The organism is Acinetobacter sp. SwsAc6, assembly GCF_013391565.1.
GTDB lineage: Bacteria > Pseudomonadota > Gammaproteobacteria > Pseudomonadales > Moraxellaceae > Acinetobacter > Acinetobacter cumulans.
On record NZ_JACAXE010000001.1, the window covers coordinates 173,015 to 287,723 of the forward strand.

Below are 114,709 nucleotides of genomic sequence, written 5' to 3' on the forward strand. Positions count from 1 at the left end.
CTCTGCGGTCGTTATGAAGGGGTCGATGAGCGTTTGATCCAAAAATATGTTGATCAGGAATGGTCCATAGGGGATTACGTTTTATCTGGCGGTGAACTCCCTGCGATGGTTTTATTGGACAGTATTATTCGGAGACTTCCGGGTGCAATGTCTGATGAGCAATCACACGTACAAGACTCTTTTGTGGATGGTCTTTTAGATTGCCCACAATATACCAAGCCAGATCATTTTGAAGGTTTGGATGTGCCTGAAGTTTTAAAATCTGGGCATCATGCAAATATTGAAAAATGGCGCTTTTTGCAGCGTTATCAACGGACACTTGAACGTCGACCAGAATTGGTTGAAAAAGTAGAGTTGAGTAAGCAGCAAAAAAAATGGCTGAAAGATTCCAAGATTTAAAATTTTTTAAATCTTATTATTAGGCTCTTTATATTTTGAAGCGGTCAAGTATAAAGGGAAAGTCAATCGGGTCTATGCGCTTTAGCCTCTAGCCCCAGTGGATCTCAGACCTCTTCTGGCCCACACAAATTGGAGATACCCCATGAGCGGTAAGCATCCTTTAATTCAAGCAATTGAAAACGCACAACTTAAACAAGATATTCCAGCTTTTGCTCCAGGTGACACTGTAGTTGTTCAAGTAAAAGTAAAAGAAGGTGAGCGTGAACGTCTTCAGGCATTTGAAGGTGTTGTAATTGCTAAGAAAAACCGTGGTTTGAACTCTGCGTTCACAGTACGTAAAATTTCTAGCGGTGTTGGTGTTGAGCGTGTTTTCCAAACTCACTCTCCAATCGTTGCTGGTATCGAAGTGAAACGTCGTGGTGATGTTCGTCGTGCTAAACTTTACTACCTACGTGAATTGTCTGGTAAAGCTGCGCGTATTCGCGAAAAATTACCAGCTCGTAAAGTTAAAGCTTAATTTTAAGTTTTATACGAGTGAAAAAAATGCGCCATCTGGCGCATTTTTTATTTCAATATTTTATAAGCCTTGTAATTTTAAGCGATTCGCGTGTTGTCTAAATACCGCAACGGGGTCTGGTGCAAATAACCCTTTTAAGCCGAGCACTTGATTGACTTCATCGAAATGGTTCCATTTATAGTCATCACGAACGGTCAGGCCTAATTTACTACTACAACGACTGACTAAGCCATCATTGGGTTGGCCACTAAAGGCAATTGGACCCAAGGCTGTAAAAATTGTGTCTGGGTCAAGTAAATTGGTGGTATTCGAAACGCCCGTCCAAGAATAAAAGCGAATACCGTTGGCGAGGCTAGCTCCATCACTGCAGGCCGTCGTTGGCATGCCCAGTGGGAACTTGGCATTAAATTCAGCGACACCTTGTTTAGCCATACTATAAATTGAAGCTTTAAAATTAGAAGGTAAGTTTGACTGCTGTGCCCAATTAATGACAGGTGTCATGAGTGCATCCATTACAATGCCTAAAGTCCCATTTAGAATAGGGACACTTTGCACTAAATCTGCTACAGGAGAGCCATTATTAGTTCCTGCAATGGAGGTCACGGAAGCCACTAAATCAGGTCGTACACCTGCAATATAACGTGCAGTTGGGCCACCATGACTATGACCGATTAAGTTCACTTTAGGTTTTCCTGTAATGGCAATAACCTCTTCCACTTGGTCTAAGAGTTGTTCACCACGAACTTCGATCGACTCGAGTGGTGATATTTGAGAGGCATAAATTGTGGCATTGTGACGTGCGAGGTCTGGTAAGACTTGATACCAATAATCGAGCCCAAAAGTTGCACCGCCTAAGCGGTTAAAGCCGAACATACCATGTACCAGCAAAATCGGATATTTGGTTTCTGCATAATGATCAATTTTTGTTGTGGGCGGAGCTTGTTGTATGCCTGCAGCTGCATGTGCAGCATTTAAACTTAAGCAACTCAAGACAAGGGTACAGACTATTTTTCCATTCATAGACGGATTCCTTTTTAAACTGTTTTTGTTTTCAATGATGCGTTCAGTTGGGTAGTAGGCAGGGCTGAATTTTTGCTGCATGGATAGGGGTGCAAAAATTATATGTGTGGCTGAGCTATTTGTTTAAATATGTTAGCCACGACATTGCCCCCATTCTTGTTATAAACCTTGCAGTTTTAAGCGATTGGCATGTTGACGGTAAATATCGACTGCGCTCGGTGCGAAAATACTCTTTAAGCCCAACACGTGGTTGATTTCGTCAAAATGATTCCATTTATAGGTATCTCGGATCACTTTACCAAAGCGTGCATCACAGCGTGCTACGACACCATCATTGTCGCCACCGTTATTAATTAACAGTGAAGCTGCCGCGGCAATATAATCGGATGGGTCTAATACGGTATTGAGTGCGTTATTTCCCATAAAGGAGTAATTATAAATGCCAGCTGTGCTGTATGCGCCTTCAGCACAATATGCTGTAGGAACACCAGCAGGGAAGCGTTGATTAAAGGCGGCTGAGCCAGCAATACTTAAGCTTTTGAGGGCGGCTTTTGAGTCATGGGGGAATTCAGTTGGGTTAAGACCTTGTGCAAATGTAATCACAGGCGAGACTAAACTATCGAACACGGCACGGACTGGATATTCTAATGGCGTGTTTTCAATATTTAACACCAGATCTGCAATTTTGGCGCCTTGATTGGGGGAGGCAATGGTAGTCAGTGAGGCAACTTTATTGGGTGCAACGCCTGCAACATAGCGTATGGATTGCCCTCCATGTGAGTGACCAATTAAGTTCACTTTGGGCTGGCCTGTTAGAGCAATAATTTCATCAACCTGCTGGAGTAATTGTTCCCCACGGATCTCGCTTGAATTCATGGGTGAAACAGATGCAGACCAGACATTGCCACCATTACGCGCAAGGTCGGGTAAAATTTGATAGAAATAGTCGACGCCAATAACACTACCGAAACCAAATAAACCATGTGCAAAGACCATTGGATATTTGGTTTGAGCATAGTTACTGATCTGGGTTTTAGCGCTGGTTTGTTGCGTAGCTGAAGCTGCATAGGTTGGGCTATATGCAATACTAGTGCATAAAGTAAGGCATAGCAGACTTCCTTTGATTTTCTGGTTCATGTCACATCCTTTATTTTTGTTTTGATCTGACAGAGGATGTTGTTACACACTCAGTAAGCATGGTGCTTATGGCGTGTTGACAATACATCATGTCAAAAACAGTATAGGCTGAAAAACAATTAATAATGTGATCTAGTCGACAGAATGCAAAAGTGAAATGTAAATAAAATAAAGAAGCCCAACATGGGGGTTGGGCTTGCGGATTGCTTAAAATATAAGTCTTTATAAACCTTGAAGTTTTAAGCGGTTGGCATGTTGGCGATAAACATCAACAGGATCTGGTGCGAATAAAGCTTTTAAGCCGAGTACTTGGTTAACTTCATCTAGATGGTTCCAATTGTAATTATCACGAATGGTTTTACCAAACTTCGCACTGCATTTTGATACTAAGCCATCATTGTCTTTTCCGCCATCAATGAGCAATGCAGTAACTTTGAGTGCTGAGTCTAAATCTAAAACATTGGTGACTTGACCTACACCTGTAAATGAATAGTTGTAGATGCCTTTTTCTACACTATTACCATCACCACATGCAGTTTTAGGTAGGCCAAGCGGGAATTGGGCATTAAATTTGGCTGAGCCTGCTAAGGTTAAACTACTTCCTCCAGCTAAAGCATCATGTGGATAGCTATTTGGGTCTAAACCTTGTGCCCAAGTAATGGCTTTGGAAACAAAATTCACTGCGCCAACCAATGGCCCTTCAATTGGAGTACCTTCTGCTTTTAAAATAAGGTCCGCCACTGGAGAGCCCTGATGTGGGCCAGCAATACTGGTCAGTGATGCCACGACGTCAGGACGTACCCCAGCGACATAGCGAATTGTTGGGCCACCGTGTGAATGGCCGAGCAAATTGACTTTTGATGCACCAGTTAAAGCACGAATTTCAAGGACTTGCTGTAAGAGCTGTTCACCGCGAACTTCCGTCGAGTTAAAAGGGGATACACGTGTTGCCCAGACATTGGCACCATTACGCGCTAAATCAGGCAAAATTTGATAGAAATAATCCATTCCTAAAGTGTCAGTACCAATGCTAATAAAACCGCCCATCCCGTGGTTAAAAACAATAGGATATTTTGTTTTGGCATAGCTAGAGCTGACTTTACTTTCAGTCACTTGAGTGGCCTGAGTCGCCATTGCACTGTTGATGCAAAGTAAAGAAATGAGACTCGCGGATAAAATTTTAAATTTCATATTGTGATCATCCTGCATGGTTTTTTAGTTTTATAAATCTGACAATTCAATTTGTCATGAATATAAAAGCAGTCGTAACAATGATTTGCAAACAATGCTGGATGGTCGTTTGAGAGAGTTGTAACAAATTTTAACAGTTAAAAAAAAGGCAAAAAAAAGCCCCTGAATTATTTCAGGGGCCTGATAGTCATGCTTATAAACCTTGAAGTTTTAAGCGGTTTGCATGTTGACGATACAATGCAACGGGGTCTTGAGCAAAGACACCAGTTAAACCAAATAGCATATTTGCTAAGTCGGTGTGGTTCAGTTTGTAGCTGTCGTTAATGACTTTACCCATGTACGCGCTACAACGTGACACCATACCGTCGTTGTCTTTATTGCCATAAGACAATGGCCCTAATTGCATTAAAATGGTGTCTAAATCAAGTAGGTTGGTGGTTTGTGCAACGCCTGTCCATGAGTAGTAGTAAATGCCTTTACGGTCTACATTACTCAAAGATTTATTACAGTTTTCGGTTGCAGACAATACACCATCATTTACCGCTGATTTTGCAACTGTCGCATTGAAATTTGCAGATTCAGTTTGAGTTAATGATTTCATTGATGCATCAAAATCAATGCCCAACTCAGGCTTCAATTGTGCCAGTGCAATCAATGGGCCGACAATATAGTCACCTAAAATATTGAATGCAGTACGGCTCAGCTTATTATTTTGAATGTCATCCGCCACTTTAGAACCGTGGTAAGTACCTGCAACACCTGTAATTGAGGCAATATACTGTGGGCGCGTAGAAGAGACATAAAGTACTGTTGGACCACCGTGCGAGTGACCAATCAAGTTCACTTTATTTTTACCCGTAATTGCCATTACATCTTCAACTTGAGTAATTAGTTGTTCACCACGGTATGCCGTTGTGTTGGCTGGTGATAATTGTGCTGCAAATACAGTTGAACCATTACGTGCCATATCTGGAAGGATTTGGTACCAATAGTCTATGTTAAAGCTTTCATTGCCAATACGTGACCAACCTAACCAACCATGTACCATAAGAATAGGGTATTTGGTTTTAGCATAGTCAGACTTTGCCGTTTCTTTAACTTGTAAAACACTTGGCGCTGCTTGTGTAGTTGCAGTTATACCCATTGTGAAAGTTGCTAATGTTGCTAGAGAGGCCATCTTGGCCATTGTTTTGAAAGATCGCATACACGTTCCTTTGTCTGTGTTGTTGTTATCGCTATTTTTATAAATCACAGCACGCCTGTTTTCATCAAATTTGAATCATTCAAATATGCTTAAGGAAAAACCAAACGGGTGCTGATTGAACACATGTTAATGCCCATTTATTTTACCATGCTGACTTGTTTAAACCATGTCATTTTGGGACATGATATGTCTGTGAATGACATTTATAGTCATAATTTTTGCTTAAAAAACATACTGAAAATGAACATTACAGTGAATGTTATTTCATCAATGTATTTGGGGTTTATTGCTAAAGCAGAATAAGTAAATTTTATTGTCGTTAAAATGGTTTTTAAAACTAAAAAAAGCCCTGTGTTGAAGACCACAGGGCTTTAATGGGTGATACAAGCAAAAGCTTAATCACTAAATGGGAGTTTTTCACCTTGGTCATGTAGGGTTTCGAAGGTGTTTAAACGAAGTTGGTCTTCTTTGCTTTGGAAGTGTTGACTACGTAATTGTTGAACGACTTGTTGCTTGGCACTGTCGCTCATGCCACTTTTCATAATGCTGTCACGAGCTGTTAGATACTCATTGACGTTATTTTTCCAATCCGAGCGCTGTGTATCGAGTGTTTCTAAACGTTGAGTCGCTTCTGGGCCGACCAAGCTGAGACGCATATTGCGAATCTCTTCGGCTGAACCACCACGTGCTTTAATGTCCGCAGTGAGTTTTCTTAAGTCTTCTAGCTTATTAATTTGCTCGAGGTTCTCTTTCCAGTCTTCAGGAAGTTCATCAAACAAATCTTTCAGTTTTTTGGCTTTTTCAGTTTCACTCAGTTTTTTATCATGAATGACATCTAAGCGGTTTAGGGTGTACAGATGATAAGTATTTTCAGTACCAAATAAACCCTCAATTTCATAATCTGAAAAGTGCTGCTTGCGTAGGTTTTGGGTACTGCTAAAAATAGCACGGTAGTATTTCGGATCATTTGGATCAATATTAGGTGCTTGTAACTGACCAAGCGCTTCGCGGTAGTCCATATAGCGTTTCCACAAATCTAAAATTTGTGAAAGGGCCGGTTCTTTATGGGTATTTTGCATATAAGTTTGGAAATCTTTTTTGATTTGATCCAAACTTTTTTCGCCGTATTGGGTAATAAAATATTCAAAACAGTTACGTGTTTGTTCATTCACAATTAATCGGTTAGAACTGTCCATGGTCATCTGGCAGTTAATTTGCGTATCTTGTTGGCTTTTACTCATAAAGCCTGGGCCTGCACTGGCATCGCTTGCCGATACCGTGTTGGCTTCACTATTTGGGTTTAGTGCGACATCTTGATTTTGTTGACTTGCATCTGATGTAGAAGTGTTCGGCGAAAGCCAGAAAATTAAAGCAACGATGGCAATAATGACAGCAACGACAATCAACCATAACTTATTTTTTTGCATATCCTAATGCACCTTATTCCTATTGTATTTGTTTTAGAATCATTTTGGTTGCTCAGAATATGCCATAAAAGTCGTACAAAATCACAGAAATGTTGTAAATATTGGGTTAACATTGCGCAGGATTTCCCTCGCTTAGTGTGATTATGAAAGCATCTTCTCCTAAAATTCAGCGCCGTGCGATTAGTGGCGTATTCCTTCTAAATAAGCCACTTGGTATTAGTTCGAATGGCGCTTTGCAACGTGTTCGCTGGTTGTTCCGTGCGCATAAAGGCGGTCATACAGGTGCGCTTGATCCTTTAGCTTCAGGTCTATTGCCGATTTGTTTAGGAGAGGCCACCAAGTTTTCACATTATTTATTAGACTCAGTAAAACGCTATCAAACCACTGTATTTTTAGGTCATAGCACCACCACAGGTGATGTTGAGGGCGAGGTGTTGTTAGAACAAGCTGTACCTGAGCTGTCGGAAGAAAAAATCTTAGCTACTTTGGCCTTGTTTACTGGTGATATTAAACAAGTCCCACCGATGTATTCGGCTTTAAAAAAGGAAGGCCGTCCTTTGTATGAATTGGCACGTCAAGGAATTGAGATTGAGCGTGAAGCACGTCCAATACATATTGAAGCGATCGAATTACTGTCATATACAGAGAATAGTATTACTTTAGATGTGACATGCTCAAAAGGAACCTATATTCGTGTCTTGGGTGAAGATATTGCAAAAGCCTTAGGCACATACGGGCATTTAACCTATTTACATCGGATTAAAACTGGTCCGTTCGAGCTGATTCCAAGCTATACCATTGAGTATTTGGAAAGTTTGACTGAGGAAGAGCGTGAGGCCTTGTTATTGCCTGCACATGCACCTGTATCACACTTAGTTCAAGTCCAAGTACCAGAAGGCCGTGCAGAATATTTCAGTCGCGGTATGGAAAGTAATATTGAGCATGAGGCTGTGGCAGAAGCTTTGGTCTTTGATGGTGAAAAATGTTTAGGCTTGGCTGAAATCACCGCGCAAAAACGTTTGGTTCCCAAACGCGTTTTAAATTTGTAGTTCTCCCATTTGTTTTAATAAAAGGTCAATCTTGTGGACATTGAAATCATCCTAACATTGCTGTTTTTTGCGTTCTTTGCAGGCGCAATCGATGCGGCAGTCGGTGGGGGTGGCTTAATTCAAATTCCAGCCATTATGAATGCGATGCCACAACTGTCCCCCGCGACAGTTTTTGGTACCAATAAGCTTTCATCTATTTTTGGTACAGCTTCGGCATCAGTGACGTTTTTACGCCAAGTGAAGCTACGTTGGAAATTACTTGCGGTGATCGCCAGTTGTGCTTTTGTCGCATCGTTTGCAGGTGCGGCCTGTGTATCGATGGTGCCTAAAGAAGTCTTGCGTCCGTTTGTACTTTTCATGCTGATCATTATTGCGATTTATACATTTTGTAAAAAGCAATTTGGCCAAGTACATGTTCGCCAAGAATTGACACCCAAAATATTACTTTTGGCTGCGGTCGGTAGCTTAGCCATTGGCTTTTATGACGGGATTTTTGGGCCGGGTACGGGCAGCTTCTTTATTTTCTTTTTTATTCGTTATTTAAAAGCTGACTTTTTGCATGCATCGGCGCTGTCTAAAATTGCCAATTTAACCACCAATTTAGCCGCGCTCAGCTTTTTTGCACCCACTGGGCATGTGTTATTTGCTATTGGTGGCATGATGGCGGTGGCCAATATTTTGGGTTCGATTGTTGGGGTAAAAGCTGCGCTGAAATATGGCAGTGGGTTTATTCGAATATTGTTCTTGGTATTGGTGAGTATTTTAATTGTACGTTTGGGCTATCAAATGATCATGGGTGAAGCCTAAACAAAATGCTTACAAAAGCGCACTGATTTAGCGTATGAAAAAAGGCTAGCCTGAAATTGATTGGGCTGGCTTTTTTTTATGCCCACTACAATTGCATTTATATATTTGGATTGAACATATAGCCCAGCATCAGAGGTCATTAGCAAAATGAATATATTTGAAGCTTTACGCCAAAGTCATGAAAAACAACGCGAACTTGCAGAGCAGTTACTCCATACGTCAGGCGATACACCCGAACGCCGTGAACTGTTTGATCGTTTAAAAAATGAATTATTTGCCCATGCAGTAGGGGAAGATCGCTATTTATATATTCCACTGATGATGACGGATTCAGGGCTAAACATTAGCCGCCATGCGCTGGCTGAACATCATAAAATGGATGAACTCCTCGAACAGTTGACCGATACTGAATTTAGCAATCCGGGCTGGTTGACGATTGCCAAAAAGCTGGCAGAAACCGTTCATCATCATTTGCAAGAAGAGGAGCATGGCTTCTTTCAACAGGCGGGTAAAATATTAGATGCCAAGCAAAAAGAGACTTTGGCAACGCAGTATTTAGCTGAGTATCAAAAATATAAAAAAGCAGATAAAGACAGCCTGACAGGATAAAGATTGAAAAGACTACACATTAAAAGAGCGCATGCGCTCTTTTTTTGAATCAGTGAAAACTGTTGCGATGGAGAATGCTTAACTCGACGGGTTCACTTTTTGCTGTGAGCGCAAGGTTACACCGACTGAAGCAATCATCACGCAAAATAGTGCGATCCACTGCAATGTTCCAATTTTTTCTCCAAGTAACAACAGGCCAGTTAAGGCAGCTAAGGCTGGAGATAAGCTAGACAGTGTACCGTAACTCAACTTGCTGAGGACTTTCAGTGCTTTTAAATCCAGCGCATAAGGAATGGCTGTCGCAAGAACTGCAATGGCCAGCGCTTTACCCCAGTATTGCGTTTCGAGCAATGCAGGCGCATCACGGTACAAGCCAATAGGCAGTAGGCTAAGTGCAGATAAGGTGATGGCGATGGTCAGTGCATGCATGCCGATATTTTGATGCACAACTTTTTGCCCAAAATAAATATAAAAGGCCCAACATAAGCCAGCACCCAAAGCGCAAGCAGCACCAATGATTGAAAAGTCACTGCCTGAGGTTTGGCCCCAAGGCACCATCAATGCAATGCCTGTCATGGCCAAGAGCACCCAAATATAATCGCTACGTCGCTGAATAGAGAGCAGTGCCAGACCGAGTGGGCCAATGAATTCGAGTCCAACAGCAATCCCTTGTGGGAGCTTGCCCAAAGACATATAAAACAAGACATTCATGAGGCAAAGGGCCGCGCTGTAGCACAGTAGATCACGCCACTTTAAAAAAGATAAGCGCTTTAAAATTTGCCATGAGCGAAACATGAAACAAACAATTAAAGAAGCAAAGCACAAGCGTAGAATAGTGACGGACAGGGGATCGAGCACCAGAAACAATTGCTTCGCAAAAGATGCGCTAATTTGATAAGAGATCATGGACAGAACCATGAACAAGACTGCAATAAGTTGTGCGTTTGGCATAGCCACTCTGCATCTGAACTGGACTGAACACGTGTGGGCAGTATAGCAAAAATATATTTGGCAAGGGGGCTCAATGGGCTTTGAACTTGCTTGTTATATCATGTGAATAATATTGTTTAATTGAACATAATGTAAATAATATCAATAATATGCCGCTTTTTGAAATTATATAAAAACCGAGAAATATAAATGAAATTAAAACAACACGCACATGCGGTGATGGTCGCATGTATTTTAGCTGTGCCTTTGGTGGGCTGTGGCTCGGGCTCAGGTGATGGCTCAGGCAATGAAGTAATTGTGGAAAAATCAGTAAGTGCATTAGTACAAACTGCGACAGGTTCAGCATTGATTGGTGCTGAAATTGGTATCAATGGTCAAAGTTTTACGACCGATGCCTCTGGAAATGCCCAATTTAAAGTGAAATTACCACAGAGCACGAAAATGGTTGTGGTCAGCTTTAAAAAAGCAGGATTTATTAGCCAGTCTGTAGAAGTAAAAGTAGATGAACTTGCACAGATTTCGGCGAATCTGTTACCGATTAAGCAGACTATGACTGTTGCGAATATTGAAGAAGCACAAGTAATTCAATCTGCTTTTATGAATGCGCAAATTTCTATTCCTGCCAATGCTTTTGTATTGCCAAATGGACAGCCTGCAACGGGCGCCGTAACGGTTGAATTGACGCCTTGGGATATTCAAAGTAGTGATTTAAATGCAATGCCAGCCAATGGTGTGGCAGTTGATGCCAAAGGCAATCCTGCAACATTAATTAGTGCGGGTATGCTAACGGCAACATTTACCGACAGCACAGGGCAAAAATTACAGCTTAAAACGAATGTAAGTGCCGATATACAAATGGATTTACCATTGAATAGTGTGAATAACCAAGCCATGACGGTGGGTACCAGTATTCCAATGTGGTACTTCGATATTACTAAAGGTAAATGGGTTGAAGAAGGTACACCGGGTACTGTCGTGGCATCGCCACTTTCTGCGACAGGCTTAGCAGTAAAAGCAACTGTAAGTCATTTCTCTACATGGAACTGGGACTTTAAATTTGAAAACCCAGCTTCAGTCAATGTGAAATGTAAGTCAGCAAGCACCTATGTGCCATGTCATATTACTGCGCTTGTGGAACTTAAAGATGGTTCTGGTTTGACCAAAACGACGTCTATTTCAGAAAATGGCGTTGATATTATTAATATGCCAACAGAAGGCCAAATTCACTGGTCAGCTAAAGATACGACAGGCACTTTAATTGGTTCAGTGACTTCACAATTACCAAATGATAAAACCGTGGTGATTGATTTGGGCATTCCTGCAACCAGTAATAAAGTACAATGTGTGCTTGAAGATGGTACAGCCGTAGAGTGTAGTGGTGAGTTCACTACAAAAGTGGGAACAAGCTATCAAGCAATCGAGTTTAATGCACCTAAAGAAGGAGTACGCGTGATGAGTGGCTTGAAATCAAGCAATGATTCATTAGTATGGTCAGCGAAAACAGCCATTACTTTACAAGCTGGGCAGTGGGTACGTTATGTGGGCGCAGCGGTTTCAAATAGCAAAGCCGATGTAAAAATTACCTTAAAAGACAAAGAAATTGTGGCTGCTGCTCAAGGCCTTGGTTTTTATGTGCAATGTACGTCTGGTTATGATTACAACACAGGTAAATTGAATGTAAGCAATCCACTCTTGGTGGGTAAGCCATGTGAAATTGAAATGAATGTGTATATGGATCAATTTAATGCAGCTACGCATAAATTGTATTTTAGTGTGCCGTATGGTGAGAAAAAGCTGATTCATTTACCAAACCAATATGCAGGTTTTGCAGGCTTAGATGAAGGCATGATTAGTAGCTTGAGTTTGAAAGGTCGTATGCTACAAGGTACCTATTGTGGATCTAACTGGGCAGAAGGGTTTAAGCGTGATGCATTGCCAACTTTAATGGTGGCTTTGTATGGTGGTAATGATCCAGTTGAAACTGATACCGCATTCTGTGTAGAACCAAGTTAAGGTTGCTATAACTGAGTTGTTTAGAACCGCGTTTTGCTTTTCAGTCAAACGCGGTTTTTTATTGGTAAAATTAGAATTCAGCAATTTTGGATTAGTTTTGCGCTGTTTTATGTTTTTGCATTGTGATGGTACAGCCAATGGAAGCGCTAATAATGACAGCAAGCGCCAGCCATTGTGTCCACAATAAATGCTCACCCAAAAATACAAAACCAGACAAAGCCGCAACAGCAGGTTCTAGACTCATCAGCGTGCCAAAACTTAAGGCGCTTAAATTACGTAGCGCAATCATTTCTAATGTAAAGGGCAAAGCACTGGCCAATACAGCCAAGCCTATAAAATACAATAAGCTGACGGGTTCAAAGGTATGTGCGGGCATTCCTGCAAATAAGGCCATAGGCATTAGCATACACATGCCGACAAACATGCCAAGGCAAACTGTATGATTACCTGAAACGCCAGAAGGTTTTTGGCCTGCAATAATATATAAAGCCCAACATGCACCTGCGCCTAAGGCAAGTGCGATGCCAATTGGATCGAGGGTTTGTGCGGCTTGGTCAAAAGGGAATAATAAAATGAGGCCTAAAATGGCAAGGCCAACCCAGATCAGGTCAAACTTACGACGTATTGCAAACAGTGCAACACTTAATGGACCAATAAATTCAAAAGAGACAGCAATGCCAAGCGGGAGACGATCAAGCGACAAGTAAAATAGAATATTCATGCCTGCCAAAGCTAAACCGTAGCTGAGGATGGATGACCATTTTAGCTGTCGAAAATTGATCTGCCAGATTTTAAAAATAAGCGCCAAAATTAAAGTACCCAGCAACAAACGCATTGCGGATACGGTCAAAATGGGAAATTGCCCAAAAAGATATTTGGCAAATGAGCCACTACTTTGCATGCTGATCATCGCGATGAGTAAGATCAGAGGGGCTTGCACAGTAGGGCTGATTTTAAAATTTGGCATAAACTAAATTTGATTCGATCACTCGAATAGCGGGAGAGAGACAATAGCCTAATTTTTAAATGTTACAAAAATAAAAAACCACAGCTCGAAAGCTGTGGTTTTAAAACCGCAGTAGAATTAGAACAATACGCGTACGCGGATTGTGCCTTCAACTTCATGCAGTGTATCAAGTGCTTCTTGAGAAGCAGTTGCGTCAACATCCATTACGAGGTAACCAACATCGCCTTTAGTCATTAAAGACTGACCAGAAATGTTAATGCCGTGTTCTGCAAACAAGTTGTTGATTTTAGACAACACGCCAGGCACGTTTTTGTGAATGTGAAGCAAACGGTGTTTGCCTTCAGTCAACGGAAGTGCGATTTCTGGGAAGTTCACAGCAGATAAAGTCATACCTTTATCTGAGTAAGCAACGAATTTTTCACCCACTTCTAAACCAATGTTTGCTTGCGCTTCGATGGTTGAACCACCTACGTGCGGTGTCAAAATTACGTTTGGAATGTTGCGTAGTGGAGAAACAAATTCTTCACCGTTTGCTTTAGGCTCTTTCGGGAATACGTCAACTGCAGCACCAGCGATGTGGCCTGATTTAAGCGCATCAGCAAGGTCTTCAATCACAACACATGTACCACGTGCAGCATTGATGAAGATTGAACCTTCTTTCATTTGTGCAAATTGTTCTTTGGTCATGAAGTTACGTGTAGACGGAACATCAGGAACGTGTAGAGATACAACGTCTGCATTTGCAAGAAGTTCGCCTAGAGTACCTACTTGACGTGCATTACCTAGCGGTAATTTAGTTACTGTGTCGAAGTAAATTACTTTCATACCCATGCTTTCTGCAAGCACAGAAAGTTGAGAACCGATTGAACCGTAACCAACGATACCTAGAGTCTTACCACGAGTTTCAAACGAACCTACAGCAGATTTGTTCCAACCGCCTGCATGTGTATCTGTAGATTTTTCAGGTACACGGCGAAGAAGAAGAATCGCTTCAGCAAGTACAAGTTCAGCCACTGAACGAGTATTTGAGTATGGTGCGTTAAATACTGGAATACCGCGAACCATCGCAGCGTTCAAGTTCACTTGGTTTGTACCAATACAGAAACAACCCACAGCAATTAGTTTGTTCGCAGCTTCAAATACTTCTTCAGTAAGTTGTGTACGCGAACGAATACCAATGAAGTGCGCATCTTTGATCGCTTCTTTCAGCGCATCACCCTCAAGCGCTGTTTTACGGTAATCAATATTTGTGTATCCGGCAGCATTTAATGTGTCGATCGCGTTTTGGTGAACGCCTTCTAACAACAAGAAACGAATTTTATCTTTAGGCAAAGAAAGATGTTGGCTCATTACGGCTCCGCTACAAAGGCCAAATTTAGTGCGCATATCATAGCATAGCAATTAGGGCTATATACATTTCCTTTATGACGCTACAATCGTCTATTTGGGCAAATTTGCTGTCATTAATTGTCGTTGCAGGTCTAATTAACTGTGTAATTTACAAAGTGACATTTACAAAATGCTGATTTCTGCGGGTTTCCGTTTAAAAATGCCTTATAATACGACTTCGTGAAAAACGCCAATGCCATATCGTTGGTTTAATCTTCACAATGTGTCTAGGTTTTATTCAGCTAAAAATTGCTAGACAGCGAATAAACCGAGGCACCGAACACCACTTGTTTAATCCTTGCAAGGTCTGAAAACGATGAATGCTCCAGTCGCTTTAACCCCAGAGTTATTGACCCAATTGACCGCTATTGTTGGCGAAAATCGCATTAAAACAGATGCAGATAGTCTCGAAAATTGGGGACGTGACCATACTAAGCACTTCGATCCAAATCCATCGGTAATCGTTTTTCCATCAACGACTGAGCAAGTACAAGCAATTGTAAAACTTGCGAACCAATTTAATGTTGCGATCACGCCAAGTGGCGGTCGTACAGGTTTATCAGCAGGTGCTGTGGCTGCCAACGGTGAAATCGTGGTCAGCATGGACAAGATGAACCAAATTTTAGAATTCTTCCCAGCTGACCGCATGGTTCGCGTTCAAGCAGGTGTAGTGACTGAACAACTTCAGAACTATGCCGAAGAACAGGGCATGTACTACCCAGTAGACTTTGCTTCTGCGGGTTCAAGCCAAATTGGCGGTAACATTGGTACCAATGCCGGCGGTATTAAAGTGATTAAATACGGCATGACACGTAATTGGGTGTTGGGTCTGACTGTAGTGACAGGTAAAGGTGACATCCTTCGCTTGAACAAAGGCATGATCAAAAACGCAACGGGCTATGCGCTGCAGCATTTATTTATTGGTGGTGAAGGTACGCTGGGTTTAGTGACTGAAGCTGAAATTAAGCTTGAGCGTCAACCGCAAGACTTGCAAGTGATGGTATTGGGTGTGCCTGACTTTGAAGCAGTTATGCCTGTATTGCATGCTTTCCAAGCAAAAATTGACTTAACCGCATTTGAGTTCTTTGGTGAAGTGGCAATGCAGAAAGTGCTTGCCAATGGCCATGTACAGCGTCCATTTGAAACTGAATGCCCGTTCTATGTTTTACTTGAATTTGAAGCGCCATTTGAGCCGATTATGGACAAGGCGATGGAAATTTTTGAGCACTGCATGGAACAAGGTTGGGTACATGATGGCGTGATGAGCCAAAGCTTAGACCAAGTGCATAGCTTATGGCGTTTACGTGAAGACATTTCTGAGTCAATTGCGCCATTTACCCCGTACAAAAACGACATTTCAGTACTTATTACACACGTACCTGCGTTTATTAAAGAAATTGATGCAATCGTGGCAGATAACTACCCAGACTTTGAAATCTGCTGGTTCGGTCACATCGGTGACGGTAACTTGCACTTGAACATTTTAAAACCTGAGAATCTAAGCAAAGATGAATTCTTTGGTAAATGCCAAGTGGTGAACAAGTATGTATTTGAAACTGTGAAAAAATACGACGGTTCAATTTCTGCAGAACACGGTGTAGGTATGACGAAGAAGCCATACCTAGATTACACACGTTCAGCGGAAGAAATTGAATACATGAAAGCGCTTAAGCAAGTATTTGACCCGCAAGGCATTATGAACCCAGGTAAATTGTTTGATCTTTAATTTAAAAGATTAAGAATTTTAAAACGCATCTTCGGATGCGTTTTTTTATGGAACGCGTGGCATGCTTGCCACACTCGCGTATCTTGCAGTTATATGGTCTAAAACTGAACTTGGCGCAGCAGTGAGGCTTACATTTACCAAATAGAGTAAGCGGGCAGAATAAGGCATCATGCGCTGTATGGATGTTTGTTGATTGAGATATAAAGATGAAAACAAGTCTAATGACAGCTGCAGCAGTATGTGCGCTGATGTTTACGGGTTGTGCGACCACACAAAAAATTGCCAATAAAGTGAATATCGGCGGTTCGGATACGCCTTTGGCGCAGGTGTTAAAAGAGCGTGATGATTTGCGTAAGGAATTAAGTACGGTTGAAATCCGTCAGTACTTTAACCGTGTGGAGTCGCCAACAGCTGCTGAAGTGAAAGTGACTGAAACAGGTTTGATGGATGATTCCGTAAAGTCGGTTCGTACCGTTTACCGTTTTAAAAATGTAGACGGGCAGTGGAATAGAGTGGGTACGTCTAAAGAGTACCAATGCTACCGCGGTAAAAATACCAAGGCTTTTCAAACAGCGAAATGCCCTTAATAAATCTTTGATTTATGGTTGAAAATTAGGCGAATATGCCTCATAAAAAGCGTATCAGTTGATGCGCTTTTTTATTGGGGTTTTATAAGAACAATGAATATTTTGATTGTGGGTAATGGTTTTGATTTGTCGCATTATTTGCCGACGAAGTATGACCATTTTATGGATGTAATGAGGGCAATTGAGGAAAAAGATCTAGGAAAGCCAATCAGTGATGTATTTACTATGTCTGTAGATGATTTGCCTCAACTGATTTTGAAAGTGTTTCAAATTAAGGTGGCAACGAGTGAGCTGACTTATCAAATGAATTTTAAAGATCTTTTCTCTAAATGTAGGGATAAAAAATTTATTGAAAAAATACAAGAAATCTACGATACGGAAAAGATAGTTATTCCCTTGGAAAAAATTTTAGAGATTCAATATAAATTAAAAAATAATAGTTGGTATCAATATTTTTCTGATCATGTTCGAGAAGTAAAAACTTGGATTGATTTTGAAACTAAAATTAATGAAGCTTTAAAAGTTGTAGCAAAATTTATTGTAAGTTTAAATCGAAAGTTAGACGAATCTGGAAGTTTTTCTCATGAGATCTGTTTCTATAGAAATGGAGAAGAAAGAAAAATCTTTCTCACCAGAGAGCAATGTAATTTATTGGAGAAATTTAATATTTTATATTCAGGTTATTTTATAGATCAAGATGACTATGATGAGCATGGACATATTGTTAATGTGCCAATCGATATTGGGGATCCTGATCATGGTAGCTTAAGATTTTATATTAATGATCAATATATCCAGAATTATTCAGGATATTGGAAATTAAATGATGATCATTTACTAAGCTTGTTGCAAAAAAAATTAGATGAATTTATTGAAATATTTAATTTATATCTCGACCTGATTGTTAGTCAATTATTGCCAAAAAATATATATTCTATAGAGGGTGAAGATTGGATTAGCCCTAATAAAATATATTCCTTCAACTATACGAATACCTTTCAACGTATTTATGATTCGGTAGATGTAGAATATTTACATGGCAGTCATGGAGTGGATCAAAATATTGTTTTAGGCGTTTCTGACTTAGAAGATGCCACTTTAAAGAAGATAAAAGCTTATGGTTTCACTAAATACCATCAGAAATTATTTAAAGATACGGATTACATTTTCCTAGATGGATTTAAAAATAAGATTTTAAAAAATGAAGAAGTAATAATAAATTTAAATACTAAGTTAGATAAAATCAATAATTTATGGGAGGTATCAGCTTTAAAAAAACAGATTGATGAAAAGATATCACAAAGAAAAATAAATCTTAATTTTTTTATTTGGGGACATTCATTAGATGCTTCTGATCAAGATTACATTAAAGACCTGTTTTCTTTAAATGATGATATGGATCGTAATGTACGTGTGACGGTTTACTATTTTGATAAGCCTGCAAAATTTTCATTGCTCAATAATTTATTAGCAATTCTAGGTAAAGACAAAGTCGAGCAATGGATGAAAAATAAATGGTTGGTCTTTAAGCCTAACCCCGAAGTTCAATTTTTAGCTGAAGAAAACTCAGATACAGATCGAGCATCCTAAAACTGCGACACTTAAAATCGCTTAGCCTATCGAATCCCTGTACTTGATAGGCTAAGATCAAAGCATCAAAAAGAATGCATACAACAACATGAAAACCCTCGCCTTTATTCATAACACCACAACCCAATCTGCTGTAGGTGACTTCTCCCCAGTCACCTCAGTCTTTTCCCATTACGAACTGGGCAATACCGTTTCACCTTTTTTACTGCTCGACCACCTAGGCCCCGGCACACTCAAATCCACCCAACTGCGTAAAGGTGTAGACGAACACCCACACCGCGGTTTTGAAACCGTCACCATCATGTTTAAAGGTGAACTCGAACACCGCGATACCACAGGCGGAGGTGGGGTTATTTATGCAGGCGATGTACAGTGGATGACGGCAGCCTCAGGCATACAGCATAAAGAAGTGTTTAGCGAAGCATTTTCCAAAACAGGCGGCCCATTTGAAATGCTCCAGCTGTGGGTCAACTTGCCAGCCAAAGACAAAATGAACCCGCCACGCTACCAAAGCTTAAGGAATAACAGCATTCCTAAAGCGGCATTTGCCGATGATGCAGGCTATGTGCGTGTGATTGCAGGGGAATATGCAGGCCATGTCGGGCCAGCAGAAACCCATACGCCTATGCAAGTCTATGATGTATTTATCAAACAAGGCCAAACCGTACAGCTACCTGCACAGGCGGGAGATACCACACTCATCTATATGCGCTCAGGCCGTGCAGTATTTGCAGCAAGCGCTGATGAACTGGAAGACAATCACATGGCGGTGATGTCCAGCTTAGGTGAGCATGTTGAAATAACCGCACAGCGTGACTGCGCAATTTTGTATTTAAGTGCTGCGCCTTTAAATGAGCCGATTTATGGTCGTGGTTACTTTGTGATGAACAGCTATGAACAAATACTACAATGCTATGAAGATTTAAAAAATGGCACATTTATACACAGCCCAGCAGAGGGCAGTTAATGTCATCAAGCTGAAAAAATCACGGCATACAATTTAAATAAACACTGCTAAACTGACAGAACTTAAAGCATGCTCCATGCAACTTTAAGTTCTATTATTGAATACACCACTTTCTCTTTTTATAAGCACCTTGTGAATACGGTGCAACACAGCATATTTCGCACAGCTTTTTATTTTAATGAATTACAGTGCCTGCCATTGGGCTGGAGTGTCTCTCCCCAAGATTAAGACACGCCCCATGCAGTGTGCACCTTTATATGTAGATAACAATGCAAAATGTACCCGTAACAAAACTGAGCCGAGCAACATTAATGTTTCCGCTGGCTTTGGTTTTATTTGAATTTTCAGTTTATATCGGCAATGACCTTGTACAGCCCGCGATGCTTGCCATTACCAAAGAGTTTGGTGTAAGCAGTGCTTGGGCACCCTCATCTATGTCTTTTTATTTGTTGGGTGGTGCATGTGTTGCGGCAATTTTAGGGCCATTGTCTGACCGCTTAGGGCGTAAAAAAGTCCTGTTGGGTGGTGTGGCATTTTTTACCATCTGTTGCCTGCTCATTTTGCTTACTCAGAATATTGAAAGCTTTTTAACTCTACGCTTTTTACAAGGCTTTGGTTTATCGGTCATTTCAGCTGTGGGCTATGCTGCCATACAAGAAACGTTTGAAGAGCGTGATGCCATTAAAGTGATGGCATTGATGGCCAATATTTCCTTGCTTGCACCTTTAATTGGGCCTGTAATTGGGGCATTTTTAATTGATCATGTGTCATGGCATTGGGGCTTTATTGGCATTGCATTTTTAGCCTTTTTAAGTTGGTTTGGCCTCAAAGCCAAAATGCCTGCACCGAAGCAAAGTATACCCAAACAGCCTTTAAGCTATATTGCGGATGATTTTAAACAGGTCTTTAAAAATAAACGCTTTTTAAGCCTGACCTTGGGCTTGCCCATGGTCGCAATGCCTTTAATGCTATGGATTGCACTGTCTCCAGTCATGTTGGTTGAAGAGCTCGGCCTGAGCAGTATGCAATATGGTTTGGCACAGTTTCCTGTGCTCGGTGGGCTTATTTTAGGCAATATTGTGCTGTTAAATATTATTGACCGCTTGGCGCTTGGGCGCACAGTATTGTTTGGTTTACCATTAATGTTGTTGGGGACTGCCATTGTGGTACTGGGCGTGATGTTGCCTCAGTATTTTATTTACTGCGTGATTATTGGCATGACCTTGGTGAGCTTTGGTGAAGGCATGAGCTTTTCGGTGTTGTACCGTTTTGCTTTGATGTCGTCGGAGGTATCCAAAGGAACTGTCGCAGCGGCTGTGTCTGTACTGATGATGTTTGGCTTTTTTATTGTGATTGAGCTGGCGCGCATGCTGTATGAGCAATTTCATATTAGCGCCTATGGTTTTTCTTGTTTGGCACTCATTGCACTGTGGTTTAGTTTCCCGCGCCGTGCATTTATGCGTATTTTGCAGGAACGCCGTGAGGCGGGTGAGTTTTAAACGGCATAACAAAAACCACTACAGGCAGGGCAGATCAATGGTCTTGATCGCATCGCCTTGCCTGAATGTACGGCCGTTGAACTGAGTAGTTCTATTAAACCGACGTTTTTTCTTGTGCTAATTTCTTTAATTTGGCATCAAATACAAAAGGGCCAAATGGCAAGATTGATGCGACTAAACCCATTAAAAATACACTGAGCGACCATTTTTGTTTTTCGCAAACAATAAACAGCACCGCTAAAAAGACAACAAATAAAACCCCGTGTCCCATGCCAACGTATTTGACTAAAATTGGATTACCCATCATGTACTTTAGGGGCATGGCAATAAACAGTAAAAGTAAAAAGGATAGGCCTTCTAAAGTACCCACAATGCGTAAAGTTTGAATATTCATGGTCATGGCTAGAATGAGAATGAACCTTGAGTGTACTGAAAAGCGATGGGGAAAACAAAAGATTATTTTATTAAAATTAATATAAATCAAATACTAATAACCAAGCTATGCGCTTGGTTATTGGTGTGCCAATGCTTTTATATAAGATGCGCTTTGACTATTTAATATCGCGTTGGAGGAGTTCTGTTTTCAGTGCCAGTAGCTCTGGCAAGGTTTCGAGCAATAGGCTGATTTGCTTGAGCACCAGCTGCAAATGGCTGGATAAATTATCCTGTGCATTCAGTTGTTTTATTTTCAAAAGCTTCTGCTGAATTTCATCCAACGCTAAATTGGGTTGTAACAGGGAATCCGCGAGTGCAGTTTTACACCACTGTAGTAGGTCGAGTACTTGTGCATCTTGAACTTGTTCGCGGTGGCTACCCAAAGCAGACACATAACTCAGTTGGCTATGGCTATACACCAGATAGCGAAAGGCATAGTGAATCAGTTCAGGGTCAGGGTTTGGCTCTGTACTTAAACTGGAAATCATGCTGGCTAGCTCAGTTTGCGCATTATGTGCATCGCGCCGCGCATGGCGATAAGTCATGCTGTTGCTACGGCCACCGATATATTCATCCAGCACAGCATTAAAATACTGTAGCGTGGCTTGTGTGCTTTTTTTGATGGTGTTGGAAATATTGCGAAAGTCCCAGTCTGGCCAAATAAAGCTGACGGCAAACCAAGCAATCAGACAACCTAAAATCGTATCCATAATCCTTGGCAAAATAATGGCATAACCTGCGCCTTTTAAATTAAAAATCAGCAGTACCATGAGGGTCGCCATCAGCGTCGCCATGGCATATTTTTTGGCACTTAAATAGAAAAAGCACACCCCAAAAATAATTACCAACAATAATTGGCCTTCGGTACTCGGCACAAAATACAACACTGGAATGCCCAGTAATACACCCAGTACAGTGCCGAGCGTGCGCATTTTTAAGCGACTTTTGGTGGCAAAGTAACGCATTTGGCAAACGAATAAACTGGTCAGTAAAATCCAATAGCCATTTCGTGCAAAGGGTAAGAGTGAGATACCGTAGCCAACTGCAAAAACAAAGGCAATCCGCACTGCATGGCGAAACAGCGCCGACTGTGGCGTGAGATGCTGCTTCAGCTTAAGCCATAAATCACGGGTGCCATGAATGTCATCATCATATAAATTGAGTTGATCTAGCTGCTGCGGCAGATGTTCCTGCGGGCTGTTTAAATCATTTAAATGCGCAAAACGCTCCTGCATGCTGTCCAAATTATTCAGCACCAATTGTAGATTTTTTACTTCAATGTTGTGTGGATTATTCTGAATCCAGTCATGCATGGAGCTATGCAAATTCTGTAGTGCGATTGAGGCATTGGCGTTGGGCTGATAGACCTGACTATTTAAAATACACTGTGCCAGTTCCTCACACGCGATTGCCTGTAGGCGGATATTTTTTTGAATGCGGAAAATCAGATCTGTGCGGCTAAAATTAAGGTGAATCTGCTCATAATGCAGATAATTTGCGCTGACCTGTTCGTGCAGATCTTGCGCCAAAAAGTACAGTTTGAGCCAGTAAATGGTTTTTTGATTGGCACGAGAGGCTTTTAGCCGTGTGAGCAATGAGGCCTTTGTGCGATTTAAGCTATCCACCACCGCGCTATTTTGTAGTGGTAAGGCATATAAGAGTTCTTCAACATTGGCGCGATTATCTGGATCAAATAACAGTGACTTCGCATGTAGCACAGAGGCAATTTGTTTAAAGCAGCGTGCCAACTGATCTTGTACAGGCAGTGTCGGCTTAATCAGATAGAACACAATTGCGGTGGCGCCATACCACAGCGCACCTAAAACAAAAGCGCTGGGCTGAAAATACCACGGTGTGTATTCACCAAGGCCAAACATGGTGTAAATGGATAGCAAAATTGTGCCAAAAGAAATCGCAGCATAGCGCTGGCCGAGCGCTCCCATCAAAATGAGGCAGGCACTGGAGAATGACAAATATATGGCAAACAGCACGGGATAGGGATGCAAGGCATCTAAAATACTGCTTACGCTAAAAAATAAGATACACACATAGGCCAAATTACGGAGCCTGATGCTGAGTCGGTCATCAAAGTCTGTCAGTGCGGTGGCAATTGCACCCAGAGTCACAGGCACAATCAGGGTTTCTAACCCAAGAAAATGCAGTCCGAGCGTAGAACCACTCAGCACAATGCAAATTTGCACGCAATAAATTGCCAGTGCATTGGATTTAAAACCTTGTAGTAATGATGGTGGCAGATTCACGTTCAATTTTTACCTATATGGCTCTCAGCAGCATATTGCTTGCTAGCACGCAGGAAAATGTTGAGAACATAATCCCAACAGAAAACATTCATTCATCTCTGCATTTTAGAGTGAATTAGATGCAGAATTTTGTAAAGACTCAAAAATAATAGACACAAATCATGCCAAAAATAATCAAAAGTGATATTTGTCAGCCGAGGCAACGCAGTGATGCGCTGACAGAAAAGCGTAATTTAAAAATGGCACGTTCGATTCATGCCTATGTGCGAGGCAATACTGCCAAATACTATGACTGGCTTAAAGCTGCTGAAATCAGCTCGATACCGCAGGGGCCTGCAGTTTGGATTTGTGGTGACTGCCATACAGGAAATCTTGGGCCAGTGGCCAATGTAGAAGGTCAGATTGAAATTGAAATTCGAGATCTAGATCAAACGGTCATTGGCAATCCAGTGAATGATTTGATCCGTTTGGGATTATCGCTAGCAACAGCGCTTCGCAGTTCTGATTTGCCGGGCGTGGTTACCGCGCAAATGATTGAAGCGCTCTATGCAGGTTATGTACATGCACTGGAAAATGAAGGCCAGCCTACTGATTTAGTCAATCGGCCACGTGCTGTACATGGTGTTATGCAACAGGCTTATAAACGTACATGGAAAAGTTTGGCCAAAGAACGCTTGCAGGGCTTAGAACCCAAAATTGAGCTGGGGTCTAAGTTCTGGCCTTTACTCAAAAAAGAACATAAAGCAATCGAACAGCTGTTTCGTCAGGAGCATGTCAGTGACTTAGTTATGATGATTGGGCAACGCAGTGAGGCAGATCGTATTCACATGCTTGATGCGGCGTATTGGGTCAAAGGCTGTAGTTCTTTGGGACTGCTACGCTATATCGTGCTGATGGATACCAATCATCATCACATCAGTGAAGGCAGTGACCTTTGCCTCATGGATTTAAAAGAAGCCGCTCGCGCACTGGCGCCACGCTATACCGAAGCCTCTATGCCCAGAGACAATGCTGAGCGGATCGTCGAAGGCGCACGGCATTTATCGCCTTATTTAGGTAGCCGCATGCGCGCATCTCAGTTTTTAGATACTTCGGTCTTTATTCGAGAGCTCATGCCTCAGGATTTGAAGCTAGAAATTGAAGGTACCAATGAATTTGAAGCGCGAAATTTAGCCTTTTATTTGGCTTTTGTGGTTGGGCGGGCGCATGTGAGGCAAATGACACAAGTCGAACGTAAATCATGGATTAAAGAGCTGAAGCGCGCTCAATCTAAAACCATTGATGCGCCGTTTTGGTTGTGGCGTAGCATCGTGGAACTCATTAGCGAGCATGAGGCGGGTTACTTAGAGCATTGCAGACGCTATGCCCTAAGAAATCAGTTGAAATCAGGTGGATAAGGCCGTGAATCGTGGGCGCTATTTAGGTCATTGAGGACTGTGGATAAAATCAATTTTACCCACAGTTACTGCCATATCGCTTGATCTGTTTATCCGTGTGTTTATTGAATTACACCACATGCAATTCGATCACCACCACCGCCAAGCGCTTTTGGTGAGTCTGAATAGTTGTCACCGCCTGCATGAATCATAATGGCACGGCCTTGTACATCGGCCAGTTTTAAACGTGGCGCAACCAGCGTCACTTGTGCTGTACCGTCAGCCTGTACATTTAGTAATGGTAAGTCACCCAAGTGGCCTGTTAATGGCGTACCATGATTTGGGGCTTTATTCGGATTAAAATGGCTACCTGCAGCTAAAGCAGCGCCCATTTTTCCATCTTTGCTGGCAGGTGCACATGATCCGACTTCATGAATATGAAAACCATGTGGGCCCGCAGGCAATTGGCTCAGTTGTGTATGAAGCACTAAGCCAGACTGACTATCCTCCAAGTGAATCGTGCCAATAGCCACGCCAATACCAGCAGGTGTTACGGCATTAACGCTAACTTGTTGGCTGGGTGTGCCATCTTTTAAAGGTAGTGTACTGGCACAGCCCAGCATAAATAATGAACCGAATGAAAGGCCAACTAAGGTTTTCGTGGTTTTTTTAAAATTCAAATGTGGCATGTATACGTCCTTGGTGTATAGGGTCATAGCTCATTGAAACAGAGCTTTGCCTGAACTGCCATGTAAATTCGGTTTAGCTCTGTAACAAAAAAGGCAAGGGGATGAACCTTGCCTTAATATTATTGCGATGATGATATCGCCTAATTTTGATGCGCCTGATGATTTAGTTTTTTAGATCTGAATCATCATCTAAATCATGTGCTAGGGTAGCTTTTGGTACTTGTACAGGTTCAATATTGGCTTCATGTAGCCATTCACGCCAAATGGCCAACAACACCGCCAAAATCACTGGACCAATAAATAAACCGACCATGCCAAAGCTTGCCAGACCACCCAATACACCAAACATAATTAATAAGAATGGAATTTGTGTTGCACCCGAAATGACCAAAGGTCGAATCACGTTGTCTGCTGTACTGACAATACACACGCCCCATGCCATGACCCCAATCGCTTCAATGGTTTGACCTTGTGAAAATAGCCATAAGGATACTGAGGTATAAGCCACAGGTGGGCCAAATGGAATGAGTGCCAGTATAAAAGTAACTAAAGTGAGCAACATGGGGTTGGGCACACCTGCAACAAAGTAGCTAATGCCTGCTAAAGTGGCTTGTGCGACCGCTGTCAGACCTACACCATAAACAACTGCCCGTGTGGTGTCTGAAATGGTTGCCAAATAATGATGAATACGTGGACCAATCACTTTTTCTAAGGCTTTGCTGGCTTGGTCTAAAATGAGTTGACCATCACGGTAAAAGAAAAATAAAGACATGACGGCAAAACACAATTTAAAAATGTTTTTACTGACTTCATTAATTAAGGCTTTACCATAATTTAAATGACCCTGAACCCAAATTTGCACGGATTGAATAATACTGTTTGGGTCTGTATTTAAATCGTGTAGCGTACGGTTAATTTCTTTACCAATAATTGGCAAGTCACGTACAAATTGCGGTACGTTCAAATGCCCTGAAAATACTTGTTTTTGTAATTCATAATATAAATTACGGCCTTCGTGTTGGAGCAAGAAGATTGCAAAAATTACAGGTAAGCCAACGACCAATACCACCAGTAAGATCATCAGTGTAGCGCTGAGCGTGGCACGCCCTTTACAAGCATTTAAAATGCGCTGATACAGTGGCCATGTCATATAGGCAATAATTGCAGCCCAAACCACAGGCACAATAAAATATTTTAAGACATTAAAGCTTAAAAAGATCAGGACAAAAAACAATCCGAACAATAAGAATTTTTGTAAGGTAGGCGCGTATTGTTGCACTGAGTTCTCAGATGATTAAAGAGGACATGGTCCATATTAACTGAAAAAAACTACTCGAAAATGAGTATTTACCAATGAAAACCTTTTATTTTCACTTCACTTGATGACGAAAGTACAGTAAAAAGCGAGGGCTTAAAACCAGTCGCTTTCATCATCAATAATAGCATTCAATATAGGTTGCCATTGGTTTTGAATGCTAATGTAATTTTTTTGGGTTTTATCAAATACACTCAAGCCTTGCATGGCCAATTGACCATAAGCACTACGTTCAGAAATCCAAGCAACAGGTTGTTGTTCAATTTTGGCAAAAAAATCTTGAATATCTTTTGCACTGGTTGCATTGGGTTTGACACGGTTGGCGAGCAGTAAAATTTGAACTTTACCCTTACGAATCCGTTTAATGTCTTGAAGATGCTTTAGAAAACGGCGAGTTGAATCGATGTCAAAAAATGAGGGTTGTAGCGGGGTAATGATCGTGTGGGCTTCACTAATCAGTTGTTCGGCGTGTTCACCAGAAAGCGCGCCAGGGGCATCAATAATCAAATATTCAGTATTTTTGGGTGCATCGCCAATGGATTTTTCATGACGCCAATCGAGGCTTTGAATAGAAGCGACTTGTTCGGGGCGTTGCTTTAACCATTGCAAAGCTGATTTTTGATTGTCAGCATCGGCCAAAGCGACTTTATAGCCTTTTTGTGCCAGTGCAGAAGCTAAACTGATGGCTGTTATGGTTTTCCCGCATCCGCCTTTTTGATTGGCAACTAAAATTGTTTTCATGACCCAATAATGATTTTATTCTGCTCGGCCCTAGCATATCATTCTTTTGTGCAATGCATAGGACAGAAAACGAAAGTTGTAGTTGCAGTTTAAGCCATTGAATTAGGAAGAACAGATGTCGGTTTGGATGGCCATGTTGATTGGGGCATGCATTGGGGCGGTGTTGACTACGCTCATTTTAAGTAACTCGCGCAATGGACGTATTCGAGCAGAGTATGAAAAGTATATTGCCGAGTTGGAGTTAGAGCATCAGCAAGCATTAACCCATGCCCAAAAGCGTAGTGTAAATACCAGTCGCGCAGTATTAAAGGGCAAAATGGCAGAGCAACTGGCACCTATTATGCCTGAATTTCAGTACCTGCCGAGTGATGCCAAGTTTCTGGGCGATCCTGTCGATTATGTGGTCTTTGATGGTTATACCGATTATCGTGATGGGGATGGTCATGCAGATGATATTGAAGTGGTATTGATTGATATTAAAAGTGGTGGCGCACGGTTAACCAAAGGTCAGCAAGCAATCGCACAAGCAATCGCTGAGGGACGTGTACGTTTTGAAACCATAAGAATTAACTTTAATGACTAATTTGAGGGTACTTTTTTGAAGGTACTTTATTGTGCGCTGAACCATATCGTCATGCTGACGGGGGAGATAAATGCATGAAACAGTTGCTGATCGCCTTCACTTGTTTAGCATTGCTGATTTGGACCTGGCATGCGTATTTTAGAGAAATTCCACATTTGGAACAGCCGGGTGTTCTTAAAAATTTTCAGCTAGAAACACGCGGTGAATTTTCTGGAGATTTTACCGTTGCGGGTCAGCGTTTTTATTCGGCACAAAGAAGTGCGCTATTCCGTGCATCGGCATGGGTGGGGGAATATAACGATTTGGCTTATCTGAGCAATGTGGATGTATTGCTGGTACAGGGGATGTTGGCTAAAGCGAATACTTTGAAACAGGTCGATTTTAATCAGCACAGTCGGTGCTATGATTTTCAGCTCAAGCCGAACTCAAGCTTAACAGCAGATCAGGTCCGTGCAGACAGCCTCAATGTGAGTGCAATTGCTGCTAATGAGCGGATTACCAAGCAACTACGACGTTTAAAACCGGGTCAGCATGTGAAGTTACAAGGGCAATATGTCAATGTACAGCAACTGAAAACAGGCAAGCGCTTTGTGACAGGCATGAATATACCGCGACCTAGACCACAATGCAGTATCGTCAAAATTACCTATATTCAGCTGTTGTCTTAACGCTGCATTCAGTTGCAGGTTATTCATCAGCTTTTTACCGCCCGTGCCAACAACATGCGACGTCCAATGGATGGAATGCCCTCAGCATCAAAATATTGCAGTTCAGTAATTTCGAGGTCTGCATTTTTTAAAGCTTGTTCTATATTACGGTTTAAATGACAGCCATCGGCCACGCGTTTTTGTAGCGGGGTGAACAGATTTTGTAGGCGCTGGATGTTGTGATTTTCATTGTGTAAAACATGCTCAACCACATGGAAGGTGCCTCCTACTTTGAGTACGCGATACACTTCATCGAGTGCAAGTTCCACATCGGCAATACTACATAAGGTCCAAGTACAAACAATATGGTCTAAGCTACGATCTGCAAAAGGGAGTTTTTCAGCACTGGCCTGTATATGTTGAACCTCAAAAGGCGTTTCATGTATGCGCTGTGCTGCCAGTTGATAAATTTCAATATTGGGCTCTAGGGCATACACGGTATCTACTGCTTGATAAAATGCAAGATTCAATCCTGTACCAAAACCAATCTCTAAAACTTCACCTTGAATGGGCAACAGTAATTCACGGCGCTTATCCATTAAGCTGGGCACTTGCATGACTTGATTGAGTAAGTGTGGAAAGATATGTTGTTGATAAAATTTATAAATCATTGTTGCGCTATTATTATAAATGAATGGGAATGTTGCCAAGCTTAGTCGAATATGGCTCAAAAGATAAGACATATACCCGTCAATAGGGCTGAATTGTTACCAAGTTACTAATGTTTCTGCCGAATTTTTCCTTAATATAAGATTAGAAATAAATGATTAAGCAAGCGTTCAGTTTCAGGTGAGATGCTGATCATCGGTCTATTTGGGATTGAACATCCGCTGGATTGTATTAGTCGAAGGCATCGACTGCAAAGGCCTGAACGAAGCAATGAAAAGAGGTAACCCGATGATGAAAAAGATTTTACTCAGTACGGTATTGGCTTCAATACTGCTACAAACAGGTGCGCAGGCATCATCGGAATATAATATTGCCAAAGGTTTAGCACCGGTTGCTCAAGGGCAGTCTATTTCCACCTTACAGCCATTTTATGGTGACTTTCGAATTTTAGGTTCAAAAACCTATAGCAGTGATGAACAAGCTAAATTTTCACCTATCGATTATGCCGTGAGTTGGGGGCTATTTGCCGAGCCAGAAATTGCTCGCCGTATTAGCGTCAATCAATATGACCGCTATTTAAACTGGCGTATGGATAAAGTTCCCGTACCTGAAAAGCAGGCGATGATGATGGTGTCAAATATGCACATTATTCCTTCTAGCCCTGCGATTGCCAAAGAAATTAAAAAAGTTAAACGCGGTGATTTAGTCCGCTTAAAAGGTGATTTGGTCGAAATTAAAGACAAAGATTTGGTTTGGACCTCATCCTTAACCCCAACCGATACAGGGGATGGGGCTTGTGAAGTTTTTCGAGTAGATTCAATTCAATGGATTGAACGCGTTAAAAGTTAGATTTGAGTTGGCATCATCATGAAGTTACAAGCAATGGGTATGGCTTTGGTTTTGGCCTTAGGTTTGGGTGGGTGTAGTAGTTTGAGCTCAACGGTCGATGGTAAAAATCATATTTTTACGGGTAAGCAAAGCTGTCCAGCACTCTTAGAGATGGATCGTGGTCAAACACTTGAAGTCATATTAGATGAAAACCCAACCACAGGTTATGTCTGGCGCTTAACGAAAAGCCCTAAGCTATTTAAAGCTGAAGAATTGTTTAAATCGGATCAACCAAAGCAAAGTGATCCGCCTATTGTGGGCGTAGGTGGTCAAAAAACTTATCGTTTTACTGCACAACAAGCGGGTGAAGAGGTACTGCATATACAGCATGCACGACCGTGGGAAAAAACCTCGATTGACGAATGGCAGTGCCGAGTTAGAATTTCTTAAGCGATTAGAGTGTAGTCACGGTTTTTACGTACATTTCTACTGATCAAGCCAGCACGAATGCTGGCTTGATTGCTTTAAAGTCGAGTGAATATGATTGCTCAGCGCATAGGCTTATTTTGCAGTTAAGGCTTGGCCATCAAATTGAATGCCGTCCCAGCCATTGAGCATAAATTGGCGAATATTTTGGTGATCTGTCGCTTCTGGTGTTGCCAGTACAGATGCATAATGTTCAGCAAATAAACTTAAAGTTTGCGCTTGATCTAAGCCATTCAGCTGTGCAAAAGAAAATACTTTGGCACTGCCTTGGTTTTCATTGGCACCGTTGCTTTGCTGGCCATTTTGAAATGCTGTTGGCGTATGAACATAACGTGCTTCAATAAATGCAATCACGTCAGCAAATTTTGCTGTGCCAGCTTGAAGTTCTGCCAATAATTGTTGCGCCATAAATGAATCATCCGTAAAAAATGTAAATTAAGCTTTGCGAATATAGCAAGATTTTGCATTTAAATTGAGTGAATTTTGGTGCCGAATAGAAGTCAAAGTTCAGCTATAGTGACAGGCAGAACTTAGAAAAGTAGGCGAGATTGCCTCAAAAATAGATAGGAACATCCATGAATTGGTTATTGGTCGCCCTTGGGGGGGCAATAGGTGCAAGTCTGCGTTATGGCACAGGGCTTTGGTTGTATAAGCCGAGTGGTCTGTTTCCTTGGAGCACGTGGGTGATTAATTTACTTGGGTGTTTTATCGCAGGTATTTTTTTTGCACTTACGCAGAAATATCCCGTATTGCAACAAGAAACTCGTTTGTTTGTGATGGTCGGTATTTTAGGCGGGTTTACCACCTTTTCGAGTTTTGGCTTAGAAACCTTTCAATTGCTGAAACAGGCACAAACCAGTATTGCTTTGCTTTATGTAGGGTCGAGTGTGGTGTTGGGTGTAGTACTGTTGGCTTTGGGTTTTTATCTGTTTCAGTATTTGCTAAAAGTATAAATTGGCTGTGCACAGACAAAAAAAAGAAGTCTAAGCTGGAGGAGGGGGTCTTAGACTTCTTTAATAGTTTTACTTTAAAAGCAAAAGCTTAAAACAATATGAATTTAGTGTGAGCGTTTGAAACGCGCAAAACGTTTGTTAAAGCTTGCCACACGGCCTTCATTGCTGGTTTGACGTTGTTCACCCGTATAAAACGGATGTGATGCACTTGAAATATCTAAAGTGACATAAGGATATGTCTTACCTTCATATTCACGTGTTTGTGTCGTTTGTAATGTACTGCCAATCACAAAATACACATCAGCATTGGTGTCATGAAAAAGTACATCTTGGTATTGAGGATGAATATTCGGACGCATTGTTCTTCTCCTATCGCAGATTTCAAATTTAATGTTATGTTATATTGTAACATTAATATCTGCAAGCAGATTTACATTTCTTCACCAATGGAACTTTGGACAGGCGAATGTCAGCGCGATTTGTCATTTCATTACAAGCCATAAAAAAAAGCCCGATCGAGATCGAGCTTTTAAGGCAAATTCAAACTTAGGCCAGAGGGGGAATTAACTCTTCAAAAATATCATTTAAATTGTCATTCACTTTTAAATGAATAAGATTCCAGTAATGCCCAGACACGGTACGGTTGACCATAAGCGTATCAGGCGAAGGCTTAAACACATCCCAATATTTTAATGAAGGTTTAATCAGCTCAACACCATCATGATGTGCAGAGTTTTCGGCAAAGTCATATTGCGTTGTGAGTGGACGCATGAGCACTTCTAACCATTCTTTGTATAGGGCTTCTGGGAATTTTCCTTTTTCTGCCATTGAGTGCAGTGCATCTAGCTGGTTTTCAATTTCTGGAATATTTTCTGCACGTGCTGCACGTATTAATGCTTTAAATTGTTGTACTGTGTCATTGGATAAAATTTTAACGCCACCAAAGTCATAAATAATAACCGTACCATCTTCACGAAAGGCGAAGTTGCCCGGATGTGGGTCACAGTGAAAACGTTTTAAGAAGAAAATTTCTTGTCCCATAGCACGGAGTAAACGGCGACCCAATTCATTGCGGGTGTCTTGTGACCAAGTACTTGCTGTTTCTATGCTTTCGCCTTCTTCTAAGCTTAAAGTTAAAATATGGCGTGAAGAATAATCTTCATAGACTTGGGGAATGACAATCTTGCTATCGAGTGCTTCATGGAAGGTACGTGCAACGGCAAGGTTTTGTGCTTCAATTTGATAATTGAGTTCGTTATCTAAGCTTTCTTGTATCTCATGAAATAATTGATCTTGGAGTTTACGATCAATTTTTAATACGCCCATTAAGCGGAGTGCAAGGCGAACCTGTTTTAAGTCGCTTTCACAGGCTTCATCTACACCTGGGTATTGCACCTTGACCACAACTTGCTGGCCATTGGGCAAAGTCGCTTTGTGAACTTGGCCAATGGAGGCAGCGGCAAAGGGCACTTCATCAAAACTTTTGAATATCTCAAGAATGGGCTTGCCTAGTTCCTTTTCCACTTGCGCTTTAATATCGCTAAACGGCATAGGCGGTGCTTGACGTTGTAGTTTGCCTATAGCCTTTGCAACTTCGGGTGGGAAAATGTCTTTATATTGTGAGGCGATCTGTCCGACTTTCATGACAGCACCTTTCATGTCACCGAGGGTGTCGGCAATTTGTACCCCAATATCTTGAAATAATTTGCTGCGCGAAGCATTCTTTTGCTCTTCGTCGGCAGTGAGGTTTTTAATCGAATTTGAAACTGTCTTGCTGGCAATACTTGCAGTCATTCCCGCAAGTTTCATAAAGCGGCGACCGGGGGTGCTAGCCGATTTGGCCATGTGATGCTCCTCAAGATCATCATAAAATATGGTTTTGATCATAGGCGTTAATCAAGGTGTTGCCTACTTTAAAATGTTAAAGCTTTGTGTCTATGACGACATCAGGGTGTTAAATCAATCTTACTTACAGGCTATCAGGCAGTTTAAAGCTGATCGTTGTTTTGGCATCATTTTGCATTGTTGGCTCATGTGTATCGCTTAGCCATTCATGCAAAGTTTCTAAACTCAGCCTTACATCTTGTAGGATTAAGCTTAAAATAAGCTGAGTAACTCAGACGAAATTAGGCCATGAAAGTATATAAATATTTAACCGGTAAAGATGATGTGACCTTTTGTGCACGTGTGACCAAGGCCTTAAATGAAGGCTATGAGCTTTATGGTTCGCCAACCATGACCTTTAACGGTACAGATGTGATTGTGGGTCAAGCCATTATGAAAGAGGCAGAGGAAGCAGATGTGCCTGAGGGCTTAAAAAAAGCGTTGGCTGACTTGGGTTAGTTAAAGTACTGAGAAGAAAAGTCCATACGAGCCGTAACCGTATGGACAATCAAATTTAAAGCTGTGCGATACGTTTATTTATAATCATCAAACGGCTAATGAGTAAGATGCAGGCCACAGTTAAACCAACAATCAGTCCAATCCAAACACCCGCTGCGCCCATGTCGGTAAAGCGTGACAAATAAATACCCACAGGGAAGGCAATAATCCAATAGGCCAGCATGGTAATCCACATTGGGCCTTTAGTGTCTTGCATGCCACGTAGGCAACCTGCAGCACTCACTTGCCATGCATCCATCAATTGATAAGCAATTGCAAAGAGCACCAAGTACACCGCCAATACCGCAACATCATAGTCAAAGGTATAGAGCGACACAATTTCAGCGCGTAGTAGCCACAGCAGTAGCATGGTAATGAGTGCAAAAACGGTCCCTGTTGCCAGACCAACTATTTGTACACGGCGCATAGCAGCCCAGTTTTGACTGCCATAATACGTGCCCACCCGAATGGTGAGCGCAATGGCTAAAGACATAGGAATCATAAACAGCTGTGATGTGATGGAGATGGCAATTTGATGTGCAGCTACAGTCACTTCACCGAGTGGGCTGAGCACAATGGCGGCAGTACTAAAAATACTCACCTCAAAGAAAATCGCTAAGCCGATAGGAAAGCCCAGTGTAAAGATGCGTTTCATCCACACGGGGTCTAATTTTTCCCAGACCGCGAAAGGCTGGGTTTTTTTATAGGCACTGCCTTTAAATATATACAGTGCTAAAGCCAAGAACATCAGCCACTGCAAAATAGCAGTCGCAAAACCACAGCCTGCAGAGCCAAGCTCAGGCACTGGGCCGAGTCCATACATAAAGATAAAGTTCAGCGGCACCAGTACAGCAAGTGCAATTAAGCTAATGGCTGTGACAGGTTTAGGGTAGCCCAATGCTTCGGAATAACCGCGTAGGGCTGCATACATGGTCACCGCAGGCATACCAAAACCAATCGCATGTAAAAATAAGCTGGCTTTGGGGAGCAATGCTTCAGGTACACCTAAAATAGGGAGTAGAAAAGGTGCAACTTGTAAAATCAGGCAGGCAATGATTCCAAGAATAAAGGCAATCCATAAAGACTGGCGAGCAATGGTGGCAATTTTTTCAGGTGTACGCGCACCATTGGCTTCTGCGACTAAAGGCGTTGTGGCAATCATGATGCCACTAAACAGTAGCATAATCGGAATCCATAGCCCGACACCAACTGCAATAGCAGCCAAATCATTCGCAGACAAATGGCCAGCCATAATGGTATCAATCAAACCAAAACCTGCTTGCGCAAATTGGGTGATTAAGATGGGAATCATCAAGCGGAACAGTTGCTTTAATTCAAAGCGGGTTGTTGTGACAGTAGACACAGAACATACTCTTTCTTTGAGGTGCTTAGGTATGAGGTCTTAGCGTTGTAAAGTGAGAAGCACACCAATAAAAATCACCACGCCACCTAAAAGGCGCTGCCAATGAATAGGAGTTTTTTCATTACCCAATAAGCCGTATTGGTCAATAAACATTGATATGGCAATTTGGCCAAAAATAATCAGGCCAGATAGGCTTAAAAAACCTAATTTGGGTGCCGTATAAATACTGATGCTAATGGCATATACACCTAAGCATCCACCCAGCCATAAAAACCAAGGAATCTGTAGGAGGGTTTCAAGGTTGGGCTTTTCGACAGGTTGAAAAAACACAAGGACAGCAAGCACTATTGTACCTATCAAAAACGATAATAGGGCGGCTTGTAATGGAGAATATAAATATTCACGCAATTGGCTGTTAATTGCAGTTTGAATGGTCATGGCGATGCCAATACCCATCGCAAGTGGGAGTAAATACAGTAGGTGGCTACTTATTTTCATTTTCTTATCTGTAAATTTTTTTAATTTGATTGAGTGTACTGCATAAAACTTCAGAACAGAAATATAGAATGCCTTAGTGTGTTTATGGACTCATGCTAAAATATTCATCTTCTCTTTTTTCATTTGAGCATTCTCCTTGGCTGAACTCATTCCTGCAAATATTCCGATGTCTTTATACATTCACATGCCGTGGTGCGTGCGAAAATGTCCATACTGTGACTTTAACTCGCATGCAGTACCCAATGGTGAACTGTCTTTAGATCTAGAAAAAGAATATTTACAGGCGCTGGTTGAGGACTTTAAAACGCAAGTCGATTTTGCCCAAGGCCGTGCGGTACACAGCGTATTTATTGGGGGTGGCACGCCATCTTTGATTTCCGCAAAAGGTTATCAATGGTTATTTGAACAGCTCAAAAGCATTATTCCATTTGAAGATGGCTGTGAAATTACTTTAGAAGCCAATCCGGGCACAGTGGAACATGATCCTTTTGCGGGCTATTTAGAGGCAGGGATTAACCGCTTGTCGATCGGCGTACAAAGTTTTAATACCGATCAGCTGAAAAAATTAGGCCGTATTCATTCTAACGATGACGCAATTTCTGCGATTCAGCATGCTAAAGAAGCAGGTTTTGAGCGTGTGAATGTTGACCTCATGCATGGTTTGCCAGAGCAAACGATTGAGCAAGCCTTATTGGACTTAAAACTGGCAGTAGAAAATGGCGCGACGCATGTGTCATGGTATCAGTTAACGATTGAACCGAATACGGTTTTTTTCCGCACACAGCCGATCTTGCCAGTTGATGATGTATTGGAAGAGATTCAAGCACAGGGTGAGGCCTATTTAAAAGCACAGGGCTTTATCAATTATGAAGTTTCGGCTTGGCGTAAAGAAAAGCCTTCGGCGCATAACCTGAATTACTGGCAGTTTGGCGATTACCTTGCGATTGGTGCAGGCGCACATGGCAAAGTGACACAGCCAGATGGGGTGTATCGCTATCAGAAAACCCGCTTGCCGAAAGACTATTTAGCCAAAGTGCCAGCAGAGCATTTGCAATTTAAAAAAATTGAACAAGAGGATATGCCATTTGAATTTATGATGAATGCCTTGCGTTTGAATCATGGGGTGGATGCTGCACTTTATGCGGAACGTGCAGGATTAAGTTTAGATGGTTTAAAGGAGCTTTTAAATTCCTTACGTGAGCGCAAGTTAATGGTGGCTGATGAAAATGTGCTGTCATGTACAGAGCAGGGGCATATCTTTTTAAATTCAGTACTGGAAGAGTTTCTTTAATACATCATTGAATGCTGTTAAGGATATTGAGTCGCAATGTGAATCAACTATAAAAAAGCCCAATGTAATGAATTGGGCTTTTTTATAGACTTTAAATTCTTGGCTAAAGTTGCCGAGATGATTTACAGCGCTGTAGTGATAATAAGAGTATTACCATTGATGGCTGTAGGATACTTTTAGGGTTGCGCCATTAGCTACCAGATGGCTGGTATTGTCGCCAGATCTGAGTAATTGGCTGTAGAGTGGATAGTATTTACGGTTGAACATATTTTCTAAGCCAATGGTGACAGTGTCCTGTTTATTCAGGCTAAAGCGACTGATTAAATCCGCAGTAGTGTAGGATTTTACATCGTAGCGACCAAAGCCATTTTGACCATTTAAGCGGTAATCTTTGGCACCAAAATAAGTTGCTTGTATGCGGTTCGTCCATGTTTCTGTTGGACTATAAGATACATACGCTGTCAGTTTCAGTGGTGGAATTCTAAAACCTGTCATATCCTGCGCAGTGCTCGTATTCTGGGGTGTTTCACGTCCTTGCATCCAAGTGAGTGTAGCGCCCGTACCCCAAATGCTGGCGTCATCCAAATAATCAATGGTTGCTTCAACACCAGTAATTTTTTCTTTGGTACGCGCCAGAACTAGGCCATTATTAAAGGATTGCACTCCACCTAAATCTGATGTCGATTGGAATACTGCTAAGCTAGATGAGAGGTTGTCAAAATGACCTTTCCAACCTAGTTCGTAGTTGTCAACTTTGACGGGTTGAAGAAATGAGGACGACAGGTTGAAGCCGACACCTGCATTTCGAATCACCAAGCCTGCGTCTGGTAGTTGGAAGCCCTGATTAAATGATGCATAAATTGAATGCTGATCGGTCGGGGAGAAGGTGATATTTGCATTATATAGCCAAGCATCTGCGGTAGCTTTGCCACTTGGTACGGTATACGGATTAGCACTGCCTAATTGTGATAAAGGCACAAAACTATCAATTTCAGCATAACTGTCTTCATACCTTGTGCCAACTTCTGCTGACCATTGTTCATTAAAGCGGTGCTTTAATTGAGCAAAGCCTCCCATACTTTGTGTTGTCAGTTCAGGTAAATACATAAGACTGCCTGTTTTAACAAATTCTAAGCCACCAGACTGATCATAAATTTGCGCATCAAAGATGTCTAAAGGCATTTTGCTTTTTTCACGGCTAAAGTCACCACCCCAAACCAATGAAGTATCACCTATAAAATCTAAGGGAGTGGTCACTGTTAAGCGACTTCCCAAGACATTATTTTCTTGGTAAATCTGGTCGACTTGTTTGCCACGATTGGCATTATTACGTGCATCAAATGGCGAGAAACGAGTAAAGAAATCTCGATAATAAAGTTGAGCATCGACCTGATTGCCAAACAGGTCTTTGTGGGTATAAGTTAAGTTATAAATTTGGTTTTCATTTTTATTTTGATCTTTGAGTCTGAGACCTTTAATGGCTTTTGCGGGTACACTGCCTAAAGGTGAATTTTTCACGCTCGGATCAGCAGCATAGTCTGAGTCCTGCTCGGCATTATAATAATTGGCAGCCAACTGTAAGTATTGATTGTTATCTAGGTGATAGCCAATTTTAGCCCCAATACTGTAAGCATCCGCATCAAATAAATCGCCTTGACTTGGTTCAGGTGCAACGCGATCACCGCTGGCATCATAGGGACTACCAATACGTTGATAGCCAAAATCTAAGGCATAGTCGAGATTATTGGTACTGCCTGAGAAGTATTGGTGAACATCGCCACTTAAGGCATCTGAGCGGAAATTACTTAAAGGGGTTTGTAAGCCAATTACAGTTTTTGCTGTGGGTTCACCCCCTGCAGATTTTGTGGTTATGGAAATGATACCGCCCGCTGCACCACTGCCGTAAATGGCATTACTACCTCGTATAACTTCAATACTTTTTATACTTTCAGGATCAATTGCAGAAAGTCCGCGTGAAGTATCCCGTGTGAGGTTCATTGGAACACCATCGACCAAGATTAAGGCGTTACGCCCGCGTAAGGTTTGGCCATAATCGGTGATGGTTCGGCTTGAATCTGATAAGCCTGGTACAGCTTTGGCTAAAACTGAAGCTAAGCTACCTGAAGATCCATTTTTGAGTAATTCAATTTCTTTTTCATTTAATTTAGTCACTTGCTTGGAGTTTTCTTGAACAGCATCAGAGCGTGAGGCGGTCACAGAAATCGTTTCAAGTTGCTGAACAGGAGCATTTTTCGTTGATGTATTCTCTAGTAACTCATTTGCATAACTGAGAGGGCTCAAAAAAATACTCGCACATGATGCGAGTGGAAGAATATGCCGTTGGTAGATGTATTTCTTTTGCATTTAATTGACACCCTTTTTTAAAATTTTAGTAAATAATAATCATTATTGAATGAAAAGCAATCATTAATCATTTTGAGTATCCATTCATTTAAGTTGGATGGAATCAAATGAAATACACAGAGTAATTGCCAGATTTAGACGCTTTATTTAATTCGGCATTTTTAGGATGTATGGCATGCGAGTACGTAATACAAGCAAAGATTACAGGATAAAAAAGAGCGCCGAAGCGCTCTTATTTTATTGAGAATATGATCACTTAGTAATCAAAGCTGAAATGCTCTGGTGCTAAAGATGTCATTGTTTTAGATGGGTTGACCATCGCTTCAGCATGACCTTGGGTACGTGGCAATAGGCGTTCGAAGTAGAAGTCAGCCAATTTGATTTTTGCTTTATAGAACTCTGGTACTTCTTGGCCTTCGCCAGAAGCCAATTTTGCAGAAGCAACGGCAGCTTGTTGCGCCCAGTAGAATGCCATCATGGCATAGCCAGAGAACATCAAGTAATCGACAGATGCAGACGATACGATGTCGCGGTCTTTACGCGCAGCCAACATAATACGAACAGTCAATGCGTTCCACTGTGCACAGATTTTAGTTAAATCCCATGCAAAACGACGCATATATTTATTACGTGCATGTACGCCACAGAATTTTAAGATTTCAGCAGTATAGTCGCGTACGACTTTTCCTTTAGACGATAACAACACTTTACGACCAATTAAATCCAGTGCTTGTACGCCCGTTGTACCTTCGTATAGGGTTGAAATACGTGAGTCACGTACGATTTGCTCCATGCCCCATTCTTTAATATAACCATGACCGCCGTAAACTTGCATACCGTGGTTTGCAGCTTCATAACCCAATTCGGTTAAGAAACCTTTCAAGATTGGGGTATAGAAACCAAGCTTGTCATCATATTCTTCAAACTTTGCTTGATTGCCTTGAGCTAAAGAATCTGCCATTTTGTCTGCCAACTGTGCAGCATGATAAATCATGGCACGGCCACCTTCAGCAATGGCTTTTTGAGTTAACAGCATACGGCGTACGTCCGCATGGTGAATAATTGCATCAGCTACTTTATCTGGATCTTTTTTACCAGATAGCGCACGCATAGACATACGGTCTTTCGCGTATGGTAATGCACCTTGGAATGCCAATTCAGCATGTGCCAAACCTTGTACCGCCGTACCAATGCGGGCTGTATTCATGAAGGTAAACATAGCATGTAAACCTTTGTGCATTTCACCAATCAAGTAGCCTTTCGCACTGTCAAAGTTCAGTACAGCTGTTGCAGAAGCGCGGATCCCCATTTTGTGTTCAATAGAACCACAAGTCACAGGGTTACGTTCACCTACACCACCATCTGCAGTTGGAATGAACTTAGGAACGATGAACAGAGAAATACCGCGTGTGCCTGCAGGTGCATCTGGAAGGCGAGCAAGCACAATATGAATAATGTTTTCTGTTAGGTCATGCTCACCTGCAGAAATAAAGATTTTTGTACCTGTAATGGCATAAGTACCGTCAGCATTTGGCTCAGCTTTGGTTTTTACTTGGCCCAAATCTGTACCACATTGAGGTTCAGTTAAGCACATTGTGCCCGACCAAGTACCTGCAGTGAGGTGAGGCATATAGGTATTTTTTTGTTCTTCTGTACCAAATTGCATGATGGTGTTCATGCAGCCCATGCTGAGGCCAGGGTACATGGTAAATGACCAGTTCGCTGTACCCATCATTTCAGATTTGATCAGGTTAAGCGACATTGGTAAGCCTTGACCACCAAATTCTTCTGGATAAGACAGACCTTGCCAACCACCTTGAACAAATTGGTCGTACGCGTCTTTAAAACCTTTTGGTGTTTTTACTTCACCATTTTCAAAGTGACAGCCTTCTTCATCACCACTTTGGTTTAGAGGAGAAAGTACATTTTCACAAAAATCGGCAGCACCTTCTAAAATCATGTCTACAGTGTCAGCGTCTGCAAGGTCACCGTTAGATAAAGTTTTAAAATGTGCAGGGAAGTCGAATACTTCGTTCATTAAGAAACGAATGTCGTGTAAAGGAGCTTTATAAGCAGGCATAATTTAATCCTAATTTAAAATAGTTTTGGATTATCTGGTTCGATGATTTGATTATTCACAATAATGATTAAATTACATTGATAGCATAGACTGATCAAACTGTCAGAAATGCGAATTGCTGAAATATTTTTGCAATACAATTGTTGGTTTAATTACAACAAAAAATCAAAAAATATTGAATTAATGATTATTTTTAATGAGATAAAACAATATAAAACAGATGTATATTTAATTATATGCTGACTGTGTATGGGTATTTAAAGTTTTGAATGAAGATCGCATGAACTCATTTTATTTTTGTCATTATGATCAAAATGACTGCATGGGAAAAATTGTGTAAATGCCCCACGGCCCAACAAATATGCGCCATTGCACCTGCATAAATCACAGGGCAATAGCACATTTTTTTGATATTAGGAAAAGCCTAAATTACAGAAAATCTTTTAAGTTTGGTTTGACGCCATGCCAAATGCGGAAGGATTCAATCGCTTGTCCGACCAACATACCAAAACCTTCAGATGTCGGCACACCACGCGCTTTGGCTTGATCCAAAAAGCTTGATGCTTTGCCGTATGCCATTTCATAAGCATATTTAAATTGTAAAGTTTCAGGCAAAACCAGCGCATCGCCAGAAAGGCTTGCAGACGTTGCATTGATGACCAGATCAAAATCGCCATCTAAGTCATGCAATTCAACCGCACTGAGTTCAGTATTTGGGACTGCATCTTTTAGATCTGCAACCAGTTGTTCGGCACGTGCCAAGGTGCGGTTTGCAATCACTATTTTTTGCGCACCCGCTTGAACAAGTGGGTAGATCACGCCACGCGTTGCGCCACCTGCACCAATAATTAAAATACGACTTTGTGCTAAGTTCCACCCTAAGGCAAGGATGGCTTCGACCAGCCCTTGGCCGTCGGTATTGTCACCATGTAATTGACCATTCTGCATCCAAAGGGTATTTACAGCTTTGGCAATTTTTGCACGCTCAGTAAGCACCGTGCAGGCATTAAAAGCTTGTTCTTTAAATGGAACAGTCACATTCATCCCAAGCCCGCCTTGTGCGAAAAAATCTTGCATGCTGGCATCAAAGCCATCGAGTGGTGCAAGGCGTTTCGCATAATTGAGGTCGATACCCATTTTTTGGGCAAAGGCATGGTGCAGTTCTGGAGAACGAGATTGTTCAATTGGATGGCCGATCACGGCAAATTGCTTGCTCATCGCACAAAATCCATGTGGAGAAATGTGCATCAATATACGGCAATTATGCGTCAGTCTAAAGCTTTAATCAAAATTTCAGCCCAAGCTTTGCTTTGTGATTCTTCATTCTGTTATTGGGTGATTTTTGCTGTATTTAAGAGTTGCAAAGCTCAAATATGGCATCAATAGCTAAAAAAGAAGCGCTCAAAAGAATCCCAATCAATGCGATCGGCATCGTGCTATAAGCAAATTGATCATTAAACTGGCTTTCAGAAAAAAGCGCGATACTGATAGCTGTGAGCATAAGGACGATAAATCCCCAAAAGCTGAATAGTGTGGAATGAGTTTTGATGATATTCATGCTATTTCCTGCGTTTGATCTGTAGGAGGAGAAGATCATAGATTGCAATCATGACAATATCATTTTGATGATGAGGCATATTTCATCAGGATAGATCTTCAACACTCTAAAGTCATGATGATGACTTGAGCATTCATAGTACAGCACTCGACGATAATAGATGTAGGTTAATCGCAAGGACTGCCAACGTTGAGTCTATATTGTGTACATCAAAGGTAAATAAGTAAGGGGGAGTCGGGAGCTCAAATTGAAGCTGATCTTTGATGTCTATGTTAAGCGCTCAGTTTGGTAATGGATTTTCAGTCCATGTAAAAAGCCTCCAAGAGTTGGAGGCTTGATTGTATTTAAAGCAGACGGGGATACAAAAACTTATTTCAGCGTGTTTAACCAGTCTTGTGGTTTTAAATAATAGTCTGTGAGTTTTTTCTCAGCAGAATCTGCATCCCATTCTGGACGGTACGACCAACCTGCCAGTGGAGGCATGCTGACCAAGATGGACTCAATGCGCCCACCCGTTTGTAAGCCAAACAAGGTGCCTCGGTCATACACTAAGTTATATTCGACATAGCGTCCACGACGGTACAGTTGGAAGTCTCGCTGTGCTTCGCTGTATGGCTTGTCACGGTTACGTTCAAAGATGGGTAAAATCGCTTCAAGGTAGCCATTACCCACAGCTTGCATGTATTTAAAGCATGTCTCAAAGTCCCATTGATTCAAATCATCAAAGAACAAGCCACCTACACCACGCTGTTCATCGCGATGCTTTAAGTAGAAGTAATCATCACACCACTGTTTATGTTCGGCATAAACGTTATCGCCAAATGGTGCACACAAGTCGTGGGCTGTTTGATGCCAGCTCAGGACATCTTGTTCATTAGGATAAAAAGGCGTTAAGTCAAAACCACCACCAAACCACCAAATTGGGTCTTGGCCTTCTTTTTCGGCGACAAATAATCGAACATTGGCATGCGAGGTGGGTACATTTGGATTTTTCGGATGAATGACCAGTGATACGCCCATCGCTTGTGCTTTCGCACCTGCAATTTGTGGGTGACGCTCTGTTGCCGATGCAGGGAGCTTAGAGATCTGGATGTGGGAGAACATCACACCGCCTTTTTCAATCACGGTTCCATTTTGCAGCACACGGGATCGACCACCACCACCTTCAGGACGTTGCCAATCATCAATAACAAACTCGGCTTGGCCACCACCAGCATGTTCTTGTTGCTCTAGTGCCGTACAAATGCGGGCTTGCAAATCGCAAAGGAAATCTCGGACACGTTGTATATCCGCTGAAGTTGGATGTGACATTGCCACTCTCATTGATTTATATAATGACTAGGAATATCAAAACATAAAATGTCTAAAAACTTAAGGTTTTTTTGCCAATCTTGAGCATCGGAAAAACTGAAAGTAGGCCTAAATTTAAGTCGTCGGAAGGGCATTTTGTATGAAGCTCTGCTGGCTTATTCCGACTAAATGGCTAGGTTGAATTCACCTGATAAGCCAAGCAAAATAGCATTAAATGCAATTTCGTTTTTTGTTAAGGCTGTGGATATGCAACAGGCAACATCACTCATCCAAAAATATAATGTGCCCGGGCCACGCTATACCAGTTATCCAACCGTACCTTATTGGGATGAAACTTCATTTTCATCAGAGGCATGGAAACACACACTAAAACAATCCTTTGATGCATCCAATGCAACTGAAGGCATCAGTTTATACATTCATCTGCCATTTTGTGAAAGCTTGTGTACCTTCTGTGGTTGCCATAAGAAAGTCACAAAAAAGCATGAAGTTGAACAGCCTTATATTCAGGCGGTGCTCAGAGAGTGGGCGCTGTACCGCCAATTATTGGTCGAACGACCTGTCATTAAAGAAATTCATTTGGGCGGTGGGACGCCTACGTTTTTTGCTCCTGAACATTTAACACAGTTAATTCAAGGGATTTTAGCCGATTCAGATGTAGCACCTGAGCATGAATTTAGTTTTGAAGGTCACCCCAACAATACTACGCGTGAGCACTTACAAGCACTATATGATGTGGGCTTTCGTCGTGTTAGCTACGGGGTACAGGACTACAATGAAAATGTACAAAAAGCGATTCACCGTATCCAACCCTTTGCCCATGTAGAGCGTGCGACCACTTGGGCAAGAGAGATTGGCTATAGCTCAATTTCCCATGACTTGGTTTTTGGCTTGCCTTTTCAACAGCTCGAAGATGTATTGAATACCATTGAGCAGACCACACGCTTAATGCCAGACCGTTTGGCATTTTATAGTTATGCGCATGTGCCATGGATTAAAGGCAATGGGCAACGCGGTTTTAAAGATGCTGATGTGCCTAAGGATGAAATGAAACGTCAGTGCTATGAAGAGGGCAAAAAAGCATTATTGGCGCATGGTTACCATGAAATTGGTATGGATCATTTTGCATTAAGCACCGATCCAATGTATCAGGCGTTTCAGGCGCAGGCTTTACACCGTAATTTTATGGGCTATACCGCATCTAAAACACAAGTCATGATTGGCTTGGGGGTATCTTCGATCAGCGACAGTTGGTATAGCTTTGCACAAAATGAAAAGAATATAGATGCATATTATGCATGTCTGGAAAATCATCAAATTCCAGTGGTGAAAGGCCATGTGTTGAGTGCGGAAGATTTAAAAATTCGTAAGCATATTTTGAATTTAATGTGTGCGTTTCAAACCTCATGGGCTGACCAGACGATGGATTTTCCTGAACGGGAAGATGTCATTCAGCAACTGGTAGAGATGGAGCAAGATGGCCTATTGCAGATAGAACAGGATCAAATTGTGATTACGGAGCAAGGTAAGCCCTTCGTAAGAAATATTTGTATGGCGTTTGATTTACATTTAAAACGAAGAAAACCTGAAACTCAGATATTCTCGATGACGATTTGATTTTCACTTTGGAGAGAAGATTGCTAAGTCTCCCGTTCTGATTGCAGAGAGGGAGATGTGTTTAGCAAAAGAAAAATATTGCCGAGTAAAAAATGGATGCTTCACATCGATTTGTCGTCATTGCATTTTAGGTTTGGTAATCAGGTCAGTAATTTCTTTGCCATATATCCATGTGTTGAGTATTCCGTCTGAACTTTCTAAGCCAATAACATCTAAAAAATTTTCAAAAATAGTCGCAACTTGCTCGCGATCATCAGTATATAAACTGTTTGGATCTATTTGGTTAATCCCATTGGATAAGATGTGTAATAACTGTTGTTTACTTGGTTGGCTATTGCTTTGATAGAGACGGATAAATGCTTGTCGTGTACTTTCAATAGATTGATTAATGTGATTTTTTAAAATGTACTCTTGTAATGTTGCATCAGAAGCGCTGCCATAAGCAAAACGATTGTTCGTCTGAAATTGTTGTAGTTTTTGAATGGTGGGTGCTTGCGTGTTTTGGGCATTTGCTGGTGCTAGATCGGCTTTACACACGTTGGCAAATAAGAAGAGACTGAACACAAATAGAATCGTGGTTAGCTTCATGTGTTCAATCTCTGATTATTCTTAATTCATGCTTTTATTTAAAAATCATCTTTATCGTACATGTGCGACATCCGATCATGTTTGGTTTTTAAATATTCTTCATTGAATTTATTTAAACCCACTGTAAGCGGAACACGGTCTACCACATTAATGCCGAGGTCTGTTAATGCTTTAAGTTTTAACGGATTATTGGTAATGAGGCGGACTTCGTTGACCTGTAAATGCGCCAGCATAATGCTACACATATCGTAAGTACGTGCATCCGCAGGTAAATTCAACATAAGGTTTGCATCTACAGTGTCATGACCTTGATCTTGTAGGGCATAAGCACGGATTTTATTGGTAAGACCAATACCGCGACCTTCCTGACGTAAATATAAAATTACGCCTTGACCTGTATCATTAATCAGTTGTTGTGTTGCTTGTAGTTGTGGACCACAGTCACACTTGAGTGATGCAAAGGCATCACCTGTTAAACATTCTGAATGAATGCGAACTAAAACAGCACCCGTTGGTGCGGTTTCTAAGCCTTTAGAGAGTGCGACATGTTCTTCGCCGGTGTGTGGGTCTTGAAATACTGAAATTTTAAATTCACCAAAAGCGGTCGGTAATCTGGAAGTCGCGACAAATTCTATAGGCACAGTCAAACCCGAATAATTGATTGTAAATTGTTTAAAGTATAGCGTAATGCTTGGACATTGGTAGAATTGCAGTTACGATTTTGTGCAGAACATTTTCTTTTTTTGCATAAAGAGAACGATAATAGTTGATAAATAGTCAGATTATTCAGGATAATCTCCTACACTTAAACATAACACCCAATTTTGAGTTGAACTTAAAATTGCATCGCTAGAAATATGGCTGATTGAAGGTGATACAATTCGATATAATCATCGAATATCCATTTGACCTAGCTTAGGATTTGCCAGGCTTTAGAAGGCTTTGCCATATTATGCTGTATACAGAAATACCGTCTCATCGCCCCATTACATCGCTGCTGGACAGCATTGAGCTACCTCAACAGCTCCGTCTGCTTGAAAGCACGCAGCTCGAACAAGTGGCGGATGAGTTACGTCAATTTATTATATATGCAGCAGGACAAAGCGGCGGACACTTTGGCGCAAATCTTGGCGTGATTGAATTGACCGTTGCGTTGCATTACTGTTTTAACACACCACGCGATCGCCTGATTTGGGATGTGGGGCATCAAGCCTATCCACATAAAGCGCTAACAGGGCGCCGTGAACAACTCGTTACTATTCGTGCTAAAGATGGCTTAGCGGCCTTTCCTGCGCGTGAAGAGTCAGAGTACGACACATTTGGCGTAGGCCATTCTTCAACGGCAATTTCTGCAGGTTTAGGCATGTCATTGGCACGCCGTTACCAAAAAGATCCTTGTGAAGTTGTTGCTATTGTAGGGGATGGCGCAATGACTGCGGGTATGGCCTTTGAAGCCATGAACGATGCAGTTGCACATGATGCAGATTTAATTGTTGTATTGAATGACAACGATATGTCGATTTCATGTAGCACAGGTGGTTTTGCCAAACACTTGGCAGCCATTTGGGGCAAAGGTGAGTCAGTTAATATCACCGAACAGGGCGAGGCTTATCTACAGCCTCATCCTGAATGGACTTATAACTCACGTTTACACAGCGCAGCCACAGATGCGGCGGACAATCTATTTAAAGCCATTGGTTTTGATTATTTTGGCCCTTTTGATGGCCATGATGTTGTGCAACTGACTCAAGTTTTTGAAGCAGTGAAAAAGCGCAAAGGTCCACGTTTGGTACATGTCTATACCAAAAAGGGCAAAGGTTTTGCACCAGCAGAAGCGGATCAAATCAAATATCATGCGATTAGTAAACTTAACGCACCCGCATCGTCTACAACTGCGCCAAAATATTCAGATGTATTTGGTCAGTGGCTATGTGATGAAGCGGCACAAGATGAGCGCTTAATCGCAATTACACCGGCCATGTGTGAAGGTTCCGGCATGGTAAAATTTGCCCAAGATTTTCCACAGCGTTATTTTGATGTCGCTATTGCAGAACAACATGCGGTCACTTTGGCTGCAGGTATGGCATGTGAAGGTTTAAAACCTGTTGTCGCGATTTATTCCACCTTCTTACAACGTGGTTATGACCAGCTTATCCATGATGTTGCATTACAAAACCTTGATGTGACTTTTGGGATTGACCGTGCAGGTTTGGTGGGCGAGGATGGCCCAACCCATGCGGGTGCCTATGACTACGCTTATATGCGTACCATTCCGAATATGGTGATCATGGCGCCAAAAGATGAAAATGAATGTCGCCAAATGCTTCATACGGCATATTTATATCCAGGCCCAACAGCAGTACGTTACCCACGTGGTAATGGTTTAGGGGTAAGTATCCAAAGCGAACTTCAGGCCATGAACATTGGCGAAGCAGAAGTTTTAGCAAGCTTTAATGAGGCGGCAGGCCCAAGCATTTCAATCTTAGCGTTTGGTAGTCGTGTACAGCCTGCTTTTGAAGCTGCACAAGCCTTAGCAACACAAGGTTTAGCGGTTCGTATCGTCAATATGCGTTATGTGAAACCATTAGATGAAGCATTGTTGGATCGTCTTGCAGATAGCACGGCTTTATTTGTGACGGTTGAAGAGCATGCTGTAATGGCGGGTGCGGGTAGTGCAGTGAATGAATATCTCGCGAAGGCAGGTATTGTGAAACCAACATTGAACTTAGGTTTGGCAGATGAATTTTTACATCAAGCCTCACATGGACAAATGTTGCAATTGGCTGGCCTTGATGCCGAAGGTATTGAAAAATCAGTACAACGTGCGTGGTCGAAACTCGCTTAAATCGCTGAATTTATTTTTTTAAATACGTTTAGAAATATTTTTTTGCCTAAAAGCCCGTATATTTGCTAAAATGTACGGGCTTTTATGCATTATTCTTTATCAGTGTCTTCAAATTTGTAGTGGGTGTTCAATGGAACCTATGGTGGTGATGGCTGCGCGTGCGGCTCAATTAGTTGGTCAAGAGCTTTTAAAAGCGCATCAAAATCGTCATAAACTCGATTTGCAAGTTGAAGAAAAAGGCATCGACGGTCCTGTAACACGTGTAGATCGCTACATTGAACAGTTGACTATCGACACGCTTCGTAAAAGCTATAAAAACCACAGCTTCCTAGGTGAAGAGTTTGGTCTTCAAGAAGGTAAAGGTCATGACGCTGATTGGTGTTGGATTATTGACCCACTTGATGGCACTTTAAACTTTATTAATGGTTTCCCACATTTCTGTGTATCTATTGCTGTTCAACATAAAGGTGTAACTCAACACGGTGTTATTTATGACCCTGTAAAAGATGAGTTATTCTCTGCAAGCCGTGGTCGTGGCGCAATGTTGAACCAACGCCGTATTCGTGTAAATGTAAAAGACAGCTTAGAAAATACCTTTATGGGTGTAGGCCATGCTTACCGTAAAGTCCGTAATGGTGAAGTAGTGTCTTATGCAAAAAATCACTTCGATTCATTATTAAATGTAACTGAAGCAGGTGCTCAATACCGCCGTGCTGGTTCTGCTGCCCTTGATTTAGCTTATGTGGCTGCTGGCCGTTTAGATGGCTACTTTGAACTTGGCTTAAAGCCTTGGGATATCGCTGCAGGTGAGCTGATTGTGAAAGAAGCGGGCGGTACTGTAGTAGATGCACGCGGCGGTTCAGATTCTATGGAAAACGGTCAAGTGATCGCATGTTCTATGAAAATGTTAAAACCATTAATGCAAGCTGTAGTTCCTGCTTGGGGCGAAGCTGCTAAATAAGTTATTCAACTTATCTGTAGTTCGAGTTTAAAAAAACCCTCATTGATGAGGGTTTTTTATTGGGCTTATATTTAGACTGATAAAAATAATAAATTTAAGAAATAAAAAATGACAGAGCTTGAGCAGGTGTTTGAATAGCCCATCTCCAACTAGAGTGCAGAATATGTTAATTCAGTTTATTGGGCCTGGCGGTGCAGGCAAAACAACGATCGCAAAGCAACTTGCTCCTAAAATAGGGGCTGTCTGTATAGATTTGGATGAATATTTCCTAAAGATGGAAGGGGATATCTCTTTATATATTCAACAGCACGGCTATTTGGCCTATGCACGCCGTAATATCACTTTGTATCAACAACTGCGAAGATCAATTCAGCCAGAACAATCTGTCATTTTAGTGTGTTCATCTGGGTTTATGACCTAAGCACTAGATCAGGATGCAGAATATAAGACCATTAAGCATCAACTGTTAGCCGAAGCACAGACCTATGTATTTTTACCATCATTAGATAAAAAACAATGTATTGATCTTATTGTGCAGAGGCAATTAAACAGAGCATATCTTCAGGCAGATCCTGAAAAAGAATGCTTAAAAATTTCACAGCGTTTTGATCAATATGCTTCTTTCGCGTGTACACGGGTCATTACCCACGATACACCAGAAAATATTGTTAATTTTTTAATGACACTTCTCGCGGCGCCTAAAGGGTTGAATAAAGGAGTACTTTAATAAAATATGGAGTATCTATCAGTCAAATTTTTGTATGCTAGACAGCAAATAAATATATGTTTTTTGAATTTGTTGTTTCAAGTTGACTAAAAAGGATGACTTTTAAAATTATTCTGATATAATCCGCCCACGCACTTATTTTCGTTCATTACCTGAACATTTCTCTTCAAATCATTGTGTATGCGCGTGCGGTCCAAAGAGAGGACGATATCTCGCGCCCCAATCGCTTTAGCGATTCCTTCAGGTTTAGCCGTAATCATGCGTGCGTTATATCACATCGTCGTTACTCGGATCGCCGCTGAATCTTAGATTGTCAGCGTTTATTGCTGTACCGCTTTTTGCCGATGTCCAATTGACTTTATTTTAATGGAGCACCCATTTTTCGGGTGAAAAACTCTATGAGCAAAACTTTTGCTGAATTTCCTCTACACGAGTCCCTGCAACAAGCTCTACAAAGCTTAGGTTTTACTGCGCCAACTCCTGTACAAGAGCAATCAATTCCTGCGGCTTTAGAAGGTAAAGACCTTTTAGTATCAAGCCAAACAGGTTCTGGTAAAACAGCTGCATTCTTACTCCCAACTTTAAATGCATTAGCTGACCAAGATACTTTCGTACCGTTTAAAGAACGTATGAAAGCGATTACTCAACCTAATATTTTGGTTTTATGTCCAACGCGTGAGTTGGCTCAACAAGTGAGTCAAGACGCAATTGCATTCGTACGTCACATGAAAGGTGTTCGTATTGCTGCAATTATGGGTGGTATGCCTTTTGGTAAACAAATCCAACAATTAAAAGGCGCACAAGTTGTTGTTGCGACTCCAGGTCGTTTACTTGACTTGGTAAACCGTCGTCAAATTAAATTAGACAAAGTTGACGCGTTAATTGTCGATGAAGCTGACCGTATGCTTGATCTTGGTTTCTCTGAAGACCTAGAAGCAATCAGTGATTTGGCTGCGAACCGTAAACAAACATTAATGTTCTCTGCAACTTTTGCACCACGTATCATTACACTTGCTGAACGCATGATGAATGAACCTGAACGTATTGCAATTGAAACAGGTCATACAACAAATACAGACATCACTCAGACTTTACACTGGACTGATGGTTTTGAGCACAAGAAAAAACTTCTTACTCATTGGTTGAGCGAAGAAGATCTTGATCAAGCAGTTGTATTCGCTTCTACTCAAGAAGACACAGATATGTTGGCTGAAGAACTTGCTGAAGCAGGTCACTCAGTTGTAGCGCTTCACGGTGCTATGCCACAAACTGTACGTAACCGTCGTTTACGTAGCATCCGTGAAGGTCGTGCAAAAATCTTAGTTGCAACTGACGTTGCAGCACGTGGTCTTGACGTACCAACAATCTCTCACGTAATTAACTTTGGTCTTCCAATGAAGAACGAAGACTATGTACACCGTATTGGTCGTACAGGTCGTGCGGGCCGTACTGGTAAAGCAATCACTTTAGCAACTTACCGTGAACGCGGTAAAATCCGTGCTTTAGAAGATTACCTAGATGCACGTTTAGAAGTTTCTGAAATTGAAGGCCTTGAGCCATCTCCACCTCCTGCACGCGGTAGCCGTGATGGCGGTCGTGGTCGTCGTGACGGTGGTCGCGGTGGTCGTGGCGGTTTTGGTGGCGGTCGTCGTTTTGAAGGCGAAAGCAACTTTAAACGTCGTGAAGGTGGCCGTGATGGCGAACGCCGTTCATTCGGTGGTGAAGACCGTCCACGTCGCGAATTCAACAACGATCGTCCACGCCGTGAAGGTGGTTTCGAAGACCGTCCACGTCGCGAATTTAACAACGATCGTCCACGCCGTGAAGGTGGTTTCGAAGACCGTCCACGTCGTGAATTCAACAACGATCGTCCACGCCGTGAAGGTGGTTTCGAAGACCGTCCACGTCGTGAATTCAACAACGATCGTCCACGCCGTGAAGGTGGTTTCGAAGACCGTCCACGTCGTGAATTCAACAATGATCGTCCACGTCGCGAAGGTGGCTTCAACGATAAACCACGTTTTGACTCGAATGATGACAACCGTGGCAATCGCGTAGATTACAAACCACGTCGTGAAGGTTCTTTCGGTGACCGTCCAAAACGTGATTTTGGTGATCGTCCAGCACGTCGTGAAGGTGGCTTCGGTGACCGCCCAAAACGTAGCTTTGGTGATGACCGTCCACGTCGCGAATTTAATTCAGATCGTCCACGTCGCGAAGATGGCGAACGCGGTCGCAAATTCAATGACTAATTGAATTTCGTCTGAAATAAAGATAAAAACCGGCCATTCGCCGGTTTTTATTTGTCCTTTTTTTGATAAAATGTATACTTGATCATGTTTCTTGTTCTATTTGATAATTATGTTGAATGTTAGCAAGCGGTTTTTACAAGCTTCTTCTTTGGAGGTGCTTATGCCTTATATCGGTTTAGCTTTATTTTTAAGCAATATTGTTTATTATGTCTATAATCATTGGGTTTAAACTCGTACGCCTTGTTTTCGCCAGTTTTGAAAAAATAAAAAATAAAAACACACTATAATTTAGTCATCTTGTGTTACATGGAAAGGTAACATTATGTTCTTGAATCCTTTATAGTATGCGTGCTGAAAAAATGCAGGAATAAGCTCAGCTATGAATAATCAAACACCTCTTCAGGCTCAATCACTCATTGAAGTGAAAAACTTGAGTTTTAAGCGAGGAGAGCGTGTCATTTATGACAATGTCAGCTTAACCATTCGTCGTGGTCAAATCACCGCTATTATGGGGCCGTCAGGTACGGGTAAAACCACCTTATTGCGTCTTATTGGTGGTCAGTTGGTGCCCGATGCAGGTGAAGTCCTCCTAGATGGTAAAAATATTGGCCAAATGTCACGCCAGGAATTATTCGCTGCACGTGCGCGTATGGGCATGCTTTTCCAAAGCGGTGCATTATTTACCGATATGTCCGTGTATGAAAACGTGGCCTTTCCAATCCGTGCACATACGAAGTTACCTGAACATTTAGTATCAGAGTTGGTTTCTCTGAAGCTTGAATCTGTAGGTTTACGTGGTACAGAACAGTTTATGCCTGCAGAGCTCTCTGGCGGGATGAATCGTCGTGTGGCATTGGCACGTGCAATTGCGCTTGATCCAGAGCTGATTATGTATGATGAGCCCTTTGCAGGCCAAGACCCAATTGTGATGGGTGTATTAACCCGTTTAATTCGCTCTTTGCGTGAAGCTTTGGATCTTACCACTATTATTGTGTCGCATGATGTGGCAGAAACCTTATCGATTGCCGATTATATTTATGTGGTTGCAGAAGGCAAAGTTCAGGGTGAGGGGACTCCCGCTGAGCTGAAAGCACATGCTTCACCTTTTGTACGTCAATTCCTTACAGGTTCAGTCGATGGTCCTGTCGATTATCAATTTAGCCATCAGCCATATTTGTCGCAAGAGGTTCGTTCATGAATGCAATTGCCGCATTAGGTAGACGCGTCATTGAACGTGTCCAAGGCATTGGCACAGCATTTATTATGTTGTTGCAAATTTTATGCTCTTTGCCTACATGGCTTGGGGTAAAGCTGTTTATTTATCAGATGTATCGTGTTGGGGTGTTATCCCTGCTGATTATTACTGTATCTGGCTTATTTATTGGTTCAGTCTTGGGCCTACAGATGTATAGCATTTTGTCTACATTTGGTAGTGAAGCAATGCTGGGGACTGCAGTTGCACTCACATTGTTAAGAGAACTTGCACCTGTTGTGGCGGCTTTATTGTTTGCAGGCCGTGCAGGCTCGGCATTAACTGCTGAAATTGGTTTAATGAAAGCCACTGAACAGCTATCAAGTATGGAAATGATTGGTGTAGACCCTTTGAAACGTGTGATTTCACCGCGTTTGTGGGCAGGCATTATTAGCCTTCCAATGTTATCCGTCATATTTGCCGCTGTTGGTATTATGGGCGGTAAGTTGGTCGGTGTGGACTTCTTGGGTGCGGATGAAGGTTCGTACTGGAGTGGTATCGAAAATAGCGTGCAATTTTTTAAAGATGTGTTAAACGGCACAATTATTAAAAGTTTTGTGTTCGCACTAATTTGTACATGGATTGCGGTGTATCAAGGCTATGCTTGTGAGCCAACATCTGAAGGTATTGCAACTTCTACAACACGTACAGTGGTGTATTCGTCGCTGTGTGTTTTAGGTTTTGATTTCGTGTTGACTGCGGTCATGTTCGGAGGTATTTAATGAAATCACGTACGAGTGAGCTGGCCGTCGGCATTTTTGTTATTTTATTTGGTATTGCTTTATTTTTCTTGGCCATGCGTGTGAGTGGTTTGGTGGGCAATAATTTAAAAGACAGCTATGAAATGACTGCTGTTTTTGAAAATGTGAATGGCATTAAACCCCGTGCAAAAGTTGCAATGAGTGGTGTTAAAATTGGACAAGTAGATTCAATTACACTCGATCCAATGACGCGTTTAGCGACAGTACATCTTACGATGGATGGTAGCTTAACGACGTTTAATCCAGAACAATTAAAGCAAGTACAAAAAGATGCCTTAGAAGAGCTACGTTATAGTTCGGATTATGAGGCGGCCGATCCAGCACAACAAAAAGAAATGGAAAAGCAACTTATTGCTAACATGAAGTCCATCACGAATATTGATGAAGATGCTTATATTATGGTTGCAACCAACGGTCTGTTGGGTGAGAAATATTTGAAAATTGTACCGGGTGGTGGTTTGAACTATTTGCAGCGTGATTCTCAAATTGTGAACACACAGGGCACGATGGAAATTGAAGACTTAATTACCAAATTTGTAACCGGTGGTGCTGGTAAGTCATCTGATGCTAAAGCTGAAGAGACAGATACTACGGCAGATGCAGAACCGTCATTTACAGAATAGTTTTTTGAGGAGAAAACACGTGAATACTTTGGTGAAACAAACCTTAACAGCTAGCATACTTTCGACCATGCTTGCAGGTACCGCTTTTGCAGCACCATCTGAAACGCCACCTGCATTTATTAAGAAAGTGGCTGATGGGTTGATCACTCGTTTGAAAGCGGACCAATCTAAACTGCAAAACAACCCTGCAGCAGTAAAAGCAATTGTGCGTCAAAATCTTGACCCATATATTGATTCACAAGCATTTACACGTATTGTGATGGGTACTTATGCAACGAATCAGAACAGTACTGCTGCACAGCGTGCTCAGTTCGAAAAGAATTTCCGTGAAACGCTCATTGAAAACTATGGTTCTGCTTTTGCAAAATACAGCAACCAAAGCTACACCATGCGTCCATTTAAGTCGACAAATCCAACCAATCCTGTTGTGACCATCGACTTCATTAACAATGGCGAAAAAATTCCAGTATCGTTCCAATTGGCTGACAAAGGTAGCCAATGGAAAATTCGTAATATCAACGTTTCAGGTATCGACCTAGGCTTGCAATTCCGTAATCAGTTTGCGGCAACTGTAAAACGTAATGGCGGTAACTTGGATAAATCAATTGCGAACTTCAAGCCTGATGCTGAAGCTGCTGTTGAAAAGAAAAAATAAGCAGGTTTAAGATGATTGAATTCACTGCGCAAGAGTTGCATGTAACTGGGAAAATTGATTATCGTAATGCTGAACAGTATTACGCTCAAGGGCTGAAAGTTATTCAGACACAGCAACAATATCCAATGACAGTGAATTTATCTGCTTTGGAGCATGGTAGTACTTTAGCATTGGCGGTATTGGTTCGCTGGCTAAGACAAACACCAAATGCAGAAGGTCTAGTCTTTAAAGCTGTTCCTGAAAAAATGATGAAGATTATTCAAGCTTGTCATTTAGAGCATGATTTGAAACTTATTTAAATTCTATCGTGATTTAAAAGTGATCTTCATAAAAAAAGCGCCTAAGGGCGCTTTTTTGTGGGCTACAGATAAATCGTGATTTCATCTGTAGCATGCTGTGTATTTCAGGTTGAAGCAATGCGCCAAGGCGTGCTCAAATCCATTTTTTCCAGCGGAAGTAAATGAGTGGGCCAATCAAGAAGGCAATTAAAATTAAGCTGACCACGATAAAGCTGGTTGTTCCATGTGCGAAAGGGAGTACATCAGTATTCATGCCGTAAATGCTGGCCACCAGCATAGGAGGCGCAAGCATACTTGGTAAAATCGAGAATCGACGAATGGTATCGTTCTGTTCGGTATTAATGAAGCCAGAAGTTGTGTCGAGCAAGAAGCGTACTTTTTGGAATAAGAAGGCATCATGTTCTACCAATGAGCGTACATCTTCACTCAGTTCTCGAATATCTGCGTCGTAAATATGGCTACCAAGCGCACGTGGACGAGATAAGAAGGTGAGGACACGACGTAAGTCAATAAGACACAGCTGTGCTTTACCAAGCATGTCTTCTAATTGTGCCAAGCGCGTGATCATGTCATCTAAATCTAAAATCATTTCACGGTGACGATTGTTTAGCACTTCTGTGGAGTATTTTTCCAAGTCCTTGTGGATATCTTCTAAGATATCCGCAAGCTCATCGAGTTTGGCTTCCAGCAAGCCCAATAAAATCCAAGTTGGATCTTTATAATCAATTTCATAGTCATTACGACGCGCCCGTGCACGAAAAGCACGGAAGGCCACCAGTTTTTCACCGCGCAGTGTAAATAGGCGCTCTTTATGAAGAATGAAAGCAACGGTCTGCACGGTTGCTAAAATACTGGAGTTTTCTTCGGTTTCGCCATCGACCTGAAAGTTTTTATTTTTCGTTAAAAAATACGTACTGATATGCAAAATGCCATCATCATCACGGTAGAATCGTGCAGATGAGGAAATGTCTTCTAGCGATTTAAGCGTAGGCATATTTTGATCATAGGCATCCATGATCCATTGCTGTTCTTCTTGAGATGGAGCAATGAGGTCAAGCCAGACCAAATCTTGATGTAGATCGAAGTCACCATTGACAGTGGTATCTTCTAAACTACCGCGCTCTGTGGCGTAAAAGGCTTCCAGCATGCCGTCTTTTCTCCCTTGCGCAGTATGTAAAAATGAATGCGTGTATTTTAGACAAGGATGCTTAGAAATACACTGCTCGAATGATTATTTTATTAAAAAATCTGAACGAAGTTTAGATTCCAAGCATGACAATTCAATAACAGGGTGAGAGATGATGAATTCTATAGCAATTTTTTGTGGTTCAGCTTTAGGTACGGACCCTGTTTATGAGCAAATCGCCATTCAAGTCGGGCAATGCTTAGCAAAACATCAGATCACTTTGGTATATGGTGGAGGGCGTTCAGGTCTCATGGGCATCGTTGCAGACAGCGTATTACAGGCGGGCGGTAAAGTTATTGGCGTGATTCCGAAGCAATTGGTGGACCGTGAACTCGCACATCCACATTTGACAGAGTTACATGTGGTGCAAAATATGCATGAACGTAAGACCAAAATGTCGGAACTCTCCGATGGTTTTATTGCGATTCCTGGTGGTGCTGGTACCTTGGAAGAAATTTTTGAACAGTGGACTTGGGCACAATTGGGAATTCACTTAAAACCTTGCGCATTTTTAAATATTGATGATTTTTATACGGACTTAATTAAGTTTATTCAGCTCACAGTGGAAAAAGGTTTTACGCAAACCCGTTTTGCAGATGCTTTGGTGGTATCCGATCAAATAGAAGATATTTTAACGCAGTTTATGCACTATACGGCGCCACAACCTAAATGGGGAATGGCGGCAGATCAACAAGATTTGGTGAAACATTAAGATGAAAGTGATTACTGTTGCTGCGGGCATTGTGCTAAATGAACAACAGCAAATGTTGGTGGTGCGTAAGAAAAATACTGCCTGCTTTATGCAGGTGGGTGGCAAGCTAGAACCGAATGAGCATCCAGAACAAACCATTGTGCGCGAAATTGCAGAAGAAATTGGCTGTCAGGCTAAAATTCAGCATTATCTTGGGCGCTTTGAAACTGCAACAGCCAATGAACCTGATCATCAACTGGTGAGCTATGTATATCATGTGACCTTAGATCAGATTCCAACGGTACATGCAGAAATTGCGGAAATGCGTTGGGTGGATTTAGATGATCAAGACATAGCACTGGCACCATTGACCACAGAAATCATTATTCCTTGGATTAAGCAGCAATTGGTTTCTTAAGCAGTTAGATGAGTCTCGTAGTAAGTAAGATGCTTAAATTTCTGCAACGGCTAAGCAGGTGACATGTACCTGCTGGCACCCCAATTCGATTAGGCAATTGTGTAGGGCTTGAATAGAACTGCCCGTAGTGACCACATCATCGACAATCAGAACATTGCGATAGCGCACTGCATTTGGTGGCGTTAATTGAAATTGTTGTTGAATATCACTCATACGTTCTAAACGACTTAAGCCTTTTTGTGCGCGTTGTTTTAAACGTGTGACAGGTTGCCAAATGGGTACATCCAAGTGTTTTGCCAGATCTTGTGCAATCAGCAAGGACTGATTAAAACCACGTTCTTCTAGGCGTTCCGTTGATATGGGCATAGGAACAATCGCCTGTACTTTTTTGGGTTGTTTGAGCGAGCAGAGTAAGCCTGAAAGGAGTGGTTGAAATTGTAGTTGTTGTTGATATTTATACTGTTGAATAATGCGATCGAGTGGATAGTCGTAACGACATGGTGTCATGATTTGTAGGCCTTGGCGCTTTATGGTTTGCCTTTGCCAAGGTAAAGATTTCCAACAATCCTCACAGACCTGATGCCAATGTTGGGTATCTGCATGGCAAAGTTGACAGGGCTGGAAGCTTCGAAACAGCCCTGTCAATTGCTGGAGTATGGAATTAGATTTAGGGTTATACATAGGCATAGCGTGGTGCTTCAGGCAGCCAGCGTTTCAGCAAGGCTTCTGCATTTTTAGGATGTTCTTTTAATATTTGCTGCGCAGCATAATGCGCTTGATTCAGCAGATGATCATCGCGCTCTAATTTGGCTACACGGAAGCCCATATCGCCTGTTTGTTTGGTGCCAAGCAGTTCACCTGGGCCACGTATTTCCAAATCTTTTTCAGCAATGATAAAACCGTCATTGGTTTCACGCATGATACGTAAGCGTTCCTGCCCATTTTGCGACAGTGGGTTTTTATACAGCAGGGCGCAGAAGCTGGCTTTAGCGCCACGCCCCACACGGCCACGCAGCTGATGCAGCTGAGATAAGCCTAGACGCTCTGCATTTTCAATCACCATGATGGATGCATTCGGTACATCCACACCCACTTCAATGACCGTGGTGGCAATCAGCAATTGTAGTTCATTGTCCTTAAACTGCTGCATCACAGCCTGCTTTTCATCGGCTTTCATTTTACCGTGTACCAGTCCGATATTCAGCTCGGGGAAGCGTTCTTTAATTTCGGCAAAAGTGGCTTCCGCAGCTTGCGCATCCAAGGTTTCCGATTGTTCGACCAAGGTGCAGACCCAATAGGCCTGTTTGCCTTCGGCACAGTTGGTGGCAATGCGTTGTAGCACTTCTTCACGGCGGTCCAGCGGTATAGTCACGGTTTGAATTGGTGTACGGCCGGGCGGCAGTTCATCAATCACCGAAGTGTCCAAATCACCATAAGCCGACATGGCCAGTGTGCGAGGAATAGGCGTGGCCGTCATCACCAGTTGATGCGGTGTCATGCCATTTAAGCCTTTATTGCGCAGCGCTAAACGCTGATCGACCCCAAAGCGGTGCTGTTCATCAATAATCACTAAGCCCAATTTGGCAAAAGCGACATTGTCTTGAAACAGTGCATGGGTTCCGACCACTAAGTTGGCGCTGCCGTCTTGTATGCTTTGCTCGGCGGCAGTGCGGGCTTTGCCTTTTTGCTTGCCTGAAAGCCAAGAAACAGTTAAGCCCAAAGGCTCAAACCATTTTTTAAAATTTAAATAATGCTGTTCTGCCAAAATTTCAGTCGGTGCCATCAGTGCCACTTGCCAGCCTTCTTCTAAGGCATGACAGGCAGCCACGCCTGCAACCAGTGTTTTACCCGCGCCAACATCACCTTGAACTAAACGTAGCATGGGCTTGTTTTGTTTTAAATCTTTGGCGATTTCTTTTGAAACCCGCTTTTGCGCGCCAGTCATTTCAAAGGGAAGGCTGCCAAGCAGGGCTTTAGCAAAAGTTTTACTTGGACTGAATGAGGGTGCTTCAATTTGCTGAACATAAGCACGGCGGGTCAGCAGGCTGACTTGATGCGCGACCAATTCTTCAAAAATCAAACGCTGCTGCGCAGGGTGTGAGCCTTGTGTCAGCTGCAGCATATTGGCATTTACAGGCGGATGGTGAATATAGTCCAGTGCTTGTTTCAGCGCATAGCCATTGGTGAATTTTTGCGGCAGCAGTTCAGGTAGGTCATCGCTGTGGCTTTCTAAAGCTTGCTTCACAAATTCACGCAGTTTAGGCTGGGTGAGTCCATCAGTTGCTGGGTAAATGGCAGTGAGCTGTGTTTGTGGCAGCGGCGTGTGTTCAGTGATTAGCTGCAGCTCAGGATGATACATTTCCAGTCCGCGTGCACCGACACGTACTTCACCAAAAATGCGCAGGCGGGCGCCCAATTTGGCACGGTCAGTAATGCCTTTATAAATATGGTAAAAACGTAAGGTGACTTTGCCTGTATCATCGTCCAGTTGTACAGCCATCGATTTGCGTTTACCCGGCGGAAAGTCGACACCTTTGACAATGCCTTCGAGCAAATAGCTGCGTCCAACGGTCAGCTGATTCATGGGTATAATAGTGCTGCGGTCTTCATAGTCACGCGGCAAATGAAACAGTAAGTCGTCGGTGGTGAAAATATTCAGTTTTTCAAGCAATGCGGCAGCAGCGTTTCCTACGCCTTGCAGTTGATGAACGGCAGCCATTTCCCCTCAGTCTGTTTTGGACAGATGTTAAGTCTGTGATTAGGTGCTAAATGCATATTTTATTTATAGGTTATGGTAAAACATCTCAGCGCGCTACAAAACTGTTATTTGAGCAGGGCCACCAAATTACCACAATCAGCCAAAGCCCGAAAACGGATGAATATGCCAATCATCTGATTCAGGATGTACATCATTTGAATTTAAGCGGTATCGCGCCTATAGATGCAGTGTATGTATTGCTATCGCCCAATGCGTCTACTGTGGAAGCTTATCAGCAGACCTATGTCGATACGGTTCAGTCCATTGTTCAAGCTTTAAAAGGGCATCCGATTCAACGCATCGTTGTCGTGTCTTCTACTCGGGTCTATGGCGAAAATGCCGGTGAGCGTGTGGATGATGAAACCTTGCCAAACCCTATAGATGCGCAGGGCAGGCTGCTGCTGGAGATGGAGCAACTATATCAAACTGCTTTTCCTGTGCAGTGCGTGATTATCCGCCCGAGTGGGATTTATAGCGGTGCATCTGCACGAATGCAGAAGCTGGCAGAGACAACAAAAAGCTATCCAAATATTCACTGGTCCAACCGGATTCACATTGATGATTTAGCGCGTTTCTTGGTATTTATGCTTCACGTGGAACATGCTGAAAAATCATATATTTGTACCAATAATATGCCACAACCTTTGCATGAGAAAATTTTAAATATTCAACGTGAGTTGAATCTGCCTGAGTTGGTTTTGGAAAGTGATAGGGTAACAGGGAAGCAGATTTATGCGGACAGGATGAAATCAGCGGGCTTTCAGTTGGAGTATGAGGATTCTTAAGTATGCTTAATATTAGGTTTTTTATCTTAATGTTTTGATATTTATGTGAAATTAATAGTTTGTGTAACGTGTGTTAAGTGGGTTTTTAGTAAATCATAATTTTTGATAAGATAAATTTTTAATCAAAATAAATTAATAATTATGGGTTATAGATCTGGTGGGATGGTGTTTCCATTCAAAGGTGATCTAGACGAATTAGTTGACTTAGTTAACAATTGGACTGAAAAATGCTTTGAAATTTTAGCCCCTAATTTGAAAGCAAATGAAACTATTGAATTAGAGTTAATTAAAGATAACGTGGTCATTATTCATAATTACAGCTTTTTCTTCTCTGCTTATCAAGATAAGGGTTTATGGAGTGAAAGGCTTAAAAAATCTTCATTGAATGATTGGGTAATATTTTTTGAATGTGTAGATAGTTTTAATGTAGCCAGTTATTTGATATTTAAAAATAATATAGAGGTTAGGCGAGTTTCTGAGTCTGAAGATCAGGCTTTTTATCAGGATGGTGAACCTCAAGACTTTGAAAAAGAATGGCTTAATGCATCAATAGCTTATGAACATGAATATCAAGAAGATGATGAATGGAAGGAAGAAATTATAACTGATCCAAACTTTTCCTTGGATGACATTGAAGAGTGGGAGAATTATTACAAATTTTATTATGTTGGCTCTATAAATAATTCCACCAACCATTTAGCTAGACAGTTGCTAAGTGACTTATCAAATAAATATCTAGGTTTTGATTTGATTAATGATTTTTATGACTTAGAGAACAAAATTACTCTAGGTTATGGTGATATTACTGAGAATCAGTTAATTGTAAATAAACAGAAAAAAAGCTTTTTTGAGAAAATTTTATTTTGGAAGTAACATTCATTTAACATAAGACCTCTTATACTAAATGCATATGTAAGCCCAAAACAGAAATATCCATTTTCTTCGAAGTAAATAAAAAGGGGCAAGTCTTAAAACTCACCCCTCATCCCAACCTTCTCCCAAAGGGAGAAGGAGCTATAAGGATTTACTTCTTCTTGCGCTTCAAGCGTTTCTTCGCCTGTTCCGCAGCGACTTTATCCAGTGCTTCTTTCAGTTCATCATCGCTGAATGTCGTAATGTGTTGCAACATTTGCAAGGTCACATCATCCAATACAAGGTTGGCGTACTGAGCAACATTTTGGAAGTTTTCATCAAACACAATCGCATTGTCTTCATTGGTACTGATGTAGCCTTGCTGTGTCAGTACCTTAATAAAGCTTTGGAATAAGGCTTTATCAAAGAATTCTGGTGAGTTGAACTCATACAGCACAGATAGACGCTGACCAACCAAATGGCTCAGTTCTTCAACCTGACGCGTAGAAATATTGCCTGAACCACGCTGGGTGATTAAAGCCAAGGTCATGTAATAACGTTCAAGGCTCTGCATCACAGGTGCAGCCAACACCACCAATTGATTGTGATGTTCACTGTTTGGCGCAGGTGAAACTAAGTTGCCTTCGGCGTCTTCAGAAATGAGCTTGGCTTGAATCAATGCTTCAGCATAAGCACAAATCTGATCTTTCAGCTCTTCATCTTTCCATTTTAAAAACAGTTCAGCTTTTAAGAATGGATATAAAGTACGGATCACATTGATTAAGTCGCCACGGCGGATGGTGCCGTTATGTTCAACCATTGCCGCAATCAGTGAAGGCAAAATGAATGCATGTAAAATGTTATTGCGGAAATAGGTCAGTAACACGGCTTGACCATCTTCAATGGCAATAATGTCACCCAAGACATGCTTCACGCGTTTGATCAGTTTAAGCTTTAAGCCGTAAGCAATAATTTCTTTACCTGACAACGGTGTCACTTGCATACGCGAATCATACGGCAGGGCAGTGAGCAGGTTGCGGTAGGTATCAAGCTGATTAATACAAATTTCTTCGTCCAGCGTATGTTTTACAGTAGCTAGTAAAATCAGAGACAGCAAAGACACAGGATTGATTACTGCAGCACGGTTGATGTTTTCCAAAATCGCATGTGCTGAGCTTGTCACAGCTTCTGAAACTTCTGGTGGCATCGCATCGTCATTTTTTTCAATTTTGACATTGTCTACGCCATGCTGTTTTAGAACATCATTGAGGAAAACAGGCTCGCCAAAGTTCACATGCACCTTGCCGAAAATACGTTCAATTTTACGTAAAGTTTTAACAATACCGAGGATTGATTCGCCTTCTTTTGGCTTACCGTTCATTTCGCCAACGTAGGTTGCGCCTTCCATTAAGCGTTCATAGCCAATATAAGTTGGCAGGAACACAATCGGTTTTGCAGGGTTACGCAGATGGCTGTGTACCGTCATTGCCAACATACCCGTTTTTGGCGGTAACAGACGGCCAGTACGCGAACGACCACCTTCAATAAAGTATTCGAGAGGCGTATTACGCGACAAAATGCTGTATAAATATTCTTTAAACACAGTGGTGTATAAGCCATTGCCACGGAAGCTACGACGGATAAAGAATGCGCCACCGCCACGTAGAATTTGGCCGACAAATGGCATATTTAAGTTATCACCGGCAGCGATGTACGGCACCATCATCCCGCGTTTGTAAATCACATAAGACAGTAATAGGTAGTCAATATGACTGCGGTGACATGGTGTATAGACAATTTCATAGTCCTTAGCCAATTCACGTACGGTACTGAAGTTATGTACTTCTACACCGTCATACAACTGTGTCCACAAACGTGTTAATGCAATATCTGCAAAACGCACCGTTGAGTGAGAATAATCGGACACGATTTCATTTAAATAACCAATCGCACGACGCTCAGCTTCGACCATACTAATTTTGCCACGAATACTTTCACGGCGAATCGCATCTTGCACATCAGGGGCTTTGATTAGACCGTGCATGACATTGCGACGGTCAGATAAATCTGGGCCTAAAACGACTTCACGTTGACCATCAAGATAGTCATTTAGTGTGCTTAAGATATAAGTGGCTGGTGACAGGTTTGGATGCGTAGTTTTCGCATAATCGATGAGTGCACGTAGTGATTGTGGCTCATGGAATTCGATATAAGTTTGACGTCCATGCAAGCCAATATTCATGAGTTGCTTAACACGGCTTGGTGTAGACCATGTGTCTGTAAATAAAAGCTTTAACCAAGAATCTTCTTTTTCTGGATCACGTCCCCAAAGCAAAGTGACAGGAACAAATTCAATATCTAAATCAGGTTGTTTTTCTAAGGCTTCGACTAAGCGCAAAAGGCGCGGTGGAAAAGCATGTGGCGGTGGGTTAAGTAAATTATTTTCATCGCGATGTTGCAAAAATAATACTGAGGCTTTTTCAGTATGTGTCCCTACATTGAGCGGGTCGAGCGCGGCATGTAATTTTAAACGACGGGTTTCACCATCGACCACCAAGGCATTACTACGTGAGTGTGTTTGTAATACGTAGCAGACAATCTTTTTAGATTGCGGGGTATCTGATGTTTCTGCGATCGCGGGTTCAGTAGGCACTTCGCCAAGAACGTGTGGTGTTACCACGAGGTCAAGAAGCTTACTTGAAAGCTTACGATACATTTGACCAAAGCCAGGCTTGGACATAAAGACTCCTACTTGAATGAACCAGCCCGATTAAATTTCGGGGGATACAATTTTTGCATAATTTTAGCGAAAAACAGTATGTCATTTTCTAACATTTTATAGGCATATTGTAAGATTTTATCGTTAAAAAACGTATTTTTAGCAGATAATTTCGAAGAAGAATGTGACAGTCCAGTCAGGCAATCTTTAGGGTTTTACTGGGTTTTTATGGCAATATAGTGCTGAACTGTGAATTTAAATTTTGCCTGATTTCAGGTGATCCCATGTAAATAGGTCGTATATGAATGCTTTAACTCAAGAGTTAGTTGAACTGCTTAGCTTAGAAAAGCTAGAAGAAAACATCTTTCGCGGTCAAAGCCGTAATTTGGTGGGCAAGCGTGTGTTTGGCGGTCAAGTCTTAGGCCAAGCACTTCGTGCAGCATCATATACAACCGACCGTCCTGCACATTCACTGCATGCATATTTCTTGTTTGGTGGTGATGTAAATGCGCCAATTATTTATGAAGTTGACCGTATTCGTGATGGCCGTAGTTTTGTAAGCCGTCAGGTACGTGCTATTCAACATGGCAAGACCATTTTTATGTGCATGGTGTCATTTGCAGAACAAGAAGAAGGCTTGAATTATCAAGTGGCTGAGCCAGAGTATCCTGCAGTTGAAGATGTAAAATCAGAAGCTGAACTTAAAAATATGTTGGTTGAGTTTGTACCTGAAAATGTACGCGCATCATTTATGCGCGACCGTCATGTGGAAATTCGCCCAATCGATCCGCAAAATCCGTTCCAGCCACAACCTGCTGCGCCATCTTATGCACATTACATTCGCACACATGACAAAATTGCAGATCATGTAGATGAGATCTCGCTCCATCAGGCGATTGCGGCATTTTATTCAGACTTTACTTTAATGACAACGGCGCTGCGTTCGCATGGTTTAAGCTATTTATCGCCAAGTTTACAGTGTGCCAGCATTGATCATGCTATGTATTTCCATAAACCATTTCGTGTGGATGAATGGATGCTATACGACATGGATGCAACCATAAGCGCTAGCTCGCGCGGTCTGAATTTTGGTCGTATGTGGCAAAATGGCGAGTTGGTATGTAGTACTACACAAGAAGGTTTAATTCGTTTGCGTGAAATTGAAACGCAATAAACCTTGAGCTGTGTACATTAAAAAAGCCGAATCGATCGATTCGGCTTTTTTATTTTAAGCTGTTCACAGAATGTATAGCTGGCTTTAAAGTTTAAATATTTTTTTTCGAATGTAGTAGAAATCTGCTGTCGCCCAACATCGTTCATTGGATGTGCTTAGCAGGAAAATTGCAGGCCTTTACACAAAAAAATATCGAATCTTAGGCTTACGCATGGCATAGTGCCTTGAAGTATGTACTGAAAAAAATGACTCAGCTATGAGCTTAAATACCCAAATTTTTATTGCAGCCATTTTAGGCATTGCCTTTGGCTTTTTAATGAATCTGTTTCCAGACAGTGGATTCTTTAACTCGAGTTTATATGGCTTGGGATTAATGAGCAGTATTTTTATTGGCTTACTAAAAATGCTATTGATCCCTCTCATTTTCAGTTCAATCGTTGTGGGAGTTTCTAATTTACAGGCAGGTGGTCAGTTAGGCCGTGTTTGGAAAATTACTTTGGCTTGCTGTGTAACCACGACTACACTGGCACTTATATTGGGCTTGGCTTGTGCGCATATATTTCAGGTGGGGAAGGGTGTGGACATTCAAATGTTCCAAGAGGCCATGGCACAACATCAAAGTCCAGACACGCTGACACCGTTATCTTTTTTTACCAATTTTATTCAAAATACATTAATTAACCCTTTCAAAGCCTTTGCTGAAGGCAATGTGCTGGCAGTCGTCGTGTTTGCCTTACTGTTGGGTGTGGCATTGGTGCAAGGTGGCGATAAATTCCGTAGCGTACGTAAACTGAGTGCGCAATTTTTTGACATTATGATGCTGATGATCAGCTGGGTTATGAAACTAGCACCCTTGGGTATTTTTGCGCTCTTGGCGAAGTTAATTGCGACAGAAGATATTTCGGTGCTGAGCCGTTTGGCTGAATTTGCTGCTGTGGTAACAGGAACGACCATTTTTCATGGTGCGGTGGTATTGCCATTTTTATTGTGGATTTTTGGCAAGATGAGCCCAATCACATTCTTTAAGGGAACACGTGCTGCTCTCATCACAGCGTTTGCGACCAGTTCCAGTTCTGCAACCATGCCACTGTCTATGAAGTGTGCACAGGAAAATTTAGGCGTCCGTCCACAAACTGCAGGTTTTGTAATTCCATTAGGCACACAATTGAATATGGATGGTACTGCGCTATATGAAGCTGCTGCTGCACTTTTTATTGCAAATTTGATGGGACTAGATTTGAGTTTGGGGCAACAATTGATTGTCTGTGCCACCGCCATGATTGCCTCTTTGGGTGCGCCGGGCATTCCAAGTGCGGGCATGGTGACTATGATTATGGTATTGCAGTCTGTTGGTTTGCCTGCTGAAGCGATTGCGATTTTACTGCCGATTGACCGCTTATTAGATACAGTACGTACGGTGGTGAATGTACAGGGCGATATGATGATTAGTGTGGTGGTTGATCGTCATACGCGAGAAGCTGAAACAGTAATAGAAAGTTAATTCAATATTGAGTTTTTTCTGCGCCGTAACGCTGTAAAGCATTTTAACCACGAAATGAGCACAATAAAAAGCAGGCTACAAAGCCTGCTTTTTTAATTTTATTTCAGCCCAAATAGTACTAATTAGCTTTGGATAATCGCTTAAGCGGCAACTTTAGGTAGTGCGCGTTTAGCCGCAGGAGACTGATCTAAGTAAGCAATCGCATCTTCTGTTTTTGCTTCATGGACTGGATCATACCAAGGCATTAAATAACCCAATTGCTGAGAAACCAACCATAGCGGATGTGGCATTAGACGGTTGTCTTTTTGTGCGATGCGTGACCATTCACGCCAAATCCAAGGTTTATATACCGCAGGCTTAATTGATGCATAACGTGGATCTTGTCCTAAAATATGGGCAGCACCATCAGTCCAAAGCCCAATAACAGCCACAATCACAATTAAACTTTGATAGTAGCGAGAAATATAGCCACCACCTAAATGACGATAAAGATCAAAAGCCACCGTGCGATGTTCAATTTCTTCTGCGCCATGCCATTTGACCAAGTCCAGCATATTGGGGGCTGCGCCCAAGCGTTGCCATTCAGAGTTATACAGCACGTATTTTCCTAACACACAGGTCATGTGTTCAACCGTTGCAATAATTCCTAAACGGAACAGATCCCATTGATGTTCGAGTACTTTAGGTACTTCTAAGCCCATGGGTTGATCAGCCAATACCTTGCCAAATAAGAAATCCATAATTTTTAAGTTACGGCTCACATCAATATTGCGCACCGTTAGGTATTCTTTATTCGCAGAATTATGTGCTTGCGCATGCATGGCTTCTTGGCGGATAAAGGCTTTGACGTCTTCCGCAAGTTTTTCATCGGTAATTTTAGGCAGTACTTTGTTGTACAGGCGGCAGAACCAAAATTCGCCTGCTGGCAAAATCATATTAATTTCATTAATAAAGTAGCTGACAAAAGGCTGGTTGGGAATCCAGTCAACCGGCGTATCCTGCCACTCAAATTTGACTTTACGCGGTTTAATGCTGTAGCTGATGGAAGAGCCTATTCTTGAGTTTTTCAGGCGGGAGAGCAATTTCATCTGACGGTCCTTATTTTAATTTTGTGAAGCTGTTCACATTTATATATAGGGTCAGTATGAAAAAAATATCCTGTATTGTAATTAGCAATACAGGACATTTGGTTGTCAAAAAATGATGATTATGGTCAGACAATCTGACGCATTTTACCGTTAAGACGGATCTTTTGGCGCTTGCTCGGCAGGCAGTTCAGCGTCTAAAGCATCATCAAATTCAGTCTCTTCAAACTCTGAATCGAAGTCAGCATCATCAAAATCATCTGCTTCGGCATCTGGAATGCTGGCCAAATCAAATTCTGCAGCCTGTTCAAGGGTAAAGTTCAAACGGCCACCCATCACGCTGGCAAGTTCTTCTAAGCCCTGTTTGTTTAACGATGAGAAGGTTTGAATCGAGAACTGCAGCTTCATTTTTTTCAGCTGCGCTTTAACTTCCTGCAGCGCTTTAGAAGCAGGGCCGCGGTTGAGTTTATCTGATTTAGTTAAAAGTACATGCACGAATAATTTACGTGAATATGCCCATTCCAGCATCATCACATCAAAGTGCTGCAGTGGGTGGCGGATGTCCATTAACAGGACAAGGCCTTGCAGGCTTTCACGGTGAATCAGGTAATTTTCGAGTTCTTTTTGCCAAACAATTTTCATCGCTTCAGGTACGGCCGCATAGCCATAACCCGGCAAATCGACCAAACGCTGGTCTGGATTGCCCAAGCTGAAAAAGTTGATCATTTGGGTGCGGCCAGGGCGTTTTGATGCGCGGGCCAATTGCTTTTGATTGGTTAAAGCATTAATTGCGCTAGATTTTCCTGCATTTGAGCGGCCAGCAAAAGCGATTTCATAGCCTGTATCTTCAACGCATAAATTCAGCTTTGGCGCGCTCATTAAGAATTCAGCTTTACGCAGCCAGTTTAATGCGCGTACAGAGTATTCAGTAATAGCTGGATCGACTTTTTTTTCGTAGCTGATCTTTTGCTTAGGCGCATGAGCTACCTTACTGTTTCTAGATTTTCCTCTGTGCTGATGCATAACTCGACTTCAATGACTGATTTACAAGCAGCCATTATAAAGGAACTCGTTCGGGCAAGCGAACTTTGATCTGAAAGATGCGCTGATCGAATGGAAAATGGGCGCGGCCACATCATAGATTGATCATTTGAATGGGAGACTGCGTAGTGTATTTTGATGAGGGCGGGGTGCTGAGGACATCTCCTAAGCTGTATTGGTCGAGGCTGTGATAAAACTGCTCCATCGCCTGATCTAAAATGCCTTTTAAACCGCAATTGCTGCGTAACACGCAGGGAGGCGTATTGCATTCCACAATCGGATTTTCACGCTGTAAAATCCGGACAATTTCACCAAGACGAAGCGTGAGTGCCTGAGGGTTAAGGCGAATGCCGCCGCCTTTGCCGCGGGCGGTAATCAGCCAGTCCTGTTTTCCCATAAAATGCACAATTTTCACTAAATGATTTTGCGATACGCGCAGATCTTCGGCAATTTCCGCAATTGTATACGGCAGCGCTTTGGGCTGAGCGATATACATCAGAACACGTAAGGCATAATCGGTGAATTTATTCAGCTGCATGATAATACTGTAAGTGTAGGAGAAATAAATAAGGGTTAGTCTAGCATAACTAAACTAACCCTATTTTATTTCAAGCGGACGGGAGAGTTAGTGTTTTACACCGCCTGTGCCGAAAGCTTCACTGTGGATATTGGCCGCAGGAATGCCGCGGGCAATTAAAGCTTTCTGCTGTTCAGCCATAAATGGCATTGGACCGCAGAGGTAGTAATCTGCATTGACTGGCAAGATTGCAGTATCCATGCTGCCTAAGTCTAGACGGCCAGCAATGTCATAATCTTCACCTAATTTGTCACTGGCATGAGGGAACTCATACGCAGTAAAAGTGCTAAGGCGCGGATATTTTGCTTTCAAATCCTGAATGTGTTTATGCATAGCATGCACTTGTTTGCTGCGGCATGCATGGATAAAGGTCACAGGCTGCGGCATGTCTAAAGTGACCAGCTGATTCAGCATTGCAATCATCGGAGTTAAGCCAACGCCGCCGCTGATGAAGACATTGCGTTTATTTGGATCAATGAGATAGAAGTTGCCTGTTGGCGCAGATACTTCAATTTCTGAACCGGTCTCTAAGCCATGCAGCGTATTGGATACCCAGCCTGCAACCAAATCACCTTTTTGGTCTTCACGTTTCACGGAGATGCGTAAATAGTTGGTTTGCGGACTGGTAGACAGCGTATATTGACGCGGCTGTTTTAAACCCAGTTCATCAACCAATACACGTACTGAGATGTACTGGCCTGCTTCATATTTTGGTAAATCGCCGCCATCGGAAGGCTCAAGGTAGAATGAGGTGATTTCATCGCTTTCAACCACTTTTTTCGCAATTTTGAAATTGCGCCAGCCTAACCAGCTGCCTTTGGTTTGCTGATGCTGCTCATAAATCGCTTTTTCAGTGCTGATAAACAAATCTGCTAATTGTCCGTATGCTGCCGCCCAAGCTGCAATTAATGGATCTTCCATTGAAATGCTTAAGACTTCACTGATCGAGTGCAGCAAGTTTTCACCGACAATATTATAGTCCGGCGCTTGAATGTTAAGACTCACATGTTTGTGCGCAATTAATTCTACAACCGGTAAAAGTACAGACGGATCTTCAATATTTTCAGCATAGGCCAATACAGCGCCTGCCAAGGCTTGTGCCTGAGCACCGCTGCGCTGATGCCCCATGTTAAAGGTTTCTTTAAGGTCAGGATTATTGCCCAACATGCGGTTATAGAAGTAACCCGTCAGCGCGACACCATTTTCACGTAGAACAGGAACAGTCGCTTTTACTAGGTCAATTTGCTGCGGAGTCATAGCTGATCTCTCATGGCTGTTATTTATAAGATGTATTTAAAATACATGTTTAAAAATATATTCGCAATACATGTTTTAGCAAAAACCATAAAAAAATTATGGAATATAAAAATATTCCATAATTTTGTACTTTTTGATTGGGCTTTTAGATTATTTCTGGCCGAAGAGAGAACCCAAGAGTCCACGGACAATTTTCTGTCCAGTTGAACCGCCAAGGCTGCGTGCAGCACTCTTGGCAAAGGTGCCCACCGTATCCTGAATCAATTTTTCACGCTGTTTGGCTGCACGTTCAGCTTCTCTTTGCTGTTCGCGGACAATGCGCTCTTGTTCACGTGCCTGCTGTTTTTCTAAAGCTGCTTGGTCTTTGGCGTGCTGTTTGGCTCGGGCTTCCTGTTCTTTGGCTTGAGCTTTATCTTGTTCAGCTTGAGCGGCCTGCTGGTTACGGTCTGTCACTTTTTGCTGCAGCATTTCAAAAGCGCTGTCGCGGTCTACGGCTTGATCATAAATGCCTGCGACAATGCTTTGCGTCATGATGGTTTTGCGTTCATCCGGGCTGATCGGGTCAAAGGCGGAATGCGGAGGCATAATCCAGCCGCGCTCAACCATTTGCGGGGTGCCTTGCTCATCCAGACAGCTGATCAGCGCTTCACCGACACCTAATTCTGTAATGGCCTGATCGACTTTAAATGCCGGGTTGGCGCGGAAGGTATCGGCAGCGGTTTTAACTGCTTTCTGATCTTTGGGGGTAAAGGCGCGTAGCGCATGTTGTACGCGGTTACCCAGTTGGCCCAGTACGCTTTCAGGTAGGTCAAGAGGGTTTTGTGTCACAAAATAAATGCCCACACCTTTGGATCGGATCAGGCGTACAACTTGCTCAATCTTTTGTTGTAATGCAGGGCTGGCATTATCAAACAATAAGTGTGCTTCATCAAAGAAGAAGACCAATTTGGGCTTATCCATATCTCCAACTTCAGGGAGTTGTTCAAACAGCTCTGATAACATCCACAGTAAAAAGCTTGCATATAGTTTTGGCGTGTTCATCAGTTTATCGGCAGCCAGTAAATTAATATTACCTCGGCCTTGTGCATCGGTCTGAATAAAATCCATGATATTGAGAGCAGGTTCGCCAAAGAATTGATCTGCGCCTTGATCTGCCAGTGCAAGCAAATTACGTTGTATCGCGCCTAAACTTGCAGGGGATAAATTGCCGTATTCTGCTTTGAATTCAGTAGCATGTTCACTCACATAACTGAGTAATGCTTTGAGATCTTTAAAATCAATAAGAAGTAAGCCTTGATCATCGGCAATACGGAATACCGCAGAGAGCACACCTTCTTGTGTATCATTTAAATTCAGCATTTGTGCCAACAAAAGTGGCCCAATTTCAGAAATCGTTGCTCGGATAGGGTGGCCTTGATCTGCAAACAGGTCCCAAAATACAACTGGTGAAGCAGAAAACTCAATTGTTTCTATATTTAGGGTTTGTAGCCGTGCGTCAAATTTAGGACTACTTGATCCAGCCTTTGCAAGGCTGGAAACATCACCTTTGGCATCAGCCAGAAATACGGGTACACCCAAGCGGGAAAAACTTTCTGCCAGCACTTTTAAGGTCACCGTTTTACCTGTACCGGTTGCACCAGCAATTAAGCCGTGGCGATTGGCAAACTCAGAGTGTAGGATGATATCTTGTTGTGTATTCGAGGTTTTTTTAGCAATAATAATTGGTGTACCCATAATTTAGCCTTTTGTCTCATTATTCATGTAATTGTTGGTTCATTTGTTTTAAAGCATTTTCTATATCTTGGATTAAATCTTGTGGATCTTCTAGTCCTATACAGAAACGTACCAGCAAACCTTGTTGTAAATGTGTATGTTCTAAAACACGCATCTCTTTTAAGTTATACAGCATCACCAGACTCACGGGACCACCCCAGCTAAAACCTAATTTAAACAGCTGTAATGCATCACAAAAGCGACGGATCGCTTGCATGTCATATTCAGGTTTGAAAATTACACTGACTAAGCCAGCACTTTGGCCTTGTTTGCAAATGTTTTTCCAATACTCGTGTCCTGCAGCATCAGGGTCGGCAGGGTGTAATACTTGTACAAATTCAGATTGTTGCTTCAGCCAATTCAAAAGCGTTAACGCACTTTTGGCTTGATGCGCATAACGTAACTGCATAGATGCAAGGCTACGTTGCACTTGTGCCACATCATCACCTGAAACAGAAATCCCTTGAATGGCATGCATACGGAATAGTTTGTGATGCAATTTTTGGTCACGCGTTACCACGGAGCCCATTAAAATATCGCCACCACCACTTGGATATTTGGTTAGTGCATGGACAGTGATATCGACACTTAAATGCTCATCTCCAAAATCAAAAGCATTAAAGGCAAGACCTGCGCCCCATGTATTGTCGAGTGCGGTTAAGATGTCTTGAGCTTTGGCTTTTTTGACTAATCCTGCAAGATCAGGGAATTCTAAGGTGACCGAACCTGCAGCTTCTAACCAAATAAGCTTGGCTTTTGAGCTAGGGTTAAAGCTTGAAACATCGAGTGAGTTATAAACTTTTACATGAATTCCGTAGCGTGATTCTAAGTTACGTAAATGCTCCATATTTGGGCCATAAATATTATCGGCCACCCACACTTCATCTCCCTGACTTAAAAAACAAGAATTGACTAAGTTAATCGCTGATAAGCCACTCGGTGCAAGGAGGCTATATATACCGCCTTCAATTTGCGCAATGTTATCGCCAAGTGTAAAGGTGGTTGGGGTGCCATGTGTGCCATAACTATAGTCGTAAGCATCTGTCCAGTGGCGATTAAATAGGGCATCAGTATTGTTGAAAATAATAGTAGATGCACGAAATAGGGGAGGTTGAACGGTTTCTATATATTGAGGGGCACGTCGTGGTGCATGTATGAGGGCGGTTTGAGGTTTATTTTTCACAGCGAAACTCATTCATTCGTTAAATCTTGTATTTGAGCTTAAGGGATTCATCCTAAATACACCACAATGTGTATAAATTGTTTAATATAAGCAGAAAGCTAAAAAGTTGGCTTCATTTTTGCAAAACCACTATCTATAAGAGAGAAAAGATATAGGAAAGTGAATGAAGCCACAGTTAAAAGTACATTATTTTCAGCATATTGCTGGTGAAGGGTTCGGAAGTTGTTATGAATATTTGAAAGGTATGAATGCTAAAATTTCTGCCACTGAGTTTTTTGCCTTGCCTATCGATTTGGCTTTAGATATAGAGGCCTTACCTCATGTAGATGATGTTGATTTACTCATCATTATGGGGGGCACAATGAGTGTCAATGATGAAGCTAATTTCCCTTGGCTAAAAATAGAAAAGCGTTGGTTAAGGCGCTATTTGGCACAAGGGAAGCCTGCAATAGGTTTGTGTTTGGGTGGGCAGTTAATTGCCAATGCTTTGGGGGCTGCAGTCAGTAAAAGTCCGCATGAAGAACTGGGTTGGATGTCTGTACGTAAGACAGCCCATGTACCAGCGCATTGTTTTCCCTTGCCAGATGAATTTCAGGTTTTGCAATGGCATGGCGAAAGTTTTGAAATACCTAAAGGTGCTATACATTTGGCGGAAAACGATGGTTGTCGCAATCAAGTGTATCAGATTGGTCAAAATGTCTTGGGCTTCCAGTTTCACCCAGAAATTACCCCGCATGCTTTAAATCTGTTCTTGGAAACAGATGATGCCTGTGAACGATATACAGGGGCATATATACAATCGGAAGGCGAGCTGAAGTCAAGTAGTAAAAGTAAATTTATTCAGGGAAATCAAATATTAAACCAAGCAATAGCGTATGTATTGCAAAGAACAGTGGCAGGACAACTCGCTGAATGTCACAAAGCATAATTAAATTGAAAAACATGATAAAAAAACGATTTTAGATTTGCTTATGCATTAAACAATAGTTATAATGGGCGACCCTTTAATGAAGGGGGTTGACTACGAATAAAGTAGTTAACATCGTGACAGTCGCGGCATCGATCGTGACCTTAGTGATAATTCACTGCTCTTGACACTTGCCTTTATTAGTGGGGTGAGATGCGTCAAGAGTGATTCTTTATATTTTTGGCTTGGAGTTAACTGGTATGTCTAACCAGAGAATTCGTATCCGTCTTAAGTCTTTTGATCACCGTTTAATTGATCAATCATCTCAAGAAATCGTAGAAACAGCAAAACGTACTGGCGCACAAGTTTGCGGTCCAATTCCAATGCCTACACGCATTGAACGTTTTAACGTTTTAACATCACCACACGTAAACAAAGATGCACGTGACCAGTACGAAATCCGTACTTATAAGCGTTTGATCGACATCGTTCAACCTACAGACAAAACTGTAGATGCATTGATGAAGTTAGATCTTGCAGCTGGTGTTGATGTTCAGATCGCTTTGGGTTAAGGCTTTCGGGTTAATTAACGAATTATAGAAGTTAATTAAGCCGCTTTTTTAGAGGTTAATGCACATGGCTATTGGTTTAGTCGGTCGCAAGTGCGGTATGACACGTATCTTTACAGATGCTGGTGTTTCTGTACCTGTAACAGTGATTGAGGTTGATCCTAACCGCATCACTCAAATCAAAACGCTTGAAACTGATGGTTATCAAGCGATTCAAATCACTACTGGTGAACGTCGCGAATCTCGCGTAACTAACGCTCAGAAAGGTCACTTCGCTAAAGCGGGTGTTGCTGCTGGTCGTCTAGTTCAAGAATTCCGCGCTACAGAAGCTGATCTTGAAGGTCGTGAAGTTGGTGGTACTCTAACTGTTGACTTGTTCACAGTTGGTCAAATCGTTGACGTAACTGGTACATCTAAAGGTAAAGGTTTCCAAGGTGGCGTTAAGCGTTGGAACTTCCGTACTCAAGATGCTACTCACGGTAACTCTGTTTCTCACCGTGTTTTAGGTTCTACTGGTCAAAACCAGACTCCTGGTCGCGTATTCAAAGGCAAAAAAATGGCTGGCCATTTAGGTGCTGAACGCGTAACTACACAGGGTCTTGAGATTGTTGCAATTGACGCAGAACGTTCAGTTCTTGTTGTTAAAGGCGCGATTCCTGGTGCTACTGGTGGTGACGTTACTGTTCGTCCTACGATCAAGGCCTGAGGGGAAATATTGTGAATTTAAATACTGTTTCCGGCTCTGCTGTTGAGTTATCTGAAGTTGCTTTTGGTCGTGACTTTAACGAAGCTCTTGTTCACCAAGTAGTTACAGCTTACTTAGCTGGTGGTCGTCAAGGCTCTAAAGCTCAGAAATCTCGTGCAGACGTTTCTGGCGGTGGTAAAAAACCATTCCGTCAAAAAGGTACTGGCCGCGCTCGTGCTGGTTCTATTCGTAGCCCAATCTGGGTTGGCGGTGGTAAAACTTTTGCTGCTCGTCCACAAGACTGGTCTCAAAAAGTAAACCGTAAAATGTATCGCGGTGCTATGCAATGCATCCTAGCTGAACTTGTTCGTCAAGATCGCTTGGTATTGGTTGAAGAGTTTGCTGTTGCAGCTCCAAAAACTAAAGAATTGCTTGCAAAACTTAACGACTTAAATGCAACTCGCGCATTGATCGTTACAGAAGCTGTAGATGAGAATCTATACCTTGCTGCGCGCAACCTTCCACACGTGGATGTTGTTGATGCTGCTGCAATCGATCCTGTTAGCTTGATCGCGTTCGATAAAGTTGTTATGTCTGTAGCTGCTGCTAAGAAAATTGAGGTAGAACTCGGATGAACAACGAACGTTTATATCAAGTCCTACAAGGACCTGTATTCTCAGAAAAAGCACAAGTTTTAGGCGAAACTGCTGGTGTTCAAGTTTTCAAAGTTGCATTAAATGCAAACAAACTTGAAATCAAAAAAGCAGTTGAGCAACTGTTTGGTGTTCAAGTTGTTAAAGTTAACACAACGATCACTAAAGGTAAGACAAAACGCTTTGGTAAAACATTAGGACGTCGTTCTGATGTTAAAAAAGCATACGTCACCCTGAAAGCTGGCCAAGATGTTGAAATGGCTGACTTGGGCGATACCGCTGAAAACGCAGCGGAATAAGGACGAAAATTATGCCGATTCAAAAATGTAAGCCAACGTCTCCAGGACGTCGCTTTGTAGAGAAAGTGGTTCATGATCACCTTCACAAAGGCGCACCGTACTCTCCGTTGGTAGAAGCTAAAAAACGTACTGGTGGTCGTAACAACAACGGTCACATTACGACTCGTCACGTTGGTGGTGGTCATAAACAGCACTACCGTATCGTTGACTTCAAACGTAACAAAGACAGCATCCCAGCTGTAGTTGAACGTATTGAATACGATCCTAACCGTACAGCTCATATTGCTTTATTGAAATATGCTGACGGTGAACGTCGCTATATCATTGCACCTAAAGGCCTTCGCGCTGGTGATCAAGTACAATCTGGTAACGATGCTCCAATTCGTCCAGGTAACTGCTTACCACTTCGCAACATGCCAATCGGTTCTACACTTCACAACATCGAGCTTAAAATCGGTAAAGGCGCACAATTAGTACGTTCTGCTGGTACTTCTGCTCAGTTGTTAGGTCGTGACGGTTCTTACGCTATCATTCGTCTACGTTCAGGCGAAATGCGTAAAGTACACGTTGAATGCCGTGCAGTTCTTGGTGAAGTTTCTAACCAAGAAAGCAACCTTCGTTCATTGGGTAAAGCTGGTGCATCGCGCTGGCGTGGTGTTCGTCCTACCGTTCGTGGTATGGCGATGAACCCAGTAGACCATCCACACGGTGGTGGTGAAGGGCGTAACAAAGGTATTCAACCTGTAAGCCCATGGGGTCAAAAAGCTAAAGGGTACAAAACACGTACCAATAAGCGTACGACTAAGATGATCATTCGCGACCGTCGCGTTAAGTAACAAGTAAAGGAATCTGACAATGCCTCGTTCTCTGAAAAAAGGCCCATTCGTCGATGCGCACTTGTTCGCTAAGGTTGAAGCGGCTATCGCGGCTAATAACCGTAAGCCGATCAAAACTTGGTCGCGTCGTTCGATGATCTTACCGGATTTTGTTGGTCTAACAATTTCTGTACACAATGGCCGTAACCATGTTCCAGTAATCGTATCTGAACACATGGTTGGTCATAAACTAGGTGAATTCGCGCCAACTCGTACCTATCGTGGTCACGGTGTTGACAAGAAGTCTAAACGTTAATAGGTGCTATGATGGAAGTAACTGCTAAATTACGCGGTGCCGCTATCTCGGCACAAAAAGCACGTTTGGTTGCAGACCTTGTGCGCGGTAAATCTGTTGCACATGCGCTTAACATTTTAACTTTCAGCAATAAAAAAGCTGCAGTTTTAGTTAAGAAAGCATTAGAGTCTGCGATTGCAAACGCTGAACACAATAACAGTTTAGATGTAGACGATCTTAAAGTTTCTACGATCTACGTTGACGAAGGCATGAGCCTTAAACGTATTTTGCCACGTGCTAAAGGCCGTGCAGATCGTATTACTAAGCGTACTTGTCACATCACCGTTAAGGTAGGGGTTTGATATGGGTCAGAAGGTTCATCCAATCGGTATCCGCCTAGGTGTTGTGAAACGTCATAACGCTAACTGGTATGCGAGTCCGAAACAATACGCTGAATACTTGCTTAAAGATTTGCAGGTTCGTGAGTTTTTAACTAAAAAACTTAAGAATGCAATGATCAGCAATATTCTTATCGAACGTCCTACAGGCGCTGCTAAAATTACTATTAGCACTGCTCGTCCAGGTATCGTTATCGGTAAAAAAGGCGAAGACATTGAGAAACTACAACGCGAATTAACAGCTATTATGGGTGTTCCTGCGCAAGTTAGTATCAATGAAATCGATCGCCCAGACTTAGACGCTCGTCTAGTTGCTGAAGCAATTGCTTCTCAATTAGAAAAACGTGTTATGTTCCGTCGTGCTATGAAGCGTGCGGTACAAAACTCTATGCGTGCTGGTGCTAAAGGTATCAAAGTTGAAGTATCAGGCCGTTTAGGTGGTGCTGAGATCGCTCGTACAGAATGGTATCGTGAAGGTCGTGTACCTCTACATACTTTACGTGCTGATATCGACTACTCAACTATGCGTGCTGAGACTACTTACGGTACGATCGGTGTTAAAGTTTGGATCTTCCGTGGCGAGATCTTGGGTGGCATGAAACAAGTCATGAACCCAGCTCCTGCAGAAGAGCGTCCAGCTAAACGTGGTCGTGGTCGTGGTGAAGGTCAAGAGCGTCGTGGTCGTCGCAATGATCGTTCTGCTGAAAAAGGAGAATAATCCATGTTACAACCTAAACGTATGAAATTCCGTAAAGTGCAAAAAGGCCGTAACACTGGTCTTGCACATCGCGGTAGCTCAGTATCTTTCGGTACAATCGCACTTAAATCAATCGAACGTGGTCGTATGACTGCACGTCAAATTGAAGCGGCGCGTCGTACAATCAGCCGTCGTATTAAGCGTGGTGGTAAGATCTTTATCCGTGTTTTTCCAGACAAACCAATTACTAATAAACCATTAGAAGTTCGTATGGGTAAAGGTAAAGGTTCTGTGGAATACTGGGTTTGCGAAATCAAACCAGGTAAAGTCTTGTACGAAATTGATGGTGTTAGCGACGAGTTGGCAACAGAAGCATTTAAACTTGCTGCTGCTAAACTTCCGTTTAAAACCACTATCGTGACTCGGACGGTAATGTAATGAAAACTAATGATCTACGTGAAAAGTCGGTAGAAGAGTTGACAGCTTTGCTTGATGAGCAACAGCTTAACCAATTCCGTCTTCGTATGGCAAAAGCAACTGGTCAATTGGGTAAATCGCACGAAGTTGCGCTTACTCGTAAAACAATTGCTCGTATTAAGACCCTCCTTACCGAAAAACAGGGGAACGGACAATGAGTGAAAATACAGTCCGCACGTTAACAGGCAAAGTAGTAAGCGACAAGATGGACAAGTCTATCGTTGTGCTTATCGAACGCCGTGTTCAACACCCGTTGTATGGCAAATCAATCCGCCGTTCAACAAAATTACATGCTCATGATGAGAACAACACTGCTAAAATCGGCGACGTTGTAACTATCAAAGAAAGCCGCCCAGTTTCTAAAACTAAGTCTTGGACTCTAGTTGAAGTTATTGAAGCAGCTGCTGAGTAATTAACGTTCTAGTTGCATCATCGGTCAAATTCGAGTACTCTTTGAGCCTTTCGAATTTGTGACCGGTGATGCTCGGTTTTGGAGTAGGGCAATGATTCAGACCGAAAGTATGCTCGACGTAGCAGACAACAGTGGTGCTCGCCGCGTACAATGTATTAAAGTACTTGGTGGTTCACATCGTCGTTATGCGTCTGTTGGCGACATTATTAAAGTTACTGTAAAAGAAGCAATTCCACGTTCACGCGTTAAAAAAGGTGATGTGATGAATGCTGTTGTTGTACGTACAAAGTTCGGCATCCGCCGTGCAGACGGTTCAGTTATTCGTTTCGACGATAACGCAGCTGTTATTTTGAACAACAACAAAGCGCCAATTGCTACTCGTATCTTTGGACCAGTGACACGTGAACTTCGTACTGAACAGTTCATGAAAATTATTTCACTGGCTCCTGAAGTTCTATAAGAGGCAATCATGGCTAAGATTCAAAAAGGCGATCAAGTAATCGTGATCGCAGGTAAAGAAAAAGGCAAACAGGGTACTGTATTGTCTGTTTCGAATGACCAAGTGAAGGTTGAAGGCCTTAACTTAGTTAAGAAGCACCAAAAGCCAAACCGTGCTACGGGCGCTGAAGGTAGCATCGTAACTCAAGAGGCTTCGCTTCATATTTCTAACGTGGCAATTTTTAATGCTGCAACCCAAAAGGCTGACCGTGTTGGTTACCAAGTAGTTGAAGGCGTGAAAACTCGCGTATTCAAGTCATCTGGTGAATCAGTGGCGGCAGCGAAGTAATAGGTTGATTTAGGCTATGGCCAGACTTAAAACGCGTTACAACGACGAACTAAAAGCTCAGTTAAAAGAGCAATTAGACGTTAAAAATGTGATGGAAATTCCTCGCATTACTAAAATCACGATCAACATGGGTGTTGGCGCAGCTTCTGCTGACAAAAAACTCCTTGATGGTGCTCTTGCAGATATGCAAGCGATTGCTGGTCAAAAACCAGTTCTTACATTAGCTCGTAAATCTATCGCTGGTTTCAAAATCCGTGATGGTTGGCCGATCGGTTGTAAAGTTACTTTACGCGGCGAACAAATGTACGAATTCTTAGACCGTTTGATCTCTATCGCGATCCCACGTATCCGTGACTTCCGTGGTTTCTCTGCGAAATCATTTGATGGTCGTGGTAACTACTCAATGGGTCTTAAGGAACAAATCATGTTCCCTGAAATCGATTTTGATAAGATTGATCGTATTCGTGGTATGGATATTACCATCACTACGACTGCTCGCACCGATGACGAAGGCCGTGCGCTTATGCGTGCATTCGGCTTCCCGTTCAAATAAGAGGTCGATATGGCTAAGAAAGGTATGATTAATCGCGAATTGAAACGCGAAGCTACTGTTGCTAAATTTGCTGCAAAACGTGCTGAATTAAAAGCTACGATTGCAAATGTAAATGCAAGCGACGAAGAGCGTTTCGAAGCGATGATGAAATTACAAGCATTACCACGTAATGCGTCTCCAGTACGTCTGCGTAACCGTTGTGGTTTAACTGGTCGTCCTCATGGTTACTTCCGTAAGTTCGGTCTAAGCCGTAACAAACTACGTGATACAGTAATGCAAGGTGATGTACCTGGCGTTGTTAAGGCAAGCTGGTAAGGAGCACTATAAATGAGTATGCAAGATACCGTTGCCGACATGCTAACACGTGTTCGTAACGCACAAATGGCGAAGAAACAAACTGTTTCTATGCCTAATTCTAAGTTGAAGGTTGCTATTGCAAACGTACTTCAACAAGAAGGTTACATCTCTAACGTAGAAGTTGCAGACGCTGAAGGCAAAGCAACTTTAACAATTACGTTAAAATATTTCGAAGGCAAACCAGTTATCGAAACTGTGAAACGCGTAAGCCGTCCAGGTCTACGTCAATACCGCGGTAAAGATGCACTTCCTAGCGTTAAGCAAGGTTTAGGTATTGCAATTGTTTCTACAAGCAAAGGCATCATGACTGATCGCGCTGCACGTGCTGCGGGCATCGGTGGTGAAGTTATTGCTTTTGTTTCTTAATAGGTGATTCCTCATGTCTCGTGTGGCTAAAGCCCCAGTAACTGTACCTAACGGTGTAACAGTTACTCAGAACGGCCGGCAGGTCGAAGTGAAAGGCACTAAAGGTACTTTGTCTTTCAACCTGCATGCGCTGGTCGAGCTTAAACAGGAAGAAGGTAAACTTCAAGTTGCTCCAGTTAAAGAGTCGAAAGACGCTTGGATGCAAGCTGGTACTGCTCGCGCTGTCTTAAACAACCTTGTAAAAGGTGTTAGCGAAGGCTTCGAACGCAAGTTACAATTGATTGGTGTTGGTTACAAAGCTGCGGTTAAAGGTAACGTTGTTAACCTTAACCTTGGTTTTTCACACCCAATTGATTATGCACTTCCTGAAAGTGTGACTGCTGAAACTCCAACTGCAACTGAAATTATCCTTAAATCTGCTGACAAAGCAGCTTTAGGTCAAGTTGCTGCGGAAATCCGTGGCTACCGTCCACCAGAGCCTTATAAAGGTAAAGGTGTTCGTTATTCTGACGAAGTTGTACTTCGTAAAGAAGCTAAGAAGAAATAAGGCGCGAGGTTCTTATGAACGAAAAGAAACAATCCCGTTTGCGTCGTGCGAAAAGCACACGCTTGCACATTCGTGCATTGGGTGCGACTCGCTTGTGTGTAAACCGCACACCGCGTCACATCTATGCTCAAGTTATCTCAGCAGATGGTGGCAAAGTATTAGCTCAAGCTTCTACTTTAGATGCTACTTTACGTGCAGGTACAACTGGTAACGTTGAAGCAGCGAAACAAGTAGGTGCTTTAATCGCAGAGCGTGCTAAAGCAGCTGGTGTTACTAAAGTTGCATTTGACCGTTCTGGTTTTAAATATCATGGTCGTATCAAAGCCTTGGCTGATGCTGCTCGTGAAAACGGCTTGGAGTTCTAATCATGGCTAAAGTTGAACAAAACGAAGGTCTTGTTGAAAAGCTGGTTGCCGTTGATCGTGTAGCCAAAGTTGTTAAGGGTGGTCGTATCTTCTCTTTCACAGCATTAACTGTTGTGGGTGATGGTAATGGTCGCGTAGGTTTTGGTCGTGGTAAAGCACGTGAAGTTCCAGCTGCTATTTCTAAAGCACTTGAAGCGGCTCGTCGCAACATGATTACTGTTGACCTTGTTGATGGTACTGTTCAGCACCCTATCAATGCTCGTCATGGCGCTAGCCGTGTTTACATGCAGCCTGCTTCTGAAGGTACTGGTGTAATCGCTGGTGGTGCAATGCGCGCAGTTTTAGAAGCTGTTGGCGTACGCAATGTATTGACTAAATGCTACGGTTCTACTAACGCTGCAAACGTTGTAAACGCGACTTTTAACGGTCTGCGTGATATGACTTCTCCTGAGAAGGTTGCTGCGAAACGTGGTCTTACTGTTGAACAAATTCAAGGGTAATCAATCATGAAAACGATTAAAGTTACCCAGACTAAATCTTCATCGCATCGCTTGAAAAATCACAAGCTTAGCCTTAAAGGTTTAGGTCTGCGTCGTATTGGTCATACTGTAGAAGTGCTAGATACACCTTCTAACCGTGGTATGATCAACCAAGTCTACTATATGGTTAGTGTAGAGGAATAAGCCATGACTCTGCGTTTAAATACAATTGCACCTGCAGAAGGTGCTAAACGTGATAACCTTCGTTTAGGCCGTGGTATCGGTTCTGGCGTTGGTAAGACTGGTGGCCGTGGTGTCAAAGGTCAAAACTCGCGTAAGAGCGGTGGTACACGTCCAGGTTTCGAAGGCGGTCAAACAGCGTTATATCGTCGTTTGCCTAAATTCGGCTTCACTAGCCAAATGGCTTTGAAAACTGCTGAAGTACGTTTATCAGAACTTTCTAAAGTTGAAGGCGACATCGTGTCTCTAGAAACTTTAAAAGCTGCTAACGTTGTACGTAAAGACATGCTTCGTGCACGTATCGTACTTTCTGGTGAAATTACTCGTGCATTCACTGTACAAGGTGTTGCATTGACTAAAGGCGCTAAAGCTGCTCTAGAAGCTGCTGGCGGCAAAGTCGAGGAGTAATCCCCAGTGTCTATGTCTCCTAGCTCGTCAGGTCATGTTAACATGATGAAAGGTCAACCATTTCATGTGAAATACCGTGAAATTATTCGTCGTATGATGTTCCTCATCGGGGCGTTGTTGGTTTTTCGGTTAGGAGCGCATATACCAGTACCGGGCATTAATAATGCTGCGCTTGAAAACCTTTTTAATGCAAACCAAGGCACGATCCTTGGTTTGTTTAATATGTTTTCAGGTGGTGCATTAGAGCGGATGTCAATTCTTGCTCTAGGGATCATGCCATACATCTCTGCATCGATTATCGTGCAGTTGATGTCAACTGTGGTTCCTTCGCTTGAAGCTTTGAAAAAAGAAGGCGAACAAGGCAAGCGTAAGATTAACCAATATACACGTCAGGGCACGTTGTTCCTTGCACTTGTGCAAGCGATCGGGATGTGTGCGGGTCTAATTAGTCAAAATATTACTTTGACTTCTGGTCTTGCATTTTACGTTCCCGCTGTAACATCTTTAGTTGCAGGTACAATGTTCTTAATGTGGCTGGGTGAACAAATTACCGAGCGTGGGGTGGGGAATGGTATTTCCATGATCATCTTCGCTGGTATTGTTGCAGGTTTGCCGAACTTGGTTCTGCAATCATTTACTTCTATCGATAATGGTCAATCAAGTATGATTGGTTTGGCAGTTTTTGCTGTATTATCGATTGCAGTATTGGCAGCAATTGTGTTTATTGAGAAAGCGCAACGTCGTATTCCAGTAAACTATGCTCAAAAACAACAAGGTCGTCGTGTATTTACAGCACAACAGACACATTTGCCGTTAAAAATTAACATGGCGGGTGTGATTCCTGCGATTTTTGCAAGTTCATTGCTATTATTTCCTGCGAGCTTAGGTCAGTGGGTAGGTAGTCATGATGTTGATGCTGGTTTTATTAAGCGTGGCCTACAAGATTTGGCACTCGTTTTGTCGCCTGGACAGCCGTTGTATTTGGTGCTCTTTGGTGCGTTAATTATCTTTTTCTGTTATTTCTATACTGCGCTAGTATTTAGCCCTAAAGAAGTTTCAGAGAACCTAAAACGCAGCGGAGCTTATGTGCCTGGTATTCGTCCAGGTGAGCAAACTGCTCGTTACTTAGATCATATTCTCAATCGATTGACCTTTATCGGTGCGATTTATATCACAATCATCTGTTTAATGCCGATGATTCTACAAAGTTCGTTTGGTATTCCATTCAGCTTAGGTGGTACGTCTTTACTGATCGTAGTGGTTGTTGTGATGGACTTTATGGCTCAGCTACAAGCTCATCTCACATCGCATCAGTACGATAATCAATCATTAATGAGAAAAACGACTGCTCATCCTAAGGGATAAGCGCACTTGAGGTTTCATCATGAAAGTACAAGCTTCTGTAAAGAAAATTTGTGGTAGCTGTAAAGTTATCCGTCGTAATGGGGTTATTCGCGTAATTTGTAGCGCTGAACCTCGTCATAAGCAGCGTCAAGGTTAATCTGATCAAGACCTGTTGATTTCAGTAGGCTAATTAGGTTATTATCCGCCCCTCAAGATTTTTGTGGGGCGGTTGATTATCTTAACTGCCTTTTTGGAGAAAATTGAATGGCTCGTATTGCCGGTGTAAACATTCCGGATAACAAGCATGCTGTTATCTCTCTAACGTACATCTTTGGTGTAGGTCGCCACACTGCTAAGAACATCTTAGCTACTGTAGGTATCGCTACTACAACTAAGATTCGTGAATTAGATGACGCTCAGCTTGATGCGATTCGTGCAGAAGTTGCTAAGGTTCCTACCGAAGGTGACTTACGTCGCGAAATTTCCATGAACATTAAACGTTTAATGGATTTAGGCTGCTACCGCGGTCTTCGTCATCGTCGCAGCTTGCCTGTCCGCGGTCAACGCACCAAAACTAACGCACGTACCCGTAAAGGTCCGCGCAAACCTATTAAGAAATAAGATTTCTGGAAGCTAAAAGATGGCTAAAGATACTCGCACACGCAAGAAGGTCACTCGTACCGTCTCTGAAGGTGTTGCACACATTCACGCTTCTTTTAATAACACCATTGTGACTATTACCGATCGTCAAGGTAATGCACTGGCTTGGGCTACCTCTGGTGGACAAGGCTTCCGTGGATCACGTAAATCAACTCCGTTCGCTGCTCAGGTAGCTGCTGAAGTTGCTGGTAAAGCAGCTTTAGACTACGGTTTGAAAAACTTGGACGTCCTTGTAAAAGGTCCTGGTCCAGGTCGTGAATCTGCGGTTCGTGCTTTAGGTGCAGTGGGTTATAAAATTAACAGCATTACCGATGTGACGCCAATCCCGCACAACGGTTGCCGTCCACCTAAAAAACGTCGCGTGTAAGGAGAAACATTCATGGCTCGTTATATTGGTCCAAAATGCAAACTCTCTCGCCGCGAAGGGACAGACCTGCAATTAAAATCTGGCGTAAAACCATTTGACGTCAAAACAAAAAAAGCTGCTAAAGCACCTGGCCAACATGGCGGCGCTCGTGGTGGCAAACAATCTGAGTATTCACTACAATTACGTGAAAAACAAAAAGTACGTCGTATGTACGGTGTTTTAGAACGTCAATTTAGTAACTACTACAAAGAAGCTGCTCGTGTTAAAGGCGCAACTGGTGAAAACTTGTTGAAATTGCTTGAAAGCCGTCTAGATAACGTTGTTTATCGCATGGGTTTTGGTTCTACACGTGCAGAAGCTCGTCAGCTTGTATCTCACCGTTCTATCACTTTAAATGGCCGTCGCGTTAACATCGCGTCTATCCAAGTTAAAGCTGGTGACGTGATTGCAGTTCACGAAGGCGCTAAACAACAATTGCGTATCAAAAACGCAGTTGAATTAGCTGCTCAACGTGGCATTCCTTCTTGGATGGAAATTGACCATTCTAAATTGGAAGGTACGTTCAAAGCTGCTCCAGATCGTTCTGATTTACCTGCTGAAATCAACGAAAGCTTGATTGTAGAATTGTATTCTAAATAATCCTTGAGGTAGCAATAATGACGCGTACTGCAAATGAGTTTCTAACTCCGCAAGCGATTAAGGTCGAAGCGGCAAGCGGGACCTCGGCAAAAGTTATTCTAGAACCCTTAGAGCGTGGCTTTGGTCATACTCTTGGTAATGCTTTACGTCGCATCCTACTTTCTTCTTTACCTGGCGCTGCTGTGGTTGAAGTTGAAATTGAAGGTGTCGAGCACGAGTACAGTACTTTGGAAGGCTTGCAGCAGGACATCGTCGAGCTCTTGCTGAACCTAAAAGGATTGTCTATTAAGCTGTTCGATCAAAATGAAGCTTATTTGACATTAGAGAAACAAGGTCCTGGCGACGTAACTGCCGCTGACCTTCGTTTACCTCATAATGTTGAAGTGGTTAACCCTGAACACTTGATCGGCACTCTAAGTGCTACAGGCAATCTTAAGATGCGCCTGAAAGTTTCTCAAGGTCGTGGTTACGAGACTTCTGATTCACGCTTCCCAGAAGGCGAAACTCGCCCAGTGGGTCGTTTACAATTAGATGCTTCTTATAGCCCTATTAAACGTGTGTCTTACACAGTGGAAAACGCTCGTGTAGAACAACGTACAGATCTTGATAAACTGATCATTGATCTTGAAACAAATGGTACTGTAGATCCAGAAGAAGCGATCCGCAAAGCGGCAACAATCTTGCAACAACAAATTGCAATCTTTGTTGATCTTCAGAAAGATCAAGCGCCAGTTGCTCAAGAACCTCGTGAAGAAGTTGATCCAATCTTGCTTCGTCCAGTAGATGATCTAGAGCTTACTGTTCGTTCTGCTAACTGTTTGAAAGCAGAAAATATTTACTACATTGGCGATCTTGTTCAACGTACTGAAGTTGAGTTGTTAAAAACTCCTAACTTAGGTAAAAAATCGTTGACTGAGATTAAAGATGTTCTAGCTTCGAAAGGCTTGCAGCTTGGCATGCGTTTAGAAAACTGGCCACCAGCTAGTTTACGCATGGACGACCGCTTTGCCTATCGTAGCCGTTAATTAAGTAGGACTATCACCATGCGTCATCGTAATAGTGGTGTGAAATTAGGCCGTACAAGCAGTCACCGTAAGGCGTTGTTCCAAAACTTAACAAATGCTTTAGTTGAGCATGAGTTAATTAAAACAACTTTGCCTAAAGCGAAAGAACTTCGCCGTGTTGCTGAGCCTTTAATCACTTTAGCTAAAAACGATACTGTTGCAAACCGCCGTTTAGCGTTTGCTCGTACTCGTTCAGCAGCAACTGTTGGTAAATTGTTTACCGTTCTTGGCCCTCGTTACAAAGAACGTAACGGCGGTTATCTACGTGTTCTTAAAGCGGGCTTCCGTGCGGGTGATGCTGCACCGATGGCTTACGTTGAGCTTGTAGATCGCGAAGTTAAATAATTTCGCACAAGAATAGCGTTAGTTGTTCTAAGAAAGACCGGCTTTTAGCCGGTCTTTTTTTGCCTAAAAATTATTAGACAAAAATAAGTGTTGTCCTTAAATGACACGGAATTTATCAAATTTTATCAAACTTGACATTGCGTATTGTCAAATATGTGCTTTAATAAAACCATAAAACTGAGATAGGTTAAAAGAACAATATGGAAAAGCAAGTTGATATTCTGATTGTTGGTGCTGGTATTTCTGGTATTGGTATTGCAGCGCATTTATTAAAGAATTGCCCGCAGCGTTCATTTGAAATTATTGAACGTCGTGAAAGTTTTGGTGGTACGTGGGACTTATTTAAATATCCTGGTATTCGTTCAGATTCGGACATGTCAACTTTTGGTTTTAATTTTAAACCTTGGCAAAAGGCCAGTGTTTTGGCTGACGGTGCTTCAATTAAAGGGTATTTGTCTGAAGTTATTGACGAAAATCAGTTGGCACAGAAAATTCATTTTCAGCATCGTGTGCTGAGTGCAAATTATGACTCGAACACGAAAAAATGGTCAGTTGAAATTGAAAATGCGGACAATAAAAAAGAAACTTGGATTGCAAATTTTGTCGTGGGATGTACGGGCTATTACAACTATGACAAAGGTTTTCAACCTGATTTTCCAAATCAAAGTGCATTTAAAGGTCAGTTTATTCACCCACAGCATTGGCCTGAAAATTTAGATTACAAAGGCAAAAAAGTAGTCATCATTGGTAGTGGTGCAACTGCAATTACCCTCGTACCAGCAATGTCTAAGGGTGGCGCTGGTCATGTAACGATGCTACAACGTTCGCCAACCTATATTGCATCTATTCCTTCGGTGGATATGATCTATGACAAAATGCGTAAAGTGTTGCCTGAAGATTTGGCTTATAAATTAACACGTGCACGTAATATTGGTGTGCAGCGTGCTGTATATGCAGTCGCTCAAAAGCAGCCTGAGTTGCTTCGCAAATTCTTATTGCAATCTATTAAAATGCAGTTAAAGGGTAAGGTGGATATGAAACACTTTACGCCTAAATATAATCCTTGGGATCAGCGTTTATGTGTTGTTCCAGATGGTGACTTATTTAAGATTTTGCGTGAAGGCCGTGCAAGTGTAGAAACGGATCAAATTGAGAAGTTTACTGCCAAAGGTGTTCAGTTGAAGTCTGGTAAACATTTAGATGCAGATATTGTAATTTCTGCGACAGGTTTAAATATTCAAATTTTAGGTGGAATTAAAGCGACGATTGATGGTAAGCCATTGAACACTTCTCAGCATATGCTATATCAAGGTGTGATGGTCAGTGATGTGCCAAATATGGCGCTAATTATTGGCTATATTAATGCGTCTTGGACTTTAAAAGTGGATATTGCTGCTGAATATATCTGTCGTTTGCTGAACTATATGGATGAGAAAGGCTATAACGAAGTTTTACCACAAGGCGATGCAACACAAATTGAGCAAGATACGGTGATGGGAAGTCTCAGCTCTGGTTATATTGCGCGTGCTGCGGATGTCATGCCGAAACAAGGTAAGAGTGGACCATGGCGTGTAACCAATAACTATTTGGCAGATCGTAAAGCGTTGAAAAAAGCTGGTTTTGAAGATAGTGTGCTCAAATTCAGTAAGAAATCAGCTGCTTCAGTGACAAAGCCTCGTTTAGTCTCTTAAGAGAATTTTATGAGGTATTAAAATCACTTCATTATAAGCTGGATATGAGAAGGAGCTCTAAGAGCTCCTTTTTTTATGAATTCTGCGTTCAGTAATTTAACTTTGCCTTAAGTATAGATTCGGACAAGATGTATGTAGGACATAAATCGAAGTAGTGTAATGGATATTCAAACACAGCATTATCAAGTGCCTTTTGGCACTTTGTTATTAAACGCGCGTTCTTGGCAATCGGTTGATGTAAATGCTGAATTGGCACCCATAATTTTGTTACACGATTCTTTAGGAAGTGTGGGTTTATGGCGAGATTTACCTGCGCAATTGGCACATCTTTCAAAGCGTAAAGTCTATGCCTATGATCGTTTAGGCTTTGGATTGTCTGATGCATGTATGGCCTTACCTGCACTGGACTTTGTGCTCAGTGAAGCACAGCAGGCTTTTCAGGCTGTGATTGACTATTTTCAGCTCTCACATTTTGTGGTGATGGGGCATAGTGTGGGTGGTGCTATGGCATTTGCCATTGCGGCTCAAGAAGCAGAGCGCTGTGTAGGTTTAGTGAGTATTGCAGCCCAGTTTGAAGTAGAAGAGCAAACAGTGCAGGGGATCATGCTTGCAAAAAAAGGTTTTCAACAAGCAGGTCAATTGGAACGCTTAGAGAAATACCATCCACAGAAGGCACAGTGGGTATTAGATGCATGGACGGAAACCTGGCTTGCACCTGAGTTTCAAAGCTGGAATTTGGCCACAGTCTTGCCAAAAGTAAGCTGTCCAAGCTTGATTATTCATGGTGAATTAGACGAATACGGCAGTATAAATCAAGCACAGCAATTATTTGATGGTGTTGATGGTCGCGCTGAAATGCATATTTTAGAAGGGTTGCATCATTTACCGCATAAAGAGCAACCTGAGCTGGTTTTGCAGATTATTCAAGAATTTCTCAATGAGCTGTTTTAATCATAGTTACTTGTAAAATGAGAACAGCAACGCTGAACGAATTGCGTTGCTGTAGCAGGATAGGCTAGGGGTTTAGAGATTAGAGCGTACGTGAAATTAATTCTTTCATAATTTCATTGGTTCCTGCGTAGATTCGATTTGCACGGTTGTCGATATAGGCACGTGCAATTGGATATTCAAGCATATAGCCATAGCCACCATGGAGCTGTAGGCACTCATCTACAACCTTTGAGAACATTTCTGAAATTTTGTATTTGGCCGCTGCTGCTGCATCAATGCCGAGTTCTTCTTTGAGTTGTAACTCCATGCATCGGTCTAAGTAGGCACGACAGAAGTCAATTTCAGTACGCAATTCAGCGAGTGTAAAACGACTGTTTTGGAAGCTCCCAATTGCTTTGCCAAAAGCTTTACGCTCTTTGGTGTACTTGACGGTATGTGCAAAAGACGCTTCTGCACCTGCTTGGCAAATAATTGCGACCAACATGCGCTCCCAAGCCAGCTCTTTCATTAGCATCATAAAGCCCATGCCTTCCATACCCAGTAAGTTTTCTTTAGGTACACGCACGTTATCAAAAAACAGTTCGCAGGTATCTTGACCTTTCATGCCGATTTTGTTGAGTGGCTTGCCTTTGCTAAAGCCTACGCGATCTGCTTCAACTAAAATTAAGGATAAGTTTGCAGAACCTTTTTCAGAGTGACCTGTTTTACATACCACAATGGCCATATCACATAGATAACCATTGGTAATAAAAATCTTAGAGCCATTAATAACATAGTCGTCGCCATCTAGTACGGCGGTTGTACGTACAGCTTGTAAATCTGAACCTGTGCCTGGTTCAGTCATCGCAATGGCGGTAACTGTTTCGCCAGTGGTCATTTTAGGTAACCAAAATTGCTTCTGTTGTTCATTACCAAAATTATAAATGTAATTGGCCACAATATCTGAATGCAGAGAAAAACCTGTTGAAGAATCCATGGCATAGGCTTGTTCTTCAATCAAGATCATGCTGTACAGACGGTCTACCCCAGAGCCACCATAGGCTTCAGGCATGGTGGTACACAATAAACCTAGCGCACCTGCTTTATTCCATATATCGCGATCCACATGTTGTTGTTGTTCATATTTTTCAATATTTGGCACAACTTCTTTTTCATAAAATTTGCGTACAGTATCGCGGAATGCTTCATGATCAGCATTAAACAGTTTGCGCGGTAGCATATTGAGAATAGGGCGAATCGCTCCAGATTGCATGTGAATTATCCTTATTGTGTGTGCGTGTATTTGAAAATTATAAGAATGTACAGTTGTCAGCAATGTGCTGAATGCTCAATTGCAGAAAATTTACTGATGCTTTCGGTCAATCTTGTGAAAAGGTGTCAATTAACAGGGCTGAATAAGGTAAAATAACGGCGTTTAAATCTAACATTGGGGAATGCGATGACTGATGACATCAGCTTGGAAGAACGCAAAGTAATTTACCGTGCGCGACGCGGTTTAAAAGAAATTGATGTGTATTTTGATCCCTACGTAAAAAATTACTACTTGCAAGCAGATCAATTTGAAAAAGACATGTTTGCAGAGTTGGTTGCGCAGGAAGATCCAGATTTATTGGATTGGTTTATGGAAGTAAGTGAACCGCCACGCCCAGAATTACGTGATTTTATTCAGAAGTTAAAACACTACGTTCATGGATAAGCGTCATTTTCAGCTGAAACCTAGTCTGATAGCGCTAGTGTTTCAGTTTGCCATTTTTGCGGTTTTAATGACCTTGCTCTATCAGGTTTTAGCCATCTGGCTTTGGTGTGTGTTTCTGCTATTGGGCTTGGTCATCTATGCTTTATTTTATCGCCGGCGCCCCAATATTAGTGCGCTGGAATATCTGGATGGTCGTGATTGGACCTTGACCAAGTACGGTCAGCCACAGCGTGTGCAAATCAGTCATATTATTGATCATCAAGTGTATATCGTGGTGTATTTTCAGCATGCACGTACAAAACCAATGATTATTTGGTGTGATCAAGTCGCCTTCAAACAGTGGAAGTCATTGAAAGTATTGGCCAAAATGATCTAATTGTTAGACAGACTAAATTTTTAAAAAATCATAAAAACAATAAAAATCAATTGAATATAATGCATCTCTCACAATGTTGTCAGACAGACTGCTGAATAGTTGGCAGAAAATATAAATTGTCTGACAATTATTGTGCTGTCTATTTTTTGATACATGTACATTAACTCTACCAACAGCGAAATGAGGAGTCTCTTATGGACTATCCAACTTGGATGCTTCTGGCAGCTGCGATTGTTATGGCAATTGTAGTAGGACGGCTAGGAACGGTGCTGAAGGAACGAATTGCACAACATGATTAGCGTTTAGGCGCTAGACCCTTAATAAGTAGCATGTGCTGAACCGTCGCAATGCTGCTTTTTTTTGCCTAAAATTTGGCATCCTCTTCATTCCAGTCAATTGCAACGCATTAAAATAATGGCACAGTGTAGACTCAAATTAGAGTAAATACTCTTTTAAACAGAAAACGCTTCTGATATGTTTGTCGAGATGGACATAAACAAAATTATAGAGGACAGGAATATGTCGAACGTCCAACGCATTTGCCAAGGTGTGGCAGTCGCAATAACAACTACATTTTTATTATCTGGCTGTTCACAAGTGATCAAGACAGGTGCCAATGTGGCATTAGGTTTTACAGAAAATCATATCGTACCGCCAATTTTAGCCATGGATGATGCAGAAATGATCTGCAACACCGGCAACTCTTTGACGCCTGCGATTATGGCGACTAAAGATATGGGTGCAGATCCAACACGTGTGGCTGTACTTATGTACTCAGCTTCTGGTATGTGCGCAGAGCAAAAAGCTTTAGATGCAGAGTTACGTTATCTTCGAGCATCTAAATCAAATCAAGTGACTGAAGCACAGGATGCACGTATAGAGCAAAAACGTTGGGCGGGTTTAGCGGCACAGCGTCAATATACAGGCTATCAATTGTTCCAATCACGCTATGAAAAGAAATACAAAAAAACATTGGGTGATGGCTGTGCCAAAATGAACAGTGATATAGAGCAGACTGTTTATTTATTGGGCATGTTAAGTGGCTTACAGGCCATGACCAATGATATTAACTCTGGTGGTGCAGTGAATGTACCTAAAGATATCGCAGCCGTGGTTGAGCGTGGGATGACCTGCTTAAATAATGAAAAATTTTGGGGTGCGCCTAATGCAACGCGTGCTGTGATTTGGACCTTATTACCCGGGGCGGGCGATGATAAGCCAGATCCATACCAAACTTTAAAACAATCAATGACGATTGGTGAGCAAAAAGGCGTCCGCTTACCGCATGCGATGTATGCCGTTGCAGCACAAGCCAGTGGTGACGATGCTAAAATTCGTGATGCTTTGAAGAGTTTTGCACAGGCACGTTCAGATGAAAAACCAGTCAATCCACAGTTTAAACTGATTGATAGTATGGCTGAGTTGATGGTGAAAGGTATTTCAGATCGCTATTGGACTGAGCATACAGGTACACGTACAGCAGATGATGGCATGCAACGTTTCTGGGATGATAGTGGCTCTTCTTCTGATTTAGATGATTTATTTGAAGAGGGTAAGTCACAGTAAATATGAGCCTCAGAAATAGAACCGAAGTGAATTGCTAAGTGTAAGACCTTAGCGCAAACATAACGGAGTAAGGTACATGCAAGATCAATTTTTAATTCGAAAAATTGTTTTTTTAGCAGTATTTGTATCTTTTTCTGCCTGTTTGCAAGTGTATAAAGATGCATTCATCTACTGGCAAGATGGGCTGTTTAGCGAATTTTGGCGCTTATGGACAGCTCATTGGGTTCATGTGGGATGGATGCATTATTTTTTGAATATGCTGGCATTTATCTGTTTGCCATTTATATTTCCACGCGCATCGCTCTGGCACTTTGTAGCCTTGCTCTTGGCACTTCCGCCTTTAATTAGTCTCAGTTTTTACTTTTTTCTACCCGATATAGAAGCTTATGCGGGGCTTTCTGGAGTGCTGCATGGGGCTTATGCATCTATTGCTTGTGTACACTTGTTATATAAGCGTGAGCGACGCTTTGCTGCATTTGTACTGTTATTAATTTTGTCAAAATTGGTTTGGGAAAATACCTTTGGCACTATGGGGACAGCTCAACTTATAGGAAGTCCTGTATTGGTCGAAGCCCATTTATTGGGGGTGATTTGGGGTATTGTACTGGCCGTTATCTATGTAATTGGGAGTTATTTCATTGCAGAGAAATGATGAGTAGAGAAGTGATCGAGTTGACATTTTTTCATAAAAGAAAATACATATTGTCATTTTAATATCTGCCTAATTGTTGCACATTGAAAGAAAATCGGAATAACAAACAGAAATACCGAAAAAGGAATTTTTCGGAAAGAAGGACAAGGGTGAAGCAAAGCGCTCACACCCAAAATAAAAATAGGAAGATTCATGCAAAATGATCAAAACAGCAGATCCGGACTCGGACTGTTAAGTTATATATGGAACAACTGGATCTCGACCTTTATCGTTCTGCTTTTACTGCTGTTGACTTTAATCATTGGCACGGGCGAAATGATTCATGGCCAATTATTGCGTACAGGTGAAAAGCTGTATGGCAATGAAGCGATTGGGATGCAGTACTCGTTTTTACGCGCTGAACCTGTTGCGCCTGATTGTGATCGTCATCCGAATGTTGATGCAATGGTGCAGACCCAAATGAAGCAAAATGCAAATGATGAGTTTGCAGATATCTTCGGTAGTGCCTCTGAGTCTGATGTACGTGCATCAATCATGGCGGGTGTGCAGCAGTGTGAAGAAAAATTCCAATTTTATGACAAAGCTAAAAAATATTTGGATGATCATCCAAGTATTCGTACTTATCGTGCAGTTGAAACAACATTCTTCGGTATTTTCAAATTCGGTTCTGAAAACCGTGTCTTGATTTTATTGTTGATGGTTTTAGTCTCTGCAATTACTGCATCAATAAAATTCCACCATATTGGTCTACGTGCACCAACAACCAAATTAGATTACCGTGTATACGCGTTGTTTATGGCGATAGGTAATGGTTTATTAACTTTCTCTGTATATAGCCAATTTAATTCGGTTTTAAATTCAGGGGTGAAATCGACCACTGAAACCTTAGCTGTCTATTGGTTGTGGTTGGCGCTATTTGGTTTAGTTATGCTGATCAGTATTTTCCAGTTCTTTAAAACCCCAGCGGTAAAAGAACAAGGCCCAGGGAATATTGGTTTTGCATTACTGAGTGTACCACTGTATGCCTATATGGCCATTATTACAGGCGTAGCATTTACTTTCTTCATGGACTATCCAATGGGGCAAGGGATTTATTTGGGACAGTTGGTTGAGTTCTCAGGTATTTTCTTAAACCTAGCGTTATTCATTTGGGCAGGTATGTTACTCACGCAAACACGGGTGATGGATCTGTTCTTGGGGATTTTACGCCCATGGAACTTGGCCCCTGAAACACTGACTTGGTTAATTTTGATTGCAGCTGCTATTCCAACAGCTTATACAGGTGCATCTGGTATCTTCGTTGTGGCTGCGGGTGCCATTATTTATAAAGAAGTTTGGAATTCTGGCTCACGTCGTCAATTTGCTTTGGCCGTGTCTGCAATGTCGGGCTCGCTCGGCGTGGTGATTCGTCCATGTTTATTAATTATCTTGATTTCAATGCTAGACAGTCGTCATGTCACTTCAGATGAGCTATTTGATCATGGTATTTATGTATTCTGGTTAACTGCATTTATTTTCTTAGGCATTTCTTTGTTCTTGGCGGAAACACGTTTCCGTGTGAATTCACCGAAAGTTGCAATTCCAGGCATGCTTCGCGCATTTATTCCAGTCATTCCATATATTGTGATCACATTGATTGTGATTGCATTCTATAAATATGGTCTAGACACCAAGATGGATGAGTTCACTGCACCTGTAGTGTTACCAATTATTTTAATTGCTTACATTATGTTTGACCGTTGGTTTGCGGATCGTTTTACTCCAACACCTGTCGATCAACATGCACATTTGGCAGAACAGCATGCTCAAAGCTCAACATTTATGCGTGAGCATGATGGACAGCGTCGTGGCTTTGGTAGCTCGATTTGGTTTGCATCATCAGAAACAGTTGGTCATATTGGTGCGCTGATTATCCTTATGGCACTCTCTGCAAGTGTAGGTGGCTTAATTGAACGTACTGAAGTTGTAGAACTATTACCGACACATTTGGGCAATATCTATATTTCCTTAGCCTTTATTGCATTGCTATTGGCAATTATTGGTATGACCACAGACCCATTTGGTGCGGTTATTTTGGTTGCGGCAACAGTTGCACCTGTAGCGTATGAAAATGGCATTCATCCAATCCATTTCTGGATGATTGTACTGGTTGCATTCGAGTTAGGTTATGTCTCACCACCTGTTGCGCTGAATCATTTGCTGACACGATTGTCGGTTGGTGATGATGAGGTTCGTGAAGCGGATGCCGAAGCAAAAGCGATGTACACCAATTTCTACTATCGTTATGAACGTTGGATCTTACCAATTTTGGTGTTGTTCCCATCATTACTGATCGTGACTTATGCGCCGTATGTATTGAAGTTATTTGGCTGGTACAAGTAATAGCATAAAAAAATGCACCTTCGGGTGCATTTTTTTATGGGAGATAGACATTTAAACGTTTTTATTTTAGCGACGTGCCTTCAACCACTGCGGTCGTTTGAATAAAGGATTACAGAGGACAATTGCCATAAAAATAAATGCAAATCCAATTAGACTATAAAGATCTGGAAGCTCATGCCACATGAAGTAACCCCAAGCACCCGCAAAAATAATCGCAATATAATTGACTGGTCCAATTTCGCCAGCAGGTGCGAGTTTATAGGCATTCGACATAAAGAGTTGACTGATATTGGCCAATAGCCCAGCACAAATGAGGTACATTAATTCAGTGAATGTATATAGACGCCATGACCAAAACATTGGAATGGCTGAAATGAGCGTGCCAAAAAAGCAAAAATAAAACACGATGCGTTCAGGTGGTTCAGTTGCTGTAAGGGCGCGTACGGTCACAAAGGCCATGGCTGCTAAAAAACTTGCACCTAAACCAATGAGCGACAATTGATTGAACATGCCAGAATCTGGCTTTGCAACGCACAGTACCCCAATGAGTCCGACCAATGCCGCAATCAGCATTTTTGCAGTGATTTGCTCTTTGAGAAATAACCATGCAATTAAAGGAATAAAAATGGGGGATGAATACGTAAACACCATCGCATTGGATAGTTTTAAATGGGCAATTGCATAGAAAAAACCATACATTGCGATCAGCCCGACTATGGAGCGCCAAGTGTGCATCCAGAGTTTTTGAGTTTTAAAAAAGCCAGTACCTTTTTTGAGGATAAGGGGAAGGAAAATGAATAGGCCTACTACATTGCGAAAAAATACAATCGTGGCATTGTCTACACTCTGTGAGGCTAAACGAATACAGACGCCCATAATTGAAAATAAAAAGGCGGACAGCATTAAAAAGCCAATTGCTTTAACGGTGGTATTGGATGAGGGGAGTGAAGACATAAATAATAGGCCAGAAAATCTGATGATATTCTAGCCTGATTTAGATGCAAAACTAAGTATTGAATGACTTAGTGTTCTTGTGCCAGTTGTTGCTCAAGTAGCTTAAGTTGCTCTTCTTTTAATTTAATCAGCTGATCAGCATCAGCATGCTGTGCCTTTAGGGTCTTTTCTTGCTCTGCGAGTTGTTCTTGCAAATCGGCAAGCCGTGCCTGTTCCTCTTTTGCTAAAGAAGCATTTTCAGGAATAGGCGCTGTTAAAATATCGTCAGTGACCAGCGGCTTTGACTGAGTTGCATGATTCGCTTCTACTGCACTTGCTTCTTGAAGGTTGATTTCAGAAGCAGCGGTTTCTTCAGTGCTTGCCTCACTTGTTGGCTGATTTGAGGCTTCGCTCGCAACCGTATCATAAACTGGCGCTAGCTCTTCTACTGGAGAAGTGAACCACTGATAAGCAAAAAAAAGCGCAACCAGTACGCCGAGTCCCCCAATAATCCCGATTAAAAGTTTCGGGCTATTTCTTTGATCTTCTGCCATACATAGACCTAAATTGTTATTTTGGCTGACGAGGTTTGAATTGAATGACACCAATTTCATCGGGCACTGCCGGAGTCTCAGGCTCTTCTACATGCGTCGGACGGTTTTCGGTATAACCGCAATCAATGCATTCAATCCATTCATCATCATTTGAGCTAAGCATGACAACACGGTCCATCGCTTGACACTTCGGACATTTGGCGCCAGCAATAAATCGGCGTTTAATGGTCATCATACTTACCTACTATAAAATTAAGGTCCTTAGTTTAAGAGTTTATGAAGCGTTCGTCCAACCTTGGTGACGAAGCAGTGCATCTATTTTCGGCTCGCGTCCACGGAAATTGACAAAAGCGTCGAGTGCAGCATCTTTTCCACCGACAGCTAAAATGGCTTTACGGAAATCATGCCCTGTTTGCGTATTGAAAATGCCTTCTTTTTCGAAGCGATCAAAAGCGTCACTGGCTAAAACTTCAGCCCATTTGTATGAGTAATAACCTGCAGCATAACCACCTGCAAAAATGTGGCTAAAGCCGTGTTGGAAACGGTTATAGGCAACAGTTGGCACTACAGCAAATTGGCGACGAATTTGATCTAATTCTGCCTGAATTTGAGTGGCATTGAGTGCAGGTGTTCGGCTGTGAATGTTGAGATCAAATAGAGCAAATTCAATTTGACGCAGTGTTTGCATACCCGATTGGAAAAACCGTGCATTCAGTAATGCTTGAAGTAAATCAGCGGGTAGGGCTTGCTTGGTTTCGATATGTTCACTCAGTAGGTCTAGACTTTCTGTATCCCATGTCCAAAACTCCATAAACTGACTTGGTAATTCAACAGCATCCCATGCCACACCATGAGTACCAGCCACAGAGATATTATCGACCTCGGTTAGCATGTGATGTAAACCATGGCCAAATTCATGGAATAAGGTGTTCACTTCATCATGTGTTAATAATGCAGGCTGATCACCTACAGGTGGGGTGAAGTTACACACCATATAGCAAATTGGCTTTTGTAGGCCATGCTCGGTTTGCATACGTGAACGGAAACCACTCATCCATGCGCCACCACGTTTGCCTGTACGTGCATAAAGGTCAAAGTAAAAACCACCAATTACAGTGCCTTGATCTTCAAGTTCAAAATAACGTGCATCTGGATGCCATACAGGTGCTTCGCGCTCGACAACCTGTACGCCGTATAAGCGGTTGACAATGCTAAATAGGCCTTGCAAGATTTTAGGCGCAGGGAAGTAGGGTTTAAGTGCTTCTTGTGACAGATTAAACTGTTGCATTTTGAGCTTTTCTGAGTAGAAGCCTGTATCCCAAGGTTGTAAGTCTTGAATACCATCTGCGCTGGCAATGCTTTTTAGTTCTGCAACTTCTTTGAGTGCAGGCTGGCGTGCATGTTCTGCAAGGTCAACTAAAAATTGATGTACTGTTTCTACATTGGGTGCCATTTTGCTGGCCAGTGAGAGTTCGGCATAATTGCTAAAACCCAAGAGCTGTGCCATTTCCTGACGTAAACTTAGAATTTCTTCCATCACTGGCGTGTTATCAAATTCAGATGCATTGGCTTGGTCTGAAGCGCGGGTGGTGTAAGCCTTATAAATTTGCTCACGCAGTCCACGGTCTTCAGCATAGGTCATAATCGCCAAATAAGAGGGAATATCTAAAGTTGCTGCAGGCTGTTGCAATTCACGCTGCTGACCGTATTGTTTTAGCAATTCCACGCTACTGTCTGGTAAGCCTTTAAGCTGTGCATCTTCTAAAGGAAGTACAAAAGCTTGGGTTGCATCTAGTACATGATTGGAAAAGTCTGATGATAATTGTGATAAACGTGCAGAAATATCAGCATAGCGCTTTTTAGCATCACCTTCTAAAGCCACGCCTGAGAGTTTAAAGTCTCGTAGAGATAACTTGATCGCACTTTGCTGTGCGGCAGGGAGTGTTTCAAACAAGGCACCGTCACGTACGTGCTGATAAGTTTGATACAACACGGTATGTTGGCCTAGAGCGGTATAGTATTCACTGAGTGCTGGCAATAGCGACTGATAAACTTCACGTGTTTCTGCATTGTTCATGACTGCATTGAGGTGTGATAGTACGCCCCATGCTTCACTCATATTATTTTCTAGGGTATCGATCTGTTCGAGTACAGCTAATTGTTGCTGAATACTGTCTGGAACTGCAGTTAATTCATCTAAAAAGGTTTGGCCTGATTGAATCGCTTGCTCAATTTGTGTTTTAAGTTGATCTAAAGTGATTTGATCGAATTGTGGAACAGGCAAAGTTGCCTTTTCTAATGTCATTGTGAAATGCCGTAGTAATTTCTGATGTTATAAGTAGATGTAGGGGTTTGAAATAAATAAATCAAGGCTTTGTGGCTATTTATTCTGTGTTGGTTTGACAATTTGGATGGATTCGATCTTTTGGATGTAAGTGCCAAAGTGCCCCTGAATGACAGATACCTTCATGAACAGATTTTGATTTTTGTAGTGTTCATATTCATCTGCACTGATTCGAAATATACGAGTAGAGTCATAAGGTGTTTGGATGGAATGGTAGACACTTCCTTTTTTACCATGTCCTTTGACAGCACTTGCTTCAACGGTCACAACAGTCGGTGTACCTAACAGTACGGTATGCAGTAGAGGGGGATAAAACACAAAATTTAAATAAAAAATCAAAACAGCAAAAAGAGGCAGTAGCAGTAAGAAATAGAATTTTGGTCTGTTCTGTACATTTTTCCATGTACGTGGAATGACCCATTCACCTTGTCGATGAAGCACATAAAAGTAGAGCAAAATCACAAAATAAATGAATATGGCTAAAATGAAAGCACATATTTTGACGTGATCCTTTGGGGTGAAATCTAAACTAAAAATGGCAAAGAGCGCTGTGATGGTCAGTAAGAAAAATGCGAACAACACATAATTGTGATAATCATATTTCGAGAGCTTCTGTGGATTCATTATTTTTAAGTAACTTATTTTTTATATGAATATATTAAAAGAAAAAGAGCGCCGAAGCGCTCTTTGGATTAAATATTTTACTGACAATCAGGATCTACGACATAACTGGTTTGCGCAAATTTTTGCCAAGAACCTGTCGCTGCACCATCTACAACGAGAATAGAGATAATTCCCCAGTCAATTAAGAGACCTAAAAGTGTCGTTGGATCAAAACTTTTTTGCGGTGTAATGGCTGTTGTTTTACAGCCTTGCTTCTCTGCTTTGATGACATAATTTTCTTTTTTCTTGAATGTATAAACAGCTTGGTTTTTGCCCATATACTCTTCATTGACATAAAGCTTAGCATCTGTGTCATTACTTCTAATATTAATGGTTTGGCTTGAACCATTAAACATCGTCGCACAACCTGTACTGAAAAGCATGCTGGCGATGAGTAGTGAAGTTGAAATTTTTTTTCATATATTACCCCCTAGTAAAGTGCTAAAAGATAGCGTTTTCAAAAGATTAGTCAAGCTTAGTAGACCAAAGAGTCAATAAAAAAGAGCGCCGAAGCGCTCTTTTAAATCCAAGTAAAAATTACTCAGTCTTTGCTTTCGCATTTGACTTTTTCTTTTTTAATTTGGTCTTTTTCTTTACTTTATCTTTAGCCTTTGCTTCAGATTTTGTTGCAGATTTTTTAGCAGGCTTTTTGCCGTAGGTGCTGGGTTTTGATTTTGACTTTTTCTTTCGAATGGGACGTTCTCCGTCTTCACTCAACGCAGGCGCTTCGTGGTTCTTCGGACGTTCGCTAAAAACTTCCTCTTTCGCTTCGCGTACCACTTTAGGCTTAGTCACACGTGGTGCTTTGCTGCGAATCGGGCGACCAGCATGGCTCAGCTGTTGAATCAGTTCAAAGTCGATTTTACGTTCTTCAAGATTAACACCAGCCACTTTAATACGAACTTCATCGCCTAAACTAAAGCTTTGGCCACGGTTTTGGCCTACTAAGCTTTGACTTGATTGATCAAACACAAAGAAGTCATCACCCAATTGGCTCACGTGTACCATACCATCGACATAAAGGTCTTTGAGGGTTACGAATAAACCAAATTCAGCCACTGCAGAAATCGTACCGACAAACTCTGCGCCTAAATGTTGTTGCATATAATGACATTTTAGCCATGTTGTTACAGAGCGCGATGCTTCATCTGCACGACGTTCAGTAGCAGAGAAGTGCTGACCTGCATCATCCAATGAGGCACCTGAAAGTGGATACTTTTTGTGTGTGAGACTGGCTTTAATTGCGCGGTGCAACAGTAAGTCAGGGTAACGACGAATTGGTGAAGTGAAATGCGTATACGCCTCATAAGCTAGACCATAATGACCTGCATTTTTCGCGCCGTAATAAGCTTGCATCATCGAACGTAATAACACGGCATGAATGCTTGGTGCATCAATACGGTCTTTGGTCGCTTCAATCACTGCTTGATAGTCAGCTTGTGTGGGTTGCTCAGGGAACTTAAGACCCAATAACTTCACAAAATCACGGACTTTTTGAATGCGTGAAAACTCTGGTGGCTCATGTACACGGTAAAGCATTGGTACTTCATTTTTTAATGCATATTCAGCCGCAGCTACGTTGGCCAATAACATGCATTCTTCAATCAGTTTATGTGCATCATTACGTGTACGCGGTAAAATTTCATTAATACCGCCAAGCTCGTCAAAGGTCATGTAGGTTTCGACAGTTTCGAATTCCATTGCATGGCGTTGCGCGCGTAGATCTTTTAATACATGATAAAGCTGGAATAAAGTGTTGAGCGATTTACGCACATTACGATCTTCAGGCACCGCCTGACTATCGCCATCAAAATATTGTGCCACTTGGGTGTAGGTTAAACGTGCTTTAGAGTGCATCACCGAAGGGTAGAACTCGTAACTGGTCACACGGCCTGCACGTGAAAGGTTCAGGTCACACACCATACACAAACGGTCGACATTTGGATTCAGTGAGCACAAACCATTGGACAGTGCTTCAGGAAGCATTGGCAAGACAAAATGCGGGAAGTACACAGAAGTACCACGCGCTTGTGCTTCGTCATCCAAAGGCTTACCAATACGCACATAATGGCTCACATCGGCAATCGCAACCACTACACGGTAGCCACCACCTGGACGTTTTTCGGCATAAACGGCATCGTCAAAGTCACGTGCATCTTCACCATCAATAGTCACTAATGGTAAATCGCGTAGGTCAATACGGCCTTCACGGTCTTTTGCAGATGGCTCTTTAAAACTTTCTGCTTCTTTTACAACTTCTTCTGGGAATTCGTAAGGTAAACCAAATTCTAAAATAGTTTGGGGAATAATAATTTCGGTATCGGCTTTATCGGCCATAGACTGAATGATATGACCCGTCGCAAATTCTTCTTTGGTAGGGTAGTCGTCAATTTCAACACGGACTGAATCGCCTAATTTTACTTTGGCATGCTCAATCAGTTCTTTTTCTAAGGTAATCGGCTGATGCGCATTTGGATTAGACGGTTGAATAAAGTATTCACCATCGTGGATTGAGACTTTACCAATAATTTGTTTAACGCGACGCTCTACAACTTCAGTAATAAAGCCCCATGCTTTACCTTTGCGATCAACTGAAGTCTGACGTACTTTAACGCGGTCACCATTAAAGACCTGACGTAATTCACGCTCAGGCAATAAAAGGTCGTCTTCACCTTTAATATTGGCACTGCCCATACCTTTTGAGTTGACATAAACCGTCGCATCATGAGTCGGCTGTTCAGTGGCCAATTGAAACTTAAATCCATCTTTCATTAATTGCCCATCACGCACCATTGCAATGAGGCGATGGCTTAGGGCATCAATGCTTTTTTGATCGGCAATTTCAAAATGCTCAACCAAGTCTGCATGTGACAACGGCGCACGCTGTTCAATAATGTCTAAAATGAGCGTACGGCTCGGAATCGGATTTTCGTAACGTTCGGCTTCAGCTTTTGCTTCAGGATCGACCCAATTTTTCATAATGTCTTTGGCTTCATGTCAGAAGATAGGTTTAGCATAAGTCATGCGACAGCAGACTGCACGTAAATGATTGCAATATTGTGTGTTTGACAGGCATTTTATAACGAATGCTGAATTAATGTGCTTAATGTGGCATTTTTAAAGTGATTTTTGGGCTTAAATTTGAAAAATTGTATAAAAAATATTTAATTGAACGAAAATATGAAAAAAAGTGGGGGATAGTGCTTGCACGTATGGGGTTAAATTTGTATTATGGCGCCACGTTACGGTGAGATGGGTGAGTGGCTGAAACCACATCCCTGCTAAGGATGCATACGGGCAACTGTATCGAGGGTTCGAATCCCTCTCTCACCGCCAACTTTACTTATGTCGCGCCCATAGCTCAGCTGGATAGAGCACTTGGCTACGAACTAAGGGGTCGGGAGTTCGAATCTCTCTGGGCGCACCAATAAGTAAAGTACATAACGCAGTCTTTTAAGACGACACAAGTGAAGCGCCCATAGCTCAGCTGGATAGAGCACTTGGCTACGAACTAAGGGGTCGGGAGTTCGAATCTCTCTGGGCGCACCAACTTGAACAATGAACCGCATTTATTGCGGTTTTTTTGTGCCTGCTATTTATGCATCTAAACTCTTGTCTGTATGTTGGTCGCAGGAGCGTAAACTAAAAGTCAGTTCAAAAGCCAGATTCACTACTATTTTAGCATCAAGCATAATCACCAAGAATATAGAGCTTTGAGAATTGAGCATAGGCGTTTAATCCTGCTGTATGTTTTAAGCTGAGACTTTAAATCCACCGCTGCATTGTGTGCGGTTTTATGATTAGAATCGTGCTTAGTCACGAAGCAAAACCAAAAACTGCTTAAACACTAAGTATTGCTACTACACTCAAAACCAATTTTAGGGCTAAAACCACAGTGAATCCCAAAGTATAAAATCATTTAAATTTGCTTGGTTTTTAATAGAATAAAGCTATTAATGCCTAATAACTAGGCAGTTGATCGTGTTAATACAAATTAGGGCTTAACAAAGCTGAAATTTCACGTATAATGCACCACATCAAGATGTCGCGCCCATAGCTCAGCTGGATAGAGCACTTGGCTACGAACTAAGGGGTCGGGAGTTCGAATCTCTCTGGGCGCACCAACTTGATTTAAATTGAAAAAACCGCATTTATTGCGGTTTTTTTGTGTCTGAATTATTTAAAATAACTCTAAATAAAATTCAAAATTTAAGTGCCAGCCTTTTGTTTTACTTTCAGCACAAAAACCGTATTGCCCCCTAAAGCAGGTAGCATATCGGAATAAGGCATGCTTCGCATGGCACGTAATAAAAATGGGGCATCCTGATCAATTTTCATTGCACTGGTCACACTTAATAACGTTCCTTGATTCATTGGCGTCAACTGCATGCCACCGCGGACAAATTTTAAATCGCCACCATTGGCATAAAATTCATTTTGCCAATCTGTGGCGTAGTTAAAGCGCATTTTAAAATCAAAAGGAATGTTAATGACACCGAGGCCCACCGAGATCTTATAGCTCGCATCCATTTGCTTATTATCTAGTTTACGGACACGGACTTGCTTAATTTGATTGGGGAATAATTGTTGATAGCTATTAGGTGTGAGCCATTGCTGAAGCTGGGCAGGGCTATGGGCATAGTACTGATAGCTGGTACTAAAACGTAATTTCTCTGTGCCGTGTGGGTAGGGCACATTTTTGGCCGTGAGCACAAAACTGACAGGCTCTTGTGAGTTTTGGCTGAGCTGTGCCACTTTGAGTTGTTCATTTCGGTCTAAGCCGACGGTGGGGAATACACCAGTGCCTAAAGGCTGTGCTTGGCTGGTCTTAAAGCGTTTTTGTAAGGATTCGAGCAAAAATGCATTGGTACCCGCAGGTATGCCAAGCTTTGCATCGGGTATGGCATTCAAAATTTTACTAAATAAAAAACCTTTGGGTTGGCTTAAGTCTCCCCATTGCGTGAGGGTTACTAAGGTCTGATTCGGCGCGAGTTCAAACCATTCAATTTTACCCGCCGCGTATGGCACGGGTGCATCCAAAATCAGCGTGGAAATGCTATTGGCATCGGCCTGATGCTGCATAAGTACTGTTTCACGGAAATTCAGCACAGGAATAGGCGTTGGAATATGAATATTGTATTTAACTTGGCTAATGGAGCCTTGTTGCTCAACCACTTTGGCCGATTTAAGTGTTGGAAATAAGCCTGCATAATTGGTGTAGTTGAGCAGTAAACGGCTGACTTGCTGGACATTGGCTGGAATCACCACCGAAGCACTGTAGTATTTCCCCGTCGTTTTTTTGCCTGCTGGCATGGTGGGTAATTGTATGGACTGCGTAGGATGCGCATAAATCAAAATGCGCTCTCCTGTGAGTGAAGCTAAGGCTTGAAGATCATGATTAAATTCAGTTAATGCACTTGGAATTTGAGCTTTCCAAGGCAAAATTTTTGCAGATACATTTCCTGCAAAGATAAGACTCGTCAGCATCAGCCATGTTTTTATTTGAATCTGCTGCATAGGACATCCTGTAATATGCATTTTTTATTTGTTGGCAGTTTTAGCGCATTTTAAAGCAAAAGAACAGCGCCGAAGTGTGTATTTCTGATGCTAAAAAGAATAAGAAATCACCCTATTCTGGTGTAATATCTAGTTCAATTTATATTTTAAAATATGTATGTGAGCAGATGTCAGAGACTCAACCCGCATTGTCGTTACGTTACACCTTGAATTTAGAAGAATCTCAAGATGGTTTTGCCTTGGCTACTTTTGGTAAGAAGCAGTTCACACGCTTTATTACGCCATTGATTAGCATTGGTATTATTATTTGGGGTTTTTCTTTAGGTTTCAGTGGTGTAGGTCGCTATTACGTGGCTTTAGGCGCATTCTTTTTAATCATGCAATTGCTCATGCGCTATTGGTTTTTACCAATGATGTTTAAGCGTCAGTTTATTAAGTATCAATTTGGTAAGAGTGAGCAAGGCATTGATCTGTATCAAGATCATGGTGAAATTTTTGCCAATGAGCGTAAAAATATTTTCAACTATGCCGAAGTCGCAACTTTTGCCTCAGGTAAACTGACGTATATGTTGGAAATGAAAAACCGTACAGTGGTGATTATTCCTAAGCGCGCGTTTAGCAATCCAGCTGATCAAAGCATTTTTGAAAATACATTTAAGAAATAATTGAGCTTAAAACAGAAGGGAAGATCATGACTACACGTCCATCAAAAATTATATGTGTCGGCCGCAGCTATGCTGATCATGCAAAAGAGTTAGGAAATGCAGTACCTGATCGTCCTGTTTTGTTTATGAAGCCACCGAGTGCTTTATCTGCTTTAGATGCTGGCATTGACTGGAATAAAACCCTGGGTAGTTGTCATTACGAGTGTGAGTTGACTTTGCGTATTGGGCAAACTTTAAAAGCAGAAACTGATCCACAAAAGGCATTGCAAGCGGTAGATGCGGTAACTTTAGGTTTGGATTTAACTTTGCGTGATTTGCAAGATGATTTGAAAAAGAAAGGTCAGCCTTGGGAACGTGCAAAAGCGTATGACGGTTCATGCATGTTGGCAGATTGGGTAGATGTTTCATCGGTTGTCAGTGACTGGAAAGATGTGCATTACACTTTGCAAGTTAATGATGAACTCCGTCAAAAGGGTGATACGGCATTGCTGATTTTTGATGTAGGAACGTTGCTGGCAGACATTAGCCAAGTGTTTACCTTAGAAGCTGGTGATGTTGTGATGACAGGAACACCTGCAGGTGTCGCGGCCTTACAGGCTGGTGATCAGTTGAGTATGACTTTACAGGGTCAGCAACAAGATTATGTTTGGACGACCTTTGTAAAGTAATTGAATTCATCAAAAGGGACTGTAGAGACAGTCCTTTTTTTATGTCTGCGTGAATGTAAGGCACAGCGAAATTTACTTTAGAACAGTTAATTTGAGCAAACAGAGAGCGGTTTTTATCTGGAAAATTTTTTACGAAACTGATCGGGGCTAATATGCATCCAGCGTTTAAACATATTAATAAAAGCAGATGCATTGGCATAACCTAAGTCGAAGGCAATACTTTCTACCGTATGACCTCGGTTCAGTAAGCTCATGGCCTTAATCACTTTTAGGCGCTGGCGCCACTCATGCAATGACATGCCTAATTCTTTTTGACTGAGTCGGGCAAGGGTACGCTCAGTCATATTGTATTGTTTGGCAAGTATAGCCAAAGACAGATGATTGGCAGGGGCTTGGTGTAAATAATTGAGTAAGGCTTGCAGTGTTGGATGCTCAGAATGAGGCAAATAACTGCTGACCAATTGGGCATGTTTGAGTTGGTCAACCAGTACAGTGAGTAAGCGTTGGTGTTCGGCGTTGGATACAGCATTTGGTGTTTGTCTTAAATGTTCAAATAGGGCAGAAACCAAAGGTGAGCTCAGTAAAATACCTGCTTGTTGGGGTAAGTCCTGACATAGGCTTTCATGGATATACAGTGTGCCATGAGACACCGCCGTACGATTTAAGCCACTGTGTTTGACGTTTGGAGGCAACCAAATGCCGTGTGGTGGTGGGGTGATATAATCAATTTGATCAATATTGAGTTCCATAATGCCGTCAAAGGCATAAATAAACTCACCCCATGCATGGCCATGTGTGGGGTAAATGGATTGCGCTGGGTCATCTCGGAAGCTAATCCAAAGTGCAGCGTCTATATGGTCATTGGTTTTGAGTTGCATGCCCAAAGGGCGTGATGCATTAGTGCGATTTGGCATGTTGGAAATTGCCTGAATTCAATAATGACTTGTCTGTTTTAAACTATATATTTGATTTGTGACAGGGCTATAGTAGCAGGCTCTTTTAGTTTTGAGCAATGGCCGTGGAACAGCGTAAAGCACTCGATGCACAAGCATCGGGTTGGATGATTTTATTGTGTATGATTTGGGGAATTCAGCAGGTCGTGCTGAAGTGGGCCGCGCCCGATATTAGCCCAATTATGCAAATTGCGCTTCGTTCAGGTTTATCCGTTCTGTTGGTGATTCCACTACTTCGTCTGAAGCACTTTTCAGATTTATATCATAAAGACTATCTGCTTCCTGGTCTGTGGCTGGCTATTTTATTTTCAGCCGAATTTCTTTTTGTGGCTGAAGCGCTACGCTATACCACGGCTTCACATACGGTTACATTGGAAATTGCCAGCAGAACAATTGAATTTGATTCAATGGGGCGGTATTTTCCTCGCTTTTTCAGGCGTTGTGTTGTTCTTTATGGGGCGTGGTGACACAGCAGGTGATTTAACACATGCGCTTTGGGGAGATTTTTTGGCCCTAATGGCGGGTATGATGTGGGCTTTAACCACCATTTCATTACGCTTAACAAAATTGGCAGATGCGCCAGCAACTCAAACTTTGTTTTATCAATTGCTGGGTAGTTTTTTAATTTTACTCCCATTGGCATATATCACAGGCCAAAGTGCGATTCATTGGAGTTGGGTGGTTTTGGGGAGCACATTATTTAATGTGCTGATCATGTCGTTTTTTAGCCTCATGCTGTGGTTTTGGTTATTACGCCAATATTTGGCCAATAGCTTAGGGGTATTTTCATTTCTTACGCCTATTTTTGGCATGCTGTTTGGTGTGGTTTTTTTGCATGAACAGGTTGAGCTGAATTTTCTGATGGGTACGGGCTTTGTGATGTTGGGTGTGATGACTGTGAGTTTGCATCGCCAAATTGCACGTACATGGGCGCATATTCATTTTATAAAATAAGCCAGCTTGGTCTGCTCAGGTGCTTCAACGCCTCATTCAAGCGCTATCTGCTCGGAAGTATTTGATCTATCTATAAAAGCTCGCGTGATAAGAAATTAAAAAGTCAATGTTGACTCGTGTTTTTTAGGTACGACAATGTTACTGTGTTGAGGTTTAGAGCAACGAGTAGACGGTGTGCAAGAACGTCAGGCATTGGATGCCAAAGCTTCATCAATCATGTTTGGCTTATGCATATTGTGGGGTTTGCAACAGATTGTTGTGAAATTGGCTGCAGCAGATATTTCACCGCTGATGCAAATGGCACTGCGTTCAGGTTTATCTGCATTGCTGGTTTTTCCACTGATTAAGTTGGCACAGGGGCAGTCTTTGTGGTCACGCCAGTATTGGTTTTCAGGGACTTTGGTTGCTGTTTTATTTGCCACAGAGTTTTGCTTATTGGCCGAAGCCTTACGCTTTACGACAGCCTCACATACGGTTGTTTTGTTATATACAGCGCCTATCTTTGTGGCATTGGGCTTACATTGGAAATTACCCGCAGAACGTCTGACTTGGAAACAGTGGAGCGGTATTGCAATTGCATTTTTAGGCATTGTGACCACCTTTTTGGGAGGTGAGCGTGAATCATCAATGCAAAGCTTAAGTCATGTGATTTTGGGTGACTTACTGGCCCTATGCGCTGGTATATTTTGGGCCTCCACAACGCTTGCCGTGCGATTAACAAATTTGTCTGAAGCACCTGCTACACAAACTTTGTTTTATCAATTATTCGGTGGCTTTATTTGCTTGCTACCTATGACATTTATATTGGGACAAAGCGAAATCCGTTGGTCGATGCTGACTCTCACGAGTCTACTGTTTCATGCAGTATTGATTTCATTTGCAAGCTATTTAATTTGGTTTTGGTTGCTTAAAAAATATTTAGCTTCACGTTTAGGGGTCTTTTCTTTTTTAACCCCT

Annotated in this window: 120 protein-coding genes, 4 tRNA genes and 1 pseudogene (2 of these 125 cut by a window edge); 79 read left to right on the forward strand and 46 right to left on the reverse strand. The window is 42.0% G+C overall.

The window, feature by feature from the left end:
- Window positions 1-399, forward strand: partial view of a tRNA (guanosine(37)-N1)-methyltransferase TrmD gene (trmD, locus tag HYG93_RS00800; RefSeq protein WP_117006867.1) — the 3' portion only. Its footprint begins 342 nt before the window's first position; the window shows 399 of its 741 coding nt (coding positions 343-741); the start codon falls outside the window, past its left edge; its stop codon occupies window positions 397-399.
- Window positions 400-541: 142 nt separating this feature from the next.
- Window positions 542-916 (forward strand): 50S ribosomal protein L19, encoded by a 375-nt coding sequence (rplS, locus tag HYG93_RS00805; RefSeq protein ID WP_106983966.1) that lies wholly within the window; start codon window positions 542-544, stop codon window positions 914-916.
- Between the two features lie 60 nt (window positions 917-976).
- On the opposite strand, the gene HYG93_RS00810 is transcribed toward rplS, so the two are convergent.
- The 5 genes from HYG93_RS00810 to HYG93_RS00830 all read right to left on the reverse strand — a co-directional run bounded on the left by HYG93_RS00810 (window position 977) and on the right by HYG93_RS00830 (window position 6,895).
- Window positions 977-1,936, reverse strand: a complete 960-nt coding sequence (locus HYG93_RS00810; RefSeq protein WP_120363932.1) for a triacylglycerol lipase — start codon at window positions 1,934-1,936, stop codon at window positions 977-979.
- Window positions 1,937-2,095: 159 nt separating this feature from the next.
- A complete protein-coding gene (locus tag HYG93_RS00815) occupies window positions 2,096-3,061 on the reverse strand; it encodes a triacylglycerol lipase (RefSeq protein ID WP_228198701.1) in 966 nt (321 codons plus the stop codon).
- 234 nt (window positions 3,062-3,295) lie between these two features.
- A complete protein-coding gene (locus HYG93_RS00820; protein WP_106983969.1) occupies window positions 3,296-4,264 on the reverse strand; it encodes a triacylglycerol lipase in 969 nt (322 codons plus the stop codon).
- A gap of 193 nt (window positions 4,265-4,457) precedes the next feature.
- Window positions 4,458-5,441 carry an esterase/lipase family protein gene (locus HYG93_RS00825; RefSeq protein ID WP_372658409.1) on the reverse strand — a complete coding sequence of 328 codons (984 nt, stop codon included), beginning with the start codon at window positions 5,439-5,441 and terminating at the stop codon, window positions 4,458-4,460.
- Between the two features lie 422 nt (window positions 5,442-5,863).
- On the reverse strand, window positions 5,864-6,895 hold the full coding sequence (locus tag HYG93_RS00830; protein ID WP_178961654.1) for a lipase secretion chaperone: 1,032 nt from the start codon (window positions 6,893-6,895) through the stop codon (window positions 5,864-5,866).
- Window positions 6,896-7,038: 143 nt separating this feature from the next.
- Here HYG93_RS00830 and truB point away from each other — a divergent pair, with 143 nt between their 5' ends.
- From truB to HYG93_RS00845, 3 genes are all read left to right on the forward strand, one after another.
- Window positions 7,039-7,944 carry a tRNA pseudouridine(55) synthase TruB gene (gene truB / locus HYG93_RS00835; protein WP_178961656.1) on the forward strand — a complete coding sequence of 302 codons (906 nt, stop codon included), beginning with the start codon at window positions 7,039-7,041 and terminating at the stop codon, window positions 7,942-7,944.
- 33 nt (window positions 7,945-7,977) lie between these two features.
- Window positions 7,978-8,751, forward strand: a complete 774-nt coding sequence (locus tag HYG93_RS00840) for a TSUP family transporter (RefSeq protein ID WP_106983973.1) — start codon at window positions 7,978-7,980, stop codon at window positions 8,749-8,751.
- Between the two features lie 147 nt (window positions 8,752-8,898).
- Window positions 8,899-9,360 (forward strand): hemerythrin domain-containing protein, encoded by a 462-nt coding sequence (locus tag HYG93_RS00845; protein WP_117007403.1) that lies wholly within the window; start codon window positions 8,899-8,901, stop codon window positions 9,358-9,360.
- Between the two features lie 78 nt (window positions 9,361-9,438).
- On the opposite strand, the gene HYG93_RS00850 is transcribed toward HYG93_RS00845, so the two are convergent.
- Window positions 9,439-10,311, reverse strand: a complete 873-nt coding sequence (locus tag HYG93_RS00850) for a DMT family transporter (RefSeq protein ID WP_178961658.1) — start codon at window positions 10,309-10,311, stop codon at window positions 9,439-9,441.
- Window positions 10,312-10,500: 189 nt separating this feature from the next.
- Here HYG93_RS00850 and HYG93_RS00855 point away from each other — a divergent pair, with 189 nt between their 5' ends.
- Entirely contained in the window at window positions 10,501-12,324 is a 1,824-nt protein-coding gene (locus HYG93_RS00855) for an astroprincin family protein (RefSeq protein ID WP_178961659.1), read from the forward strand.
- Between the two features lie 91 nt (window positions 12,325-12,415).
- Here HYG93_RS00855 and HYG93_RS00860 read toward each other — a convergent pair whose 3' ends face one another.
- A complete protein-coding gene (locus HYG93_RS00860; protein ID WP_106983977.1) occupies window positions 12,416-13,291 on the reverse strand; it encodes an EamA family transporter in 876 nt (291 codons plus the stop codon).
- A 117-nt stretch (window positions 13,292-13,408) separates the two neighbouring features.
- A complete protein-coding gene (gene serA / locus HYG93_RS00865; protein WP_106983978.1) occupies window positions 13,409-14,641 on the reverse strand; it encodes a phosphoglycerate dehydrogenase in 1,233 nt (410 codons plus the stop codon).
- A gap of 355 nt (window positions 14,642-14,996) precedes the next feature.
- Here serA and HYG93_RS00870 point away from each other — a divergent pair, with 355 nt between their 5' ends.
- The 5 genes from HYG93_RS00870 (at window position 14,997) to HYG93_RS00890 (ending at window position 21,049) form a co-directional block, all read left to right on the forward strand.
- On the forward strand, window positions 14,997-16,406 hold the full coding sequence (locus HYG93_RS00870; RefSeq protein ID WP_120365227.1) for an FAD-binding oxidoreductase: 1,410 nt from the start codon (window positions 14,997-14,999) through the stop codon (window positions 16,404-16,406).
- 206 nt (window positions 16,407-16,612) lie between these two features.
- Window positions 16,613-16,993, forward strand: a complete 381-nt coding sequence (locus tag HYG93_RS00875; protein WP_120365226.1) for a hypothetical protein — start codon at window positions 16,613-16,615, stop codon at window positions 16,991-16,993.
- Window positions 16,994-17,086: 93 nt separating this feature from the next.
- A complete protein-coding gene (locus HYG93_RS00880; RefSeq protein WP_178961661.1) occupies window positions 17,087-18,583 on the forward strand; it encodes an AbiH family protein in 1,497 nt (498 codons plus the stop codon).
- Window positions 18,584-18,671: 88 nt separating this feature from the next.
- Entirely contained in the window at window positions 18,672-19,550 is an 879-nt protein-coding gene (locus HYG93_RS00885) for a pirin family protein (protein WP_178961663.1), read from the forward strand.
- 269 nt (window positions 19,551-19,819) lie between these two features.
- Window positions 19,820-21,049, forward strand: coding sequence for an MFS transporter (locus HYG93_RS00890; RefSeq protein WP_121531501.1), 1,230 nt, complete (start codon window positions 19,820-19,822; stop codon window positions 21,047-21,049).
- Window positions 21,050-21,143: 94 nt separating this feature from the next.
- On the opposite strand, the gene HYG93_RS00895 is transcribed toward HYG93_RS00890, so the two are convergent.
- Together HYG93_RS00895 and yccS are read right to left on the reverse strand one after the other, a co-directional pair.
- A complete protein-coding gene (locus tag HYG93_RS00895) occupies window positions 21,144-21,443 on the reverse strand; it encodes a DUF3817 domain-containing protein (protein ID WP_117007408.1) in 300 nt (99 codons plus the stop codon).
- A gap of 157 nt (window positions 21,444-21,600) precedes the next feature.
- Window positions 21,601-23,745: a YccS family putative transporter gene (yccS, locus tag HYG93_RS00900; RefSeq protein WP_178961665.1), complete on the reverse strand. Its 2,145-nt coding sequence runs from the start codon at window positions 23,743-23,745 to the stop codon at window positions 21,601-21,603.
- 161 nt (window positions 23,746-23,906) lie between these two features.
- Here yccS and HYG93_RS00905 point away from each other — a divergent pair, with 161 nt between their 5' ends.
- Entirely contained in the window at window positions 23,907-25,142 is a 1,236-nt protein-coding gene (locus HYG93_RS00905; RefSeq protein WP_120365222.1) for a DUF2252 family protein, read from the forward strand.
- Window positions 25,143-25,243: 101 nt separating this feature from the next.
- Here HYG93_RS00905 and sodC read toward each other — a convergent pair whose 3' ends face one another.
- The 3 genes from sodC to HYG93_RS00920 form a co-directional block, all read right to left on the reverse strand.
- Window positions 25,244-25,810 (reverse strand): superoxide dismutase family protein, encoded by a 567-nt coding sequence (gene sodC / locus HYG93_RS00910; RefSeq protein ID WP_120365221.1) that lies wholly within the window; start codon window positions 25,808-25,810, stop codon window positions 25,244-25,246.
- A 163-nt stretch (window positions 25,811-25,973) separates the two neighbouring features.
- On the reverse strand, window positions 25,974-27,089 hold the full coding sequence (locus HYG93_RS00915) for an AI-2E family transporter (protein WP_120364481.1): 1,116 nt from the start codon (window positions 27,087-27,089) through the stop codon (window positions 25,974-25,976).
- A gap of 132 nt (window positions 27,090-27,221) precedes the next feature.
- Window positions 27,222-27,866, reverse strand: a complete 645-nt coding sequence (locus HYG93_RS00920) for a ParA family protein (RefSeq protein ID WP_106983988.1) — start codon at window positions 27,864-27,866, stop codon at window positions 27,222-27,224.
- A 115-nt stretch (window positions 27,867-27,981) separates the two neighbouring features.
- On the opposite strand from HYG93_RS00920, the gene HYG93_RS00925 reads away from it, so the two are divergent.
- Both HYG93_RS00925 and HYG93_RS00930 read left to right on the forward strand, forming a co-directional pair.
- Window positions 27,982-28,449: a Holliday junction resolvase-like protein gene (locus HYG93_RS00925; protein ID WP_120364480.1), complete on the forward strand. Its 468-nt coding sequence runs from the start codon at window positions 27,982-27,984 to the stop codon at window positions 28,447-28,449.
- A 74-nt stretch (window positions 28,450-28,523) separates the two neighbouring features.
- On the forward strand, window positions 28,524-29,117 hold the full coding sequence (locus tag HYG93_RS00930; protein ID WP_120364479.1) for a hypothetical protein: 594 nt from the start codon (window positions 28,524-28,526) through the stop codon (window positions 29,115-29,117).
- Window positions 29,118-29,143: 26 nt separating this feature from the next.
- Here HYG93_RS00930 and HYG93_RS00935 read toward each other — a convergent pair whose 3' ends face one another.
- Window positions 29,144-29,767, reverse strand: coding sequence for a class I SAM-dependent methyltransferase (locus HYG93_RS00935; protein WP_106983991.1), 624 nt, complete (start codon window positions 29,765-29,767; stop codon window positions 29,144-29,146).
- Window positions 29,768-30,056: 289 nt separating this feature from the next.
- Here HYG93_RS00935 and HYG93_RS00940 point away from each other — a divergent pair, with 289 nt between their 5' ends.
- The gene (locus HYG93_RS00940) at window positions 30,057-30,614 is read left to right on the forward strand and encodes a hypothetical protein (protein ID WP_372658411.1); all 558 of its coding nucleotides are present in this window, start codon (window positions 30,057-30,059) and stop codon (window positions 30,612-30,614) included.
- A gap of 18 nt (window positions 30,615-30,632) precedes the next feature.
- Complete coding sequence (locus tag HYG93_RS00945; RefSeq protein WP_121531513.1) at window positions 30,633-31,043, forward strand: protease inhibitor I42 family protein; 411 nt, start codon at window positions 30,633-30,635, stop codon at window positions 31,041-31,043.
- A gap of 111 nt (window positions 31,044-31,154) precedes the next feature.
- Here HYG93_RS00945 and HYG93_RS00950 read toward each other — a convergent pair whose 3' ends face one another.
- Window positions 31,155-31,487, reverse strand: a complete 333-nt coding sequence (locus HYG93_RS00950) for a HopJ type III effector protein (RefSeq protein ID WP_117007416.1) — start codon at window positions 31,485-31,487, stop codon at window positions 31,155-31,157.
- A 167-nt stretch (window positions 31,488-31,654) separates the two neighbouring features.
- Between HYG93_RS00950 and crcB the strand changes: the two genes are divergently transcribed.
- Window positions 31,655-32,032 (forward strand): fluoride efflux transporter CrcB, encoded by a 378-nt coding sequence (gene crcB / locus HYG93_RS00955; RefSeq protein ID WP_178961667.1) that lies wholly within the window; start codon window positions 31,655-31,657, stop codon window positions 32,030-32,032.
- 104 nt (window positions 32,033-32,136) lie between these two features.
- On the opposite strand, the gene HYG93_RS00960 is transcribed toward crcB, so the two are convergent.
- The gene (locus HYG93_RS00960) at window positions 32,137-32,391 is read right to left on the reverse strand and encodes a type B 50S ribosomal protein L31 (RefSeq protein ID WP_106983995.1); all 255 of its coding nucleotides are present in this window, start codon (window positions 32,389-32,391) and stop codon (window positions 32,137-32,139) included.
- Window positions 32,392-32,578: 187 nt separating this feature from the next.
- A complete protein-coding gene (locus tag HYG93_RS00965; RefSeq protein WP_117007418.1) occupies window positions 32,579-33,877 on the reverse strand; it encodes an AarF/ABC1/UbiB kinase family protein in 1,299 nt (432 codons plus the stop codon).
- Between the two features lie 288 nt (window positions 33,878-34,165).
- Between HYG93_RS00965 and HYG93_RS00970 the strand changes: the two genes are divergently transcribed.
- On the forward strand, window positions 34,166-34,375 hold the full coding sequence (locus tag HYG93_RS00970) for a DUF1737 domain-containing protein (RefSeq protein WP_117007419.1): 210 nt from the start codon (window positions 34,166-34,168) through the stop codon (window positions 34,373-34,375).
- A gap of 55 nt (window positions 34,376-34,430) precedes the next feature.
- On the opposite strand, the gene HYG93_RS00975 is transcribed toward HYG93_RS00970, so the two are convergent.
- Both HYG93_RS00975 and HYG93_RS00980 read right to left on the reverse strand, forming a co-directional pair.
- Window positions 34,431-35,726, reverse strand: a complete 1,296-nt coding sequence (locus HYG93_RS00975; RefSeq protein WP_120364491.1) for an MATE family efflux transporter — start codon at window positions 35,724-35,726, stop codon at window positions 34,431-34,433.
- Window positions 35,727-35,816: 90 nt separating this feature from the next.
- A complete protein-coding gene (locus HYG93_RS00980) occupies window positions 35,817-36,275 on the reverse strand; it encodes a DMT family transporter (protein WP_120365218.1) in 459 nt (152 codons plus the stop codon).
- Window positions 36,276-36,411: 136 nt separating this feature from the next.
- Between HYG93_RS00980 and hemW the strand changes: the two genes are divergently transcribed.
- Window positions 36,412-37,566 carry a radical SAM family heme chaperone HemW gene (gene hemW, locus HYG93_RS00985; protein ID WP_117007421.1) on the forward strand — a complete coding sequence of 385 codons (1,155 nt, stop codon included), beginning with the start codon at window positions 36,412-36,414 and terminating at the stop codon, window positions 37,564-37,566.
- Between the two features lie 150 nt (window positions 37,567-37,716).
- Here hemW and HYG93_RS00990 read toward each other — a convergent pair whose 3' ends face one another.
- The 5 genes from HYG93_RS00990 to hemF all read right to left on the reverse strand — a co-directional run bounded on the left by HYG93_RS00990 (window position 37,717) and on the right by hemF (window position 44,879).
- Entirely contained in the window at window positions 37,717-39,930 is a 2,214-nt protein-coding gene (locus tag HYG93_RS00990) for a TonB-dependent receptor (RefSeq protein ID WP_178961671.1), read from the reverse strand.
- 256 nt (window positions 39,931-40,186) lie between these two features.
- Window positions 40,187-42,010, reverse strand: coding sequence for an acyl-CoA dehydrogenase C-terminal domain-containing protein (locus HYG93_RS00995; RefSeq protein WP_121531515.1), 1,824 nt, complete (start codon window positions 42,008-42,010; stop codon window positions 40,187-40,189).
- A gap of 429 nt (window positions 42,011-42,439) precedes the next feature.
- Window positions 42,440-43,228, reverse strand: a complete 789-nt coding sequence (gene aroE, locus HYG93_RS01000; RefSeq protein WP_106984001.1) for a shikimate dehydrogenase — start codon at window positions 43,226-43,228, stop codon at window positions 42,440-42,442.
- Window positions 43,229-43,361: 133 nt separating this feature from the next.
- On the reverse strand, window positions 43,362-43,568 hold the full coding sequence (locus HYG93_RS01005) for a hypothetical protein (RefSeq protein WP_106984002.1): 207 nt from the start codon (window positions 43,566-43,568) through the stop codon (window positions 43,362-43,364).
- 369 nt (window positions 43,569-43,937) lie between these two features.
- A complete protein-coding gene (gene hemF, locus HYG93_RS01010) occupies window positions 43,938-44,879 on the reverse strand; it encodes an oxygen-dependent coproporphyrinogen oxidase (protein ID WP_106984003.1) in 942 nt (313 codons plus the stop codon).
- 246 nt (window positions 44,880-45,125) lie between these two features.
- Between hemF and hemN the strand changes: the two genes are divergently transcribed.
- A complete protein-coding gene (gene hemN, locus HYG93_RS01015; protein WP_117007423.1) occupies window positions 45,126-46,496 on the forward strand; it encodes an oxygen-independent coproporphyrinogen III oxidase in 1,371 nt (456 codons plus the stop codon).
- Between the two features lie 117 nt (window positions 46,497-46,613).
- Here hemN and HYG93_RS01020 read toward each other — a convergent pair whose 3' ends face one another.
- On the reverse strand, window positions 46,614-47,084 hold the full coding sequence (locus tag HYG93_RS01020) for a DUF4844 domain-containing protein (protein ID WP_178961673.1): 471 nt from the start codon (window positions 47,082-47,084) through the stop codon (window positions 46,614-46,616).
- 38 nt (window positions 47,085-47,122) lie between these two features.
- On the reverse strand, window positions 47,123-47,725 hold the full coding sequence (gene ribA, locus HYG93_RS01025) for a GTP cyclohydrolase II (protein ID WP_178961675.1): 603 nt from the start codon (window positions 47,723-47,725) through the stop codon (window positions 47,123-47,125).
- 311 nt (window positions 47,726-48,036) lie between these two features.
- Between ribA and dxs the strand changes: the two genes are divergently transcribed.
- The 9 genes from dxs to HYG93_RS01070 all read left to right on the forward strand — a co-directional run bounded on the left by dxs (window position 48,037) and on the right by HYG93_RS01070 (window position 57,459).
- Complete coding sequence (gene dxs / locus HYG93_RS01030) at window positions 48,037-49,929, forward strand: 1-deoxy-D-xylulose-5-phosphate synthase (RefSeq protein ID WP_120364475.1); 1,893 nt, start codon at window positions 48,037-48,039, stop codon at window positions 49,927-49,929.
- A gap of 130 nt (window positions 49,930-50,059) precedes the next feature.
- Window positions 50,060-50,890 (forward strand): inositol monophosphatase family protein, encoded by an 831-nt coding sequence (locus HYG93_RS01035; protein ID WP_106984007.1) that lies wholly within the window; start codon window positions 50,060-50,062, stop codon window positions 50,888-50,890.
- 163 nt (window positions 50,891-51,053) lie between these two features.
- Entirely contained in the window at window positions 51,054-51,311 is a 258-nt protein-coding gene (locus HYG93_RS01040; protein ID WP_106984008.1) for an AAA family ATPase, read from the forward strand.
- Between the two features lie 704 nt (window positions 51,312-52,015).
- Window positions 52,016-53,869, forward strand: coding sequence for a DEAD/DEAH box helicase (locus HYG93_RS01045; protein WP_117007426.1), 1,854 nt, complete (start codon window positions 52,016-52,018; stop codon window positions 53,867-53,869).
- Between the two features lie 379 nt (window positions 53,870-54,248).
- Complete coding sequence (locus HYG93_RS01050; protein WP_120364474.1) at window positions 54,249-55,067, forward strand: ABC transporter ATP-binding protein; 819 nt, start codon at window positions 54,249-54,251, stop codon at window positions 55,065-55,067.
- Complete coding sequence (gene mlaE / locus HYG93_RS01055) at window positions 55,064-55,843, forward strand: lipid asymmetry maintenance ABC transporter permease subunit MlaE (RefSeq protein ID WP_106984011.1); 780 nt, start codon at window positions 55,064-55,066, stop codon at window positions 55,841-55,843. Before HYG93_RS01050 ends, mlaE begins: the two co-directional genes overlap by 4 nt.
- Window positions 55,843-56,505 (forward strand): outer membrane lipid asymmetry maintenance protein MlaD, encoded by a 663-nt coding sequence (locus tag HYG93_RS01060; protein WP_178961677.1) that lies wholly within the window; start codon window positions 55,843-55,845, stop codon window positions 56,503-56,505. The genes mlaE and HYG93_RS01060 overlap by 1 nt, the downstream gene beginning before the upstream one ends.
- 19 nt (window positions 56,506-56,524) lie before the next feature.
- Window positions 56,525-57,160: a phospholipid-binding protein MlaC gene (locus HYG93_RS01065; protein ID WP_106984013.1), complete on the forward strand. Its 636-nt coding sequence runs from the start codon at window positions 56,525-56,527 to the stop codon at window positions 57,158-57,160.
- Between the two features lie 11 nt (window positions 57,161-57,171).
- A complete protein-coding gene (locus HYG93_RS01070) occupies window positions 57,172-57,459 on the forward strand; it encodes a lipid asymmetry maintenance protein MlaB (protein WP_106984014.1) in 288 nt (95 codons plus the stop codon).
- Window positions 57,460-57,592: 133 nt separating this feature from the next.
- On the opposite strand, the gene HYG93_RS01075 is transcribed toward HYG93_RS01070, so the two are convergent.
- On the reverse strand, window positions 57,593-58,606 hold the full coding sequence (locus HYG93_RS01075; protein ID WP_106984015.1) for a CorA family divalent cation transporter: 1,014 nt from the start codon (window positions 58,604-58,606) through the stop codon (window positions 57,593-57,595).
- 154 nt (window positions 58,607-58,760) lie between these two features.
- Between HYG93_RS01075 and HYG93_RS01080 the strand changes: the two genes are divergently transcribed.
- Window positions 58,761-59,357 (forward strand): TIGR00730 family Rossman fold protein, encoded by a 597-nt coding sequence (locus HYG93_RS01080; RefSeq protein ID WP_121594298.1) that lies wholly within the window; start codon window positions 58,761-58,763, stop codon window positions 59,355-59,357.
- A gap of 1 nt (window position 59,358) precedes the next feature.
- The gene (locus HYG93_RS01085) at window positions 59,359-59,754 is read left to right on the forward strand and encodes an NUDIX domain-containing protein (protein ID WP_106984017.1); all 396 of its coding nucleotides are present in this window, start codon (window positions 59,359-59,361) and stop codon (window positions 59,752-59,754) included.
- Window positions 59,755-59,787: 33 nt separating this feature from the next.
- Here the strand turns inward: HYG93_RS01085 and HYG93_RS01090 are convergent, their stop codons facing one another.
- The gene (locus HYG93_RS01090; RefSeq protein ID WP_372658385.1) at window positions 59,788-60,441 is read right to left on the reverse strand and encodes a ComF family protein; all 654 of its coding nucleotides are present in this window, start codon (window positions 60,439-60,441) and stop codon (window positions 59,788-59,790) included.
- Window positions 60,428-62,473 carry an ATP-dependent DNA helicase RecG gene (gene recG / locus HYG93_RS01095; protein WP_117007430.1) on the reverse strand — a complete coding sequence of 682 codons (2,046 nt, stop codon included), beginning with the start codon at window positions 62,471-62,473 and terminating at the stop codon, window positions 60,428-60,430. The genes HYG93_RS01090 and recG overlap by 14 nt, the downstream gene beginning before the upstream one ends.
- Window positions 62,474-62,523: 50 nt before the next feature.
- On the opposite strand from recG, the gene HYG93_RS01100 reads away from it, so the two are divergent.
- Window positions 62,524-63,297: an NAD(P)H-binding protein gene (locus HYG93_RS01100; RefSeq protein WP_178961678.1), complete on the forward strand. Its 774-nt coding sequence runs from the start codon at window positions 62,524-62,526 to the stop codon at window positions 63,295-63,297.
- Between the two features lie 141 nt (window positions 63,298-63,438).
- Window positions 63,439-64,170: a hypothetical protein gene (locus tag HYG93_RS01105; RefSeq protein ID WP_117007432.1), complete on the forward strand. Its 732-nt coding sequence runs from the start codon at window positions 63,439-63,441 to the stop codon at window positions 64,168-64,170.
- Window positions 64,171-64,321: 151 nt separating this feature from the next.
- Here the strand turns inward: HYG93_RS01105 and plsB are convergent, their stop codons facing one another.
- Window positions 64,322-66,889 carry a glycerol-3-phosphate 1-O-acyltransferase PlsB gene (plsB, locus tag HYG93_RS01110; protein ID WP_120364472.1) on the reverse strand — a complete coding sequence of 856 codons (2,568 nt, stop codon included), beginning with the start codon at window positions 66,887-66,889 and terminating at the stop codon, window positions 64,322-64,324.
- Between the two features lie 280 nt (window positions 66,890-67,169).
- Here plsB and HYG93_RS01115 point away from each other — a divergent pair, with 280 nt between their 5' ends.
- On the forward strand, window positions 67,170-68,042 hold the full coding sequence (locus HYG93_RS01115; RefSeq protein WP_117007433.1) for an acyl-CoA thioesterase II: 873 nt from the start codon (window positions 67,170-67,172) through the stop codon (window positions 68,040-68,042).
- A 256-nt stretch (window positions 68,043-68,298) separates the two neighbouring features.
- Window positions 68,299-69,543 (forward strand): dicarboxylate/amino acid:cation symporter, encoded by a 1,245-nt coding sequence (locus HYG93_RS01120; protein WP_106984023.1) that lies wholly within the window; start codon window positions 68,299-68,301, stop codon window positions 69,541-69,543.
- Window positions 69,544-69,683: 140 nt separating this feature from the next.
- Here the strand turns inward: HYG93_RS01120 and HYG93_RS01125 are convergent, their stop codons facing one another.
- The 6 genes from HYG93_RS01125 to HYG93_RS01150 form a co-directional block, all read right to left on the reverse strand.
- Entirely contained in the window at window positions 69,684-70,631 is a 948-nt protein-coding gene (locus tag HYG93_RS01125; RefSeq protein ID WP_120364471.1) for a metal-dependent hydrolase, read from the reverse strand.
- A 150-nt stretch (window positions 70,632-70,781) separates the two neighbouring features.
- Entirely contained in the window at window positions 70,782-71,651 is an 870-nt protein-coding gene (gene yihA, locus HYG93_RS01130) for a ribosome biogenesis GTP-binding protein YihA/YsxC (protein ID WP_106984025.1), read from the reverse strand.
- 112 nt (window positions 71,652-71,763) lie between these two features.
- Entirely contained in the window at window positions 71,764-72,207 is a 444-nt protein-coding gene (locus tag HYG93_RS01135) for an Rrf2 family transcriptional regulator (RefSeq protein ID WP_106984026.1), read from the reverse strand.
- A gap of 87 nt (window positions 72,208-72,294) precedes the next feature.
- Window positions 72,295-73,503 (reverse strand): NO-inducible flavohemoprotein, encoded by a 1,209-nt coding sequence (gene hmpA / locus HYG93_RS01140; protein ID WP_106984027.1) that lies wholly within the window; start codon window positions 73,501-73,503, stop codon window positions 72,295-72,297.
- A 150-nt stretch (window positions 73,504-73,653) separates the two neighbouring features.
- Window positions 73,654-75,237, reverse strand: a complete 1,584-nt coding sequence (locus HYG93_RS01145; protein WP_178961681.1) for a helicase HerA-like domain-containing protein — start codon at window positions 75,235-75,237, stop codon at window positions 73,654-73,656.
- Window positions 75,238-75,256: 19 nt separating this feature from the next.
- Complete coding sequence (locus HYG93_RS01150; RefSeq protein ID WP_372658389.1) at window positions 75,257-76,459, reverse strand: PLP-dependent transferase; 1,203 nt, start codon at window positions 76,457-76,459, stop codon at window positions 75,257-75,259.
- 163 nt (window positions 76,460-76,622) lie between these two features.
- On the opposite strand from HYG93_RS01150, the gene HYG93_RS01155 reads away from it, so the two are divergent.
- From HYG93_RS01155 to HYG93_RS01305, 31 genes are all read left to right on the forward strand, one after another.
- Window positions 76,623-77,387, forward strand: coding sequence for a type 1 glutamine amidotransferase (locus tag HYG93_RS01155; RefSeq protein ID WP_106984029.1), 765 nt, complete (start codon window positions 76,623-76,625; stop codon window positions 77,385-77,387).
- 239 nt (window positions 77,388-77,626) lie between these two features.
- Window positions 77,627-77,938 carry a 30S ribosomal protein S10 gene (rpsJ, locus tag HYG93_RS01160; RefSeq protein ID WP_004725677.1) on the forward strand — a complete coding sequence of 104 codons (312 nt, stop codon included), beginning with the start codon at window positions 77,627-77,629 and terminating at the stop codon, window positions 77,936-77,938.
- Between the two features lie 64 nt (window positions 77,939-78,002).
- A complete protein-coding gene (gene rplC / locus HYG93_RS01165; RefSeq protein WP_106984030.1) occupies window positions 78,003-78,641 on the forward strand; it encodes a 50S ribosomal protein L3 in 639 nt (212 codons plus the stop codon).
- Between the two features lie 11 nt (window positions 78,642-78,652).
- On the forward strand, window positions 78,653-79,255 hold the full coding sequence (rplD, locus tag HYG93_RS01170) for a 50S ribosomal protein L4 (protein WP_106984031.1): 603 nt from the start codon (window positions 78,653-78,655) through the stop codon (window positions 79,253-79,255).
- Window positions 79,252-79,572 (forward strand): 50S ribosomal protein L23, encoded by a 321-nt coding sequence (gene rplW / locus HYG93_RS01175; protein WP_106984032.1) that lies wholly within the window; start codon window positions 79,252-79,254, stop codon window positions 79,570-79,572. The genes rplD and rplW overlap by 4 nt, the downstream gene beginning before the upstream one ends.
- Before the next feature lie 11 nt (window positions 79,573-79,583).
- Entirely contained in the window at window positions 79,584-80,408 is an 825-nt protein-coding gene (gene rplB, locus HYG93_RS01180) for a 50S ribosomal protein L2 (RefSeq protein ID WP_067762915.1), read from the forward strand.
- Between the two features lie 19 nt (window positions 80,409-80,427).
- Window positions 80,428-80,703: a 30S ribosomal protein S19 gene (rpsS, locus tag HYG93_RS01185; RefSeq protein ID WP_004281508.1), complete on the forward strand. Its 276-nt coding sequence runs from the start codon at window positions 80,428-80,430 to the stop codon at window positions 80,701-80,703.
- A gap of 11 nt (window positions 80,704-80,714) precedes the next feature.
- Window positions 80,715-81,044, forward strand: coding sequence for a 50S ribosomal protein L22 (gene rplV, locus HYG93_RS01190; RefSeq protein WP_106984033.1), 330 nt, complete (start codon window positions 80,715-80,717; stop codon window positions 81,042-81,044).
- 1 nt (window position 81,045) lies between these two features.
- Window positions 81,046-81,798 (forward strand): 30S ribosomal protein S3, encoded by a 753-nt coding sequence (gene rpsC, locus HYG93_RS01195; RefSeq protein ID WP_106984034.1) that lies wholly within the window; start codon window positions 81,046-81,048, stop codon window positions 81,796-81,798.
- 3 nt (window positions 81,799-81,801) lie between these two features.
- Window positions 81,802-82,215 carry a 50S ribosomal protein L16 gene (gene rplP, locus HYG93_RS01200; RefSeq protein ID WP_106984035.1) on the forward strand — a complete coding sequence of 138 codons (414 nt, stop codon included), beginning with the start codon at window positions 81,802-81,804 and terminating at the stop codon, window positions 82,213-82,215.
- Complete coding sequence (gene rpmC / locus HYG93_RS01205) at window positions 82,215-82,412, forward strand: 50S ribosomal protein L29 (protein WP_005012982.1); 198 nt, start codon at window positions 82,215-82,217, stop codon at window positions 82,410-82,412. Before rplP ends, rpmC begins: the two co-directional genes overlap by 1 nt.
- Entirely contained in the window at window positions 82,409-82,666 is a 258-nt protein-coding gene (gene rpsQ / locus HYG93_RS01210; protein ID WP_106984036.1) for a 30S ribosomal protein S17, read from the forward strand. Before rpmC ends, rpsQ begins: the two co-directional genes overlap by 4 nt.
- 91 nt (window positions 82,667-82,757) lie before the next feature.
- Window positions 82,758-83,126 carry a 50S ribosomal protein L14 gene (rplN, locus tag HYG93_RS01215; RefSeq protein WP_106984037.1) on the forward strand — a complete coding sequence of 123 codons (369 nt, stop codon included), beginning with the start codon at window positions 82,758-82,760 and terminating at the stop codon, window positions 83,124-83,126.
- Between the two features lie 9 nt (window positions 83,127-83,135).
- Window positions 83,136-83,453: a 50S ribosomal protein L24 gene (rplX, locus tag HYG93_RS01220; RefSeq protein WP_106984038.1), complete on the forward strand. Its 318-nt coding sequence runs from the start codon at window positions 83,136-83,138 to the stop codon at window positions 83,451-83,453.
- A 16-nt stretch (window positions 83,454-83,469) separates the two neighbouring features.
- The gene (rplE, locus tag HYG93_RS01225; RefSeq protein WP_106984039.1) at window positions 83,470-84,006 is read left to right on the forward strand and encodes a 50S ribosomal protein L5; all 537 of its coding nucleotides are present in this window, start codon (window positions 83,470-83,472) and stop codon (window positions 84,004-84,006) included.
- Window positions 84,007-84,015: 9 nt separating this feature from the next.
- Complete coding sequence (gene rpsN, locus HYG93_RS01230; RefSeq protein WP_106984040.1) at window positions 84,016-84,321, forward strand: 30S ribosomal protein S14; 306 nt, start codon at window positions 84,016-84,018, stop codon at window positions 84,319-84,321.
- Between the two features lie 12 nt (window positions 84,322-84,333).
- A complete protein-coding gene (gene rpsH, locus HYG93_RS01235) occupies window positions 84,334-84,729 on the forward strand; it encodes a 30S ribosomal protein S8 (RefSeq protein ID WP_053579514.1) in 396 nt (131 codons plus the stop codon).
- A gap of 13 nt (window positions 84,730-84,742) precedes the next feature.
- Window positions 84,743-85,276 (forward strand): 50S ribosomal protein L6, encoded by a 534-nt coding sequence (gene rplF, locus HYG93_RS01240; RefSeq protein WP_106984041.1) that lies wholly within the window; start codon window positions 84,743-84,745, stop codon window positions 85,274-85,276.
- Between the two features lie 14 nt (window positions 85,277-85,290).
- Entirely contained in the window at window positions 85,291-85,641 is a 351-nt protein-coding gene (gene rplR / locus HYG93_RS01245) for a 50S ribosomal protein L18 (RefSeq protein WP_106984042.1), read from the forward strand.
- Window positions 85,642-85,643: 2 nt separating this feature from the next.
- A complete protein-coding gene (gene rpsE, locus HYG93_RS01250) occupies window positions 85,644-86,141 on the forward strand; it encodes a 30S ribosomal protein S5 (protein ID WP_004786901.1) in 498 nt (165 codons plus the stop codon).
- 6 nt (window positions 86,142-86,147) lie between these two features.
- Window positions 86,148-86,324, forward strand: a complete 177-nt coding sequence (rpmD, locus tag HYG93_RS01255) for a 50S ribosomal protein L30 (RefSeq protein WP_081406804.1) — start codon at window positions 86,148-86,150, stop codon at window positions 86,322-86,324.
- Window positions 86,325-86,327: 3 nt separating this feature from the next.
- Window positions 86,328-86,768, forward strand: a complete 441-nt coding sequence (rplO, locus tag HYG93_RS01260; protein ID WP_106984043.1) for a 50S ribosomal protein L15 — start codon at window positions 86,328-86,330, stop codon at window positions 86,766-86,768.
- A gap of 45 nt (window positions 86,769-86,813) precedes the next feature.
- Entirely contained in the window at window positions 86,814-88,133 is a 1,320-nt protein-coding gene (secY, locus tag HYG93_RS01265) for a preprotein translocase subunit SecY (protein WP_171356346.1), read from the forward strand.
- Window positions 88,134-88,152: 19 nt separating this feature from the next.
- A complete protein-coding gene (gene rpmJ / locus HYG93_RS01270; protein WP_000867907.1) occupies window positions 88,153-88,269 on the forward strand; it encodes a 50S ribosomal protein L36 in 117 nt (38 codons plus the stop codon).
- Between the two features lie 107 nt (window positions 88,270-88,376).
- Window positions 88,377-88,733, forward strand: coding sequence for a 30S ribosomal protein S13 (gene rpsM / locus HYG93_RS01275; RefSeq protein ID WP_106984045.1), 357 nt, complete (start codon window positions 88,377-88,379; stop codon window positions 88,731-88,733).
- A gap of 19 nt (window positions 88,734-88,752) precedes the next feature.
- Complete coding sequence (rpsK, locus tag HYG93_RS01280; protein ID WP_001040166.1) at window positions 88,753-89,139, forward strand: 30S ribosomal protein S11; 387 nt, start codon at window positions 88,753-88,755, stop codon at window positions 89,137-89,139.
- Window positions 89,140-89,151: 12 nt separating this feature from the next.
- A complete protein-coding gene (gene rpsD / locus HYG93_RS01285; RefSeq protein WP_004691294.1) occupies window positions 89,152-89,778 on the forward strand; it encodes a 30S ribosomal protein S4 in 627 nt (208 codons plus the stop codon).
- Between the two features lie 17 nt (window positions 89,779-89,795).
- Complete coding sequence (rpoA, locus tag HYG93_RS01290) at window positions 89,796-90,803, forward strand: DNA-directed RNA polymerase subunit alpha (protein ID WP_106984046.1); 1,008 nt, start codon at window positions 89,796-89,798, stop codon at window positions 90,801-90,803.
- Window positions 90,804-90,821: 18 nt separating this feature from the next.
- Complete coding sequence (gene rplQ, locus HYG93_RS01295; protein ID WP_004641032.1) at window positions 90,822-91,187, forward strand: 50S ribosomal protein L17; 366 nt, start codon at window positions 90,822-90,824, stop codon at window positions 91,185-91,187.
- 200 nt (window positions 91,188-91,387) lie between these two features.
- Entirely contained in the window at window positions 91,388-92,878 is a 1,491-nt protein-coding gene (locus HYG93_RS01300; RefSeq protein ID WP_106984047.1) for an NAD(P)/FAD-dependent oxidoreductase, read from the forward strand.
- A gap of 159 nt (window positions 92,879-93,037) precedes the next feature.
- Window positions 93,038-93,829: an alpha/beta fold hydrolase gene (locus HYG93_RS01305; protein WP_106984048.1), complete on the forward strand. Its 792-nt coding sequence runs from the start codon at window positions 93,038-93,040 to the stop codon at window positions 93,827-93,829.
- Between the two features lie 79 nt (window positions 93,830-93,908).
- On the opposite strand, the gene HYG93_RS01310 is transcribed toward HYG93_RS01305, so the two are convergent.
- Window positions 93,909-95,081, reverse strand: coding sequence for an acyl-CoA dehydrogenase family protein (locus tag HYG93_RS01310; RefSeq protein WP_106984049.1), 1,173 nt, complete (start codon window positions 95,079-95,081; stop codon window positions 93,909-93,911).
- Between the two features lie 186 nt (window positions 95,082-95,267).
- Here HYG93_RS01310 and HYG93_RS01315 point away from each other — a divergent pair, with 186 nt between their 5' ends.
- The 5 genes from HYG93_RS01315 (at window position 95,268) to HYG93_RS01335 (ending at window position 100,501) form a co-directional block, all read left to right on the forward strand.
- Window positions 95,268-95,525, forward strand: a complete 258-nt coding sequence (locus HYG93_RS01315) for a succinate dehydrogenase assembly factor 2 (RefSeq protein WP_106984050.1) — start codon at window positions 95,268-95,270, stop codon at window positions 95,523-95,525.
- Complete coding sequence (locus tag HYG93_RS01320; RefSeq protein WP_106984051.1) at window positions 95,518-95,901, forward strand: protein YgfX; 384 nt, start codon at window positions 95,518-95,520, stop codon at window positions 95,899-95,901. Before HYG93_RS01315 ends, HYG93_RS01320 begins: the two co-directional genes overlap by 8 nt.
- 519 nt (window positions 95,902-96,420) lie before the next feature.
- A complete protein-coding gene (locus tag HYG93_RS01325) occupies window positions 96,421-97,467 on the forward strand; it encodes a hypothetical protein (protein WP_106984052.1) in 1,047 nt (348 codons plus the stop codon).
- 76 nt (window positions 97,468-97,543) lie between these two features.
- Entirely contained in the window at window positions 97,544-98,119 is a 576-nt protein-coding gene (gene rrtA, locus HYG93_RS01330; protein WP_178961684.1) for a rhombosortase, read from the forward strand.
- Between the two features lie 192 nt (window positions 98,120-98,311).
- A complete protein-coding gene (locus tag HYG93_RS01335; RefSeq protein WP_178961686.1) occupies window positions 98,312-100,501 on the forward strand; it encodes a TRAP transporter large permease subunit in 2,190 nt (729 codons plus the stop codon).
- A 66-nt stretch (window positions 100,502-100,567) separates the two neighbouring features.
- Here the strand turns inward: HYG93_RS01335 and HYG93_RS01340 are convergent, their stop codons facing one another.
- The 7 genes from HYG93_RS01340 to rnr all read right to left on the reverse strand — a co-directional run bounded on the left by HYG93_RS01340 (window position 100,568) and on the right by rnr (window position 107,977).
- Window positions 100,568-101,455, reverse strand: a complete 888-nt coding sequence (locus HYG93_RS01340) for a DMT family transporter (protein WP_106984055.1) — start codon at window positions 101,453-101,455, stop codon at window positions 100,568-100,570.
- Between the two features lie 68 nt (window positions 101,456-101,523).
- Entirely contained in the window at window positions 101,524-101,988 is a 465-nt protein-coding gene (locus HYG93_RS01345; protein WP_106984056.1) for a hypothetical protein, read from the reverse strand.
- Between the two features lie 16 nt (window positions 101,989-102,004).
- Window positions 102,005-102,214, reverse strand: coding sequence for a YheV family putative zinc ribbon protein (locus HYG93_RS01350; RefSeq protein ID WP_171356348.1), 210 nt, complete (start codon window positions 102,212-102,214; stop codon window positions 102,005-102,007).
- 48 nt (window positions 102,215-102,262) lie between these two features.
- On the reverse strand, window positions 102,263-104,293 hold the full coding sequence (locus tag HYG93_RS01355; protein ID WP_178961688.1) for a M3 family metallopeptidase: 2,031 nt from the start codon (window positions 104,291-104,293) through the stop codon (window positions 102,263-102,265).
- Window positions 104,294-104,368: 75 nt separating this feature from the next.
- Window positions 104,369-104,773 (reverse strand): hypothetical protein, encoded by a 405-nt coding sequence (locus HYG93_RS01360; protein ID WP_227865848.1) that lies wholly within the window; start codon window positions 104,771-104,773, stop codon window positions 104,369-104,371.
- A gap of 260 nt (window positions 104,774-105,033) precedes the next feature.
- Window positions 105,034-105,378 carry a hypothetical protein gene (locus tag HYG93_RS01365; RefSeq protein WP_106984060.1) on the reverse strand — a complete coding sequence of 115 codons (345 nt, stop codon included), beginning with the start codon at window positions 105,376-105,378 and terminating at the stop codon, window positions 105,034-105,036.
- Between the two features lie 154 nt (window positions 105,379-105,532).
- Window positions 105,533-107,977 carry a ribonuclease R gene (gene rnr, locus HYG93_RS01370; RefSeq protein WP_178961704.1) on the reverse strand — a complete coding sequence of 815 codons (2,445 nt, stop codon included), beginning with the start codon at window positions 107,975-107,977 and terminating at the stop codon, window positions 105,533-105,535.
- 264 nt (window positions 107,978-108,241) lie between these two features.
- Between rnr and HYG93_RS01375 the strand changes: the two genes are divergently transcribed.
- The 4 genes from HYG93_RS01375 (at window position 108,242) to HYG93_RS01390 (ending at window position 109,119) form a co-directional block, all read left to right on the forward strand.
- Window positions 108,242-108,331, forward strand: a tRNA-Ser gene (locus HYG93_RS01375).
- 14 nt (window positions 108,332-108,345) lie between these two features.
- Window positions 108,346-108,422: transfer RNA gene (locus tag HYG93_RS01380), tRNA-Arg, on the forward strand.
- 45 nt (window positions 108,423-108,467) lie between these two features.
- Window positions 108,468-108,544, forward strand: a tRNA-Arg gene (locus tag HYG93_RS01385).
- 498 nt (window positions 108,545-109,042) lie between these two features.
- A tRNA-Arg gene (locus tag HYG93_RS01390) sits at window positions 109,043-109,119 on the forward strand.
- Between the two features lie 85 nt (window positions 109,120-109,204).
- On the opposite strand, the gene HYG93_RS01395 is transcribed toward HYG93_RS01390, so the two are convergent.
- A complete protein-coding gene (locus HYG93_RS01395; protein ID WP_256733375.1) occupies window positions 109,205-110,482 on the reverse strand; it encodes an SRPBCC family protein in 1,278 nt (425 codons plus the stop codon).
- Between the two features lie 197 nt (window positions 110,483-110,679).
- Between HYG93_RS01395 and HYG93_RS01400 the strand changes: the two genes are divergently transcribed.
- Window positions 110,680-111,177, forward strand: a complete 498-nt coding sequence (locus HYG93_RS01400; RefSeq protein ID WP_106984063.1) for a YcxB family protein — start codon at window positions 110,680-110,682, stop codon at window positions 111,175-111,177.
- A gap of 26 nt (window positions 111,178-111,203) precedes the next feature.
- On the forward strand, window positions 111,204-111,845 hold the full coding sequence (locus HYG93_RS01405) for a fumarylacetoacetate hydrolase family protein (RefSeq protein ID WP_106984064.1): 642 nt from the start codon (window positions 111,204-111,206) through the stop codon (window positions 111,843-111,845).
- A gap of 113 nt (window positions 111,846-111,958) precedes the next feature.
- On the opposite strand, the gene HYG93_RS01410 is transcribed toward HYG93_RS01405, so the two are convergent.
- Window positions 111,959-112,759 carry a helix-turn-helix transcriptional regulator gene (locus HYG93_RS01410; protein WP_218646739.1) on the reverse strand — a complete coding sequence of 267 codons (801 nt, stop codon included), beginning with the start codon at window positions 112,757-112,759 and terminating at the stop codon, window positions 111,959-111,961.
- Between the two features lie 104 nt (window positions 112,760-112,863).
- Here HYG93_RS01410 and HYG93_RS01415 point away from each other — a divergent pair.
- Together HYG93_RS01415 and HYG93_RS01420 are read left to right on the forward strand one after the other, a co-directional pair.
- Window positions 112,864-113,752: pseudogene (locus HYG93_RS01415) on the forward strand (DMT family transporter).
- Window positions 113,753-113,926: 174 nt separating this feature from the next.
- Window positions 113,927-114,709, forward strand: partial view of a DMT family transporter gene (locus HYG93_RS01420; protein ID WP_178961694.1) — the 5' portion only. 135 nt of this gene lie beyond the right edge of the window; 783 of the gene's 918 nt are visible here — the first part of the coding sequence; its start codon is at window positions 113,927-113,929; its stop codon lies beyond the right edge, outside the window.

Bases quoted from the DNA above. Each gene is read 5' to 3' on its own strand.
- rplS (WP_106983966.1), top strand. From the start codon at position 542: ATGAGCGGTAAGCATCCTTTAATTCAAGCAATTGAAAACGCACAACTT.
- HYG93_RS00810 (WP_120363932.1), bottom strand. From the start codon at position 1,936: ATGAATGGAAAAATAGTCTGTACCCTTGTCTTGAGTTGCTTAAGTTTA.
- HYG93_RS00820 (WP_106983969.1), bottom strand. From the start codon at position 4,264: ATGAAATTTAAAATTTTATCCGCGAGTCTCATTTCTTTACTTTGCATC.
- HYG93_RS00825 (WP_372658409.1), bottom strand. From the start codon at position 5,441: ATGGCCTCTCTAGCAACATTAGCAACTTTCACAATGGGTATAACTGCA.
- HYG93_RS00830 (WP_178961654.1), bottom strand. From the start codon at position 6,895: ATGCAAAAAAATAAGTTATGGTTGATTGTCGTTGCTGTCATTATTGCC.
- truB (WP_178961656.1), top strand. From the start codon at position 7,039: ATGAAAGCATCTTCTCCTAAAATTCAGCGCCGTGCGATTAGTGGCGTA.
- HYG93_RS00845 (WP_117007403.1), top strand. From the start codon at position 8,899: ATGAATATATTTGAAGCTTTACGCCAAAGTCATGAAAAACAACGCGAA.
- HYG93_RS00850 (WP_178961658.1), bottom strand. From the start codon at position 10,311: ATGCCAAACGCACAACTTATTGCAGTCTTGTTCATGGTTCTGTCCATG.
- HYG93_RS00855 (WP_178961659.1), top strand. From the start codon at position 10,501: ATGAAATTAAAACAACACGCACATGCGGTGATGGTCGCATGTATTTTA.
- HYG93_RS00860 (WP_106983977.1), bottom strand. From the start codon at position 13,291: ATGCCAAATTTTAAAATCAGCCCTACTGTGCAAGCCCCTCTGATCTTA.
- serA (WP_106983978.1), bottom strand. From the start codon at position 14,641: ATGAGCCAACATCTTTCTTTGCCTAAAGATAAAATTCGTTTCTTGTTG.
- HYG93_RS00870 (WP_120365227.1), top strand. From the start codon at position 14,997: ATGAATGCTCCAGTCGCTTTAACCCCAGAGTTATTGACCCAATTGACC.
- HYG93_RS00875 (WP_120365226.1), top strand. From the start codon at position 16,613: ATGAAAACAAGTCTAATGACAGCTGCAGCAGTATGTGCGCTGATGTTT.
- HYG93_RS00880 (WP_178961661.1), top strand. From the start codon at position 17,087: ATGAATATTTTGATTGTGGGTAATGGTTTTGATTTGTCGCATTATTTG.
- HYG93_RS00885 (WP_178961663.1), top strand. From the start codon at position 18,672: ATGAAAACCCTCGCCTTTATTCATAACACCACAACCCAATCTGCTGTA.
- HYG93_RS00890 (WP_121531501.1), top strand. From the start codon at position 19,820: ATGCAAAATGTACCCGTAACAAAACTGAGCCGAGCAACATTAATGTTT.
- HYG93_RS00895 (WP_117007408.1), bottom strand. From the start codon at position 21,443: ATGAATATTCAAACTTTACGCATTGTGGGTACTTTAGAAGGCCTATCC.
- HYG93_RS00905 (WP_120365222.1), top strand. From the start codon at position 23,907: ATGCCAAAAATAATCAAAAGTGATATTTGTCAGCCGAGGCAACGCAGT.
- sodC (WP_120365221.1), bottom strand. From the start codon at position 25,810: ATGCCACATTTGAATTTTAAAAAAACCACGAAAACCTTAGTTGGCCTT.
- HYG93_RS00920 (WP_106983988.1), bottom strand. From the start codon at position 27,866: ATGAAAACAATTTTAGTTGCCAATCAAAAAGGCGGATGCGGGAAAACC.
- HYG93_RS00925 (WP_120364480.1), top strand. From the start codon at position 27,982: ATGTCGGTTTGGATGGCCATGTTGATTGGGGCATGCATTGGGGCGGTG.
- HYG93_RS00930 (WP_120364479.1), top strand. From the start codon at position 28,524: ATGAAACAGTTGCTGATCGCCTTCACTTGTTTAGCATTGCTGATTTGG.
- HYG93_RS00935 (WP_106983991.1), bottom strand. From the start codon at position 29,767: ATGATTTATAAATTTTATCAACAACATATCTTTCCACACTTACTCAAT.
- HYG93_RS00940 (WP_372658411.1), top strand. From the start codon at position 30,057: ATGAAAAAGATTTTACTCAGTACGGTATTGGCTTCAATACTGCTACAA.
- HYG93_RS00945 (WP_121531513.1), top strand. From the start codon at position 30,633: ATGAAGTTACAAGCAATGGGTATGGCTTTGGTTTTGGCCTTAGGTTTG.
- HYG93_RS00950 (WP_117007416.1), bottom strand. From the start codon at position 31,487: ATGGCGCAACAATTATTGGCAGAACTTCAAGCTGGCACAGCAAAATTT.
- crcB (WP_178961667.1), top strand. From the start codon at position 31,655: ATGAATTGGTTATTGGTCGCCCTTGGGGGGGCAATAGGTGCAAGTCTG.
- HYG93_RS00960 (WP_106983995.1), bottom strand. From the start codon at position 32,391: ATGCGTCCGAATATTCATCCTCAATACCAAGATGTACTTTTTCATGAC.
- HYG93_RS00965 (WP_117007418.1), bottom strand. From the start codon at position 33,877: ATGGCCAAATCGGCTAGCACCCCCGGTCGCCGCTTTATGAAACTTGCG.
- HYG93_RS00970 (WP_117007419.1), top strand. From the start codon at position 34,166: ATGAAAGTATATAAATATTTAACCGGTAAAGATGATGTGACCTTTTGT.
- HYG93_RS00975 (WP_120364491.1), bottom strand. From the start codon at position 35,726: ATGATTCCCATCTTAATCACCCAATTTGCGCAAGCAGGTTTTGGTTTG.
- HYG93_RS00980 (WP_120365218.1), bottom strand. From the start codon at position 36,275: ATGAAAATAAGTAGCCACCTACTGTATTTACTCCCACTTGCGATGGGT.
- HYG93_RS00990 (WP_178961671.1), bottom strand. From the start codon at position 39,930: ATGCAAAAGAAATACATCTACCAACGGCATATTCTTCCACTCGCATCA.
- HYG93_RS00995 (WP_121531515.1), bottom strand. From the start codon at position 42,010: ATGCCTGCTTATAAAGCTCCTTTACACGACATTCGTTTCTTAATGAAC.
- aroE (WP_106984001.1), bottom strand. From the start codon at position 43,228: ATGAGCAAGCAATTTGCCGTGATCGGCCATCCAATTGAACAATCTCGT.
- HYG93_RS01005 (WP_106984002.1), bottom strand. From the start codon at position 43,568: ATGAATATCATCAAAACTCATTCCACACTATTCAGCTTTTGGGGATTT.
- hemF (WP_106984003.1), bottom strand. From the start codon at position 44,879: ATGTCACATCCAACTTCAGCGGATATACAACGTGTCCGAGATTTCCTT.
- hemN (WP_117007423.1), top strand. From the start codon at position 45,126: ATGCAACAGGCAACATCACTCATCCAAAAATATAATGTGCCCGGGCCA.
- HYG93_RS01020 (WP_178961673.1), bottom strand. From the start codon at position 47,084: ATGAAGCTAACCACGATTCTATTTGTGTTCAGTCTCTTCTTATTTGCC.
- dxs (WP_120364475.1), top strand. From the start codon at position 48,037: ATGCTGTATACAGAAATACCGTCTCATCGCCCCATTACATCGCTGCTG.
- HYG93_RS01035 (WP_106984007.1), top strand. From the start codon at position 50,060: ATGGAACCTATGGTGGTGATGGCTGCGCGTGCGGCTCAATTAGTTGGT.
- HYG93_RS01040 (WP_106984008.1), top strand. From the start codon at position 51,054: ATGTTAATTCAGTTTATTGGGCCTGGCGGTGCAGGCAAAACAACGATC.
- HYG93_RS01045 (WP_117007426.1), top strand. From the start codon at position 52,016: ATGAGCAAAACTTTTGCTGAATTTCCTCTACACGAGTCCCTGCAACAA.
- HYG93_RS01050 (WP_120364474.1), top strand. From the start codon at position 54,249: ATGAATAATCAAACACCTCTTCAGGCTCAATCACTCATTGAAGTGAAA.
- mlaE (WP_106984011.1), top strand. From the start codon at position 55,064: ATGAATGCAATTGCCGCATTAGGTAGACGCGTCATTGAACGTGTCCAA.
- HYG93_RS01060 (WP_178961677.1), top strand. From the start codon at position 55,843: ATGAAATCACGTACGAGTGAGCTGGCCGTCGGCATTTTTGTTATTTTA.
- HYG93_RS01070 (WP_106984014.1), top strand. From the start codon at position 57,172: ATGATTGAATTCACTGCGCAAGAGTTGCATGTAACTGGGAAAATTGAT.
- HYG93_RS01075 (WP_106984015.1), bottom strand. From the start codon at position 58,606: ATGCTGGAAGCCTTTTACGCCACAGAGCGCGGTAGTTTAGAAGATACC.
- HYG93_RS01080 (WP_121594298.1), top strand. From the start codon at position 58,761: ATGAATTCTATAGCAATTTTTTGTGGTTCAGCTTTAGGTACGGACCCT.
- HYG93_RS01085 (WP_106984017.1), top strand. From the start codon at position 59,359: ATGAAAGTGATTACTGTTGCTGCGGGCATTGTGCTAAATGAACAACAG.
- HYG93_RS01090 (WP_372658385.1), bottom strand. From the start codon at position 60,441: ATGCCTATGTATAACCCTAAATCTAATTCCATACTCCAGCAATTGACA.
- recG (WP_117007430.1), bottom strand. From the start codon at position 62,473: ATGGCTGCCGTTCATCAACTGCAAGGCGTAGGAAACGCTGCTGCCGCA.
- HYG93_RS01100 (WP_178961678.1), top strand. From the start codon at position 62,524: ATGCATATTTTATTTATAGGTTATGGTAAAACATCTCAGCGCGCTACA.
- HYG93_RS01105 (WP_117007432.1), top strand. From the start codon at position 63,439: ATGGGTTATAGATCTGGTGGGATGGTGTTTCCATTCAAAGGTGATCTA.
- plsB (WP_120364472.1), bottom strand. From the start codon at position 66,889: ATGTCCAAGCCTGGCTTTGGTCAAATGTATCGTAAGCTTTCAAGTAAG.
- HYG93_RS01115 (WP_117007433.1), top strand. From the start codon at position 67,170: ATGAATGCTTTAACTCAAGAGTTAGTTGAACTGCTTAGCTTAGAAAAG.
- HYG93_RS01120 (WP_106984023.1), top strand. From the start codon at position 68,299: ATGAGCTTAAATACCCAAATTTTTATTGCAGCCATTTTAGGCATTGCC.
- HYG93_RS01125 (WP_120364471.1), bottom strand. From the start codon at position 70,631: ATGAAATTGCTCTCCCGCCTGAAAAACTCAAGAATAGGCTCTTCCATC.
- yihA (WP_106984025.1), bottom strand. From the start codon at position 71,651: ATGCATCAGCACAGAGGAAAATCTAGAAACAGTAAGGTAGCTCATGCG.
- HYG93_RS01135 (WP_106984026.1), bottom strand. From the start codon at position 72,207: ATGCAGCTGAATAAATTCACCGATTATGCCTTACGTGTTCTGATGTAT.
- hmpA (WP_106984027.1), bottom strand. From the start codon at position 73,503: ATGACTCCGCAGCAAATTGACCTAGTAAAAGCGACTGTTCCTGTTCTA.
- HYG93_RS01145 (WP_178961681.1), bottom strand. From the start codon at position 75,237: ATGGGTACACCAATTATTATTGCTAAAAAAACCTCGAATACACAACAA.
- HYG93_RS01155 (WP_106984029.1), top strand. From the start codon at position 76,623: ATGAAGCCACAGTTAAAAGTACATTATTTTCAGCATATTGCTGGTGAA.
- rpsJ (WP_004725677.1), top strand. From the start codon at position 77,627: ATGTCTAACCAGAGAATTCGTATCCGTCTTAAGTCTTTTGATCACCGT.
- rplC (WP_106984030.1), top strand. From the start codon at position 78,003: ATGGCTATTGGTTTAGTCGGTCGCAAGTGCGGTATGACACGTATCTTT.
- rplW (WP_106984032.1), top strand. From the start codon at position 79,252: ATGAACAACGAACGTTTATATCAAGTCCTACAAGGACCTGTATTCTCA.
- rplB (WP_067762915.1), top strand. From the start codon at position 79,584: ATGCCGATTCAAAAATGTAAGCCAACGTCTCCAGGACGTCGCTTTGTA.
- rpsS (WP_004281508.1), top strand. From the start codon at position 80,428: ATGCCTCGTTCTCTGAAAAAAGGCCCATTCGTCGATGCGCACTTGTTC.
- rplV (WP_106984033.1), top strand. From the start codon at position 80,715: ATGGAAGTAACTGCTAAATTACGCGGTGCCGCTATCTCGGCACAAAAA.
- rpsC (WP_106984034.1), top strand. From the start codon at position 81,046: ATGGGTCAGAAGGTTCATCCAATCGGTATCCGCCTAGGTGTTGTGAAA.
- rplP (WP_106984035.1), top strand. From the start codon at position 81,802: ATGTTACAACCTAAACGTATGAAATTCCGTAAAGTGCAAAAAGGCCGT.
- rpmC (WP_005012982.1), top strand. From the start codon at position 82,215: ATGAAAACTAATGATCTACGTGAAAAGTCGGTAGAAGAGTTGACAGCT.
- rpsQ (WP_106984036.1), top strand. From the start codon at position 82,409: ATGAGTGAAAATACAGTCCGCACGTTAACAGGCAAAGTAGTAAGCGAC.
- rplN (WP_106984037.1), top strand. From the start codon at position 82,758: ATGATTCAGACCGAAAGTATGCTCGACGTAGCAGACAACAGTGGTGCT.
- rplX (WP_106984038.1), top strand. From the start codon at position 83,136: ATGGCTAAGATTCAAAAAGGCGATCAAGTAATCGTGATCGCAGGTAAA.
- rplE (WP_106984039.1), top strand. From the start codon at position 83,470: ATGGCCAGACTTAAAACGCGTTACAACGACGAACTAAAAGCTCAGTTA.
- rpsN (WP_106984040.1), top strand. From the start codon at position 84,016: ATGGCTAAGAAAGGTATGATTAATCGCGAATTGAAACGCGAAGCTACT.
- rpsH (WP_053579514.1), top strand. From the start codon at position 84,334: ATGAGTATGCAAGATACCGTTGCCGACATGCTAACACGTGTTCGTAAC.
- rplF (WP_106984041.1), top strand. From the start codon at position 84,743: ATGTCTCGTGTGGCTAAAGCCCCAGTAACTGTACCTAACGGTGTAACA.
- rplR (WP_106984042.1), top strand. From the start codon at position 85,291: ATGAACGAAAAGAAACAATCCCGTTTGCGTCGTGCGAAAAGCACACGC.
- rpsE (WP_004786901.1), top strand. From the start codon at position 85,644: ATGGCTAAAGTTGAACAAAACGAAGGTCTTGTTGAAAAGCTGGTTGCC.
- rpmD (WP_081406804.1), top strand. From the start codon at position 86,148: ATGAAAACGATTAAAGTTACCCAGACTAAATCTTCATCGCATCGCTTG.
- rplO (WP_106984043.1), top strand. From the start codon at position 86,328: ATGACTCTGCGTTTAAATACAATTGCACCTGCAGAAGGTGCTAAACGT.
- secY (WP_171356346.1), top strand. From the start codon at position 86,814: ATGAAAGGTCAACCATTTCATGTGAAATACCGTGAAATTATTCGTCGT.
- rpmJ (WP_000867907.1), top strand. From the start codon at position 88,153: ATGAAAGTACAAGCTTCTGTAAAGAAAATTTGTGGTAGCTGTAAAGTT.
- rpsM (WP_106984045.1), top strand. From the start codon at position 88,377: ATGGCTCGTATTGCCGGTGTAAACATTCCGGATAACAAGCATGCTGTT.
- rpsK (WP_001040166.1), top strand. From the start codon at position 88,753: ATGGCTAAAGATACTCGCACACGCAAGAAGGTCACTCGTACCGTCTCT.
- rpsD (WP_004691294.1), top strand. From the start codon at position 89,152: ATGGCTCGTTATATTGGTCCAAAATGCAAACTCTCTCGCCGCGAAGGG.
- rpoA (WP_106984046.1), top strand. From the start codon at position 89,796: ATGACGCGTACTGCAAATGAGTTTCTAACTCCGCAAGCGATTAAGGTC.
- rplQ (WP_004641032.1), top strand. From the start codon at position 90,822: ATGCGTCATCGTAATAGTGGTGTGAAATTAGGCCGTACAAGCAGTCAC.
- HYG93_RS01300 (WP_106984047.1), top strand. From the start codon at position 91,388: ATGGAAAAGCAAGTTGATATTCTGATTGTTGGTGCTGGTATTTCTGGT.
- HYG93_RS01305 (WP_106984048.1), top strand. From the start codon at position 93,038: ATGGATATTCAAACACAGCATTATCAAGTGCCTTTTGGCACTTTGTTA.
- HYG93_RS01310 (WP_106984049.1), bottom strand. From the start codon at position 95,081: ATGCAATCTGGAGCGATTCGCCCTATTCTCAATATGCTACCGCGCAAA.
- HYG93_RS01315 (WP_106984050.1), top strand. From the start codon at position 95,268: ATGACTGATGACATCAGCTTGGAAGAACGCAAAGTAATTTACCGTGCG.
- HYG93_RS01320 (WP_106984051.1), top strand. From the start codon at position 95,518: ATGGATAAGCGTCATTTTCAGCTGAAACCTAGTCTGATAGCGCTAGTG.
- HYG93_RS01325 (WP_106984052.1), top strand. From the start codon at position 96,421: ATGTCGAACGTCCAACGCATTTGCCAAGGTGTGGCAGTCGCAATAACA.
- rrtA (WP_178961684.1), top strand. From the start codon at position 97,544: ATGCAAGATCAATTTTTAATTCGAAAAATTGTTTTTTTAGCAGTATTT.
- HYG93_RS01335 (WP_178961686.1), top strand. From the start codon at position 98,312: ATGCAAAATGATCAAAACAGCAGATCCGGACTCGGACTGTTAAGTTAT.
- HYG93_RS01340 (WP_106984055.1), bottom strand. From the start codon at position 101,455: ATGTCTTCACTCCCCTCATCCAATACCACCGTTAAAGCAATTGGCTTT.
- HYG93_RS01345 (WP_106984056.1), bottom strand. From the start codon at position 101,988: ATGGCAGAAGATCAAAGAAATAGCCCGAAACTTTTAATCGGGATTATT.
- HYG93_RS01355 (WP_178961688.1), bottom strand. From the start codon at position 104,293: ATGACATTAGAAAAGGCAACTTTGCCTGTTCCACAATTCGATCAAATC.
- HYG93_RS01365 (WP_106984060.1), bottom strand. From the start codon at position 105,378: ATGCTTTTCAGTACAGGTTGTGCGACGATGTTTAATGGTTCAAGCCAA.
- HYG93_RS01395 (WP_256733375.1), bottom strand. From the start codon at position 110,482: ATGCTGACGAGTCTTATCTTTGCAGGAAATGTATCTGCAAAAATTTTG.
- HYG93_RS01400 (WP_106984063.1), top strand. From the start codon at position 110,680: ATGTCAGAGACTCAACCCGCATTGTCGTTACGTTACACCTTGAATTTA.
- HYG93_RS01405 (WP_106984064.1), top strand. From the start codon at position 111,204: ATGACTACACGTCCATCAAAAATTATATGTGTCGGCCGCAGCTATGCT.
- HYG93_RS01410 (WP_218646739.1), bottom strand. From the start codon at position 112,759: ATGCCAAATCGCACTAATGCATCACGCCCTTTGGGCATGCAACTCAAA.